The organism is Comamonas sp. w2-DMI, assembly GCF_040187735.1.
Lineage (GTDB): Bacteria > Pseudomonadota > Gammaproteobacteria > Burkholderiales > Burkholderiaceae_C > Comamonas > Comamonas terrae.
In genome coordinates this window covers 1-114,498 of sequence record NZ_JBANEL010000014.1, presented here as the reverse complement: position 1 = coordinate 114,498, position 114,498 = coordinate 1, and the positions used below count along the sequence as shown (strand labels likewise).

Here is a 114,498-nt window from a genome sequence, read left to right as displayed (position 1 = left end):
CGCGCACCTTGGCCCCGCGTATGGGCAGCAGATTGTGCATGGTCTGCGCCAGGTTCTCGGCCCCGCCGTAGGCCTTTCGCTCGGGAATGGTGAAGGTCAGCTCCGAGGGTGCCTCCGCGCCCGGCACGTTGTAGAAGACAAAGCGCACGCCGTCGAGCACCAGCTCCTGCTGCGGCTGGTCGATGGTCACATTGGGCGGCAGTATGCCCACATGGCCGCTGACCAGGTCCTTGCCCAGGCCCGTGTCCACATTGCCCGTGGGCGACAGCGGCAGCCGGGTGCCGAACTGGTAGATGGCGCGGCGCGACATGGCCCCGCCCACCAGCAGGTTCTCGCTGGTGGCCTCGTCCATGAAGCCCGCGGGCGCCACCACGGGGACCTTGCGCCGCGCAACCTCCTCGCGCGAAATCACGCCCAGCGCACCGCCGAAATGGTCGGCATGGCTGTGCGTGAAGATCAGCGCCGTGACCGGCTTGTCGCCCAGGTGCCGGCGCGCGAACTGCATGGCGTAGGCGGCGATCTCGCGGTTGGTGAGCGCATCCACGACGATCCAGCCGGCCCGGCCCTCGATCAGCGTGATGTTGGCCATGTCGAAGCCGCGCAGCTGGTAGATGCCATCCACCACCTTGAACAGGCCCGCCTGGGCATTGAGCTGGGCATGGCGCCACAGGCTGGGGTTCACGGTGTCGGGCGCCGCGCCCTGCACAAAGCCGTAGGCATCGAAATCCTTGAGCACGCGACCGTCGGCTGCCACGACGCGGCCCGTGGGGCGCGCGATCAGGCCGCGCTCGGCATCCTGCCGGTCCTGCGCTTCGTCGGCGGGCAAGGCCTCGCGCGCCGCCTGCTGCGCGGCCTGGGTACGCGCACTGGCCACACCGGCCTGCAGCACGCCCGAGCCGCTTTCAGCCTGCAAGCCGGCACAGGCCGACAGCAGGCTGCTGGCGGCCAGCGCCAGCCACAGCGCCTTGCCGGGCACGACGGTCCGGTCTCCGGTACGGAAAAGAGGGGGCATATGCGTTCTCCTTGCTTTGTGATGCATGGCAAGGCATTCTGGGCAGCGCCGCCAATTGAGTCCAATGCATAATGAAATGAAATTCAATGCACTGGATTCATTGCCCTCATTGCATGGCAATGCACGGAGAACATGGACATACGGCGCCTCCAGCACATCGTGGCCCTGGCCGACCGGCGCAACTTCGCGCGCGCGGCCGAGCAGCTGCACCTGAGCCAGCCCGCGCTCACGCGCAGCATCCAGGCCGCCGAGGAAGAGTTCGGGCTGCGGCTTTTCGACCGGGGCAGCGGCGAAGTACGCCCCACGCCGGCCGGCGAATTCGTGCTGGAGCGCGCAAGGCGCATGGTGTTCGACAGCCGCTGCCTCAAGCGCGATGTGGAGCTGTTTCGCAACCGGCAGGTGGGCGACACGGCCTGCGGCTTCGGGCCCCTGCCCACGCAAACACTGCTGGCCCCCCTGCTGCAGGCAGCGCGCACCGAATTCCCGCAAGTGCATCTGCGCGCGCTGGTGGGCAACTGGGAGCAGCTGCTGCAGCGCCTCAAGGCCGAGGAGATCGAGTTCTTCGTGGCCGACACGCGCGAGCTGCCGCCCAGCGCAGCGCTCGAAGTCCATCCGCTGCCGGCCATGCGCGGCGGCATGTTCGTGCGTCCCGGCCATCCGCTGGCCGCGCAGAAGCAGGCCAGCCTCGCGCAGCTGCATGCTTGCGGGCTGGCCGCCGTGCGCCTGCCGGCCAGCGTGCGCAGCGCATTGAGCCGGACGCTGGGCCTGGCGGACGAGCGGCAGCTGCTGGCGCTGGAATGCGACGATGTCGCCACGCTGGTGCAGGTCACGCAGAACAGCGATACCGTGCTGGCCGCCGTCTATCCTGCCGTGGCGCGGGAGCTGGCCGCGGGCACGCTGCAGCCGCTGGCCGTGGGCAAGCTGCCGGCCATTCCCTCCTCGGCCGGCGTGGTCTGGCAGCAGGGGCGCAGCCTTTCGCCGGTGGCGCAGTGGCTGGTGGAACACCTGCGCGAACTGGCGCAGGTGCAGGCCGACGCCCCGTTGGTGGGGTCCTGACCTTCGCTCAGCGCGTGGAAGCCCGGGCCACCAGCTCCGGCATGGGACTTTGCACCGCCTGCCGCCCGGCGTTGCCGCGCAGCCGCTCGAACAGCAGGTCGATCGCCAGCCGCGCCACCTGGTCCAGGTGCAGGTTCACGGCCGTGAGCGGCGGCTCGCAGGTGCGGGCCCGTATGCCGTCGTAGCGCGTGGCGATCATCACATCCTCGGGCACGCGCAGGCCGGCCTGCTGCAGGTGCTGGGCCACGCCTACGGCAAAAACGTCCACCAGCACCAGAAAGGCGTCGATCTGCGGATGCGCGGCCAGCAGCAGGCGCGCCGCATCGCGGCCGCCGGCTTCGCCCCGGGCCTCGTCCAGTCGCAATGCAATATGGTCCATGCCGCTGGCATCGACCATCTGCTGGTAGGCCAGCTCCGCCTGGGCATAGGAAGTGCGCTGCGCCGCGCCCAGCACCAGCGCGATCTGCCGCGCCCCCCGGGCCTGCAGGTGGGCCAGCAGCATCTGCACCGTGGGACCGGACAGCAGGTCCACATAGGGCACGGCGCCATGGGCATCGCCGCCGGGGCGGCCGATGGAGACCACGGGCAGGCCGCGGGCCGTCAGGTCGGCCAGCTGGCGGTCGTCGGCCGAAGGCTCGATGATCAGCGCGCCGTCCACGTCCAGGATGTCCAGCGGCGACTGGCCGGACTCCAGCGGCGGCACCAGCACCATGGCCATGCCGCGCTCCAGCGCCGAGGAGGCCGCCACCGAGGCCACCTCCATCAGAAAGCCCAGGCGCGACGGGCCGCCCGCCACCGCAAACGGCATGGAAGACATGAGCGCGATCATGGACGAGCCACCGGTGCGCAGGCGCTGGGCATGGCGGTTGGGCCGGTAGCCCAGCGCGCGCGCGGTCTCCTCCACCTTGCGGCGCGTGGCCGGGTCCACCTGGCCGCGGCCGTTGAGCGCATGCGATACCGTGGTGACCGACACGCCCGCATGCCGCGCCACGTCGGAGATGGTGACGCGCGGAGAAGGCGGCGAAACGGCCATGGTGGATGCTCCTTGGGTGGACCGGTCCGGAAGCGCAGTGAAAACCCGCATCCGGAAAAACAAAGTTTTCGTATACTACTTTACATGACCCAAAACGTTTTGGGCCTCAGTCCGCCACCGTGACGCGCTATTCCCGGGCAACGGTCGGCGGTTTTTCTCGGACTCGACCCAAAACGATTTGGGGAAAGCCTGCAACCATGACTTCATTCAGAAAAGCTGAGCCCATGACAGACTCTGAACACCACGACGTAGACACCGTTCTGCCGCTGCCCCAGCTGCTTTTGTTCGGCCTGCAGCATGTGCTGGTCATGGCGGCCGTGCCCATCACCTCGGTATTTCTGGTGGCCAAGGCGCTGGATCTTTCGACGGCGCTCACGGTCAACCTGATCAGCGCGACCTTTCTGATGTGCGGCCTGGGTTCGCTGCTGCAGTCCTTCGGGCCGGCCAGGCTGGGCGCCAGGCTGCCCTTCGTGATGGTGCCGGGAGGCGCGCCCATCGTCATGTTCCTGGGCATTGCCCAGCAGCGCGACCTGCAGACGGCCTGCGGCGCGGTGATCCTGACGGCGCTGTTCTATTTCCTGGTGCTGCCGGTCTTCACGCGGCTGCTGCGCTTTTTCCCCAAGATCGTGATCGGCACCCTGCTGCTGCTGGTGTCCGTCAACCTGCTCAAGGTCTATGGCGGCATCATCGCCGGCAAGCCCGGCACGCCGGACTTCGCCAGCCCCCTGCACATCGGCCTGGCCCTGGCCACCATCGGCTTCACGCTGCTGTTCGCACGCCTGCTCAAGGGCATGCTGGGCCAGCTTTCCGTGCTGCTGGGCCTGGTGGCCGGCACGGCGCTGGCCGCGCTGCTGGGCCAGCTGGACATGAGCGCCGTGACCAACGGCCCTCTGTTCAGCCTGCCCACGCTGCTGCCCTTCGGCATGCCCACCTTCGATCTGGCGGCCACCGTGCCGCTGCTGGTGTTCAGCGTGATCTCCATGGTGGAGGCCACGGGCCAGACCATGGCCGTGGCCGAGATCGTGGGCAGCAAGGAAGAACCCTGCGCGCTGGTGCCGCGCACCATCCGCGGCGACGCCGTCATGTCGCTGCTCGGCGGCTTCTTCGGCACCTCGATGATCATCACCAGCGGCGAGAACATCGGCATCGTGCGCGCCACCCAGGTGCGTTCGCGCTATGTGACGGCCGTGGCCGGGGCGCTGCTGATCGTCGTGGCGCTGCTGGCACCGCTGGGCCGCTTTGCCAACGCCATCCCGGCCTCGGTGGTCAGCGGCACGGCGCTGGTGGTGTTTGCCATCATCGGCACCATCGGCATCGACATCCTGCGCAAGGTGGACCTGCACGAGCGCAGCAACATGTACGTGCTGGCCGGCGCCCTCACCATGGGGCTGCTGCCCATTCTCGTGCCCGGCATCTACAGCCAGTTCCCGAAAGCGCTGCAGCCCATCCTGGGCAACGGCCTGGCCATGGGCGCGATGACGGCCGTGGTGCTGAACCTGGTCTTCCAGATCTGGCGCCCCCATGCCGCGCCGGCCCAGGCAGCGGCTGCAGCCACGGCAGCCACGCCCGCCGTCCGGCCCGGCGCCGCCCCCAACCATTGAGAACCGCCGCCCCGAGGGGCGGCATCCGAGAATCCCATGCATACAGAACTACATGCCTCGCAGCTACAGGCCGACACCCTGCTGCTGCACCCCCAATATGTGCTGCTCAAGAGCGGCCTGGCCACCGACCATGCCGTGCTCGTGGAGGACGGCCGGTTCAGGGACGTGGGCCCGCGCGCGCTGCTCGACGCGCGCTACGCCCCTATTCCGGCGCTGGCCCTGCCCGGCAAGCTGGTCATGCCGGGCATGATCGACGGCCACCACCACCTCACCCAGTCCTTCGGCAAGTCGCTGGCCTATGGCGAGCCTTCCGAGATCTTCCGCCGCGTCTGGGTGCCGCTGGAATCCAGCCTGGACGACGAGTTCGTCCACCAGAGCGCCAAGCTGGCGGCGCTGGAGTCGCTGCGCGGCGGCTTCACCACGGTCTGCGACGCGGGCACGCGCGCCAAGGGCGAGATCGGCGCCGTCGCCAGCGCCACGGCCGAGGCCGGCCTGCGCTGCGTGCTGGGCATCATCTGCAACGACGGCGGCAACCAGAGCACGCCCGGGCAGCGCGAGGCCATCCTGGCCCAGGCCCAGCGCTTCATGGCCGACTACGGCACGCATGCGCTGGTCCATCCCTCGCTGGCGATCTCGATTCCCGAGGCCGCCAGCGACGCCATGCTGGCCACGGTGACGCGCCTGTGCGCCGAGGCCGGCATCATCTTCCAGACCCATGTGAACGAGCACCTGGCCTCGGTGGAGCGCTCGGTGGTCGCGCGCGGCCTGCGCCCGCTGGAGCACCTGGCAAGCGTGGGCGCGCTGGGTCCGCAGACCCTGATCGCCCACGGCACCATGGTCACGCCGGCCGAGCTGCTGCTGCTCAAGAGCACGGACACGGCCGTGAGCTACAACCCCGTGGCCAGTGCCTGGAAGGGCAATGCCGTGGCGCCGGCCACGCTGATGGCGGCCATGGGCATACGCTTTGCGCTGGGCACCGACTCGACGCGCAGCGACGCCTTCCGCCTGCTGGATGCTGCCGAGGCCGCGCAAAAGTATGCTTTCGCCATGCAGATCGGAGACACATCGAGCGGCGGCGGCTGGACCTGGCTGGACCATGCCACGCATGAGGGCGCACGCGCCATCGGCCTGGGCGGGCGCATCGGCGAGATCGCCGCGGACAAACAGGCCGACTTCCTGATCGTGGATGTGGACACGCCCGAGCTGTGCACCAGCGTGGACTTGACCTGGGACCTGGTGCGCCTGGCCCAGCGCGACCAGATCGTGGCCAGCTTCGTCGGCGGCAGGCTGAGGCTTTTCAAGGGCTGGCCCGTGGACTGGGATGCGCGCGCGCTCATGCGCCAGGTGGCCGACAAGGCCCATGCCGCCATCGCCCGGGCGCCCATCCAGCGCCTGCATCCCACGGCTGGCGAGCACCGCCGCCGCGTGCTGGCCGGCAGCAGCGTGTACCCGGCGCGGAGCGATCTGCGATGAGCCTGGAACACCTCTTCATCACGGCGGCCGTGGTCATCATCGCCTCCTTCGTGCAGGGCGCCAGCGGACTGGGCTTCGCCCTCATCGTCGCGCCCGTGCTGACCATGCTGCAGCCCGACCTGCTGCCCGTGTGCGTGCTGATCCTGATGCTGCCGCTGAACGCCTATGTGGCCTGGCGCGAACGCCATGCGCTGGACAAGCGCGGCGCGGCCTGGATCAGCGCCGGGCGCCTGGTCGGCACCTTCGGCGGCCTGGCCGTGCTGCTGGTGCTCAGCCCCAAGGCGCTGGCCGTGTTCGTGGGCCTGTCCACCATCGCCGCGGCCGCGGCCACCTGGGTCATGCCGGCCTTCACGCCGGGCCTGACGGCCTTTGTGTCGGCCGGCCTGGTCACGGGCATCACCGAAACCGCCACCGGCATCGGCGGCCCGCCGCTGGCGCTGACCTACCAGCACCGCCCGCCGGCCGAGATGCGCGCCACCATCGCGCTGTGCTTTCTGGTCGGCGAGCTGATTTCCCTGGCCGTGCTGCTCGTCATGGGCAAGGTGCAGTCGCCGCACCTGGTCGCGGCCGTGCAGCTGCTGCCGGCGCTGGCCCTGGGCGCCGTGGCCAGCCGCTATGTGCACACCCGCATCAATGCGCGCGCCATGCGCCTGTTCGTGCAGATCTTTGCCGTGGTCTCGGGCCTGGTGCTGCTGGTCAAGGCGCTTTGACCGGGTATGCAGCCCTGGAAAGAGGAGCTGCCGTCGCTTGCCATTGCTTGGTTTCAATATGGATTCATATCAAGACCATTGCATATCAAGCGCTGGCAGCTCACTTTTTTGAAATCCCGCTGCACCGTCCGCGCCTGCCGGCACCACTGTCCCACATGATTTGATACAGCTTTGGCGGCGCTTAACCGTTAAGCTTGCTGTTTCCTGAATCACTCCATAAAACAATGAAGCGAATTCTCGCCCTCCTCTCCCTCTGCATCCCCGCCGCGTTCGCACTCGCGCCATCGGCCAGCCAGGCCCATGACCGCCACCATCACAAGCGCGACTACAAGGAAGAGTACTGGGACGGCCAGTGCAAGGTCGAGCGCAAGTGGAAGGGCAATGGCGAGTACAAGGAAAAGCGCAAGTGCAAGGACCGTCCCGTGGTCTACCAGGCCGCGCCCGTGTATGTGGCGCCGCCCCAGCCCGTCTATGTGGCGCCCCAGCCCCAGGGCCTGGTGATCGACTCGCGCATCGTGCTGCGCCCCTGAACGGGCGGCCCTAGCCTTCCAGCCTGCGCCGCGCTTCCTCGGCAATCAGGTCCCAGACCATGTGCGCCACGGGAGACAGCTCGCGGTGCTGGCGGCGCACCAGCATGATGCCGCGCTGCACCTGCGGCACGAGCTTGCGGCTGACCAGCACGGGCGAGGAGCTTGCCTGGCTGTCTCCGGCCGGCGTGGCGGCCTGCTTTTTCCAGGCCGCGGGAATTGCCAGCTGCGGCACCACGCTCAGCCCCAGCCCCTGTTCCACCATGCTGTAGATCGTGGCCGTGTGGCCCACGTCCTGCACCACCGAAGCCGTGGCGCCATGGGCCTGCAGCGCCGCATCGATCAGGCGCCGGCTGCCCGAGGCATGGTCGAGCAGCACCAGCGAGGCGCCGGCCAGCTCGGCCCAGTGCACTTCCTTGCGCTGCGCCAGCGGATGCGAGGACAGGCAGACCAGGCAGAACGGCTCGGTCAGGATCGTCTGGGCATGCAGATCCTGCTTTTCCGAAGGATCGATGACCACGCCGAAGTCCACCTCGCCGCTGCGCACGCTCTGCAGCACATCGCTCTGGACGCGGTCCAGCAGCTTGAGGTTCACGCCCGGCGCCTGCTGCCTGCAGCGCGCAATGCACTGCGGCATCAGATTGGCCGACAGCGTTGGGCTGCTGGCCACGCTGACGCGGCCCTTGCGCTGCGTGGCCAGGCCCTGCACTTCCAGCAGGCAGGCGTCCAGGTCCTCCAGCACGCGCGTCACATTGGCATACAGCAGCCGTCCGGCCTCGGTCAGCTCCACCTCGCGCGTGGTGCGGTGCAGCAGCTGCACGCCCAGCGCCTGCTCCAGCTCGGTCACATTGCGGCTCACGGCCGGCTGGGTCAGGGCCAGCAGATCGGCGGCGCGGCTGAAGCTGCTGCTTTCAGCGACCGCGACGAAGGCACGCAATTGGCGCAGGCTCGCATTCATATCGAAAAATTATAAAACTATCGAATAAATCCATTTCTCTTTTTAATTCAAAGCGTGTCCAATACGCGGCAATCCCAGGCAGAAAGCCGCCCGGCGCCCTGCCTGCTCCGTTTTCCAGCTTTGAGAATCCGCCATGTCCCGCCCCCGTTTCCTGCCCGACAACTTCACCCTGGCGCTGATCGCCGTCGTGGTGCTCGCCAGCTTCCTGCCGGCCTCCGGCGCCTTTGCCGGCTATGTGGAGCACATCACCACCGGCATCGTGAGCCTGCTGTTCTTCCTGCACGGCGCCAAGCTCTCGCGCCAGGCCATCCTCGCGGGCATAGGCCACTGGAAGCTGCATATCTGGATCTTCGTGGCGACCTTCGTGATGTTCCCCATCCTGGGCTGGGCGCTGCGCCCCGTGCTCTCGCCGCTGGTGACGCCGGACATGTACACGGGCGTGCTGTTCCTGTGCGCGCTGCCGGCCACCGTGCAGTCGGCCATTGCCTTCACTTCCATGGCGCGCGGCAACGTGCCGGCGGCCGTGTGCAGCGCCTCGGCCTCGACGCTGCTGGGCATTCTGGTCACGCCCATCCTGGTCGGCATCCTGCTGAACAAGAACGCCGAAAGCGGCGATGCGCTGCATGCCGTGGGCAAGATTGCCATGGAGCTGCTGCTGCCCTTCATCGTCGGCCACCTGATGCGCCCGCTGATCGGCGGCTTCCTGCAGCGCCGCGCCGCCATCGTCAAGCTGGTGGACCAGGGCTCCATCCTGTTCGTGGTCTATTCGGCCTTCAGCGCCGCAGTGATCAGCGGCCTGTGGCAGCAGACGCCCGTGCCCGCGCTGATCGGCCTGATCGTGCTGTGCTGCATTCTGCTGGCCGTGGTGCTCACGCTCACCACCTGGGGCGCGCGCCGCCTGGGCTTCAACAAGGAAGACGAGATCACCCTGGTGTTCTGCGGTTCCAAGAAGAGCATGGTCAGCGGCATTCCCATGGCCAACGTGCTGTTCCCTGCCGCCTCGGTCGGCGCCATCGTTCTGCCGCTGATGCTGTTCCACCAGATCCAGCTCATGGTCTGCGCCGTGCTGGCCCAGCGCTATGCGCGCCGCCCCGAGGCACAGGACGAGGGCAGCGCAATGCCCATGATCCAGGCCAACCGCTGAGTCCTGTCCCCGGCCGGCCTCACGCCTGACCCAGGCTGTTGCGCCCCGGCATCATCTCGCCGAGGAAATCCAGGAAATGCCGCACCGCCGGCGCCAGCCCGCGCCGCGACGGGAACACCGCATGCACGATACCCGGCGGCGGCGCCCATTCGGGCAGCAGCTGCACCAGCCGCCCCTGGGCCAGCGCATCCTGGCACATGTAGTCGGGCAACCAGCACATGCCGCTGCCGGCCAGCGCCGCGAACTGCAGCGTCAGCAGGTCGTCCACCACATAGCGCGGCTGCAGCTGCACGCGCTGCTCCTTCCCCTCGGGGCCGAACAGCGTCATGCTGAACTGCCCGTCCACGGCCGACATGGCCATGCTGTCGAGCAGTTGCAGGTCGTCCAGCGAACGCGGCGTGCCCTGGCGCTCCAGCAGATCGGGACTGGCCACCAGGATCTGGCGCGAGCTGTCCAGGCGCTTGACCACCATGGAGCCGCTGTCCTCCAGGCTGGCGCGCACACGCAAGGCCACGTCCACCCCCTCTTCGACCAGGTTCACGGGCCGGTTGGTCACCTGCATCTCCACATGGACCAGGGGGCAGCGGCGCAGGAACTCCGGCATCAGCTCGCCCAGCACCGTCTGCGCCAGCGTCACGGGGCAGGTCACGCGGATGACGCCGCGCGGCTCGGTCTGCACCTCGGCCACCGCATCGGCGGCCGCCAGGGCCGCATCGCGCATGGCCTGGCAGTGGCGCAGATAGCTCTCGCCCACCTGGGTCAGCGATAGCTTGCGCGTGGTGCGCTGCAGCAGGCGCACGCCGAGGTGCGCCTCCAGATCCGCCACGCGGCGCGACAGGCGCGACTTGGGAATGCCCAGCGCGCGCCCCGCCGCGGCAAAGCCGCCGCGCTCGACCACCTCGACGAAATAAAGCATGTCGTTGAGATCCACCATGCACGATTTCTTCTGCATTATTGAATTCATAGATAGAACAATCTATCGCAATTTCGATGACTTATCGAGAACTCTAATCAAATTCACAATCTATCCATCGCTCGTCGTTATGAAAGTCATGAAACGGCGCCTCCCGCAAGGGAACGGTAGCCAGGCATTCGCACACGATGCAGCCTTTTTCAGCCTTGTTTAACGGAAGACTTCTTATGCAAATCCTGCACATCGACTCCTCGATCACCGGCGCCAACTCGGTTTCCCGCCAGCTCACCGCACAGGTGGTGGACAGCCTCAAGCAGGCCCATCCCGACGCCAAGGTCGAATACCTGGACCTGGCCGTGAACGCACCGACCCACCTGAGCGCACAGTCGCTGGGTTTCCGCACCGGCCAGGCTGCCGCCACCGAGATCGAGCGCCAGGAAAATGCCATCTCCGAAGCCCTGGTGAGCCAGTTCCTGGCTGCCGACGTAGTGGTGGTGGGTGCGCCCTTCTACAACTTCACCATTCCTTCGCAGCTGAAGGCCTGGCTGGACCGCGTGGCCCAGGCCGGCCGCACCTTCCGCTACACCGCCAGCGGCCCTGAAGGCCTGGCAACCGGCAAGAAGGTCATCGTGGCTTCCACGCGCGGCGGCATGTACTCGTCCAGCGACATGGGCCAGGCCATGGAACACCAGGAAAGCTATCTGAAAGTCATCTTCGGCTTCATGGGCATTACCGACGTGAACTTCGTGCGTGCCGAAGGTGTGGCCATGGGCCCCGAAGCCAAGGCCAAGGCCCTGGAAACTGCCCAGGCCATGATCGAGGCCCTGGAGCCCGTGGCCGCCTGAGGCGTCTGCGCCCGGCCTCCGCGTTCAAGCCAGCCCTGCGTTCGTGCAGGGCTGGCTTTTTTTGCGGGCCCGCCGCTACCCCACATCCGGCAACACCGGTTTGTCCTGGATCAAAAACAGCGCAGAAAGCCCGGTTCAGCACCATTTGCGCACAGCTGTCAGCAAAACACGCAGGCTTCTTTGATAGGCTTGGCGACTCCGGTATTTTTTCAGCGCCGCCCGCAGGCGCAAGGCCCTGGCCCAGAACCTTGCTCTCTTGCCCATGCAGGAGTTGCCCCGCGCAAAGCATTCCTCCCATGTCTTCCTCTTCAATGACCCGCCCCGCTGTCCAGCGCTCGGATGAGAGCCTGGTTTTCACTGTCCTGACCGTGTTCCTGGTCGGCGCCGCCGTCCTGGCAACACTGGGCTACATGTACTGGCGCAATACCCAGACCCAGGAGCAGCAACGCTCCGAGCAGCGCATCTACCAGAGGTACAACGACTATATGGAGGCCAGCGAACGCAGTGCAGCTCGTGCCGAGCCTGCCGCCCCTGAAGCACAGCCGCAACCTCAGCCCATGCCGCCTACGCCAGCCCAGCGCCTGCTCAGCCATCCTGGCGTGACGCCCGGCCCCGGCTTCAATGCCCCCGGCGTGCAAGCGACAGGGCTGCTCATCATCGATGCCATCGACCAGGCCCAGGCCGCAGAAAAACCGCGCCGCCGCTAACCCTCAGCCCGCGCTCACGCCAGGCCGCATGCGCATCCTTGATGCCGGTTGCGCTTTTCATCCGAGAAGAGTGAAAACCGGGTTACAATCTTTCCCGGATCGCAAGCCAAGCCTTCTTCAGATTGCTTGGCTTTTTCATTCCCTGGCAAGGGAATCGTCCAAATTGCTGCGGAAGGGTGGATGAGCGGTTTAAGTCGCACGCCTGGAAAGCGTGTGTGGGTTAATAGCCCACCGCGGGTTCGAATCCCGCCCCTTCCGCCAAAGTTCTAAAAGCCTTGTAATTCAATGAGTTACAAGGCTTTTTGCTTTCAAGATGGTAGCAAAACTGGTAGCAATCAATGCTCAGTCTGCCCATCTACAAGCTAGGCTCCAGCTACTATCTGCACACTCGGATAGGTGGCAAGCAAGTAAAGAAGTCACTGCGAACGAGCTACAAACGTGTAGCTATCATTCGTGCTGTATCTTTGCTAAACAGCTTGACAATGAGCCAAAAACTAAATATTGAAGACTTCCCTCACCTGCTGGACAGAAAAAGCATACAGCGTAAGTATGAATTAGACCTGTCTAGAGGCATCCTCAAAGCTGACGATGAGGAAGATCATCAAAGGCTTTTAGAGGCTCTAGAAGCACTTCAAAGCACAAGACAGCACCTACCTACCACCTCACATCAAAAAGAGCACGTAGAGCCGTTAAATTTCGCCACAGATGACCCAACGGCACTAAAACTGAATGAACTTCTTGAGAAGTTCCTTCTTTTGCGACCTATCAAGCAAGGTACAGCGTCACATTACAGAAATTGCGTTGCTGAATTAACGCAATTCCTCAAAAATCCACCGATTACAAGAATTTCTCAAAGTGATATTACTAGATATCAAGAACATATTGCTTCTAATGGGAACAGTATTAGAACAGTTGATAATAAAATCGCTGTTATTCGTTCGCTCTTTAACTTTGCAAAAAAGCAAGGTTATACAAGATATGAAAATCCTGCCGAAAACAGAGCACTTTTAAGCAAAAAAGAAAAGCTTAAAGGTGGTTATTCAATATTTGAAAAAGAAGAAATAGAGAAAATATTTAAAAGTGAATTCTTTAAAATCCAAAAAGAAAAAGATAAAGATTACACAACCTGCCTAATTCTTGCATTAGCTACAGGATGCAGAATTGGTGAAATCACCAACCTTAAAAAAGAACAATTCAAATTAAGCGAGTCTGGCAATAATTATATAACGATCAGAGACAGTAAAACATTAGCAGGGATTAGAGAAGTTCCAATTCATCCGATGTTTTACAAAAGAATTGAAAATTATTTAAATTCAAAGAATGACAAATTATTCAAATATGCAGAAATAGATGGCAGGGGAACAGGTAATGCTGTGGGCAAAAAATTTGCTAGGCATTTAGAAAAATCAGGAATAACAAGAGAAAAGCTAGTTTTTCATAGCCTGCGTAAATTTGTAAACAATGAACTGATGAGAAACAAAGTAAGCCTTGAGCATCGCTCTCAATTCATAGGACATGAGCTTGAAAACGTCAATATTGCAACTTATACAGAGCAGCTTAATATAGACGAGCTTGCAGATGTTGTCTTTCCTACGTTTGAAAAAATCTTCAATCTAATTAGACCACATCTTTTAAAGACTGCCTTCTAAAAAGAAAAAAGGAACCTTTCGGTTCCTTTTTATTTTATTAATCTATCATATTTGACTTTTTAAAAAAATCTAATATAACAGATATAACAGTTTGACGGATGTGTAAGAATAATATAAACAAAGCATTTAAAAATGTCAAGTAAAAATTCTTATCACAGCAAGCCGAAACTGCTGTGATATTTTTTTATGCGTCGACGTAAGTTCTCGGTTCGGAAAATATCACCAGACAACACAGTAAACTCGTGACGTAGGCGTGATAGCCTTGTCAAAGTCCAAAGAAAAACCCCAATAATATTATGCTAAGGACTAGCAGGCTAACGGACTAGCCAAGCCTTTATAAGGCTAAAGTGTGGTGAAAGTCGCAAGAATGGGAATTAAGCAAAGCGACAAGGAAGACTAAGGATAGACCCTGCTTAAGTAGTATCAAGAACTACGAACTATCTAAACTGTTTTATCTTGATAATAAACAGTCCGAGTTAGCGACGGAAAGAGCAAAGCTCTTTTCAGAGTAATTTGGTAAAGTCCAAACACGCCTCAATAATCTATAGACTAGATTTTGGCGGGTTAGGGAAAACTTTGCCGATATTGCTCTGGAAAGAGCGGTATCGGGAAAGTTTTATATCAAACTTAAAAGAAAAAAGATGGTTTATTTCTATCTATTTTATAAGAAATATAGAAAAGAAATACTATTAATAATAAATGGAAATATCAAAGGGTATTCTATGTGCAGTGAAACGAAACAAAAAAGAAAGTTAAAGAGCAGTTCATCTGCTCTTTAATCTTTGCCCTACGCAGTAGGTTCCCCCCCTTTGGGGGCGGAGGGGGTGGATGTTTTGTATTCGGTTGTTTATATTTTATATAAATGTCAGCCCCTGGCTGTAGTATTGATTTTCGAAGAAAATCTGCTAATCTTATTTTATATAAGGTATACACTCACTATACCTTGTGCCAAGGTGTTCGCCCTCTACGAGGGGAAATACACTACCGCACTTCGCTTGGTTGGTCATTCATTTTGAGAGTTTCACTTCAAAATAAACGACCCTATAAAAATAATAATAATAACAAGGGGTTTTATATGGAATCATTTTCAGTTTTACGAGCACAAAAAATAAGTCAATCAGCAGAGACTGCTGCACATAATCATAACTTGAGAGCAAGCGAGAGCAAAACAGAAACGAACGTAAACCGTTCTCGTAGCAGTGAAAACGAGCTTTTGCTAGGCAGTCGTGACACTGTTAAAACGCTCAATCAAATCATTGATGATTTAGATTTAAAAACAGCAGTTAGAAAAGACGCTAACAGAGCAATAGAGCTAGTGCTTTCAGCATCGCCGGAGCATTTTTATGACTTTAAAAAAGCAGGTATAACTAGAGAGCAGTGGGACGAGTTAACACCTGAAAACTACAAAAACAGGATGGATGTTTATTGGAAGAAAATCGCAAGAGTTCAAAAGCATTTTAAAAAAGATAATTTTGAAAAATGGAAAAAAGATACGGTTAATTGGACACAAAAAGAGTTTGGCAAGAACATCGTCAATCTTGTTTTGCATATGGATGAGAAGACTCCACATGCACACTTGATAGTTACGCCTGTCGTAGATGGCAAGCTCACTGCAAAGCAGTTCTTCACCCCTATAACTGCTCGCAAGTGGCAAGACAGCTACAGCAAGGCAACAGGCTTAAAACGTGGCATCAGCAGTGACAAGAAGCACGAAGACAAGAAAGAGAACGAAGTCAATCAAGCCAAAAAAACAGGCTATCGCAAAGGCTACCAGGTAGGCTACAAGGTAGGACAGCAGGAGGCAAAGCAAGCAGGCAAGAAAGTCGGTGCTTTCTTGGGTTCTATGGTCTCAAGCTTCACAAAAAGAGACGAGCTAGAGCAAGCAGAGAAAGACAAAAAAGAGGCAGAGCGAGAGCTTGCAAGTGAACGCAAGCGAAACGCAGAAGCACAAGCACAGCTAGTCAAAAAACACGAGCGAGAACTACAGCAAGAACAGCAGAAAAAAGCTACAGCAGAAGCACGCTACGAGAAAAAAAAAGGCAGAGCTTGCTTGGGTTCTTGAAGTAGGTGGCGACGACTTAAGGAAGAAGCTAAAAGCAGACATAGACAGCAAGCAGACAACAGCAGAAAAGGCTATCAAGGACTACTTCAAGAAGCCACGCCTTAGCGTGCAAGAGCGTAAGCAAGTTCCAGAGGAACTAGCTCCGCAGGAAGCACTTGCAAAAAACGCCGTAGGCAACAAAGCGAAGCTGGGATAACGAATTTAAAGAGATGTTGGTAAGATGGCGGAAGCTAGTAGCAATACTAGTAGCAAATTTTCATCAACAACTACCATCTAAGCTGTTGAATTACAAAGATTTTTGCGGATTTGGGATAATGTCCCGCCCCTTCCGCCATCAACATATTGCTGCATGGAATTTCATCCGTGCACGCTCAGCCTTGAAATCCGGCTTTCATGACAATGCCGCTCACTTTAACCAGTGAGCGGCATTTTTCGTCGTACGCCTCGACTACGTACAACATCCAGCAGCCGGCCTACATCCGGCAACCCAATAAAAAGATCCGAGACGCGCCCACTTCGTAGGGCCCGCAGCTCCCAAGAGGCAGCCTATTGCCTCGGGGCGGCCCGGCGCAATGAAAATCCATCGATTTTTTACCTTCTCGAAGGATTCCCGGCCATTGCGGACACCTCCATTCAAGGCCGCGGCACAAGCTTGCTGAAACGGCTTTGGCATCCGCCAATGCCCTTCTTGCCTGCAACCAGCGAAGATCGGCCTGCATTCATCCCAAATTGCAGGTCATCTTCCCTGCAGCTTGCACGCAGATGAATGTAGATATGTGCAGATTCCAGGCATAGTCAAGCAACTGCCGGCTACCGCCTCCCATCTACCCCCTAAAGGTATTCATCTGCGCCCTGGACACCGGCACGATGCCACAACCTTGAAAGAACGCTTCTTTTCTTCGAAATTCACATAAAAAGAGTACAAATTGCAGGGTAGTTGGCGCAAATGGGCAGCGCTAGAATCCGCCTTCGCCGAACATCATGTATCTATGCCTTCCGTGATTGCCCTGCCGCACCCGCCCGCCCGCGCACTCTTGACCCGATCTGCAGGAGCGGCATGCCCATGAACGCGCCCCATGGCCTGCAGCTGCAGGGCGTCACGCTGCGGCGTGGCATCACCACGGTGTTCGAGAATCTGAACCTCGCCTTGGATACCCGGCGCATCGGCCTGATCGGCGACAACGGGGCCGGCAAGACCAGCCTGTTTCGCCTGCTGTGCGGGCTGGATGTGCCGCAGGCCGGCAGCGTCTCCATCGGCGGCCAGGACTTGCATGCGGCCCGTGCCGAGCACCCCGGCCTGGTGGGGCTGATGTTCCAGAACCCCGACGACCAGATCATCTTTCCGACCGTGCAGGAAGAACTGGCCCTGGGCCTGCGCCCGGCCGGCCTTTCCAGGCAGCAGGCCAAGGAACAGGCCCGCGCCCTGCTGGCCCAGCGAGGTCTGGCGCATTGGGCCGAGCGCGCCGTCTCCAGCCTGAGCCAGGGCCAGCGCCAGCAGGTGTGCTGGCTGTCCCTGCTGATTGCGGCCCCCCGGGTGCTGCTGCTGGACGAGCCCTTTGCCAGCCTGGACCTGCCCGGCCAGGCCCGACTGGCGCAGGACATTGCCCAGGCGCCGCAGCAGGTGCTGGTTTCCACCCATGTGCTGGACCATGTGCGCGGCTTCGAGCGCGTGATCTGGCTGGACTGCGGCAAGGTGCGCGAGGACGGCCCTGGCGCCGAAGTCTGCGCCGCCTACGAGGCCAACGTGGCCCTGCGGCTGGCATCCATGCCACATACGTCCATGGACGGCATTCATGGGTAGTCTGTACAGCGAACAGATCACCTGGCTGCATGGCTGGGGTGCGGGCACCAAGCTGCTGCTCATGGCGGTTCTCGGCACCCTGCTGTTTCTCACGGATACCCCCTGGCTCCTGGCTGCAGCGGCACTGGCCTGCGCCCTGCTCTGGGCATCGCTGGGCGAGGCCACCCAGGTGGCCAGGCGCCTGATGCGCTCGGTCATCATGGCTGCCCTGCTCGTGGCCGGCTTTCATGCGCTGATGCACCACTACGCGCTGGGAGCCGCCAGCGCGCTGCGCCTGGTCTGCGCTTCGGCGCTGGGCGTGGCGCTGACGGTAACCACACGCCCCAGCGATCTGGTCGAGGTGCTGGAGCGCCTGCTCGGGCCACTGCGGCCGCTGGGCGTCTCGCCGGAGCGCGTGGCCCTGCAGATCGCGCTGATGCTGCGCTTTACCGAACACTTCTTCGTGCAGTGGAAAAAGCTGGACGATGCCCATCGCCTGCGCACGGGCCACGCCGGTGGGCTGCGCCTGATCGCCCCGCTGACCATCCACATGCTGCAGGCCACGCGCCGCGTCGCCGATGCCTTGTGGGCAAGGCTGGGGAGATAACCTCTGAGATGCTTCGCGCCTTTCCCCCTCTCTCATTGCGCGAGAGGGGGTCGACACTCCCGGTGCGGGACGGTGCGCCCGGCTAGGGCCCTTTCTCGGTGTCTCGCACCTGGGACGCGTCGGTTTCATGCATAGCACCGCAAGAATTCATTTTTCTATCTGGATCAACCGACAACCGATTACGCTTCAGCAGGAGTTCCGATGTCCAACGCCTCTTCGTCCCCCACGGTATCGCGCAGCGGCGCGCGCTCCATGGCCCAGGTTTCGCTGTTCGCGGCCCTCATGGCCGTGATGGGCCTGATTCCCAAGATCGACCTGCCCCTGGGCGTGCCCATCACCATCCAGTCGCTGGGCGTGATGCTGGCCGGCGTCATGCTGGGCCCCTGGCGCGGTTTGCAGTCCATGCTGCTGTTCCTGGCAGCCGTGGCCGTGGGCCTGCCGCTGCTGGCGGGCGGGCGCGGCGGCATTGCCGTGTTCATGTCGCCGTCCGCCGGCTATCTGGCCGGCTATGCGCTGGCAGCCGCTATCGTAGGCGCCCTCATGGCCGTATTGCTCAAGGGCTCGCCTCAGGCCACGCCGCGCCGCATTGCCGTCAGCGCCTTCATCGCCGCCCTGCTTGGCGGCCTGGTCTGCCTGCATGCGTTCGGCGTGCTGGGTCTGATGCTGATGGCCAAGCTGAGCCTGGCCCAGGCCTTCAAGGTGACGCTGGCCTTCGTTCCCGGCGACTTCATCAAGTGCATTCTGTGCGCCCTCATCGTGCATGCCGTGGCGCGCGGCCTGCCCGATTGGCGTTTCGGTGGCCGCGCATGACCCAAGCACACCCCCATCCATTGGCCGCGCCGCTGCAAGGCATCTGGACCCTGGTGCACGGGCCGCTGGCGCACTGGGCGCGGGAGCGCCCCGAGGCCATAGCGCTGCAGAACGAAACCACGCAGTGGACCTTCGCTCAGGTGCATGAGGAAGTCCTGCGCCGCTCGGCCACGCTGGTGGCGCGCCAGGCGCCGGCCATGGTGCTGCTGGACGCCGAGCGCAGCACGCTGGAGCGCCTGATCGATTTCCTCGCCATCATCCACAGCGGGCGCTGCGCGGCCGTGGCCGACCCGGACTGGCCCGAGGCCGTGCGCGAGCGCATCACCGGCTGGCTGCCCACGGCGGCCTGCACCATGAGTCCGGCGACACCCACCAGCCCGTTCTACACGGGCTTCACCTCGGGCAGCACGGGCATGCCCAAGGGCTTCATGCGCCACCACCGCTCCTGGACCGAGAGCTTTCGTGTGAGCCTGCAGGATTTCGGCGCCGTGGCCGCCCAGCGCACGCTGTCTCCAGGACGCATCTCGCACTCGCTGTTCCTGTTCGGCGCCATGCAGGCGCTCTGGAACGGCGCAGGCGCCGTGGTGCAGGAAAAATTCTCCGCCTCGCGCTGCCTGGCCACTTTGGCCGCGGGCGAAGCGCCCTGCCTGGTGGCCGTGCCCAGCCAGCTGCTGCTGATGCTGCAGTGGGCCGAGCACCGCCAGTTGGAACCCGTCCCGCAGGTGGAGCTGATCACCATCAGCGGGGCGCGCTGGATGCGGGCCCATACGCCGGCCTTGCGGGCGCTGTTCCCCAGGGCGCGCATCATCGAGTTCTACGGCGCCTCGGAAGCCAGCTTCGTGGCCTGGATGGAGGCCGACGAGCCCTGCTCGCCCCAGGCCGTGGGCCGGCCCTTCAGCAATGTGGAGATCGACATCCGCCCGCTGGCCGAGCCGTCGCCGGACCAGCACGGCGAGCAGGACGGACTGATCTATGTGCGCAGCCCCATGCTGTTCATGGACTACCTGGGCGACGCGCACGACCGCACCGCCGTGCTGCGCGACGGCCCCTGGCTGTCGGTGCGCGACATGGGCCATATCGACGAACGCGGCATGCTGTGCCTGGCCGGGCGGCAAAGCCGCATGATCGTCACCCAGGGCAAGAATCTGTTTCCCGAGGAAGTCGAGAACCTGCTGCTCACGCACCCGCAGATCGCGCAGGTCTCGCTGCACGGCCAGGGCGATCCGCTGCGCGGCATGCAGGTCCACGCCGTGCTGCACTGGACTGCGCATGGCCACGATGAAGCCAGGCCCGGCGCCATGGCGCTGACCGCCTGGGTGCGCGAGCGGCTGGAAGCCTTCAAGGCTCCGCGCCAGTGGTGGGTGTGCCCGCACTGGCCGCACACCGCCAGCGGCAAGACCGACCATGCGCGCCTGGGCCAGGCCCTGGCGGCCATCCTGGCCGGCCGCAGCGAGCAGGACCTGGCAGATGCCGGCTTGCCCTGGCTGCAGCCCTGGAAGACAGGCACGGCGACGCCATGAACACCCTGCCTACGGTACTGATTGCCGGCTGGATGCGCAGCCCCGTGGCCCCCGTGGGCGGCGCTCTGGCGCTGCTGGCCGCGCATGAGCTGGGCGCACCGGTGCTGCAGGCCTTGCTGGCCCGCGCCGGGCTCGCCCCCGACGCCGTGGATGCCGTGGTGCTGGGCAATGCCCTGGGCGCCGGCGGCAATCCGGCGCGCATGCTGGCCCTGGCCGCAGGACTGCCCGAGCGCTGCGCGGCCCAGTCGGTCGACAGCCAGTGCTGCTCCGGCCTGGATGCCGTGGCGCTGGCAGCCGGTCTGCTGCAATCGGGCCAGGCCGACATCGTGGTGGCCGGTGGCGTCGAAGCCTGGAGCCGTGCCCCCATCCGCCAGACACGGCCGCGCCATGCGGGCGAAGCGCCGCAAAGCTACGAACGGCCACCTTTCGCGCCCGATCCCGCACGCGACCCGGACCTGCTCCAATCGGCCGCCGACTATGCGCTGGCGCATGGCTTTGCCCGCGCCGAGCAGGAGACCTATGCCCTGCAATCGCATGCCCGCGCGCTGGCTGCTCAACCCTTGCAAACCCCGGAGATCGCGCCCGTGGCCGGCCTGGCATGCGATGCCTATCCGCGCACGATGACGGCCGCCCGCGCCGCGCGCATGCCCGTGGTGGCACGGAGCGCGCAAGACCATACCGACGGCCACGCCCTCAGTGCCCTGACCGTCTCCGCCAAGGCCGACGGCGCAGCCCTGGTGCTGCTGGCCACGCCCGAGGCCTGCCGGCGCCACGGCCTGCGCCCGCTCGCCCAATGGGTGGGCAGCGCCTCCGTGGGCGCCGCCCCCGAAACCCCGCTGCTGGCCGCCGCCCTGGCTGCGCGCGCCGTGCTGGAGCGGGCGGCGCTCAGACAGCAAGCCAGGCTCACACCCGGCGAAATCGCCGCCATCGAGCTGCACGACGCCTTTGCCGTTCAAGGCCTGGCGTTCTGCCGGGAGCTGGGCCTCGATCCGCAAGCCATCAACACCGGTGGCGGCGGGCTGGCGCGCGGCCACCCCATAGGCGCCTCGGGTGCCATCGCGCTGGTGCGCGTGCTGAGCCAGCTACAGACACAACTTGAAGCCGGCCCCTGGGGCCTGGCAGCAATTGCCGGCGCCGGCGGCATTGGCGCGGCCTGCCTGGTGCGCAATCTGTTGCACGGCCCGGCGATGAAAAATACCTGAAACGATGCATACCGCAAACACATTCACCAGCCCCGAAGCCATGGCGCTGATGCAGCAGCGCCGCTCCACGCGCGCCTTTCTGGACCGGCCCGTGCCGCAGCCGCTGCTGGAGCAATTGCTGACCACGGCCCGGCAGGCACCCAGTGGCGGCAATCTGCAGCCCGGCCACTTCTGGGGCGTGCAGGGCGAGCTGCGCCGGCAGCTCACCGATGCCCTGCTGGCCGACTTCCACGGCCAGGCGCCTGAATGCGAGGACTACGCCTACTTTCCACGCCCCATGCCCATGCAGTTGCGCAAGCGCCAGGTCGCCTCGGCCCAGGCGCTCTACGGCGCCCTAGGCGTGGCGCGCGACGACCGCGCGGGGCGCGATGCGCAGTTCGCGCGCAACTACCGTTTCTTCGATGCGCCCGTGGCCCTGGTGGTCTCCATCGACTCGCGCTTCGGCCCGGGCGGCTATATGGACCTGGGCATGGCGCTGTACGGCCTGCAGCTGGCCGCCGCGGCCCAGGGCCTGGGCAGCTGCGCCATCGGCGCACTGGCCTCCTACCCCGAAACCGTGCGCCGCGTGCTGGGCCTGGGCGCCGAGCAGCATATCGTCTGCGGCCTGGCCCTGGGCTGGGCCGATGCCTCGGCCCCCGTCAACCAGGCCCGCACCGTGCGCGCGCCACTGGGCGAGTGGTTTCAAATGCTCGGTTAAAAAACAATAGCTGCCGGCGACGGCAACTCCCTGGTTCCAGATGGATAACCAACCAAAACCTGGAACTGACCGGCGCAAGCAGCTATGTTTTTATGAAACCTAGGCAGTAAGGACATGCACCAAAACCGATGCAGCCCAACCCGGGGGCATCCAGCAAGGGCCTGAGCCGGCCGCGCCGCCCCGCAGCGATGATGCCGTCCCCCGGGGGAGGCCGCGCAGCGGCTCAGGGGGTGAAGCCTAGAACGCCGGGAACACCGAGCCCTTGAACTCCTTGTCGATGAACTGGCGCACTTCCTCGGAGTGGTAGGACTTGATCAGCTGGGCCACCCAGGGCTGATTCTTGTCGGCATCACGCACGACCAGGATGTTGACGTAGGGGTTCTTCGCCGACTCCAGCGCAATCGCGTCGGTCTTGGGGTTCAGCCCGGCCGAGATGGCGAAGTTGGTGTTGATGGTCGAGGCATCCAGATCGTCCAGCGAGCGCGGCAGCTGGGCAGCGTCCAGTTCCACGAAGCGCAGCTTCTTGGGGTTGGAGACCACGTCCAGCGGCGTGGCCTTGAGGCCGGCGTTGTCCTTGAGCTTGATCAGGCCCTGGGCCTGCAGCAGCAGCAGGGCGCGGCCGCCATTGGTCGGGTCGTTGGGCAGGCCGAACTTGGCGCCCGTGGGCAGGTCGGCCAGCTTCTTGATCTTCCTGGAGTAGATGCCGATCGGGAAGTTGACGGTATCGGCCACCCAGCTGATCTTGTAGCCGCGGTCCTTGACCTGGGCGTCCAGATAGGGGCGGTGCTGGTAGCTGTTGGCATCCAGGTCGCCGGCGGCCAGGGCCGCATTGGGCTGCACATAGTCGCCGAACTCCACCACCTTGATGTTCAGGCCGTTTTTGGCCGCCACCTTCTTGACCACTTCCATGATCTGGGCGTGCGGGCCGGCGGTCACGCCGAGCTTGATGGTCTTGTCCTGTGCCTGGGCGGCAAAGGCCAAGGTGGCAGCCGCTGCAACGGCCAGGGTATTGCGCAGGAGTGTGCGCTTGTTCAGCATGGGAAATCCTTGTGGGAGCAAATAACGAGTGGCAACACTTTACTTCGGCAGAGAGCCTTTTTCCGCCGCCGCTTCAGACAGATTGCTCACATGCAAAGCACCGAATGGCACAAGGGCGCTGCAAAACGCCCGGCCTGCCAGCGGGCATGAAAAAAGCGCGCCGGCAGTGCCAGGACGCGCTTTTCGGAAATCGCCGGGCGCTGCTCAGAGATCCGAGAGGCTGGGCGCGGCCAGCACCTGCTGGGCCACCACGTCGAGCACGGCATGCGACTGGTCCTGACGGTCGATCCAGACCTTGGGCGTGAAGCTGCCGCGCAAGGCGATCGCATCGCCTTCGGAGAGGCTGCGCAGCACCGCGCAGGGGGCATTGTCGAAGGACACGATATTGACCGGAATCGAAGAGCCGTCGCCCGCGTTGGCGCGCATGCGCGCCACCATGTAGGGGCGGCGGTTGCGGTCCACGCGGCTTTCGGGAATACCGGTCAGCCGGCCGGTGATCAGACCATCCATCATTTGCTTTGTCTATCCAAAAAAATAGCGGCCACCGCATTGCCTGGGTGGCCTGGAAAAAATTGAAGCACTCATTTTAGGGCCAGCGCCAACAACCGCGGCGCCGGCCTTGCTGCTTTTTTGGCAGCCGTATCTTTCGCCGGGCCCGGTCAGCGGTGGCTCAGGCGGCGCACCACCCAGTCGCCCAGGCTCTGGATGGCCTGCACGAAGAAGATCAGGATGACCACCACCACCAGCATCACGTCGGGCAGAAAGCGCTGGTAGCCATAGCGGATGCCCAGGTCGCCCAGGCCGCCGCCGCCGATGGCGCCGGCCATGGCCGAGTAGCCGGTCAGGCTCACGAAGCTGATGGTCAGGCCGGCCACGATGCCGGGCAGCGCCTCGGGCAGCAGCACCTTCCACACGATCTGCGCGGTGCTCGCGCCCATGGACTGGGCAGCCTCGACCAGGCCGTTGTCCACTTCGCGCAGGGCTGTTTCCACCAGGCGCGCCACGAAGGGCGCGGCCGCAATGGTCAGCGGCACCACGGCGGCCCAGGTGCCGATGGACGAGCCCGTGATCAGGCGCGTCAGCGGGATGATGGCCACCAGCAAGATGATGAACGGCGTGGAGCGCAGCGCATTCACGATCCAGCCCACGATCTTGTTGGCCGGGCCGTTCTGCAAAATGCCGCCCTGGTCCGTCACGCGCAGGAACACGCCCAGGGGAATGCCGATCAGGCCGCCGATCAGGCCGGAGACGCCGACCATGATGAGGGTCTCCCACAGCGAATCCAGCAGCAGCTGCAGCATCATTTCCGAAAAATTCTCAAACATCGCTCTCAATCCTTTAGGTCACGCTCCGGGCACGATCTGCACCTGCACGCCGCCGGCGCGCAGATGGGTGACGGCGGCTTCGATCCTGGCAGGCTCGCCGCTGGCATACACGGCCAGCGAGCCGAAGGTCTGGTCCTGGATCTCGTCGATCTGGCCGTGCAGGATGGACAGGTCCAGCCCCAGCTCGCGGATCAGGTGCGACAGGATGGGCTGGTATGCGCTCTCGCCCGCATAGGACAGGCGCAGCAGCTGGCCGACCTGGCCGGCCTGCAGCTTCTGCGACAGCTGGTGCACGCGGGCCGACACCGACGCGGGCAGCTCCTGCGGCACGATCTCGTCGATCAGGCTCTTGGTGATGGCCTGCTGCGGGCGCGTGAACACCTCGATGACCGAGCCCATCTCGGCGATCCGCCCGCCGTCGATCACGGCCACGCGGTCGGCGATCTGCTTGATCACCTGCATCTGGTGAGTGATCAGCACCACGGTCACGCCCAGCTCGCGGTTGACCTTGCGCAGCAGGTCCAGGATGGAGCGCGTGGTCTCGGGATCCAGGGCCGAGGTCGCCTCGTCGCTGAGCAGCACCTTGGGATGGCTGGCCAGCGCGCGCGCAATGCCCACGCGCTGCTTCTGGCCGCCCGAGATCTGGGCCGGATAGCGGTCTGCCAGGTGGTCCAGCCCCACCAGTTCCAGCAGCGGCGTCACGCGCTGGCGGATCTCGTTCTTGGCCATGCCGGCCAGCTCCAGCGGCAGCGCCACGTTGTCGAACACCGTGCGCGAGGACAGCAGATTGAAATGCTGGAACACCATGCCGATGTCGCGGCGTGCGGCGCGCAGCTCGGTCTCGGACAGCTGCATCAGGTCGCGCCCACCCACGATCACCTGGCCGCCCGTGGGCCGGTTGAGCAGGTTCAGGCAGCGCACCAGGGAGCTCTTGCCGGCGCCGCTGCGGCCGATGATGCCGAACACCTCGCCCGACCGGACCTGCAGATCGATGCCGCGCAGGGCGTGGACAGGCCCCTTGGGGCCTTGGTAAGTCAGGGACAGATCCCGAATTTCAATCATGAAGATATAGGCACGCCGCACAAAGCCCCCGCAAGGAGCCGGACGGTGCGCGATCAAAAGTCAATGGAGACAAGGGCTGGAGCCGGCGCGTGCAACGCAGGCCTTCACCCGAATTTTCTCGACCCGCTGCCCAGGTGTTTGCAGCCGGTCTTTTTGGTAATAACCCGCAACTATGCCTGAAACCGGGCAAGCCTGGCAGCAAGTCGGGCAAGGCAGCAACGCCGGCACCTCACGCTTTCCCTGCTTTTCCCTGGGGGCGGGCTGCCCGTAGCATCATGGACCCAAGTGCCCCGCCCCTTTGCCGTCCGGTATGCAGCTTCCCTTTCCTGTCCGCGTCGAATGCCCGCCCGGGGCCTGCGTCTGCCGGCGCGAGCAGCTGCTGAGCGATCCGCAGGCCGACTGCCGCATCCTGCGGCTCACGCGCGAGGAAGAGAAAAAGCTGCTGGAGCGGCTGGAGCGCATCAGCAGCCTGCAGGATCTGGCCCATATGCAGCAGCGCATCCAGGAGCAGCTGGGCCTGTCCATCACCATCGCGCCCGGCAGCGGCGAGGTGCGCAGCATGCGCGGCATACAGATCGAGCTGTCCGACCTGCCCGGCCTGTGCCGCAAGACGCGGCAAAGCATTCCGGCGGCCATCCGCAAGGGACTGGAGCGCAATCCCGAGATCGCCTTTGCGCTGCTCGATGCGCACGATTTGTTCGGCATGCCCGGCGCCTAGCCGTACAGGACGATACGGCCCAAGAAGGCCGCGCTTCAAAAATCAAAGCAGCTGGCGCATGAAGCGCCTTGGGTTCAGGGCATTTAGAATCAGAAAATCAGTGAAAGCAAGCGCTGCCTGCTCTCGATTTCAAAGCACCAGACAGGCTCTTCTTCAGCGGTGGTCGCGCCGGTACAGCGCCCACTCTTCCTGCACCGAGCCGTCGGGCAGATGGCACATGCCCACCTGGCCCCGCGCCGTGCCCTCGATCACCAGGCGGCCGCCCAGCCTGGCGCAGTGGACCGAAGCCGGATTGGCCATGCCCACGGCCGGGGGCACCGCCGGCGCCGATGCCGGCGCAGGGCCGGGAGCCGAGGTGCCGCACGCGGTCACCGCCAGGCAAGCAGCCATAAAGAAGATCTTGTACACGGCAAATCGAACAGAAAACAAAGAGCGCCCAGCCTAGCACGGCGCCATGCGCCAAATGCCGGCCGGCGACCGGGAGATCGCAAGCTGGCGCTCAGAACTGGTACGCCAGGTCCATGCCCGCCATCCACTGCCGGCCCGGCGCGGCCTCGTAGTAGCGGCCATTGGCTTCGTTGACGATGACCGAGCCCACGTATTTCCGGTCGGCCAGGTTGTCCAGCCGCGCAAAGGCGTTCAGCGTCCAGGCTCCCAGGCGCATGGCATGGCCCACGCTGAGGCCGGCCACGCCATAGCCGGGCGCATGGACGCTGTTGTCGTCGTTGGCGGCGACGCGCCCCACCTGGCGCCAGTCCAGGCCCAGGCTCCAGCCCTGCGCCGGGCGCCAGTCCAGGGCCAGGTAGGCCTGGCTTCTCGCCGTGCCGGCAATGCGCCGGCCTGCAGCGATGCAGCCGCCCCGGGCATCGCAAAAGCCATCGCGCAACCGGGCATCGAGCAGCGTCAGCGCCGCCTCGAGCTTGAACTGCCGCGTCAGCCAGGCCGTGGCGCTGAGCTCCATGCCCTGGCGCCGGGTCCGGCCGGCATTCTGGTAGGTGGCGCGGCCGCCGGCATTCTCCGCGGCAACGATCTCGTCCCGCGTCCGGGTCCGGAACAGCGCGGCAGCCCATTGTCCGCGCATGCTTTCGCCCTCGAAGCGCTGGCGGATGCCGGCTTCGGCGCTGGCCGAGACGGCAGGCCGCAGGCCGAAGTTCAGGCCCGGCAGGCCCGCCGGGCGGTAGGAGATTTCATTGAAGGTCGGCGTCTCGAACCCGCTGCCCAGCGAGGCATAGACGTGGGTGCGTTCGTCCAGCTGATGCTGCAGCGACACCACGGGCAGCAGGCGGTGATAGGCGGCATTGCCGCTGTCGTCGCCGTTGCCGGGCGCCATGTAGCGGTCGTGCGATTCGAAGCTGACATTGCTCCAGCGCAGCCCGGCCTGCATCTTCCAGGCCGGTGCAAAGGCCCAGGAGGCCTGCACATAGGGATCGATATTGCCCAGCGTATTGCGCTCGTCGCGGCGCAGCGCGCCCATCACGCCGTACCGGCTGCCGATGAAATTGTTGTAGCCCTGCCGGTCTTCCCGCGTGATATTGGCCGCCAGGCCCGTGGCCAGCTCGAAACGGCCGGCCGACGTTTCGCGGCTCGCGGCCCAGCGCAGGTCCAGCCCGCCATAGTCGCGTTGCAGCGCGATCACGCCGCCGGCGCTGGTGGCCGGCCTTTGCGCGGCGGCCGGTGTTGCCTGGTATTGCATGGTTTCGCGCCGGCCCGCATAGACCATGAGGCGCAGGGCACTGCCGCCGCCGATGCGCCGCTCGTAGCCGAGGCCGGCCTGGGTCTGGCTCACGCTCTTGCGCGCGTCGTAGTCCAGCGGCCCCTGCGCGACGGCCCGGCGGTCGGCCCGCCATTCGGCAGGCGTGACGCCGCCGGGGTCCTTGGCGTCTATCGCCGTATGGCTGGCCACCAGCGTCAGGTGACTGTCCTCATCGGGCTGCGTGTCCAGGCGGGCATTGAAGAGGTTTTTGTCGGCGGCGCTCTGGGGCCGGTAGCCGTCGGTCAGGTAGCGGCTGGCGCTGACCACATAGCCCACGCCATGGCTCTCGCCGCTGGCTTTCAGGCCCAGGCGCTTCTGGCCGTTGCTGCCGACGGTGAAGCTGCTGTGCACTTCGGGCCGGCCCTCGCCACGCTCGGTATAGATGTTGATCACGCCGCCCGAGGCATTGCCGTACAGCGCGGAATACGGGCCGCGCAGCACCTCGATGCGCTCCACCGAGGCCAGGTCGATGTTGCTGGTCTGGCCCTGGCCGTCCGGCATGGTGGCGGGAATTCCGTCCACATAGATCTGGATGCCGCGCACGCCGAAGGTGGAGCGCGCGCCCTGGCCGCGAATGGACAGCTGCAGGTCCTGCGCGTAGTTCTGGCGGTTTTGCAGCAGCATGCCAGGCACCGCCGCCAGGGATTCCGACAGGTTGACCTGCCACTGGCGGTCGCGCACCCGCGCGCCGTCCACCACCGTCACGGAAGCAGGCGCCTGCTCCAGCGGCGATGCCAGCAAGGTGCTGCGCACCGTCACTTCGGGCAACGGACCGGGGGCCTCTGCCTCCTGCGCCAGGCCGATGCCTGGCAGCCCCAGAAGCCCGGCGGCCAGCGCCAGCGCCGTGCTGCTGCACCCAGGCGGTGGCCGGTCATTCATGTGTTTCGCCATTGCGCGGCTTGCCTCTTGTGTTCATTCCCTTTCCTTGATCCCATAGCCCATCACGGCCTTGACCTCCAGGAATTCTCGCAGGCCGTGCTCGCCCCACTCGCGGCCGTTGCCCGACTGCCGGTAGCCACCAAAGGGCGCGCCGAAGTCCGGCCCCGCGCCATTGAGATGGACCATGCCGGTGCGCAGGCGCGAAGCTACCCGGCGTGCATGCTCCAGGCTGCCGGACTGCACATAGCCGGACAGGCCGTAGACGGTGTCGTTGGCCATGCGGATGGCTTCTTCCTCGCTGTCATAGGGAATCATCACCAGCACCGGGCCGAAGATTTCCTCGCGGGCAATCGCCATGCCGTTGCGCACATCGGCAAACACCGTGGGCCTGACGAAATAGCCCTTGGCCAGCCCTTCGGGCCGGCCCGTGCCGCCGGCCACCAGCGTGGCACCCTCGTCCAGCCCTTTCTGGATCAGGGCCTGGATCTTGTGGAACTGGGCTTCGCTGGCCACGGGCCCCATGTGCATGCCCTCGGCCGAAGCATCGGCCACGGTCACGGCGCCCGCCACGGCCTTGGCGATGGCCGCTGCCTGCGCGTGCAGCGCGCGCGGCACGAACATGCGCGTGGGCGCATTGCAGCTCTGGCCCGAGTTGGTGAAGCAGGCCTGCACGCCCTGGGTGACCGCCTTTTGCAGGTCGGCATCTTCGAGCACGATGTTGGCGGACTTGCCGCCCAGTTCCTGCGCCACGCGCTTGACGCTGTCGGCCGCGGCCTTGGCCACGGCAATGCCGGCGCGCGTGGAGCCGGTGAAAGTCATCATGTCGATGCCCGGGTGGGCCGACAGGGCTTCGCCCACGCCGGGGCCGTCGCCGTTGACGAGGTTGAACACGCCGGGCGGCACGCCCGCCTCGTGCAGCACCTCGGCCATGAGGATGGCATTGAGCGGCGCGATCTCCGAGGGCTTGAGCACCATGGTGCAGCCCGCCGCCAGGGCCGGCGCCACCTTGCACATGATCTGGTTGACGGGCCAGTTCCAGGGCGTGATCATGCCGACCACGCCCACGGGCTCGTGCACGATGGCCGTGGTGCCCTGCACATGCTCGAAGGAAAATTGCTTGAGCACCTCGATGGTGGTCGCCAGGTGCGCCACGCCCGTGGCGGCCTGCGCGGCCTTGGACAGCCACAGCGGCGCCCCCATCTCCTGCGAGATGGTCTGCACGAAGTCGCCGTAGCGGCGCTGGTAGACCTCCAGCACCCTGGCCAGCAGGGCAAGGCGCTCTTCGCGGCGGGTCTGCGAATAGCTTTCGAAAGCGCGCCGCGCGGCCTTCACGGCCAGGTCCACGTCGGCGGCCGAGCCCAGGCTGATGCGCGCAATGGGTTGCTCGGTGGAGGGATTGACGACCTCCAGGGTGCGCGAAATGGCCGGGTCCACCCATTGGCCGTCGATGTAGAACTGCAACTGGTCTTTCATGTACGGGTTTCCTTGACGTTTGATGGCAGGATCGCCGGCGCGCTGGCAAGGCGCACCGGCTTGTGCGGCGGCACGAGGGCCGGCTTCAGTTCTTGGGCCGGATCGCGTCGGCCGTGCCCTGGATGAAGGCCTTGAGGGATTCGACGTCGTCCGCGGACAGCTTGCCCGTGAAGTCCGGCATGCCTCGCGCCATGGCCGGCCCCTTGAAGACGAAGCTGCCCAGGTTCTCGATATAGGAGGCGTCCAGATAGCCCAGGTTGGGAATGTTGCCGCCGCGGTCCACGCCCGGCACGCCATGGCAGAACACGCAGTTGGCCACATACAGCGCGGTGCCCGCCTCGACCTTGGCCGGGTCGTACTTCACGCCCTGCAGCAGCTTGCCCATGCGCTGGGCCACGAACTCCGGCATCTTGGCCGTGCCGCCCACGGCAAAGGTGTAGACCGTGCCCGGGCCCTGGCGCTCGGTGGCCCGCGCCGCCAGGCCGTACACGCCGCCCCAGCCCACGGCGACCGAGACATACTGCTTGCCGTCCACCATATAGGTGCTGGGCGCGGCGACCACCCCGGTGCCGGTGGGCGTCTCCCAGAGCTTGTCGCCATTGCTGGCGTCATAGGCCACCAGCCGGCCGTCGGCCGTGCCCTGGAACACCACATTGCCGGCCGTGGTGAGCGTGCCGCCGTTCCACGGCGAGACATGCTCCACGCGCCAGACCTCCTTCTGCGCGACGGGATCCCAGGCCAGCAGGCGGCCGAAAGGCTTGCTCTTGGGCGGCTCGGCATTGAAGAACTTGCCCGTGTTCCAGCCGGTGCCGGACTGGGGCTTGCCCGGCCCGACCTCGTTGAACTTCCAGTTCTTGTCGTCCATCAGGTTGACGGGCACGTTCTGGGCCGGCAGGTACACCAGGCCGGTCTTGGGATTGAAGGACATCGGATGCCAGTTGTGCGCGCCATAGGGGCCGGGAATCGCGTCATAGGGCTTGCTGCCGTCGCGCGCCGCGGCGATCTCCATGGGCCGGCCGTTCCTGTCGTAACCGCTGGCCCAGTTCACCGGCACGAAGTTCCTGGCAGAGATGAACTTGCCGTTGGTGCGGTCGATGACGAAGAAGAACCCGTTCTTGGGCGCATGCAGGATCACCTTGCGCAGCTTTCCGTCGATCCGGATGTCGGCCAGGATCATGGGCTGCGTGGAGGTGTAGTCCCAGTTGTCGCCCGGGGTTTCCTGGTAATGCCACTTGTATTTGCCGGTGTCGGGGTCCAGCGCCACGACGGAGGCCAGGTACAGGTTGTCGCCGCCCTTGGGGCTGCGCTTCTTGTGGGCCCAGGGAGAGCCATTGCCGGTGCCTACGTACATGGTGTTGAGTTCGGGGTCGAAGGCCATGGTGTCCCACATGGTGCCGCCGCCGCCCGCCTCCCACCACTTGCCGCTGGGGTCCCAGGTCTTGGCCGCGCGTCGCATGGACTCGTCCTCGAAAGGCCGGGACGGATCGCCGGGCACGCTGAACCAGCGCCATTTCTGCTCGCCGGTCTCGGCGTCGTAGGCCGTGAGGTAGCCGCGCACCCCGTACTCGGCGCCGCCATTGCCGATGATGACCTTGCCCTTGAACACACGCGGCGCGCCGGTGATGGTGTACGAGCCCTTCTGCCCCTCGATGGTGTTGCGCTCCCACACCACCTTGCCCGTGGCGGCGTCCAGCGCAATCAGGCGGCCGTCGTAGGCGCCCACGTAGACCTTGCCCTTCCACAAGGCCACGCCCCGGTTGACGACGTCGCAGCAGCCCCGGTAGCCGATGCTGCGATCCACCCCGGGGTCGTAGGTCCACAGCTTCTGGCCGGTGCGCGCATCGATGGCATGCACCACGCTCCAGGAGGCGGATACATACATCACGCCATCCACCACCACGGGTGTTGCCTCCACGCCGCGCGTGGACTCCAGGTTGTAGGACCAGGCCAGACCCAGGTCCTTGGCATTGGCGGTGTTGATCTGGTCCAGCCGGCTGTAGCGGGTCTCGGCGTAGTCCACGCCGACAACGGGCCAGTCGGGCGTTCCCGCAGCGTTGTTCACGACGAATGACTGGTCCACGCGCCGGCTGGCCGCGGCGCGGCTGCCGGTATCCTGGGCCGATGCTGCAGCCGCGACCACACACGAAAGAACGCCGAACGCGAGTCTGTTGCCAAGCAAGCTCATGGGTGTCTCCTGGTTCTGCTTTGTTCAAATTGGCACTGCAGAGCATCCCGCCTCGTCCTGTTTTTTGCATGCTCGGGATTTCACCAAGCAGCGGTTGTGCCGTTTCGGAACACATTCGACCGTCGTCGTTCCCCGAGGAGATGCCCATGGGGCCTGGAAAATGGCGTACGGCAGATGCGCCCAGGCAATTGTTTTCAACCTCGGCCACAGAGCGGGTCGAAATCGCGAGGCGCCAGTTTTTCGAGGAAGGCATGCGCCCCTCTGGGCTGGTGAGCGAAGCCGTGATCCAGTCCTGGATGCGCTGCCGCCGCGTGCATCCCGATCCGCAGCGCCAGGTGGCGTTCGCGCCGGTCACCCGCAGCCGCCTGCATGCCACGCAGGAGCGCAGCCGGGGCCTGCTCCAGGTCGCGCAACACGAAATCGCGGCCATGGAGCAGGCGCTGGCGGGCGCCGATGTGCGCGTGCTGCTGACCGACGGCGACGGCGTGGCGCTCTATCTGAGCCCCGTGCCGCAGTCATCCGCCCCGGAAATGCTGTCGCGCCATATGGGACAGCCCGGCTCCAATATCGGCGAACGCATTGCCGGCACCACGGCACCTGGCATTGTGGCTGCCACCGGCCAGGCCTGCACGGTCCTGGGTGGCGAGCACTACTTCGACGAACTGCGTCTGCTGCAATGTGCGGCCGCACCCATCCGCGACGTGCGCGGCAAGGTGGTCGGTGTGCTCGACCTCACCACGCTGGCCCGCCCCTTCGGCTTCGACGCCGGCCAGATGGTGGGCATGCATGCCACCGTGATCGAGAACGCATTGCTGCAGGCGCAGTCGCAGGAGCATCTGATACTGCGCTTCCAGCTCCATCCCGCGCTGCTGGAGACGCCTTTGCAGGGATTGGCCGGCATTGCCTCCGATGGCCACGTCGCCTGGCTCAATGACGCAGGCGCCCGCATCGTGGGCCTGCTGCCGGCCGACGCCGCATCGCGCGAGGTGGAAAGCCTGTTCGGCCACAGCCTGCAGCAGTTGCTGCACCTGAGCGCTGCCGCGGCACCCCGGTTCCTCAGGCTGGCCAGCGGTCTTGGCGTCTGGGCACAGGCGCGGCTGCAGGCCTGTGGAGCACATGCCCTGCTGGCCGAGGAAGAAGCCGCAGGTGCGGCGCAGCCGGCCGTGCTGGCACCGCGTCCGCCCGAAGCAGCCGCCGAAGAGGCGGGGATGGACGCGGAAGATGCAGCCTGCCAGCCCACGCTGCGCGAGCACAACCGCAGGCTGGTCGAGGCCACGCTGGCCGCCCATGGCGGAAATATCTCCCAGGCAGCCCGGCAGCTGCGCATCTCGCGCGGGACGCTGTATCGCCTGCTGCGCAGCTGGAAGCAGATGCAATGATCAGTGCAGCTTGAGCCGGCCGGATACGCGCTGCTGCAGCAGCCGGGCCAGGGCCAGCAGCACGGTCTTGCCAAGGCCCAGGATGGCGCGGTGGTGCATCAGGTGCAGCGACATGTACATCCACTTGGCCATCAGTCCTTCCACGAAGAAGTTCTTGCCGGCCAGCCCGCCCATCAAATTGCCCACGCCCTTGTTGTCGCCCAGCGAGACGAGCGAACCCAGGTCCTGGTAGACAAAGGGCTCGCGCACGTCGCTCTCGCGCAGCATGGCCAGGAACACCTTGGCCAGATAGGCCGCCTGCTGGTGGGCAGCCTGGGCCCGTGCGGGAACGAGCTTGTCCTCGCCCCAGGGACAGGCGGCGCAATCGCCCATGGCATAGATCTCGGGCACCGAAGTGCGCAGATGCGTGTCCACGACAAACTGGTTGAGCCGATTGGTTTCCAGGCCCAGCCTGGCATTGCTGTCCGCCGCCTTGATGCCCGCGGCCCAGACGATCATGTCGGCATGGATCTCGCCCGCGGAAGTGACCAGCACGCCCTTGCGCAGCTCCTGCACGCGCGTGCCGGTGAGCACGTTGACCTGCTTTCGCCGCAGCGCCAGCATGGCCTGCTCCGAGATGCGCGGCGGCAAACCGCCCAGGATGCGGTCCCCGCCTTCCACCAGGGAAATATCGAGCCTGAAGCGCTGGGCGCTGCCCAGGCTGTCGAGCAGAACCGCATGGGCTTCCAGCAGCTCCGCCGACAGCTCCACGCCGGTGGCTCCGGCGCCCACGATGGCGATGGAGAGGCTGCGCTCATTCGAGAACGAGGCGCGTGCACTGGCGCTCAGCCAGTCGGAATGGAAGCGCTGCGCATCGCGCACGTTCTCGAGCAGGTAGGCATGCTCGATGCCCGGCGTACCGAACGAATTCGAGCCGCTGCCCAGCGCCAGCACCAGGCGCTTGAAGCTCACGGTGCGGGACGGAACGATTTCCTCGTCCTGCGCGCCATGGATGGCCTCCAGCGTGACGGTCTTGCGCTGCGTATCCAGGGCACATAACTCCCCCATCGTGAAGCTGAAATGGTTGCGCCTTGCCAGCACCGTATAGGACAGTCCTTCCTGATGCGCATCCAGCGTGCCGGCAGCCACCTCATGCAGTGTCGGTTTCCAGATATGGAATGGAAACTTGTCGATGAGCAGCACACGCTCGCGGCCCTGCCCGCTTCCCAGCTGGCGGCCCAGCCGGGCTGCAAGCTCCAGGCCTCCGGCCCCTCCGCCGACGATCACGATATCGAAATGCACAACCACCGCCTTTCCACTTTTGACTGAAATCAGTTTAGCGGCCGCTGCCCCTTGCAAGTACCGGGCGCACCGAAATATGTCTATAACGGCGGCTTTATCGGGCAGCCCGCCTGCTGCGGGCGCCCCTGCTGCGGCACTGCTCAGACCCTGGCCGCCAGCAACTGCCGCGGCAGAAAGCAAAAGCCTGCATTGGCAGGCCTTGCTCCCATGGCTAGCACCTCGCCAGGACAGCCATCAGAAATATGGCACTCCATAATAATCGCTAATGCTACGCCCGTATTCGTTCGTATATTCCTTGGCCGTTCCGCTTTCGTACCTGGGGGCATTTTCAATCTGCTCTCTGGTGAGATGTGCCACATAGCCGCCTTTGCTGGGCTCGTAGCTCAAGGATTCCCAGGGCAGCGGATAACGGTCGGCGCCCATGCCCAAAATCCCGCCGGACTCCAGTACGGCATACCGCACCTTTCCGGAAAATCTGTCGATCATCAATGAATCGATGGTGCCCAGCTTTTCGCCCAGGCAATCGTAGACGTTTGTGCCGCTCACTTTATCGAAGGACACAATATTGCTTTCGGTCGCCCAGGCATCCATACCTTTCTCCACACATTGTATTCACCGGCCTTCACCTGAATTGAAAAGCCATTCCCGTTTCTCCCAATCCATGGGATTTTTTCGCAACCTTGAGCTTAAAGCAATTCCAGGCAGGATTTTATGGGTTTGCAATTTTCAATGCCGGAATGCTTTTAGCTACGGCAATGCGAAAATAAAACAACCCGTTGCCCTCCGCATTTACCAGGGAGGGAACATGATGACAAGCCAGATGATGAGAACAATCGCCAGCGCCCACAGGATTCCACGCTTGGGAAACAGCGACGGTATGCCAGGGCGAGGCGTCTGATTACGGGATTTGTCTTGGTCTTTCATGGAAAATCTGCGGCATGTGGCGTTCCCGACGGGAACCAGTCTTTCTGGCACCCTTCTTGCTTAATTTATCTTCGCCAAACGCCGATCGGCATATTTTTTCCTTAGAACAAACCATTCATACCGGAGCAGTTACATGATCTATGTAATTCTTGCAGAAAAATTTACAAAATTCATCTACAGCAAGCTTCATGTCAAAGATACTGCTTCATTTCTTCTTTTGATGCTTTTTGTCTGGTCTGAAATAGGTGCAATTACGCTGGGCCTTGCCTATTTGACAGATCCCCTGCTTTAAACCGGTTTTCAGCCGGGTCTGGATTGCACGCCACCCAACACCACTTACCAGACACGCCTCAGCCCCGGGGCACCGGCTCTTCTTTCTTCCTGCCCGCACATTGCGGGCATTCATATGAGACGAATGCAATTCGGGCAGACAATGGGCTGTGGCCCGCTCACTTCTTGGCAGCCTCTGCATTTTTCTTGCGTGTGGCAGCGGCTTTCTTTGCAGATGCCGAACGCTCCTGTGCCGGCCGCGATGCCGACGCGGCGCCGCCCAGTTTTCCACCTTTGCGGGACGGCGAATGGTCCACGGAATGGCCCCGTCCCGAGCCGGACTTCTTTCCTCCGCCGGTTTCCTTGTTGACCGTAGCCCAGGCCCGCCTTTCAGCCTCTTCATGGCTGACACCCCGATCTTCATAGCTGTCTTCGATGTGCCGGGCTTGGCGCTTTTGCTTGTCGGTATAAGCGGATTTGTCACCTCGAGGCATTGTTCTTCCTTTCTCGTTCGAATTGGTGCAGGCATGAATCTGGGCATGAGAAACCCGGCCCCTGGCTACCAGGTTGTGCCGACACAAACAGCTTGCAATATTTCATTGGGTCGCTGACCTCTGCAATATAACCAAATCACAGGGCATGGTCTGTCTGCAAATACAACAGTATGCAATTCAGGCCTGCAAATGTGCTGCATTGGTTGTGGCAGATGCAGCTGCAGGCCGGAAAATGGTTTCGTTGAATTATTTTCAGCAAAAGAAGCGGCATTTATTGCAATTGCAGTTTCATTTTTTTACCCAGCAGAAATTTTGCAATATTCCAGGAACGACACTTGCCTCGGATCCAACCAGAATTCTCAAACATCGTGGGTGGCCCATTGATATTCTTTCGGCACATTGATTCCGCTGATATTTATCCTGGAGATGCTATGCAACGCGTAACGCCTGATGAGTATTTCAATCCCGAGCCGCACGTACGCTACTATCGAACGACTGCAGAAGCCTTTCCCTGTGCAGCGGCCGACGCTATCTCCATATTCCACTCCAGGAGCAAGCGCACATACCGGAATCTCTGGATGTTCTTGATATTGATAGGTCTAATTTTGGCGCTTGCATATATGCTTATTCATAAACCCTCCTAGGTATACAGAAAAGCACGGTATGCATCTTGGATCAGATCATGGTTTTTATTCCATCGACGCTTATTTGCATATTAGCTCCGGGATTGATCCATGGCTGCTTTCCATTTTCCCATGAAATAACCACCTGGAAAAATCAATGAAATAACCGGTCCGGCCTGCCGACGGGCCGATCTTTACAGGAATAGACCATGGCTCAGAACACCCGATCAAACTATTCTTCCACCCGCGCCGTTTGGAAAGGTGCTGTAAATTTTGGCTTGGTCCATATACCCATCGGCTTATATTCCGCCACATCCAGCTCCGATACCGATTTCAACTGGCTGGACAAAAGAACCTTGCAGCCGGTTGGCTACAAGCGGATCAACAAGGCCACTGGGGAAGAGCTGAAACCTTCGGAAATTGTGAAGGGTGTGGAGTATGAGAACGGCAAGTACGTGGTCCTTACCGAAGAGGAGATCATGGCCGCATTTCCCAAGCTCACCCGAGCGATAGAGATAGAGGCGTTCATAGATGTCGACGAAATTCCCTTTATCTACCTGGAAAAGCCTTACTACACAGCGCCTTTGAATGGCGGGGAAAAAACCTATGCCTTGCTCAGGGAGGCCCTCAAGAAAAGCAACAAGGTGGGCATATCCAGAATCGTCATCCAGACCAAGCAGCACCTGGCTTTGCTCATTCCCTGCGGCAGGGCACTCATCCTCAATCTTCTGCGCTGGGGCGGAGAAATCCGTCCTTTCGAGGCGTTGAACCTTCCGCCCCTGGACCCCAGGGACGCAGGCATCAAGGCGTCGGAAATCCGAATGGCCCTGGCATTGATCAATGAAATGACGCAGCCCTGGGATGCCGACCAGTTCAGGAACTCGTTCCAAGACGAAATACATCGCCTGCTGGAAACCAAGATCCAGGCCAGGGACGCCCAGGCCCTCAGGCACGAACCGAACGTACTGCCTTCCCGGAGCGGTTCCGAGGTGATGGATCTCACCACCCTGCTGGAAAGAAGCCTGCTCGGGCGAAATGAAAGACCGCGCAAGTCCGTTTCGCGGCAGGAAGAGAACATGCCGTCCCGTGCTCCAAGGAACAAGGCCTCGCAGGGCGCCCGCAGGCACTCATCCAATGCCGCCACCGCGGCGCAGGGAAAGTTCCACTGAAGAGAGCGCCTCATGTCCGCTGCAATGAGCTGCTGGCAGTCGGATTGCCCGGTGGCTTGATCGTCCTCAACCGCTTCGGCCACGCTATCGAAGGAGATGCCCATGCCCCATGCGATCCGTGAAACATTTGATGGAAATGACAATATCGGCGCAGGTGGAGAGCCACAGCAGCAAGCCCAGGCAAGCCATCCACCGCTGACGACACAGCAGGGGATAGTGGTTGCCGACAACCAGAACTCACTTGCAGACGCCAAACATGGCGCCACCCTTCTGGAAGACTTCATCCTGCGGGAAAAGATCACGCATTTCGACCACGAGCGCATTCCCGAACGCGTCGTACACGCCAGAGGCTCTGCAGCTCACGGATATTTCGTGTTGACGGACTCTCTGTCCGGCTTCACCACGGCCAAGGTACTGACGGAAACCGGCAGGAGGATACCGGTCTTTGCCAGGTTCTCCACGGTGGCAGGCGGTGCGGGATCCGTGGATACGCCACGGGACGTGCGCGGCTTTGCGGTCAAGTTCTATACCGAAGAGGGCAACTGGGACCTGGTGGGAAACAACATTCCCGTGTTCTTCATACAGGATGCGATGAAGTTCCCGGACCTGGTGCATGCGCTGAAGATGGAACCCGACCGGGCTTTTCCGCAGGCCGCAACCGCGCATGACACTTTCTGGGACTTTATTTCGCTGAGGCCGGAGTCCATGCACATGGTGATGTGGATCATGAGCGATCGCACCCTGCCGCGCAGTCTGCGCATGATGGAAGGCTTCGGCATCCATAGCTTTCGGCTGGTCAATGCGGAAGGCAGGAGCACCTATGTGAAGTTCCATTGGCGCCCGGCCCTGGGAATCCAATCGACAGTCTGGGACGAAGCGCTCAAGCTCCAGGCGGCCGACAATGACTATCACCGGCGCGACCTGTTCGAAGCCATCGAAGCCGGTGCCTTTCCTGCCTGGGATCTTTGCGTGCAGTTGTTCACCGAGGAACAGGCGCAGATCCTGCCTTTCGACCATCTCGACCCTACCAAGATCATTCCTGAAGAGCTCATTGCGTTGCGGCGTATCGGCCAGATGGTGCTGGATCCCTGGCCCGACAACTTCTTTGCCGAAACCGAGCAGGTGGCTTTCTGCCCCGCCAATGTTCCACCGGGCATCGATTTCACCAACGACCCGCTCTTGCAGGGCCGCCTGTTTTCCTATCTGGATACGCAGCTCCTGCGCCTGGGCGGTCCCAATTTCGCGCAGTTGCCCATCAACGCGCCGCAGTGCCCTTTTGCGAACAACCAACGCGATGGCCACATGCAGACGCAGCGACCGCATGGACGGGTGGCCTACGAGCCTTCGAGCCTGCAGGCGGACAGCCCTCGTGCCTGCAGGGCCACCGGATTCAGGCATTTCGCGCAGGCCGCTCCTGCGGGAACCAAAGGGCGCCTGCGCCCTGAAAGCTTTGCCGATCACTACAGCCAGGCCCGGATGTTTTATCGAAGCCAGGACACCGTCGAGCAATCCCATCTCGCCAGCGCTCTGGTTTTCGAGCTTTCCAAGGTCGAAACCGCCCACGTGCGTATGGCCATGGTGAGCCATCTGCTGGTGATCGACGAGGACCTCGGCAAACGCGTCGCTCAGGGACTGGGGATCAGCCCGCTGCCACGGCCGGCGGAGCCTGCAATGCCGGTACTGAACCTCGATCCGAGCCCCGCCTCCACGCTCATCGGACGCATGAAGCACACATTGGAAGGGCGTTGCGTGGCAATCCTCGCCGACGATGGATCGAACGCGCATGCCATTGCAAAGCTCCGCGGGGCACTGCAGGCGGAAAAAGCCATGGTCAGGATCGTTGCACCGAAGATCGCAGGAGCGAGACTGGATGACGGCAGCCTGCTTGCCGCCCACGGCCATCTGGCAGGCAGTCCATCGGCGCAATTCGACGCCGTGGTCGCCGTGCTGACACCGGAATCCGCAGAAAGGCTGTGCATGGACGCCGATGCACAAGCCTGGTTCAGGGATGCCTTCGTCCATTTGAAAGCCATCGCGGCCTGCGAAGCAACGCAGGCCCTCATGGCAAAGGCAGGCATCACTTCCGATGAAGGCGTTTTTTCCATCGACGATACCGATGCCTTCCTCGAAGGCGCTAAAACCCGGTTCTGGAGCCGCGAGCCATCGGTGCGCTCTCTTGCCTGAGGTGGTCCGAGACCTGTATTTGTTTCCTAAACCATTCGCTGTCGAATGTGATGCCGCTCCACTCCAGAGACGGATTTTCCATGGAGACAAATCCGCTGGACTGCCGGCTTCGACTTGGCAAAGGCACGCCGGCTTTTATGGCGCAGCGTCCTTCCCTCCTGCCTATCCGGCCGCCGCCACTGCAAAAGCTGCAGGGCGGCAATGTCCCCTTCAAAGCCCCCTCTTCCAGCCTATCGCCGGCAATGCGAGCTTTCAGCATGCCAAGTCTTCAAGAAAATAATGGAACGGAATTTGCCAGTTCGGTAGGGTTACAGGGAAAATTCCATGCCAAAAAACTTTGTGCCCCAGGATATCGAACTGGAGAAAATCATTACCGCCATCAACGTAAATGTTGAAAAGGAAATCGCGGTATGCGCCGTCAAGGCGATCGACACCGAATCCGATGGCTATTTCTCCACGCTCTGGGAATTTTCCTTGAACGGCAAGCATCCACGCCAGCTGACCTTTGGCTCTCACATGGATATATCGCCGCGCTATTCGCATGACGGTAGCCAATTGGCATTTCTGTCGGATCGCGCCGGGGATGGAACCTCGCAAGTCCACATTCTCCCCATGGATGGCGGAGAAGCACGTCAGCTCGGCCACCTGGCAGGCGGCGCCTCCGAGGTCTGGTGGCGGCCGCAAGGCGATCGCCTGCTGGTGCTGGCCAGCGTCACGGTGGATCCGGACCGGCGAAAGGAAGGTTGCATGCGCTGGGATGGCGCCGATGCGCCTGCGCGCAAGGCCGATGCTCCCCATCTATGCTGGAGACTGCCCTACAAGATGAATGGCACGGGCTATCTGCTCGATGCGCGAACCCATCTGTTCATGCTGGACGCGGCGGAGGGAAAACCCAGGCAGCTGACGGCCGGCGACTTCAATGTCCATTCCGCAGCCTGGGCACCCGATGGCAAGCGCCTATGCTTTTGCAGAACCAGGGAAGAGGAAGGCCAGCAGCATTGCACGGATATATGGCTGCTGGACCTGGAAGGCGACAAGCCTGCGCAATGCATGCGCCTGAGCTCCGGGCAGAATAACTGCTCCTCGCCCAGCTGGTCTCCGGACGGCAAATGGATAGTGTTTGCAGGAGCGCAGGCAGACGGCGATGCCCAGATGCGGCTGTGGCTCATCGACATGGACGGCAGGCAGGTCAGGCCCCTGGGTGACGAGTCCATTGAAGTCGTGGCCGGAGAGCTTCACTGGAAAAAGGACAGCACTGCCGTCGCATTCATACAGGCCATCCGCGGACTGCAAAGCGTGGTTGAAATATCCGTTCCTACGGTAAAGACCCGGCCGCTCGCGCAGGGAGAGCGGCAAGTTGGGATATTGGCTGCCAATGACTTTCTCGTCTACAGCAGTGAAGACCTGGTATCCGCGCAGGAACTCTACTGCAGAAGATGGGACGGGCAGGAAGAAGAAACACAGTTGTCGCACTTCAACCCGTGGTGGCAAGAGCGAGACAGGCTCCATGCAGAGCATCGTGTTTTTGACGTGCCTGCCGGCGGCGGCAGCATCGAGAAGATAGATGGCTGGTTGCTTGCGCTGCGGGATGGCGACGGGCTTGAAAAAGCGAGGCCTCTGTTGATCGATATCCACGGAGGACCTGCAAGCTATGTGGATTTCCAATTTTCCTCCCATGCCTATTGGCAGATCCTTTGCTCGCGCGGCTGGACAGTGCTTGCATTGAATGCCGTGGGCTCCAGCAGTTACGGACGAGATTTCTCGGAGCGTCTGCGCGGGAAATGGGGGGAACTCGATTTGCCCCAACACCTTGGTGCACTCGGCCAACTGCAGCAGCAAGGCATTGCCAGGGAAGCGGCAATCATCGGCAATTCATATGGCGGCTACATGGCGGCCTATGCAATAGGCCATTCGGACAGGTTCAAGGCTGCCATTGTCAGCGCTCCTGTGGCAAACCTCGAATCCCACTTCGGGACTTCGGATAGCGGCTATTACGCAGACACTTATTCGATGGAAGTGGATGAAGAGGAGAGCCACCATATCTTCCATAAATTGTCACCTGCCAGCAGCATAGACAAGGCGAAAACTCCCACCCTGTTCCTGCAGGGCATGGAGGACGAGCGCTGCCCGCGAGCCCAAACGGAAGAATTGTTTGTCAAGCTCAGATACACCACCGACACCCCCACAGAGATGGTTCTGTACCCCGGGGGAGATCATTCTTTTGCCGTCAGCGGCAAGCCTGCACATCGCGTGGATGCGCTGCAGAGAATACTGCAGTGGCTGGAAAAATGGGTCACCGACAAATAGCCCAAACCACTGCCCTGCTGCAATACATGATGCACTCGGTCATGCGCCATATGGCCGAATCCAGACCATGCAAACAAGCCAGAAGGATAGCTCATGCGGCTGTTAGGCCGCCTCAGAGGTATCGATGTCTTTGTTGCCACTGCCAACGCGGGAAGCTTCGGTGCGGCTTCCCGGAGCCTCTGTCTTACGGAATCTGCCGTGCGCAAAGCCATCGCACGCCTGAAAGAGCGTCTCGACACCCAGCTGTTCAAGCGCCTGCCCCAGAACCTCGAACTGACAAAGACCGGGGCAAGATTCCATCGGCATTGTGCCGGGCAAAGAAAGAGATGGAAAAGGCGCAGGCATCGATTCTTGAAAGTCCATCTCTCCGAGGGACTTCTCTGCCGCTGCCGGCAGCGGCAGAAGCCATAGCGCAGCGCCTGGCCGGCCCATGAATCCGGACTCGGGACGGTGATGCAACAAAGGCCACCCCGGAGGCACATCCATATGGGCTGCCTTACGACAGCTTCTCCATGCGTGCGGACTTGGGCAAGGCTGCCCTGGTCGAGCATTTGAAGGCGGCTTTCAACTGGTTTAGAACGTCCTGCTTGCAGCGGGAGGATTCCGCGGCCGTACAGTCCTGCGGTATCCAGACCTCATACCCCGACATGCGTGCATCCGTGGCAGTCAGCATCACGCACATATCGGTCGCGAAGCCTACGATGATGAGCTTTTCCGCCTGCATCCTGCGCAGCAGGTGCTCCAGGGGCGTGGAATGGAAGGCCGAATGCTGGGGCTTCAGGATGACGAGGTCCTGAGGCTGTGGGGCCAGCCTCCGCGCTATTTCGCCCCGTGCACCCGGCAACGCACGGCAGGAGGCCAGCACATCGCTGAATTCGCTGTGCCAGGTGCCATAGTTGTCATTGGCATAGATGGCCGCGACACCCCGGGCAGCCAGCCTGGCCTTGAGCTTGGCAATACGGTGCGAAGCCTCGAGGGCGGCGGGAAGGAGTGCTTGCGCATTCGGAAAATGCAGGGGATTGATCACATCGACCAGCACCAGCACTTCCGGGCTATGAGGCACTTTCGCGGGTTTCAGCCGCCGCATTTCCTTGCGAGGAGCATCAGAGCATTTTGCTTCGCTGCTGCTCGGCACGGGCCGCTCCAATCGCGGTTTCCACCTGCTTGGCTTCTTCGGGCGGAGGAAGAACCGAAGGCATGCCCAGGTGTTCAATGGCCAGCTCTCTGCACCACCCTTTGGTATGGAACAGATGATGCTGCTCATCCTTCCAGACGCTGTCGTACGCCTGCTGCAAAATCTCCTGCTGCTTGCCCCCGGCTGCCTCGGCTATCTTGCCAAGCAATTCCCAGTTGGCCTGGTCCTTGGTTTCGGCATGCACGACGCATTCGCAGGCCATGATTTCCGCAGTTTTTGCATCGCAGGTCTTCCTGGCCAGCTCCATGGCCTTGACGAGGGATTCACCGATGGACTTCACAACCATCCGTGCCGGGGATTGCTCGTCGGGATCCATGTCCAGAGCCTCGCACACGCTGCGCACCACTTCCTGATGCTTGCGCGTTTCCTCAAGATACTCTTCCCATTCCTTTTTCAAATCGTCATTGCATGCAGCTTCCAGCGCCGTCCGGTAGACAAGCTCGCCCCCCAGTTCGGTTTCCATCATCTGCAGCAAGAGCTGCTTGAGTTGTGCTGCATCATAGGGGCGCTTTGCCATGGCGATCTCCATCGTGGTTGAGTGGCTGGTAGTTTTCGGTTCTCTATGTCGATGCGGCTGCACCGCAAGCCGCCTGTGTCAGGGGGTGGCTCCGCCGGCCGCACTGCCTGCCGCGGCAGATATGCCGCGCCTGTCGGGCTCGGCCGGCTTGGAAATATCCCGGAGAGCCTGGGCGGCCTCTTCTGCGCTGAACTTGACAGCCACATCCCCTAGGGACAGGACGCCGACCAGGCGCTTTTCCCTGTCCACCACCGGCAAGCGCCGTATCTGGGCGTCACACATCTGGCGCGCAGCTTCTTCCAGCGTCTGGTCTTCATAGCACCATCGCACGCCCTCGGACATCACTTGCGACAAGGAGGTGGTGTCTGCTGGCAAACCCTGGGCCGTGCTTCTGATGGTGATATCGCGGTCGGTCACCATTCCGACCAGCTTCTGTCCGTCACATATGGGCACCGAGCCCACGGCCAGTTCATCCATGGCCTGGGCAGCAAATTGCACGGTATCTGTGGGCGAAAGGCTTCGCACACCGCGTGTCATCACATCCTTGACTGTGGTCATTGCTCGACTCCTTGCATTTCTTGCTGTGGCAGTTTCAGCGCCTGTGCGAAGACAAGGGCAATTAGCATGCCCGCCCCGGCTGCGCGTTGCCTCGCTGCACGGATTCCACGGCAGCACAGGCCGAAAGCCTCAGTTCAATGTCCACGGACAGAAAGCTTTTCAACGGCATTCCCATATCAAATATCGTTTCACCCCAAAATCAGCCTTCGTATCGGATGCAATAGCGGTCACCGGACTTGTAAAAATAAAAACAACCACCAGTCCGAGCGTGATTTCCAGGCATGTTTTTTGCCGGAACTCAGAGCCCCTTCCGTGGGACAACAAGACCTCAACAGGCACTCAGTGAATTTGGAAAGAGCCATTTCATGCATACGACTCCGCCTACTCCTCCCATTGCGCCGCCCGTCAATCCTCCTCCCACAGACCCCATACTTCCCCCCCCTGGGAGACCCGCCTCCGGCTCCTCCCCCCGCGCCCTATACCGACCCTCCGTCCTCGCCTCCGCCCATACAGGGAAATAGCCTGATGGCATAGCAATGGACGCACAAGCGCCACTTGTCTATATAGATACATTTTCGGAAGGCTGGCGTCGTGTACGCCGGGGCCGCGGTTTTGCCTATTTCACTGCAGACGGGAAACATATACGGGCACTGGAGGAACTCGAAAGAATACGCAAGCTGGCCATTCCGCCTGCCTACACGGATGTATGGATCTGTCCTTCTGCACAAGGCCATATACAGGCAATGGGACGCGACGCCAAAGGCCGCCTTCAATACAGATACCATCCTCTGTGGCAAGAGCAGCGCACGCAGGAAAAATTCAGCCGCATGCTGGCATTTGGGCGTTGTCTGCCTGCCATCAGGCGTGCTGTTGAGCATGATCTCGCCTTGAAAAAGCTGGAGCTCAAAGTTATCACGGCTGCCATCGTCAAAATATTGGACCAAACGGGTTTCCGCATTGGCAATGAGCAATATGCACTGCAAAACAAGTCCTACGGCGTGAGCACGCTCAAAAACAGGCACGCCGTTGTCAAGGCAGGTCGGCTGACTCTCCACTTCCGGGGTAAAAGTGGCGTTATGCAGAAAACCACAATTACCGACAGGAGAATAATCCACATCATTCACCGCTGCCAGGAACTTCCCGGCCAACGGCTTTTCCAGTTTCCGGACCAAAATGGGCAGCTTCAATCCGTGCAATCAGAAGATGTGAACTCTTACCTGCGCTCCATATCCGGGGAAAATTTCACTGCAAAGGATTTCCGGACCTGGCATGCCAATGTATGTGCAGTGCAGGCCAAGCTCGACAGCATCAAAGAACAGGGTCAGAATTCTTCTCCACAGCTGTCAACGGCTGAGATTATAAAAAAAAGTCGCCAAGACCATAGGCAATACTTATTCTGTGTGCCGCAACTTCTACATACACCCCCATGTTCTACGCTTTTGCGAGCAAGAGTGTATAAAACAGCCTTTCACCAATAAAATTAAAAAATCCGGACTAAATTGCGCTGAAAAATTATTCCTAAAAATTCTCCAAGACAATAGTTAAAAATTATTCCTCGTAAGTCCACTTCACTCATTGATTTCTTTTTTAGAAAAATTGTAATTTTTCTTTTTAAATTGCATTCAAATGCAATAACACACTTGCTTGGGAACGTCAAAAATAAGGTATAACGATTACAAAAAATTTACCGAGCGTATACGCTCTTACATTTGACTTCGATGAAACCCAAATCAAAGAGATGGAGCAATGTGCGGGCATGGCTTCTGGGCCCGGAAGCCGGTTCCTCGGTTCTTTCCCTTAGCTTGGGAGGCAAATGGCTGGGAATGGGCCTGCTGGCTGTGGGTCTGGTCTCTGGAATAGCTTTGGCCTGGTTCCATACCCACGATTTTCTCCACCGTTTACTGCCTTTTATTTTTCTCGGCATGGGATTTCTTCTGCTTTACCTGAGCCGTTTTTTTTTACAAGGAGAAATTTCATACAAAAGTCGTCGAAGAACGCCTCGCGCTTGTCACGGAAGGTACGGGAATTGGAGTTTTCGATATCGACTTGCGAAAACAAACTGTCTTCGCTTCCCCTGCACTTTTGAATTTATTTGGCATTCCAGTAACTGCACAGGATATAAATTTCTCGGCGATTCAGCAATATCTGCCAGAGAATTTTCTCAATGAATGCATTGCCTTTTTCTGGATCAAGGCAGCGGAAGGACGCATTGCCTATGAGCATGAAACCTCCATACCGGCAGCCGATCATGGAAATACAGGATTATTGATAAGGGCCAGGATAGAGCGCAGCAAGGGCTATCCAATCCGCCTGTATGGTGCATGCCTGGATATCACCGAGCGCAAGGTGATCGACAGCCAGCTGATATCGACCCAACACAAGCTGAACCAGCAATTGAGTGACTTGGGCCATCTGCATGAACTCAGCACACAGCTTCTGGAAATACCGGATCTTAAAACACAGCTGAAGACGATATTAAGCACTTTGGTCCAGTTTCATGGCGCAGCCATGGGTTTGATCTCGCTTTATGACATCAGAAAGAACCAATTAAAAATAGGGGCAAATGTCGGCATAGATCTCAAGCTTTTATCCCAGGTATCCAGATTCGGTGGCACCAATGCATGCATAGATGCCTGCCTGGAAAAAAGCCGGATCATCATCGAAGACACGGAAAGCAGCTCGCAGTTCCATGCCTGCAGAGATATCGCACTGTCCCTGGGATTTCGCGCAATCCATTGCACTCCGCTCATCAGCCATCAAGACGAAGTGCTGGGCACATTGTCCATTTTCCTTCCCGATCCCCGACGCCCTACTCTGCGCGAATGCACGCTCGCAGATATTTGTGCGCGCAAAGCCGTTCTGTTCATAGAAAGAGATCGGGCTCAAAAGGATCTGGAGGATTCCCAGGGGCGCTTTGAAGCCGTGCTCGATGCATCGGGAGCTCCTTTCATCATTCTCGAGCCCGTTCGCAAAAAGCGTGAGATCGTCAATTTCCGCTGGAAATACATCAATCGCGCTGCAGCAAGAGCATTCGGCCAGCTTCCCAGCGAACTGATGAAGCACGAAGTCCTCGAGACCCTTTCGTACATGTCGGCCGGCAGTCCCGAGTTCTACCATTGCATCAAGGTCATCGAGACCCAGCGCACCAGCGAATTCGACACGGCTTATGTACAGGGCGAAAAAACGCGCTGGTTCCACTGCATCGCGTCTCCGATACACGGAGGCATTGCCATATGGTTCGCCGACATATCGGAGCGCATCCGAAACGAACAGCTGCTGCGCCATAGCGATAAACGCAAGGATGAATTTCTGGCCACCTTGGCGCACGAGCTGAGAAATCCGCTGGCGCCCATCCAGCAGGCGGCCCAGCTGCTGGTGGCAGCCCCGGTCACGGATACGCAACGGCAATGGGCCAGCGCAGTCATAGACCGGCAGGTAAAACGCATGGGGGCACTTCTGGACGACCTGCTGGATGTTCCGCGTATCAGCCGCGGGACCCTGACGCTGAAGAAGACCCTTTCCAGCGTCAGCGACATCGTGGCTTCCGCGGTCGAGACGGCACTGCCCAATATCGAAGCGAAAAGCCACCATCTGGCAGTCCATAACAATGCCCCGTCAGTGGTGCTTGAAGTCGACACATTGCGCATTGCGCAGGTCATTGCCAACCTGCTCAACAATGCGGCCAAATATACCGACTCCGGTGGAAATATCATTCTGCAGACCCGTATTCATGCCGATGAACTGATCATCGAAGTGAGCGACAACGGCATCGGGATTCCTTCGGAGTCCGTCTCCGAGGTATTCCATATGTTTACACAGCTTCACCATACGGAAGACAGAATCGGAGGCGGGCTGGGAATAGGTCTTGCTCTGTCCAAGGGATTGATAGAGCTGCACGGTGGTTCGATCTCCGCACACAGTGCAGGTCTGGGAAGAGGCAGCACCTTCACCTTGAAACTGCCCGTCAAGAGCGATATCCAGTCACTCAGTCCTATCTCGAGGTTTGAAGAGGAGACTCCTTTTGAGACACCTCCGCGAAAGATACTGATTGCTGATGACAATCAGGATGCTCTGGAAACCCTGGGAGCATTGCTCATTGCCGAAGGACATGAAGTACACCATGCACATGATGGCGAAAATGCCTTGAGAATCTGGCATGAACAGCACCCCGATGTCTGCCTGCTGGATATCGGCATGCCCAAGCTGACCGGCTATGAAGTTGCGCGCCAGATCAGGGCCAGCGCCGAAGGGTCCAGCACACTGCTGCTGGCCTTGACGGGCTGGGGTCAGAGCCAGGATCGGCAGGCGTCCTTGAAGGCCGGTTTTGATCACCACCTGACCAAGCCGGTGAGCCCCAAGCAAATCAGCCAGCTTTTGAAAAAGCATAGCCTGCAGGATGCTTCTGCCCCTCCCTCCCCACTCCGCTGAAGCAACCGTATTCATAGCGGACCTCTCGAATGTGCCAGCAAATTCCCTGGAACATTTTTTGCCATGCATCGGCATAACTTCCCGTTGGAGAACTTATGCCATTCATACCTGAAGACCGTGCATGCAGACAATGCCCTCAATGTGATAAAGCCGGTTCCGCCCCACATTCTTCGCTGGATCATCCAAGCAGCCCGCCGCCAGTCTCCATTTCGATAAACGCAGCAGGACACAAGCCTGCTTGCGGGCATGAGCCCTGCCCGCACATGGCCTCCTCGGCTTCTTTCAAATAAGGAGTCTGCATGCAAAATGATCAGGTCCTCGTCGTAGGCGACAGCATGCTCGACCGCTATTGGGAAGGAAATGTGGAGCGCATTTCTCCCGAAGCTCCCGTCCCGGTACTGAAGTTCGCCAACGAATGGCAGCGTCCGGGCGGTGCTGCCAATGTGGCCGTCAATCTGCTCGCGCTGGGCAGCTTCACGACCCTGGCTACGCTGCTGGGCCGCGATGAAGCGGGAGACAGCCTTGCGCACACGATGGAGGCACAGGGCGTGCAACTGCATGCCGTCCGCTCGGCAGCTGTGACGACGGCCCAGAAGATACGCACGGTGTGCCGCCGGCATCAGATGCTGCGCATTGATATCGAACATCCGCCGCCTTCCGATGCGGTCCAGTCACTCGAGGACCTGGTAGAGGGCTTGTTGCCGGAGCATCCCTGGGTCATATTGAGCGACTATCAAAAAGGTGCGCTCGCGCACTGCGAACGCCTCATCGAACGCGCCCGCCAGCATCGCTGCCATGTGATGGTCGACCCCAAAGGCATCGACTTCGATCGCTACCGGGGCGCCTGGTTGCTCAAGCCTAACGAGAAGGAAGCGGCAGCCGTCGTAGGCTCCTGGGACGATGAAGAAGGCTTTGCAGGCGCGATGACCTCGCTTCGCGCACGCCTGGATATACAGCACCTCCTGGTGACCCGGGGCGAGCGCGGCATGTCCTTGTTCAGTGCCGACAGGCCTGCCGTGCATGTACCGACGGCTGCGCGCGAGGTTTTCGATGTCAGCGGTGCAGGAGATACCGTGCTGGCAGCCCTGGCGTCCTATCTCGCTTCCGGGAACTCTCTGCACGAAGCCATGCACCATGCCAACCTCGCTGCTGGCTTGGCCGTTGCAAAGTTCGGAACCGCGGCGGTGACCCGTACCGAAATCCAGAAAGCCCAGGCGGCTGCGCTGGCAGCCGCCTCCTGAACCCGCCGGTTGCCCGAACTGCAGCCGGCTGGGCTTGCATGGCAACCGGCACGGCCGGCTGCCAGCCATCACTCCAAGATGCCACCTTCCACCGGCGGCTCATTCTGTCCGCCTTCCCCTTCCCATTGCTGTAGATCTCCAGGCTGGGCGCTAGAGCGTTCCTCCGCTCTTCTTTTATGTACCGCTGCACAGCGTGCACAACTCTTGGCCACCAGAAAGCCCAGCGTGAATACCAGGGCCATTGTGCGCATACGCCCTTGAGGAACCAATCGCCCCAGCATATTCAAGGCAGCTGCGGGATATACATAGTTCATAAAAATCGCCTCCTTGCTTGGAAAGCCATTTCCGGCAAACAGCGCGCCAAGACTGCGATACATACGCATACAGTACCCGCACTAAATTGGTGCCATGATGGTCGCTTGTCACCAGCAGTTTTCAGGAGATGTGGAGATCATGAAATGAACCATGTGCTGATTGTTGATGATGACATCGACTCCGCCACCACCATGCGTGAGTTAATAGGAGTGGAACGCTTCTCCATCGCTATGGCTCACACTCTTCGCGATGCACGCAGACAAATTGCGATGCAGCCACCCAACCTGGTCTTGCTTGACCTACAGCTTCCCGATGGCAATGGCATGGAGCTGTTTGCCGACCCTAATGTCTCCGATGAGTCCAAGGTGGTTCTGGTTACCGGGCATGCCAGCCTTGATTCCTCCATCGAGGCGCTCAGGCAGGGCGCCATGGATTACCTGGTCAAGCCAGTCGGCCTCCAGCGCCTGGAAAACATTCTTTCCCAGTTCACCCAGGCCACTCCTTTTTCCTCTTCGAAAAGTCAATGCCCGGCGCTGGAAAACAATGCCAAGAATGGCCGCTTTGGCAGGCTGTGGGGTCGTTCTGCGGCCATGCAGCGCGTCTATGAACAGATCGGCCGCGTGGCGGCAACCTCTGTCACGGTGCTCATCACGGGCGAAAGCGGAACCGGCAAGGAAGTCGTTGCACAGACTCTTCACGACCTCAGCGCAAGGCGTTTCAAGCCCTTTCTTGCAGTCAACTGCGGCGCAATCTCTCCCAATCTGATTGAAAGCGAGATATTCGGCCACGAAAAAGGCAGTTTCACCGGGGCGGAGCGGCAGCATCAGGGCTTTTTCGAACGCGCAGCAGGCGGAACGCTGTTCCTCGATGAAGTCACCGAAATGCCTCTCGAACTGCAGGTCAAGCTCCTGCGCGTTCTTGAAACCGGCCGTTTCATGCGTGTGGGATCCACCCAGAGTCAGGAAACGGATGTACGCATCGTCGCAGCTACCAACCGGCAGCCCATGGAAGCGGTTGCCGAAGGAAAACTGCGCGAAGACCTGCTCTACCGCCTGAATGTTTTTCCCATAGAGCTGCCGCCGTTGCGTGAACGGCTCTCGGATGTCCCGCTTCTGGCCGAGCATTTTCTGCAAGCCATTTCCGAACGCGAAGGACAGCTCAAGACCTTCAATGCCGATGCCCTGCAGCAGCTGTGCGAATACCGCTGGCCGGGCAATGTACGCGAGCTGCGCAACGCCGTGCAACGCGCCTACGTCATGGCCACCACAGATGAAATCGGCAGCGAGTGGCTGCCTCGCAACGACGGCACGCCCGCGCATGCCGACAGGCTTGCCTTGCCATTGCAGAACGACCTGGTGGAACGAGCTCCGGAGTCCATACGGCCCCCCCCAGCCCTTGATGGGCGGGGACGAGGATACGCTGAATCTTCCCATCGGCCTGTCGATGGCGCAGGCCGAGCGTCTGCTGATCCAGGCCACGCTCAAGCAATGCATGTACCAGAAGGAGCGGACGGCAGCCGTACTGGGAATCAGCCTCAAGACGCTCTACAACCGTCTGAAGGACTATGCCAATGGAGCGCAAGACAAGCAGGCGCGGGATTCTGGATGAGGCGGAAGGGCGCGCCACGCGCCTTCCGCTGCCCCGCTTCAGCTGGTCACGAGATGGAATGCCCGGTTCCAGTCCTCGACGAAACGATCGATGGAGAAACGCTTCATTGCAGTAAGGCGCCCCGCCTCTCCCCATTCCCTTGCAAGGCCGGGCTCCTTGATCAATTGGCGCATGGCTGCGCTCAGGCGCTCAAGACGTGTGTCGATAAAGCCGTTGCGCCCGCTGTCGATCACTGTCACCAGCTCGGTGGTTGCCAGACCGACCACGGGCAGCCCCACCATCATCGCCTCAATCACAGCCAGGCCCAGGCTGGTATGGCGTATGGGATTGAAAAAGAAACGGTGCCTCGCCATCAACTGGGGGAGTTCCTGCTGGGGTATCTCCCCCATTCCGCCGGCCTCCACGCTTCCCATGCCGACCAGACACAAGGGAATTTCGTCAGACATCCGTTTCCAGATATCCAGTCCCAGGCGCCGGCCTCGCCGCTGGATGTTATTGACGACTACCAGGCCCTGAGGTATTTCTCCGGACCAGGGCGCCTGTCCCAGGAGGACAACCCCATGCTCGATGATCCGGACCGGAGTATTTCCGTTGTCCCACATCAAAGCGTTATAAGGCGTCACATGCACGAGCAAGGCATGCGGATCGTTGCACCAATGGCGCGTATTGCTGGGGCTCTCCTGCGGCGGGTCATGTTCGAGCACGATCCGCGGCAAGGTCCGCTGCTCCGCGGACAGCAGTTCCGAGCGATCATATTCCCATGCCTGCCTGGACTGGTAGAGCACCAGGTCGAAGCGCATGCTCCTGAGCTCCTCCACCCGCACCTCATGCACATTCGGCCCCCAGGGGAGGGAGCCGTTGCGTCCGGTGCGATGCGTGGAGCGCTCGGCATCCACCACCAGCCAGAAGTCGTGGGGCGCCTGGGTGAGGTTGTACAGGTAGTTGCCATGGACATGCCAGGTCAGAATGTTCAGGCGTCTGCGGGACTGGGCCATGCGCTCGTTCATGCAACCTCTCCGTTTGCCATTTGGATAACCGCCTCCGTGACCAATTTCACGGGCAGCCCCTTCGCACACTGGTGGTCCAGTGGACACTCCCTGTGTGCACAGGGCCGGCACGCCACCTCATGCGACAGGACGCGATGCTTGTGCCTGTTGAGCGGAGCCCAGCGCTCGGTCTCGCTGCCACACGCCGTGATGACGCTGGGTACCCCCAAGGCCGCAGCCATGTGCGACAAGCCGGTGTCGTTGCAAAGCAGCACCTGGGCCGAAGCCAGCAAGGCACCCAGGGTCCACAGGTCCGTTTCGCCACAGAGATCGAGAGGCCGGTGCGCCATCGCCGAAGCGACCGAATCCACCAGCAATTTTTCCGAGGCCGTGCCGGTCAGCACGACGGTCAGACCGGTGGCCGCAAGCCGGTCTGCCACTGCCGCAAAACGCTGGGGCGGCCAGCGCCGGGACGGCAGCTGTGATCCTGCGTGGACTATGGCATACGGCTTCTTTCTGGAGACCAAGGCGTCAGCACGCCGATAGTCTTCCAGCGTCAAGGGCAGGTCCAGCTCCACTCCGCGACGCGGCAGGCCGAGATGGTCGGTAAGTTGCAAGAGCCTCAATATCTCGTTGCCCCGTTCGGGCCATGGGACGAAGCGCGATGCGTCTGCAGCAGGAAAGCCGGTTTTCTCGTCTCCAAAGCCCGCATTGCATTCGGCTCCGAAACTGGCCACGAGCGCATTGGTCAACTGCCCCGATCCATGCAGCTGGATGGCCAGATCGAAATGGCGCCTCCGGACCTGGCCCATGAAGCTTCGCATTTGCTCGGGTGCCGGGGCCGGGAGTTCCGGCAGGCCCGGCCAGCCTGGAGAGGCCAGGAAGTCGTCAATGGATGCCAGGCGCTGCGCCAAGCCTGCAGCCCAGGGCAAGCCTATCAGCGTGATGTGGGCCTCGGGCCATGCCGAACGCAGTGCCCGCAAGGCAGGTGTTGCACACAGCATGTCTCCCAGCATCAATGCGCGGAAAACACCTATTCTCCGGGGTTGCAGCCATGGTAGCGATGCCATATGGCTCATGGGGGCAGGCAAGCCGCGATTGTCAGCGCGCAATGTGTCCATAATTCATGGGCATCACGGGAAGGTTCAAAACAGCTCTTTCTTTTCTGGTGCCTGTGTATTCCAGGATGAAGCGCGAAACCTCCGACCAATGGAAGACATGCGCATGGGGTTTCCTCAGTGGCGTATTGCGCCACAATGTCTCTCCTCCGGAGTCGTAGAGCATGGTCTTGCATCCGGCGCGCCGGCCCGCCTCCACATCGTCGAGCGTGTCGCCGATCATCCAGGAGCGTTCGAGATCTATCCCATACAGCATGGCCGCCTCCAGCAGCAGCCCGGGCCGGGGCTTCCTGCAAAGGCAGGTGGGACGCCCATGCTCGTCGGGTCCATGGGGGCAGAACTGGAAGCCCTTGAGATAGACATGCCCTTCCTCTGCCAGGCGCCGTGCAAGGGCGTCACGCAACTCCATGAGCTGGGCACGTGTAAAGCACTCCCTGGCTATGCCGCTCTGGTTGGTGACGATCACGATCATGTAGCCCCTGGCGGCAAGCAATGCCATGGCCTGGACCGCCCCCGGCCGGAACGTCAGCAGTGCAGGATCCACGTTGTAGGGCACGTTGTCTATCAGGGTGCCGTCCTTGTCCACGAAGATTGCCGGCCTCAGCTGCTTCTTCGTTGTCATAGCATGCCCCTTTGCAACGCATAGGGGCGGACGGCGGGTCTATGCATCCGCGGCAAGGGCTTTTCCTTGGCGCACACACGTTCGAAGACCGTGGCAAATTCCCGTGCCACACGCTCCCAGGTGAAGTGCTTGTGTACCCGTTCCACCCCCGCCTGCCCGAACGCCTGGGCCAGGCGCGGCCTGGCATGCAAATCAAGCAGCTTGCGGGCCAGTTCCTGCGGATTCTTGGGGTCCACAAGATAGCCCGTGACACCGTCGCGCACGGTATGGCATATCCCGCCCACATTGCTGCCGATAACCGGCGTTCCACAGGCCATGGCCTCCAGCGGAGTGATGCCGAAAGGCTCATACCATGGCGTGGTCACGAACACATCGGCAGCCACATACCAGTCGCGCAATTCGGCGCGGCTCCGCTGCCCCACAAAGGTCACCCGGTCGGCAACGCCCACCGCAGAAGCCAGGCGCATCAGGCGGCCAAGCTCGGGCGTCATCTGGGGATCCGGTGTTCGGGACTCCCCTCCGACCACGAAAAGGCGGGAAGGCACCGAGGAAGGCAGCAGCGCCATCGAACGGATGACGTTATCGATACCCTTGCGAGGCACGATGCGCCCCAGCTGCAGGATGACAAATTCATGCGGGGACAGCCCCAGGCGCTTGCGGGCCTCCACCTTGTCGCCTGGAAAGAAGGCACGTGTATTCACCCCACAGGGAATCATGTCGATGCGTTCAGGCGAGGCTTCGTAGAGGCGCAGCAAATCACTGCGGTCCTGGGGGCATTCCGCGATCAGGCGGTCCGAGCATTGGACCAGCGAGCGCTCTATCGCTTCTCTTGCCGCAGGAAACCCGTCAGCCGCGCCCTGGTGCTCGCGTCTTACCAGCCCCAGGGCATGGAAGGTCGTGACGAGGGGCGCCTTGAGCACGGGCCGCAACACGAGCCCCACCCACCCGGACATGAAAAAATTGGCATGTATGGCGTCGTACGCCCCCTGGGCGATCAGCCTCTTTTGTGCCTGGTGGGCGAACGCGGGCATCCAATCGAGCAGCTCTTCCTTGGGTACATAGCCAGGAGGGCCTGCATTGATATGCAGCACCCGGACACCCGGCGCCATCTGCACCATTTCCGGCAGGTCGGGATCGTCTCGGCGCGTCAAGACATCCACCTTGTGGCCCAGTGCTCCCAGTTCGCGCGCCACGCTGTCGACATAGATGTTCTGTCCCCCTGCATCGACGCCGCCTGCCAGCGCAAGGGGTGAAGCATGCTCGCTGATCATTGCAATTCGGAATGGACGTTCGGTCATCAATTGCTCCGGTTCGTTGTCGTACTCAATCGCCCTGGGACTTGGCAATCGGCATGCCTGTCGACCGCTCCAGGGCAATGGCCCGAAGGTTTCCCGCGACGCACAAGGAAAACGCCTCGTCCCATGCCGGCATGGCTCCACTGGCCGCCACCACGATTCCGTCAAGCCACACACTTCCCCAGAGCAAGGTGTCCGAGAGAGAGAGCCGATGGGGCTCCATATGGATGAGATGCCGACTTCCCATCTGGTGGCGCCAGCTCAGCCGGGCCTTGTCGCGCGCGAAGGCGGCATAGTCCGCATCCCAGTTGTGGCGGTCGCCGACCGAATGCTCATACAGGAGCGCTTCTTCGAAGTTGCTGCAGTCGCAGGTCGCGGCAGGGTCCAGCACGACGACGTGGAGCACCTTTCTGGCACTGACTCCAGGACGCTCCAGGGTCTTCTCGATGAAGGGCAAGGCCAGATTCACCGCGGTACGGGCTGCCTCGATATCTGCAAAACGGCTGGTGTTTTTCATGCCCCGGCATGGGCAAGCCGCGCTCCCGCGGCATGGCTTTTGCCGCGAAAGCTGCATTCACACGCCTCGCAGAAACGCCCATGAAAAACGCCAACAGGACCACCGGCCTTGTCTGCTGCCTGACCGCTGCATGGCTGTGCGCGGGTGCCGCACAGCCAGTCGCCCCGTCGTCCGAGCCCTCCATGCCGGTGACGGCAGCGGGCTTGCGAGACTGGATCGGACAAATGAAGGACAACCGTGGGCTGCCCTATCTCATCATCGACAAGCGGTCGGCCCGCATGTGGATCTACGACCGCTCCGGCCAGCTGGTAGAGAGCTCGGCCGTCCTGCTGGGCAGCGCAATCGGCGACGACTCGGTGCCTGGGATAGGAGCACGCCCTCTCGCTCGGATCAAGCCCAGCGAGAGAACCACGCCGGCCGGCAGGTTCTATCTCGAAAAAGGCACCAACAGCGAAGGGGAAGGCGTTTTCTGGGTGGATTACGACGCCGCGGTATCGCTTCACCGTGTACGCCCTGGCGCTCCGGGAGACAGGCGCCTGCAGCGGCTGGCGTCAGCCACTGCATCGGACAACCGGATCTCTTACGGCTGCGTGAACGTACCGATTGCGGTCTTCAATCGAAGCGTGCACGCGCTCTTTCAGCAGCGGGGCGGCTATGCCTACATCCTGCCGGAAAACAGCGATATCCAGCACGCCTTTCCCTTTCTGACGCCCCTGGCGCGGCGTCAGGACAGCAAAGCAAAGCCGGCGCAGCCTCCTCCTTCGTGGAAGCTCTCCCCTTAGGAGAGCCCGTCGGCAGGCTCATGCCCCTGGAATCACCCCCGGTCGCCACGCGCGCGGCGGCCATTGTTGTTCCAGTTGCCATCGGAATTCGGAAACTGGCTGTCCGAAGGAGAAGTGGTCGTGGACCCCTGGTTCCGGCCTCCTGGCGAAGGCATCTGGCGGCCATCAGTGCGGTTGCCGCTCTCCGCCCCTGTGCCCACCTGGGGCGGGTAGGGATCGCTGCCCGGCGTGCCGGCCTCGGGCCTGGGGGCCGTACCACTACCTGACGTACCGCTGCCTTGCATCCCGCTTCCCTGGGTTCCGTTTCCCTGCATGGGACGCGTGGTGCTGCCGTCGCTGCCGGAGGACGGAGCAGAGCCGGTCTGCGCATGTGCCGCACCGGCTGCGGCCAGCAGGCCGATCGCTGCTGCGGCAATGGCTTCTCTCGCGAAAATATTCATGGTGAGTGCTCCTGTTCGATTGAGGGTACGCCCCCGACTGACTGCAGGGCCGCATATCGCCGGCGGCAATGCACATACCTGCATCCTGCAAATACCGGCGTGGTCACACTGGAGAAAAAGCTGCCGCAATATTTCCATACGGATCGAGATGGCATCTTGCTTGCCAATGACAAGTCCCGGTACCAACAGGGAGCCATCATGGATACCAGCAAGCACCACGCATATGGCGTATTCAAACCCGTCGGCCACATGGTCATATCCTTTGCGAACGCCTCATTGGCAGACAAGGGATACGAGGTTCTGGAGAAACTGCATTTCGGGCCGTCGGACATTCACAGATATACCGACCGGGAAATGCTGGCCCAGATCGACGCGGACTTGGCAAAAGCCAGCCCCGTGGCCTCTGTCGGACAGGAGCTCAACCTCATCAAGGCGCATCGGGCATTGGCCGAGCGCGGCTATCACTGGCTTGTCGTGCGGGTGGGCAGCGACGACCATGCCCGGCAAGCTGCCGCCGCACTGCGCACGACAGGAGCCGAGCGCGCCCAGCTCTATGGCCGCTTCATCATCGAGGAGCTGATTGCCCACCCTACGGACCTGCCGCAAGTCCGGGAGTCCCCGGACAGCGGCCTGGATGCACAGACCCCTTCGGGCCGGGAAGACGAACGCGCCGAGCTGCGCCCATCCAGGGCGACTTCACCCCGCAAGGAAACAGGAAGCTGAAACCGGCATATCAATTGCCCTACATCATTACCAGCAACTTTGGAGATCACTGCAATGGACTTTCTCATCTGGCTATTGGTCGGAGGGCTCATCGGTTGGATAGCAAGCATGATCATGCGCACCGATGCCCAACAAGGTCTCCTGCTCAACGTGATAGTGGGCGTGGTGGGAGCGCTGATCGGAGGATGGCTGATCACCCCCCTGCTGGGCCCGCAATCAACAATCAACGACCATACCTACAGCGCCATGTCTATTTTCGTGTCGCTGGCAGGAGCGGTCATCCTGCTGGCCATCGTCAACCTGATCCGCCGGGGCTCTTCGCGCTGATGCGGATAAATACAGGAGTTAGCATGAACAACGACACCCCCAAGTCCACCGCCGCCGACAATCCGTTTCCCACGTCCCAGGACAGCGAAAAGGCCGACCGCACCAACACGAGCCGCCCCGAGGCGTTGGACAAGCTGGAGCAGGGCGCCCATCAGACGATCAATCAGCTCGCCGATACCGCTGCGGCGCAGGTAAGGTATGCGCAGGAGGTGTTTGCAAAAGCCAGCGAAAGCGTGCAGCAAAAAGCCCGGGTATGGAAAGGCACCGGCGAAGAGTGGACCGAATGCCTGAGGGACACCGTAAAGGAAAAGCCTGTTGCCGCATTGGCCACGGCATTCGCGGCGGGCTTCATCCTGGCCCGGCTTTGCCAGCGGTCCGGCCAGGAGTAGCGACGGTGAGCCGGCATGCCCGACGCCTCAGCCCCTGCGTTCGCAAGCGAGTGGAGTAGGCATGGAGGAAGCGGTTTGAAGAGCAACGCAAGCATGCCGCCTTGGGGCGGACATGCTTGTTTATGCTTCAGGTGTTCTCTTTGCGCCGCGCCTGGTCCCTGAGTTCGCGGATCTGCAGATGGTTTCTCTTGGCGCCTTCATATTGGCGCTGCACCACGGGGCGCACGGTATCCGGCAGATCCTGATCCAGTGCTTCGCGGTAGCGTGCCACTGCGGTATCTTCGCCGCGCTCTGCCTCTTCCAGCATGTTGAGGTCGTCATAGCCGGCCAGCGTACCTTTGACGGCCACCCAGCCTCTATGGGCAGCGCCGGCCAGCGTACCGCCTTCGGCTGTCTCGCCTCCCAGCTGGATCACGAGATTTTGCAGCTCCTGCGCGGCCGCCTTGCAGTCCTCGGCACGGGCCAGAAAAATCTGCTTCAAGGAAGCGGTGCCAGTATGTTCGGCAGTGCTTCTAAATCCGAATTCGCCGTCCCGGCAGTTTTCAATAAGGTCATTCAATGTGTCGATGACTTGCTTGGGATCCATGATGTGCCTTCCTGATCGTTGATGAAGTCGCTTGCCTGTTGGCAGCTTGGTTCAGGCATTCGGCATGCCCGAAATACTTCCTGATGTGAGGAAGGCATCTGCGCCCATGAATAGCAATGGGCTTGCCAGGCTACGCACTCTGTGCCGGCCGGTCTTCCCCGGGCATGGGCAAAGTGATGGAGACAGCCATATGGCCACCGTCATTCTGGCCGCTCCATCCGCAGCCCTCCATGCTCTGGCACAGCCGCTGCAGCAAACCCAATTCGCCCTCGTCGTGAATATCCAGCAGTTTCCAGGTGACCGGCCCGGAGCTTTCTCCGGACGTTTTGGCGACCACCAGGATTTCGGCATAACGCCCCGAAAGAAGCTCCCGTTCCTTGTCAGGCCCCATTACCGCTGCCGAAATGGAAACCCGCTCGATATCCTGCAAAGCGGCGCGAATATGCAGCAGGGCGATGATCAGCGCCAGCTCCAGTATTTCCGGATCGGCGGATATTCCAAGCGGCTCGGTGCCAATCTGCAAATCCAGGGGGATGCGCTTTCCCAGCACCATGGTGAACGTCGTCTCGGACTCTTCCAGCCAGTTCGTCAGGTCGATGGCCTGCGTTTGGGTCGCATGGCCCGCGCCCAGCCTTTGCAGGAATTGGGTCAGCAGGCTTGCCGCATCCACGGCACGCAGCATGGCCTGCGTCGGCAAGGCCAGTTTGGGATCCATGGTACGGCGCTGTATCAGGTACGCGCTATTGCTCATGATGCCCAGCTGGTTGTTGAATTCATGCGCAAAGCGGCCGGCCATCCGCCCCACGACTGCCCACCGGTCCTGCGTGGAGAAGATTTCATCCTTGCGCTCCGATATGGCTGATGTCTGTGTTCTCTCCGTATCCGGTACTGCCTTTTTGCGGCTCGCGGTGCGCACCACCAAGATGCAGGCCAGAACCAGCAGCAGCACACCTCCCCCAATCCACTGCCATGTGTGGGATACGGTGCATTCGAGGGGTGCACCGCATGACAGCGGAACAATCCAGGCCCAGCCCTGGGGCGTCCTGTTCAGATATGCCGGCCGGAAAGCGCCTTCGATGTCCTGGATGAGGACCCACCTTTCGGAGGGGCCCTGTACTTGTGCATGCGCTTTGGCGATTGCTTGTGGCGAGATATGGGCTGCCTCCAGGAAATCGGGAGGCTGAACGATGACCACACGGCCAAGGTCATCGACCAGCAGGCCGCTCCAGGGCCTCGGCTCAAGGGAAGGCAGGGCATCCATCATCCTGCGTGCGGCAGTGTCCAGCAAGGCATGGACAGGTGCGGCGACATCTGGCCGTGCAGCATGCTTTCCACCCGTGTCCGTGCCGTTCAGCTCGTTTTGCAACGAGAGCACCAGAAAATGGCTTTTCAACTGTGCCTCCCGTTCAGCAGCCCTGTACTCGGACTGGTGCAGGTGCAGCAGAAGGGCTGCAAAAACCGCCGCCAGCACCGCTAGCGCAACAAGCAGAAAAACCGTTCGTGAAGGTTTGAGCATGGAGGCCAATTCATGTTTCCTGGTTTACGCGCAAGACCAAAGGGGAAAAGCGCCGTGCTGCTGGACCCCGCATACCGGCATCAAATCGGCATAGGCGGTTCCTCCGCGCAAGAGGCTCTCCGCCCTCCTGCACCGGAACCTCACGCTTTTCTTCTCAGCTTCTGCGGACCGCTCTTCCCTGGGAAAGCGGCAAGAAAGCGGCAACGGCGGCAGCCAAAGACTGCAGAAAAATTTGCGGCACAAAGAAGCCCCCATGCCGGCAAGGATCCCATTTTGTCGATGAGACCTTGGGCAAATGCCGGCGCTGCCGCCGGCAAAAGCAAGCCAGGGCAGGAATTGCGCCCAAAGTGTATCTATTCGAATCTTCCTGCGCGCCGCGGCATGGTACTTGCATTTCCTGAAGGGCCGTCGTCATGCCAACCATGTCATTCAGGAGATGAAATGAGTTCAATGTACCTGAGCGTCAACACGCATCAGTCCCAGACACTTTCACCTCGCTTGCAGCGTGCCGTTCAACTGCTGCAGATGTCTTCCCTGGACTTTGCCGCAATGGTGCGCAGCAAGGTGGGAGAAAATCCTTTCCTGGAGGAAGAGGACCTCGAAGCCAATGCAGGAGAGCCGGCCGCCGCGGATGCGCCTGCCCAGGACAGTGAATTCACCAGGGAAGACTCTTTTGCCAGCGACCGCGACATCTGGCTGGCCGATGGCTCGACAGGACGACGCCTCAAGGACAGCGAGGACTCCTCTGCCATGGACCTCACGGCATCGGACACCACGCTGGCCATGCATTTGCGCACACAGGTGAATGTCATGCCCTTGTCTTCACGGGATCTGTATCTGGCCCAGGCCATCATCGAATCCCTGGACGATGACGGATATCTGCGCACCAGCCTGGAAGAGCTTGCTCAGCTCCTTCCCCTCACGCCGCCCCCCCCTGATCGAAGAGCTCACCATCGCACTGCGCCTGGTGCAGTCTCTGGATCCGGCCGGCGTGGGAGCTCGCGACGTGCGTGAATGCCTGATGCTCCAATGCTCGCGCATCGAAGACACATTCCTGCGCCGGATTGCCAAGAACATCATCGAGCATCATCTGGACAAGCTGGCCGCGCGAGACGTGGGAAAGCTCAGCAAGGCGCTGGAACAGCCGGCTGCGCACATCGAAGCCGCCATCGCGTGCATACGGCGGCTCAATCCCCGTCCCGGCTGGTCGGTCGGCACATCCCGTACCGACTACATCGTTCCGGATGTCATCGTCCGCCGCAGCCAGGGCAGCTGGGATGTGCAGCTCAACCCCGCCGTGATACCGCGGGTACGCATGAACAAGGTCTACGAGGAGCTTTTCCAGAGGCATCGGCGCAAGGAACATGCCGAGCTGGCAGGCCATCTTCAGGACGCCCGCTGGACTTTGCGCAATGTCGCCCAGCGTTTCTCGACCATTCTGGATGTGGCCCAGGCCATCGTGCGCAAGCAGCACCTGTTCCTGGAGTTCGGCGCCATGGCGATGAAGCCTTTGCTTCTGCGGGAGATTGCAGATGAAATCGGGGTGCACGAATCCACGGTCTCCCGGGTCACCAACAACAAATACATGGCCACGCCACTGGGCGTCTTCGAGCTGAAATACTTCTTCTCGCGTCCCATGCTGAGCGCAAGCGGCAAGGCCTGCTCGGCCACCGCCATCCGTGAACTGATCAGCGACATCATCGCTGCGGAATCCCCCGCCCAGCCCCTGTCCGATGGAAAGATCACCGATCAGCTGGCCATGCAGGGACTCGTGGTCGCCCGGCGCACCGTTACCAAATACCGCCAGCTGCTCCAGATTGCCCCGGTCGAAAAGCGTCGCCGCTACTTCTAGAAAATGACAATGCCGCCAGCGGATGGGCCGCTGGCGGCATTCATTGCTTGCGGCCGGGCCGCACGGTCAACTACGCAGCATCAATGGCTGCCCTTGGAGCCGGTAGAACCGGTAGAGCCAGTAGTGCTGTCATGGCCGCTGGCGGACGATCCGGAAGCCGTCCCCGATGTGGAGCCGGACGTCCCGCTCGTTGAAGAGCCCGATGTCGAGCCCGACGCGGAACCGGAAGGCTTGCTGTTGTTGGTACGCTGATTGCGCCACTGCGAGAACTCATCCGAGAACTTCTTGTAGCGGTCATTGCGCCAGGAGCGGTAATCCTCATCCAGCGCCCGCACCTGCTCGTCACGCCACTGGCTGTAGTCAGGGTCGAAATGCTCATGATGCCCGCCCGAACGGCCTTGATGCCATCCCTGGCCCTGGCCGCCGCCTTCCCAGCCTTGCGAGCCGCCGCCCTGCTGGTTGCCGCCGTAGCCACCGCCATAGCCGCCATAACCGCTGGAGCCATATTGGCCCTGCGAGCCCTGGCGGCCCTGCCATTGCGACGAGCCTCCCCCATACTGGCCTTGCTGGCCGCCGTAGCGACCCTGGCTGCCGTAGCCACCACCATAGCCGCCGCCTTGATAGCCGGACCCGTATTCGTTGCCGCCCATGCCCGATTCGTAGCCGCCGCCGGTATAGCCGCCCTGCTGGCCACCATAGCCGCCACCTTGATAGCCGCCGTAGCCTCCGCCATAGCCGCCTTGGTGGCCGCCATAGCCTCCGCCGTAGCCGCCCTGGTGGCCGCCGTAGCCTCCACCACCTTGCTGGCTGCCGTAGTAGCCGCCGCCTTGCTGGCTTTGCTGCCCGCCCTGGTAGCCGCCCTGATAGTCTTGCTGGCCACCTTGGTAACCTTGCTGGCCTCCCTGGTAGCCGCCCTGATACCCGCCTTGCTGGCCGCCCCGGTATTCGCTTTCACCGCGCCAGTCGCCAGAGTTGCCTCCAGAGGAGCTCCGGTTGCCCTCGCGCCCCTGAAAACCTTCACCCATGTCCTGCTGTGCATGGCGAGCTGTGCCTTGACGACCGTGCTCTTCGTGTTGTGCCATTACTGGATCCTTTCATAAGCGTTGCGATACCAGACTCCGGAAAATGAAGCCTGCCCTGAGGGTTGGCAAACGCCATGCCTGCGCACGGGTACGGGACTTGGCTGCGGCAGCGCCTGCTTGTAAACCGTTCTGCAATCCTTGCAGCGCTCCCGCCGAGCCAACGCACCACATGCCCCTTGGCACACAGGAGGCGCACTGACGCCGGGCGCTAACGCGATTTGCGCAGCAGCTTTTCCCTGTGTTGGGCATCCAGGCCCGGCGTATTGCGCAGATCGGTGTCCACCTGCCCGGATTTGAGATCCTGTGCGGCTTGCTCCATGGCAGGATCCGGCTGTCGGCTGGTCGCATCCGTGCTCTCGTCACGCTCGTTCGGCAATCTCAGCTGCGGCTGTGCAGGACCTGCTTCGCCTGGCGCATGCGGGGCCTGGCCCACATGGACCCTGGGCTTCAATGGGGCTCCCGGAATTTTTCGGGTTGGGCGTTTCTTCATTTCTGTTCTCCTTGCTCATTCGTCTGCACAGCTGCCTGTCCACCCCGTCGCGCCAAGGCGGCAACGCCGGCAATCACCTCGGAAGGGGAGGCAGTTTTGGAAAGATGGGATTGAAAGCCCGACATCAGCACGATCAAACCTTCATTGGGCTGCGATGAATTTGTCAGGGCAATGGCGGACATTCTTCTTGCCAGCGCTATGCCTTTTGCCTCTTCCATGTCGCGGATCCGCGCCATCACCTGGCGTCCGTCCTCCTTGCCAGGCGAACTGTCGCAGATCAGCACCGCAGGCCATTGCTGCAACGGCCGCGCTTCAAGCCAGTCCAGCACCTGCTGCCCCGAGGAAAAACTGTAGGTGCGGGCGCCCTCGGCGTGCAATACGGATTCGAAGAAGGCTCTTACGGCCTCGCTGTCGTCCACGATCAGCACCTCCACCCCGCCCAGGCCGGCGGACTCGGGTTGCCCTGGCAGCAGCGCAGCGCCGCCTGCGGCCGCGGCCCGGGTCTCGCGCAGGGGCAAATCCACCGAAAAGCGCATTCCCTGCACCGAGGTAGGCAGCTTGATCGTCAGCTTGCCGCCCTGGCGCTCTATGGACGAGCGCAGCACCAGCGGATCGAACTTGGAAGAAACAGGCTCCTGCACGGAGGAGTCCGATGGCGATAGATGACGCCCATCCGTCAACGACAGCTGTGCGCGTTCGCCCGCGCGCTCCAGCCGCAGCTCGATGCGGCCTCCCGCGGGTGTCGCGTCGATCGCGTGCATGCAGATGTCCCAGATGGCCTGCGACAGTACCGAAGGGTCGCCGCTGATGCGCAAGGGCTCCGGATGGATATGGGTATAAAGCTGGATCGACTTGGCCTCCAGCGCACTGCCCAGGCCGTCGACCACACTGGCCAGCAGCACGCCCAGATTGAGCGGCTGCCGCACCAGCTTTCTTTCGAGCCGATCGAACTCCTGCTTCTGAAGCTGCAGGTCCCAGAGCTGCGCATACAGGCCGCGCCGTGAAAGCAGCTCCTCGTGTCCCCCCTGCTCCACGATGCGGCCTTTGTCGAGCACCAGGATATGGTCGGCATCCACAATCGTGGAGAGCCGGTGCGCGATCACCAGCGTGGTGCGGTGGGCTGCCAGCCTGTCCAGCTGCGTCTGAATGGCTTTCTCCGAACGGGTATCCAGCGCCGAAGTGGCCTCGTCGAGGATCATGATCGGCGCGTTCTTGAGGAACGCGCGCGCAATGGCAATGCGCTGTTTCTCTCCCCCCGACAGCTTCAGGCCGCGCTCCCCCACCAGGGTATCGAAATGCTGGGGCAGGGAGGCAATGAGCTCGTCGATCTGCGCGGCCCTTGCCGCTTCGATGATTTCGACCATGGAAGCTCCGGGCCGGCCATAGGCGATGTTGTACGCCACGCTTTCATTGAACAGCGTACTGTCCTGGGGAACCACGCCCACCGCAGCGCGCAGGCTCTCAAGCGTCACCATGCTGATGTCGCAGTCGTCGATGAGTACCCGCCCGCGCTGCGGGTCATAGGTGCGCAGCAGCAGGCGCGCCAAAGTGGATTTGCCCGAACCGCTGCCGCCCACCACCGCGACTGTCTGGCCGGGCCCGATCCGGAAACTGACGTCCCACAGCACCTGGCGCCCGGGCTCGTAGGAAAAATCGACATGCTCGAAGATCACTTCGCCGCGTGTGACGGTCAGCGGAGTGGCGCGCGCACTTTCCTCGATTTCGGGACGCAGGGCCAGCATCTGCCGCAGCTTTTCGGCGTTGGTCAGCGCATCGCGGGCCTCGCGGAACAGAAAGCCCAGGGCATTGAGCGGCAGGCAGATCTGGATCACATAGGTATTGAGCAATACCAGATCGCCCACGGTGATGCGGCCATGTATTGCCTCCAGGCCGGCAAAAAGCATGATGGCCCCCACGCCGAAAGCGATGATGGCCCCCTGGCCCAGATGCAGCGCCGACAGTGCCTTCTGGTTTTCCACGCTTTGCTCCACCCAGGCGTTGCGGGCCTTCTGGTAGCGCTGCACTTCCTGCGGGCCGCGTGCGTTGTTGCGCACGGCTTCCTGGTTGACCAGGCTGTCGAGCAGCAGGCCGTTGGAGCGTGAATCAAGCTCGTTGACACGGCGCTGGAACAGGACTCTGCGCCGTGTCATCACCGTGGTGTAGCTGGCATAGACGATGAAGGTGAGAAAGATGATGGCGGTGAACCAGAGGCTGTAGCCGGCCGCCATGATGGCCATCACGGACACAATCTCCACCAGCGTGGGCAGCAGCGTGAACAGCAGCGCGCCCAGCAGAAAGCCCACTCCGGCCGTGCCCCGGTCCATGTCGCGGATCATCGCGCCGGTATGCATCTGCAGGTGAAAGCGCGGCCCCATCCGGTGCATGTGCGCCAGCGCGCGCTGCGCGAAATCGGCCACCGTGACCAGGGTGACACGGGCATAGCACAGGTCGCGCAGCTCGGTAAACAGCGTGCTCAGGAAACGCAGCAGCGCATACCCGACCAGCAGAAAAACCGGCAGCATGATGATGTGGGCCCCGTTGGGCGCCAGCGGCGATGTTCCGGTATTCAGTTCGGACGCCAGGCTGCCAGGGGAACTGAAAAGATCGACAATCCGCTTGAATACGAGGGGCACGCAGACCGCTGCCACCTTGGCCAGCACCAGCAGCACCAGGGCTGCGAGGGTGCGCCGCCGATAGCGCCACGTGGCGCGCCACAGCTCCATAAGAATGCCAGGGGCAGCTCCCGCATCCGCTTTTTCGGTGTTCTTCAACTCAGGCATGCTGTACTCCGTTGGCGGAGAACGCCTCTTCCAGGGCACTGCTGAGTTCGCTGGTCAGCAGCTCCCTGGCGATGGCCTCGGGCCGGAACCAGAATGCAAACTCGAACTGCCGCGACGTCCCGCCCACGGAGCGCAGCAATATCTGCGGCGCCGGCGCGGCAAGCACCATCGCGTGGCTGCGCGCCACCTGCATCAGCAATTGCTCCAGCAGTGCGGGATCCGTATCTGCGGCCAGCGTCGCGGCGATGCGCAGGCGCACCGGCTCCTCGAGATAGGCGGAGTTGATGACGTTTTCCACGATGAAACGCTGGTTGGGAACCAGCACGGCCACGTTGTCCGCCGTGACCAGCGTCGTGCGCCGGGCCGAGATCTCGCGCACCACGCCTGCGATGGAGCCCACCTCGATGTGGTCGCCCACCTTGATGGGCCTCTCGAGCATGACGATCAGGCCGCTGATGAAGTTGCTGAAGATGTTCTGCAGGCCGAACCCCACCCCCACGCCGACCGCACCGGCCACCACCCCCAAGGCCGACAGGTTGATGCCCACGTTCTGCAGGATCAGCACCATGCCCAGAACCAGCACTAGATAACGCAGCACGGAAGCGATTGCGATGCGCGTTCCATGGTCGACGTGGAAGCGGCTCAGCACCCGTCTGACCAGCCAGCGCCTCAATGCCCCGGCAAACCAGAACAGCAGGCTCATGAGCAGCACCAGCTTGAGGAGAGAGCCTACGGTGATTGCCAAGTCGCCCACCTTCAACAGCACCACATCGAGCGCAGCAAACAGCCAGCCCTCATGTGAAGTCAGATTCTCGAAGCTCATGGGTCGCCGGGCGGCAATTGCTGTACCCACAACGTCGTGCTGCGCCGGGAACGGTTCTTGCTCCCGATTTCCTGGTAGCAACCAACCTTCGACACAATGGACACTCTCAAAGACAAGACGGTGCTGGTCACCGGCGCAGGCAGCGGTCTTGGCGCCGCCATTTCGCGCAAGCTCGTGCATGCCCAGGCCCGGGTGGTTCTTGCGGACATCGATGCAGGCAAGGTCGCACATATCGCCAGCACGATCGATCCCTCGGGACTATCGACAATGGCCCTGAATTTCGATGTGGGCCAGCAGTCCAGCATCGCCGATGCCTTGGCGGCCGTGCGCGAACGCTGGGGCGGCCTCGACGTGCTCATCAACAATGCCGGCACAGACCATACCGCCTCCATCGATGAGATAGACAGCCAGGAATGGACGCGTGTCGTCCAGACCAATCTTTTCGGCCCCTTTTTGCTGAGCAAAGCCGCGCTGCCCATGCTGCGGGAGTCCGACATGGGCCGCGGAGGCCACATCGTCAACGTTGCTTCGACGGCTGCGTTGCGCGCCTGGCCCAATGCAAGCGCCTACCACGCCAGCAAATGGGGCCTGCGCGGACTCAGCGAAGCAATGCATGTGGAACTGCGAGCCAGCGGCATCCGCGTCTCCACCCTGTTTGCCGGCGGCATGCGCACCCCCTTTCTGCTCGAGCGCTTTCCCGACCTGAATCCGGATGTGCTGCAGGATCCAGACAATGTGGCCAGCACCGTGCTGTTCCTGCTGGGCATGCCAAGAGGGACGGTCATCGCCGAAGTCATGGTTTTGCCTGACCAGGAGACATCATGGCCATGAAACCGGAATGGGCCCATGCCAAGAACATATTGGCTGTGCGGCTCGACAGCATGGGCGATGTGCTCATGACTTCACCGGCACTCGCTGCCGTGCGCCACAGCGCACCGGACATGCGACTCACGCTGCTCACTTCAGGTGCGGGCGCCGAAGTCGCCTCCATGATCGATGCGGTGGACGAGACGCTCGTCTACGCGGCCCCATGGGTGGGGCCCGCATCGGCAGCCGGCTCGGCCCGATCGGACCTCAATCTCATGGCCGAGCTGGCTGCGCGCCGCTTTGATGCGGCCATCATCTTCACGGTCTGTACGCAAAGTGCGCTGCCTGCCGCGTTGCTCTGCAGGCTTGCCGGTATTCCCTTGAGACTGGCCCATTCCCGCGAAAACCCCTACGCGCTCTTGACGGACTGGGCCCCTGAGCAGGACACCTGCATAGCCACTGCACGGCATGAGGTGCAAAGGCAGCTCGACCTGGTCCACCATGTCGGCTACGAAACGGTCGACGAGCATCTGCGCCTGCGCTACGACGGCAACGACGTGCAGCAAATGCAGCAGGCTCTTGCCGCGGCGGGCGGCTCTCCCGATCGGCCCTACATCGTCATTCATCCCGGCGCCAGCGCCGCGTCGCGCCGTTATCCCGCCGACCGTTATGGCGTCGTGGCCCAGGCGCTGCAGGCGCATGGCGGCTACCAAGTGGTATTTACCGGTTCGGACGAAGAAGCAGAGCTTGTGGCACAGGCCGCATCCCGCATGGAGCGGCCCCCCATCAATCTGGCTGGCCGCCTGAGCCTGGGAGGATTGGCCGCCTTGATCGCCGGAGCCCGCGCCCTGCTTTGCAACAACACCGGACCCGCCCATCTGGCTGCAGCGCTGGGCACGCCAGTGGTGGTGCTCTACGCCCTGACGAATCCGCAGCACACGCCGTGGCGCGTGCCTTCGCGCGTGCTCAGCCACGATGTGCCATGCAGGAACTGCCTTAAAAGCAAATGCCCGCAAATCCATCATGACTGTCTGGAACGCATTGCACCCGAAACAGTCTTGGACGCCGTTCATGCGTTGCTGGCCGAGACGGAGTCATCCGTCCAGAAAAGAGCAGTGCCGCAGGCATGGACCCGCACGGGCCATTGGCGAAAGCCGTCGCTGGCACCGTGTGCCCGCCCCCTTGCTTTCTGAAAACGGCCATGTACACGACAAAAATATGCCACCGCAACGAGCTGGTTTCCCGAGCGGCCATCCTTGCCCGTCCCGTGGTCTTCACCAATGGCGTGTTTGATCTCCTGCACCGGGGCCATGTGGAATGCCTGGAAGCGGCACGGCGCCTGGGCGCTTCGCTGATCGTGGGCATCAACAGCGACCGCTCCGTCAAGACGCTGGGCAAGGGACCCGGACGCCCTCTCAACTGCGCCGACGACCGGATGGCGGTCATTGCCGCGCTGCAATGCGTCTCGCTGGCCGTTGTCTTCGAGGAACCCACGCCCATGGCGCTGCTTGCCGATCTCAAACCCAACATCTATGCCAAAGGAGGCGACTACAACATTTGCACGCTGCGCGAGGCAGAACTCATGCAGCAATGGGGCGGCCGCACCGTCATTCTGGACTATGTGAAAGGACGCTCGACAACCCACCTGATCGAGCGGGCCCATCAGATCCACACCATGGAGAGAGCGCTATGAAAGCATTGAAAAAATCCCAAGTGGTACGTATTGCCGATCATGTCGGCCGAGAAGGACCCTACCCCAGCGCTCTGCGGGAACACATCGCCCTGTTCGACGATCTGGCCGCCATCAGGCCCGAGGTGGAGGATGCGGCTGCCGTCATCGTGCGCAGCCTGGCAGACGGAAAAAAACTCATGCTCTGCGGCAATGGCGGCTCTGCCGCCGACAGCCAGCATCTGGCCGCCGAGCTGACCGGCCGTTTTGTCAAGGACCGCCGTCCGCTGGCGGCCATGGCCTTGACCACGGACAGCTCCGCCCTGACCTGCATTGCCAATGACTATGACTTCGACGAAGTGTTTTCCCGGCAGTTGGCGGGCCTCGGGCGCCCGGGCGATTGCCTGCTGGCGATCTCCACCTCGGGCAATTCCAGCAATGTGATACGGGCCGTGGAAACCGCCCGCCGCATGCGCATTGCGACCGTGGCCTTGACGGGCCGCGGCGGCGGGCGCCTTCGCGACCTCTGCGACACGGCCATTGTCGTTCCCTCGGCCATTACCGCCAGAATCCAGGAAGCCCACATCTTCGTCGGCCATGTCCTGTGTGCCCTGGTGGAACAAGGCCTGGCACGGGCCGGCCTGCTCCACGCGGAGCAGCCGGCCTCCTGAGCCAGGGGCTCATATCGCCCCGACGCTGCCTGTGACGGGCAGCACAATGCCCGTCACATAGCCTGACATCACGCCAGATGCCAGAAAAACGTATGCGGGCGACAGCTCCTCTGGCTGGGCCGCCCGCCCCATGTCGGTGTTTTTGCCGAACTTGGCCACTTTTTCTGCTGGAGAATCCGCGGGATTCAAAGGGGTCCAGACCGGCCCCGGCGCAACGGCATTGACCCGGATGCCCCGCTCCAGCAGGTTTTGCGCCAGTGATTTGGTGAATGCATGCACTGCGCCCTTGGTGGCTGCATAGTCCAGCAGCTGGGCACTGCCCTGCAGCCCGACGACGGAGCCGGTGTTGATGATGGCGGCTCCACGCTCCAGGTGTGCAATCGCGGCCTTTGCCATATGGAAATAGCCGCCGATGTTCGTCTGCAGCGTCTCCTGCAAGCGCTCGTCGGTGATGTCTTCGAGCGACTTCGCATGCTCCTGGAAAGCCGCGTTGTTCACCAGCACATCAAGATGGCCGAACTTCTCCAGGGTCTTCTGCACTGCCTGCTTGCAAAATCCTTCGTCCTTGACGTCGCCACGGATCAACAGGCAACTGCGCCCTTCGCGCTCCACGCAGCGGCATGTCTCTTGCGCATCTTCGTCGGAACTCAGATAGACAATGGCCACATCGGCACCCTCGCGCGCATACAGCACGGCTACCGCCCGGCCGATCCCCGAATCGCCACCGGTGATCAGTGCCACCTTGTCCTGCAGTTTCTGGCTTCCCAGATAATCGGGGGCCATGAAGCGGGGCGCCAGATCGAGTTCGGCCTCGCTGCCCGGTTTGTCGATATGCTGTGCGGGCATGTCCTGCGGCTGCTCGCGCGCGCCGGCCTGCACGGCGTGCTTGCCCTTGTCTTGGGAGCCGCCCTGGGAACTCGCTGCGGACTGCTTGTCCAGCCTGTCCTGCTCCTGCTGTATCTCGCGCTGTTTCGCAACGGTGTCCTGGCGTGCGCCAGAGGTTTTCTGCTCTTGGTTCATGCTGCTTCCTTCATGGTTTCGAGAGCGAGGACCGGCAATCCCCGCTCCCGCCAGCAGCATGGACAGCTAGTTTCCGTGCGGCGTGCTCTTGCGCTGCTTTGCCACCTGGTCCGCACTGACGGCTGCGGACGCATTGCCCCAGCTCGAACGCACAAAGCTGGCCAGATCCGCCACCTGGGCATCATTCAGGCGCCAGCCGAATGCGGGCATGGTGAAAGTCGAAGGCCGCGTGGCCGTGGCCGGCACTTGGTGGCCGTTGAGAATGATGGCCACCAGGTTGTGCGGGTCTGCGGAAAGCACGGCGCTGTTGCCGGCCAGGGCCGGAAAGACTTCCTGGTAACCCCGTCCGTCGGTGCGATGGCACGCGGCGCAGCTGTCCACGTACAACGCCGCGCCGCGCTGGCTGTCGTTGCCCTTCCATAGCGCCTCGGCCGTAGCCGTGTTGTAGGTGTAAGTGCTAGCAGCGCCATCCGCAGGAAGGGCCTTGAGGTAGGCCGCAATGGCGTGCAGATCCCCGTCAGTCATGTGCTGCGTGCTGTGGCTGACTACGTCGGCCATGCCGCCGAACACGGCGCTGTGCCGGTTGCGGCCGGTCTTGAGCAGGGCCACGATGTCCTCATCGCTCCAGCGCACCAGCCCGTCGCTGCCGCCCGTGCGCAGGCTTTTCGCGACCCAGCCGTCCATGGTGGCCCCCCCCGCCAGAAACTGTGCATCGGCTGCAGCAAGGCCTTTTTCCTGCATGGTGAAGGCCCGCGGCGTATGGCAGGCGCCGCAGTGCCCCAGCCCTTCAACCAGATAGGCTCCACGAGCTTTCACATCGGCCTCCGGAGTGCCTTGCGCTGCAATGGCGGGAGCCTGTTTCAGCTGTACCTTGTCCGCGTCGGGTGCAAACATGCCGCGCCAGACGGCCAGCGGCCAGCGCATGGACAAAGGCCAAGGAATGTCGTTGCCCGGCACCGCGTGCTCCACTGGCGACAGGCTCTGGAAGTAGGCGAACAGGTCCTTCATGTCCTGCTCGCTCACACGTGCATACGAGGGATAGGGCATGGCCGGATACAGGCTGCCCTTGCCTTTGGCCACGCCATGGCGCACCGCCCGGTCGAAATCCTCGAAGCTGTAGCCCCCGATGCCGGTCCTGGCGTCGGGCGTGATGTTGGAGCTGTAGATGGTGCCTAAGGGCGAGGACATGGGCAGCCCTCCCGCGAATGGCTGGCCACCCGGTGCCGTATGGCAGGCCACGCAATCGCCTGCACGGGCCAGATATGCGCCGCGGCTCACGGCATCGGCACCGGGAGCCGGCGCTCCGGCAGGCAGCGCATGGGGTTGTGCAGTCACCATGGGCTGCGGATCGCGCCCCATGCCGTTGGCAATATGCGCGAGCGGCGCGGCAGAGCTTTTTGGCGCATCGCCTTTCTGGCCATGGGCCAGGCCAACGGCGCCCGCCAGCAGCACCATGCCGGCAAGCAGCGTAACAGGCAGGACGGAGTTCTTGCGGCTTGTCTTCATTGCGTGCTCCTCATGCCTTGATCAAGGCGCCTGGGCTCTTGAGGTACTGCTCGCGGATTGCCCGCGCCGACCAGTAGGCCAGCGCAGCGACCAGGCCCGTGGGGTTGTACCCCAGCCCCTGCGGAAAGGCCGACGCGCCAAGAACAAAGACGTTGTGCACATCCCAGGATTGCAGGTAGCGGTTCACGACACTGGTCGCCGGGTCGGTGCCCATGATGGCCCCGCCGTTCAGGTGCGTGGTCTGATAGCTGTTGGTATCGAAGCGCGTGCCCTCCTTCTTGCCGTACACGCCCATGGCCTTGCCCCCCATGGCCTTGGCGAGCAGCCCCAATTTTTCCTGCATGAAGAGGTTCATCTTGATGTCGTTGGGCTGCCAGTCGAAGGTCATGCGCAGCAGCGGGTTGCCGTAGGCATCCTTGTAGGTAGGATCCAGGCTCAGGTAGTTGGCGCGGTAGCTCTGGTGGGCGCCGTGCGAATCCATGGACACATGGTGGGCGTAATACTGGGCCGTGGCGGCTTTCCAGGCGCTGCCCCAGCCCGGCGTGCCTGGCGGCGTGACGGAGGCGGCAATGGGCTTGGTGCCGGCCTGGTTGACCCAGAATGGCGAGCCGCCCACAAACCCGTGCGGCCCATGGTCGAAGTTGTCGGCGTTGAAGTCATCCACCGCAACACCGTTGCCGCCCGCTCCCACGAAGGTATTCGTATAGTGCTGGCCCTTGTCGAAGAAGACCTTGATGGTCGCCATGTTCTGGAACGCGAAGTTGCGCCCCACCACACCGGTGTTGCTCACCGGGTCATAAGGCTTGCCGATGCCCGACAGCAGCAGCATGCGCACATTGTTGAACTGGAAGCTGCACACGGCCACGATATCGGCAGGCTGGAACACTTCCTGGCCCGAGGCATCCATATAGGTCACGCCCGTGGCGGTCTTGCCGTCTTCGGCCAGGTTGATGCGCGTGGCCTGGCACAGCGTGCGCAGCTCGAAACGCGGATCCATGCGCAGCGCGGGCAGGATGTTCACGTTCGGCGAAGCCTTGGAATACATGTAGCAGGCGTAGCCGCTGCAAAAACCGCAGAAATTGCAGGGGCCCATCTGCGCGCCGTAGGGGTTGGTGTAGGGCCCGGAAGTGTTGGCCGACGGCATGTTGTACGGATGGTAGCCAACGGACTCGGCCGCCTTGGCAAACAACATGGCGGAGACCGTGTTCTTTTGCGCGGGCAGCGGAAAATCGCTGGAGCGATCCGGAGCGAAAGGATTGCCGCCTTTGCCCTCGCCGACCTTCTGCCCCTTGACCGTCCAGGCGGTGCCCGAGGTGCCGAACACCTTTTCGGCAAAATCGAAATACGGCTCCAGTTCCTCGTAGCTCACCCCGAAATCCTGGATGGTCATGCCTTCCGGAATGAAGTTCCTGCCGTAGCGCTCCTCGTAATGGCTGCGCAGGCGCAACTCCACCGGATCCACCCGGAAATGCACGCCCGACCAGTGCAGTCCTGCCCCGCCCACGCCCGTGCCGGGCAGGAAGGCGCCCAGTTGCCGATTGGGTAGGGCCACGTCGTTTACGGTATGGCGGATGGTGACGGTTTCCTTGGAGACATCGACGAACAGTTTCTTGCGCGAGTTGTAGGTCAGCTCGTCCATGGTCTGGGGGTAAACACCGTCGGGATCGGTATCCCGCGCCGGACCGCGTTCCAGCGCGACCACATTGAGGCCGGCCTCGGTCAGTTCCTTGGACATGATGGCGCCCGTCCAGCCAAAGCCGATGACCACCACGTCGGTCTTCTTCATTGTCTTTGCCATCTCTTCTCACCCTCGCTGGCCATGGATAGACACCGGCGGGAACGGATACTTCTCGTCACGCTCCACCCAGTCCATGAAATCGGCACGTGCGCCAGGAAAGCCTATGAGCTTCCAGCCGACCATGCCCTTGTTGCCGCCATGCAGCGGGTCGCTGAAGAATCCTTCGCGTGTATTCGTCCAGAGCATCGAAAAAAAAGGTCTTGGAAGGCAGGCCCTCGAAATCCTCGATACCGTGCTCCATGGCGGCCAGCGCCTTGTCCTGGTCGGTAGCGGAGAGTTCGGCAAACTTCTTGCCGAGGTTCTTTTCGCTCCACCGGTCGGCCGCGGCGATGCCCAGCCGGTAGACCTCCCGGGGACTGAGCTTGAGCTGGTAGCCGAGCTCGGGTAACGCATTGGGGTCGAACGGTCCCTGCATGTACCAGAGGCTGCCGGCCGCGTACGCGGTGCCCATCTGGCGGTCGATGAATTCCGGAACACCTGCTTCGAGCGCGCCCGGGCCGAGGTCGTCCTGGGGTATGAGCCGTGCCACGGCCGACTGCAGAAACCGATATTCATCGGCACTGAAGAAACTGGGCCGGTAGCGTGCAGCATCCGCCATGGCCATATCCACGGCAGGCCCTGGCACTGGAGGCAGATGGTTATGCTCTGTATTGGCCAGCGTGGCAGCTCCGCCTGCTGCTGCAAGCGCCGTGACTGGAATGATGGGCAAGGATTTCCGGAAGAAAGCACGCCGTGCCGGGTTCTGCGCAGTGTCGTCTTGGGCCATGGACCTTCCTTTTCACCTTCAAATGCATCTCGGAGCATCTCGCAGCCAATTCCTGCTCGCCAGCTGTATCGCTGGCAAAGAAAAGCCGGCCTGAAGTGATATCCAGGCCAGCGCTTGACGGCGTTCAATCACTATGCGAGCAAAGATAGCTTAAAGAAACGAAAGCCGTCAAACTCTTTGACTTAAGAGTCATTAACGACGTTTTCCATTTCCAGGACTGTTCCCGGGCAGCTGGCGTGCCATTTCAAGATGATGACGCAAGGTTGGCAAGGTCTTGGCAACGAAGTCCTTGACTTCATCATCTTTCACATTGTCCATCGCCTTCTGGAAGAGCTCCAATGTTTCCCTATGGGCTGTAATTCCCATGTTTTCACTGTAGAGATGATCAAAATTCGAGCCCTCTGCAGAACCCAGCAACTTGATCTTGGCCTTTTGCAGCACGGAGGGCCCTTCCGGTAAATCAACCCCCTTGGCTGCAGCCAGCCGATTCAGCTCTTCTGCAGTTTTTCCATGGTCTTCTATCATTTGCTGAGCAAATGTCTTGATCCGGTTATCCGAGGATTTCTGTACGGCAAGCCGGCTACTTTCTATCTCTGCATGATTGTTTTCCGCAGCCTGCTTGAGGAATGCCACATCCTTGTGAGCAAGCTTCTGCTGGGTTGCAACGGCCCCGTTTTCACTTCCTGTCTGCGGACGGGTTGTCTCGGTCCTTTGACCCGTTGTTCCATCGATGACGGCGGGCTGCGCAGCGGCTGGAAAGCCCAGCAACAATGCCATGCATAGAACTGGTGTAGCTATTGCGGTCTTGTACTCCGCCTTTTCTTTCATCTTGAATAGATCAGAGCGCATTTCATGCTCCCATGAGTTTAAAAAACCTGTCAGGCAATCGGCATTCCTGATTCAGATCTTCTTATTCCATCGACCATAAAAATTCTTGTTCGCCGGAGAAGCAACATCCACATATTCCTCTCTGCACCATGTCGTTCAGGATGACTGGCATGAATATTGCCGCAATGGTGCGGCATACATGGACCCAAACGTGCACAGTCACCAGCAAACATGAAAGATGTCGAGGCGCATCATGGAAAGAAATATTTCCTCCAAAAGCAAGACTGCCAAGCATGGCGTCATCATTGCAGACCAAGAGAGAAAGTCTGCACCAGAGCAAAGACAAAGGGAAATTACCAACCAGCCGAAAGGCCGGCCGATCGCTGCTGAACTACCCAAACCTCGGACAAGCAAATAAAAATTATTCAGTTTCTAAAGAATGTAGGAAATTCTTGCAGAAATTTTTCCATTCCACAGAAATATTACTGTGCCATGATCAAAAAAAAGCCATGTTCATGGAGCAGGACACGCACCCAAAGACCATGCCTGCGTAAATTTCCGAAAAACAAAAAATACGATAAAAGAGAAAACAGCCAGCATAGACAGTTCTTCTTTTTCTTATTGTTTCTGCTGGTTTTCATACTCTTCATTTTTCAAAAGTCAATATATTAAAAAATATTGATTATTCCAATAAATTTACTGAACCCATGAAAAAAACTCATGAACCTTTGAAAATGAAACTTTCATAACAGCAATTCATCAATGGCTGCGCATCATTTTTGCTTGACGCGTAGACGCCCACCCCGGTCCCTTTTCATCTTTCTGAAGCCATCTGCCTAGTGCAATTCGGCTTCCGGACTTCTTCCGCTGGGCAGATGGTTCGCTGTCACAAGTGATGTCTATGGCAAGGCCTGTCTTTCCAATATGACTGAAGCAAGGCTCCACTGCTATATCGGCGAAGCCGCCATGGCAACGATGCAGGGCAATCCCAGCCAGGCATCAGCGGCAATGCCATCCGTCAAGAAGTTCAAAGCCTGACGCTCTCTCGACAGTGTTCTTCGCTTGCAATGGATTTCCAGAAATTCAATGAAAAGTGATGGGTAGGTCCATCACCATCTGCGAAAGCCAAGCTGCTTCCAGCCGACATTTCCGGACTGCAGCAATGCGGAAACCGTTGGCATGATTTCTTCATAGAGCTTCTCTTCTCAAACCATGGAAGCAACTATCTACCTAACACTACGCCATCGTAGGACTGCGTCCTCAGCCATTTGCCATGTTGGCCGGCAAACATTGTCCAATTTTTCGATTTCACAAGGAAAGAGGTATTTGGGACCATTGATTGGTGCCGCGTGGAAGTAGCCACTTGCACATATCACTCACACAGGCAGCCCCATCAGGAGCAGACAATGAGCAAAATCCATTGGACAAAGCGAAAGTTCTTCTATGCAGCAGTTTTCGGCGCCACGCTTGCACTTGCCGCTTGCGGCGGCGGCAATGACGACGATCCCGAGCCTTCCGGCAATATCGGGATTCTCAGCATCTCCAATGCCACTGACACCACCCTGAACGGCTGGTATGGAAGCGGCAACGTGGGACTGACTGGCGTCAAAGACACCGGCGACGGAAAAGTCGGCCCCGATGAATGTGCATTCAACTTCGACAACTTCAGCAAGCTTGTGGGTGATAGAACCCTGGCCATGAGCGGCGACATACGCTATGCCTACTCCAACGGCAGCAGCACCCCTCCACTGAATGGCGATCACATCAAGATCCGGGACACCACCTTCAACTTTGTCAAGGACGGTGGCAACCTGGGCAAGGCCAAGGTCAACCTGACGACCGGCACCATCACTTTCAGCAACCTCCTGGCAAAGGACGGCAGCAACAACTCCGTCGAACTTTCGGGAACCATCAATCTGCCTGATGAGAAGAGCCGCGATGACGCATGCAACAAGACGGCCAAGTGAATAGCCGTACATGAGCCTCGAGCCCAGCCGACGCTGGGCTTTTTGCGACGTTCATGAAAACCGCAAGGCCAAGCCACGGCATCCACCACTTCTGATGTATGGAGCGTCCGTGGAGAGAATGTGGGCGGTGAACAGAGAGGAGGCTTCTCCATCAGACAGAGCTCAGCTTCTGAAGGCAAGGCGCCAAGGTGCTTCAGCGCCATGCATAGCAGGAATTCAATGCACGGAAGAATCCTGGCTTTGCGGGATGGAGAGTTGAAGCAGGATTCTCTCAAGTGCTTCCGCCTTCACCGGCTTCACCAGATGGTGCTGGAAGCCCGCCTCGCTGAAGCTCTGATGCAACTGGCTTTGCGCCCACCCTGTGACAGCAATGAGTGCCGTCCGGTCGAACTTCGGATCGGAGCGCAGCACTTCTGCAACTTCAAAGCCGTTCATGCCAGGCAATCCTATATCCAGCAGGACCACATCCGGAATCCAGGTCTGCGCCAGTTCAATGGCTCCAAGTCCATCATGTGCTGTCTGGGTGTCCGCGCCAAATTCGTCGAGCAGCATGGCCAGAATTTCAGCGGCATCGCGGTTGTCATCGACAATGAGCACGCGTCTGATCCGTGATGGTGTGCCGTCGCTTGCCTGCGAGTTCTCATTCACTGGTATGGCGGAAAGCTCGTACAGGGGCAGCCGGATCAGGAACTGGCTGCCTTGCCCCACTCCAGCACTGCGCGCTTCGATGCTGCCGCCATGCAGTTCCACCAAGGTTCTGGCCAGCGTGAGCCCCACTCCCAGACCGCCCTTGCCAAGGTGATCCGGCAGCTCCACCTGTGTGAACATCTCGAAAATCCCGGCCAGCTGATCGCTTGGAATACCGATGCCGCTATCGCTGATGCACAGGATGGCATGATCCGGTTCCACGTGCGCCGTCACCACAATCGCGCCCGCGTCAGGCGTGTACTTGGCTGCATTGTTCAGTAGATTGACGATGACCTGGGTAAGGCGGACAGCATCCGCATAGAGCACAATGCCTTCTTGCGGCATTTTCAGGATGAGCTGGTGCCCACGGGACTCGATCAGGTTGCGGCTGGCCTCAACGGCATGCCGGACAATCTGCGTGGCATCCACCACTTCCTTGTGCAACTGGATCTTTCCCACCGTGATGCGCGATATATCCAGCAAGTCGTCGACGAGCCGCGCCATATGGTTGACCTGCCGCTCCAGCACCACATGGCTAAGCCTTAACTTGTCGGCATCTCCATCGGCCAGACGCAACAGTTCCAGGCCGTTCATGATCGGAGCCAGCGGATTGCGCAGCTCGTGCGCGAGCACGGCAAGGAATTCATTCTTGCGGCGATCCGCATTGCGCAACTCCTGCTCCGCCTGCTTGAGCTGATGTATGTCCTGGATGATCGAACAGGCACCCACCACATTGCCGCTGTCGTCAATCAAGGGAGCCGCACTCATGCGCACCCATTGCTCCTTGTCCGGCTCCGGGTGATGGAGCATCTCCATGCCAGGCAGGACCATTTCGCCGCGCAGCGCGCGCCGGCCAGGCCAGTTTTCCCGAGGAACGGCAATACCATGTGCATCCCAGCTGGACCAGTGGTGCTCGGCATCCGGCAAGGTAGAGGGCATGACGCCTGGAGCAAAGCGCTCCATCAGTGTATTGGTCAGCACCCATCTTCCATCGAGATCGGAGACGCCGACTCCGGCAGGCAGCTGCTCGATGATGGCTCTCAGTCGCCTTTCATTGGCACGGAGTGCGGCATTGGTCTGCTCGCGCAGGCTGGCCAGGCGCAATTGCGCTTTCACTCGGGCAAGAAGCTCGCGCGACGAAAACGGTTTGATCAGATAGTCATCCGCCCCTGAATGTATGCCTTCAATCTGAGCCTCTTCTCCGGCACGCGCTGAAAGCAGGAGCACGGGCACATTCCGGGTCAGCGCATTGTTGCGCAGGGCCTGCAGCAGGCCGAAGCCATCGAGGCCGGGCATCATGACATCGGCAATCACCAATTGGGGCGGACGCTGTCGTATCAATTCAAGGGCCTGCAACCCGTCCGATACTGCTTCCACTTCGTAGAACGCAGCGAGCAGGTCTTGCAGGTATTCACGCATGTCGGCGTTGTCATCTGCACAGACAATACGGGCACGTGCATCGCGGGACAGCTGGGCATCGCCTCTTCCGGGCGCACTGCCCGCCTTGCCTGCGGGCAATGCCGATGGCAGCCAGCGCAATGCCTCCTGCAGATAGTGCTGTCCCTTCAAGGTAGTTGGCGACAGCATGGGCACCGTGCGGATGCACTCGCCGGGCAGATGCTGGCATCCCTTGCGAAGCCTGACAGTGAAGGTGCTGCCCTGGGCCAGCTGGCTGTGTACCTGCAGGCTGCCGGCATGCAGACGCACAAGCTCCTGCACCAAAGCCAAGCCGATGCCGGTACCTTCGTGCGTACGCGCAGCCTGGCCTTCGATGCGATAAAAGCGCTCGAAGACACGAGGCAGGTTTTCATCCGCAATACCACAGCCTGTGTCGCTGACCCGAAGCTCCACATGCTCGCCAGCATCCTCCAGAACCACCTCGATACAGCCTTGCAGCGTGAACTTGAAGGCGTTGGAGATCAGGTTCAGCACGATCTTCTCGTACATGTCCCGGTCCACATACAGGAGCTCGGGCAGCGATTCACACCGTACATACAGCTGCAGCCCGGCATCTTCAATGGCCGACCGGAAGACTCCGGCAAGCTCCTCGGTCAGCACCTTCAGATCCACGGGTTCGAAGCTTGCTTCCAAACGCTGCGCTTCGACACGAGAGAAATCGAGCAAGGTATTGACAAGCTTTTGCAAGCGCAGGGCATTGCGGTGAAGCAATACCGTTTGTCCAGGCTGCAGTTCGCCGCCGGGCGCATGAATGGCATCTTCCAGCGGCCCCAGCATGAGCGTGAGCGGCGTACGGAATTCGTGGCTGACATTGGAAAAGAACACGGTTTTCGCCCGGTCCAGCTCCGCCATTGCCTGCACCCGCCAAACCTGCCGTAGCTGCGCTGCGGAATGGCTGGCAACCAGGTCGAGGAATGCGCAATAGCCAGCATCCAGCGGGCGGCGCGGACTGACCCCCAGCACCATGAAGCCGTTGATCTTTCCGTCATCGGCCCAGTTGAGCGGCACTACGCGCGCCCAGCTCGCACATTCGGGCCAGGGCGCGCCCGGCAACTGCTGCCCCATCAGGAGCAAGTCCACATTGACGGCCTGCTGGCTGTCTATGGCCTGCTTGAACGGCCAGGCGGCCATGCCCGTCGCCTGCCACGGCTCCAAACCGGCAGCTGCCTGTAGCTCATAGTCCTCCTTTTCCACGCAGCAACGGTATATGAGCACAAAAGGCACGTCATGCCGGCTCTCGGCGAGCACATCGCATATCTTTTCGCAGGCTTGCTGCACACCGCGCGCTTCGGTAGACCGAAGGCCGAGCCGACGCAAAGTTTCCAGCCGCCGGGCACCAAGGATTTTTTCGGTAGTCTCGGTACAGGGACAGAACACCCCTTCAACGGTTATGCCGTCGGTGGACAGAATCGGACCGTAGGTGAAAGTGACATACACCTCCTCGCGCGGGAGCGCTCGGTCGAAGAAGTACTGTTCATCCTGCGACCAGGTCGCTTCGCCGGTGCGGTAAACGCTTTCCAGCATGGGGCCGATGCCACCCCAGATCTCACTCCAGCACTGCGCTCCCGGCTGACCCAATGCAGCAGGATGCTTGGTGGTCCCCAGAAAAGGTATGTAGGCATCGTTGTAGAGCACCCGCATATCGGGACCCCACCAGATGAGAATGGGAAAACGCGAGCTCAGACACAGGCTTAACGAAGTCCGCAGATTTTCAGGCCATTGCTCCGGCTTTCCCAGCGACGTTGCTCTCCAATCAAATGCCCTGATGCGCTGTGCCATTTCGCCACGCTCGGGCAAAAAACCGAATCCAGCTTCAGGGTGCAAAAAATTCTCCCGTTGATGCATCACACTCAGGCCACGCTGTCAGATATGCAGGTTGCGCAGGCATCGAGTGTTAGCTGGTCCGGGCAGAACTGCAAGCTGCAATATGCCCTGTCAGCCTGTCGGCGCGGACATACAGGATTGCCAAGCGCCTTGCCCATTCCCTCGCACCGTATGCGATGGCAAAGACATACGCGTACCAACGTTCATGCGCTCGTGTCGGACATGGAAAACACGCTGCCGGCACGCAACGCAATTGCAACTTGCGATGACGCCCTCAATGCAAGAAGCGGCGCTGCAAGCAATCTCCTTTACTCCACCAGAGCTTGTAAGGCCACGCCTTCCCCTGGGGACAAGTGTTACGTCTCCTCTCCTACAGCGCCATCCGGTGATTCTTGAGACTCTTGGAAACGTCGCGGAAAGGCACAAAGCCATTCTCTTTCTTCACGGCACCGGTTGATAGAAGAGTTGGGATACTGCCTTCATCTCTCCAATACGAACCACAGGAGGTACTCATGCTGAAATGGGCGATCATCTTTGCAGTCATCTCACTCATTGCCGGCCTGTTCGGCTTTACCGGCATTGCAAGTGGCGCGGCCGGTGTTGCCAAGGTCCTGTTCGGCATCTTCATCATCATTGCCATCGTCTTTGTGGTGCTGGCAGTGCTGGGAATTGGCGCCGTTTCATAGACGTTTGCAGGAATGACCGCAGAAAGGAGGCCTTGGCCTCCTTTTTATTGCTGTCGCTTTCTCATCGCTCAGCCGAACAGGGCGGTACCGCCCGCGAAAAGGCCTTCGCTGAAAGGCTTTCGGCATCAGAAGGGTGACTGGGCCCGTTTCGCGCTGCAGCGCGCCTTGCAGACATTTCCGGATCAGCCATGCAACCACTGATGCCATCGAGCCACCTGCGGCGGTACCCTGCGCCGGTGCTTCAAGGCCCACGGGATTCCGCTCAGAGCCTCGGCAAGGACCGGCTTCAATATCCCGCTGCGCGACGCCTCGCGCAGAATGCGCCAGGACTGGCGCAACGCCGCACCATAGGGCAATCTCATCCAGCAAACCCATAAGGCATTGCGCGCAAGGTGCTTGTTGCGCGTGCTGCTGTCACGCAGCGAAGAAGGATGGTGATGAACGATGAGCTCAGGAACATAGGCCATCTTCCACCCTCCGGCGGCCATGTCCAATGCAAGCAATCCCTCTTCACCACCGATGAAAAGCCGAGGTTCATAGCCGCCCGCTTCCAGAAAGGCATCGCGGCGCATCACCGACGCCCCTGCCAGAAAGCCCAACAGGGCCGGCCCTGGCAACTGCTCACATGGCAAGGGGCTTTTTGCCATGGCCGTGCAAGTGGGATCCTCGCGCTCCTCGATCCCGACCAGCACGCGTGCACAAAGGACTGAGACATGTGGATAGGCATCCAGCAGCGCGACTGCACGTTCGAGTGCCCCCGCTGCCCACCAGGTATCGTCATCGCAAAAAGCCACGTAAGGCGTCTCTACGGCCAGAACACCGGCATTGCGCGCTGCCGCTCCGAGATTCCGCGCCTGCCGGATGTATCGGACCTTCGCAAAGCATGAGTGCATCATTTGCGCTGTGCCGTCGGTCGAACCGTTGTCAACGACGACAATAGCCGGAGACACCGGCAGCGCCAGCAGTTTATCCAGCGTGCGGCGCAGTTCGCCAGCGCGGTTATAGGTAAGAACGACCACGGCAATACGCCGCATGAGTTCCACATGCTGTTGCCTGTCCATCACCTCGCTCCTCCTTCACTCGCAAGACCGGTCTCCAGCAACCAATAGCCTTCCGGTGCGCAGGCGTCGGCATGGCCGTTGGCCGCCTTGTCCAGGGCACGCACCTGGCTGGCATAGCAGCAGACAGCCTGCCGCTTGAGCTCTCGTGCGTCCATATCCTGCGGCATGGAAAGCGGCGTGGCGCAAAACCCGGCTGAATGCAAGGTGGCAAGCCGACGCTGCAGCAGGCCGGGGATGCGGCGGTAAAGCGCATCTTCGTACATGATCCATGTCCTTTCCGAATATCGGGCGTGCAACGACAGCAATGCGTCGTGCAACCGCAAATGATCGGCATGGAAAAGCCCGGCCGGCAGTAGGACAGCGTAAGTTGCATGGATGCGCAATATCTCATCCACCGCGTGAGACAGCTCTGCAAATGATGGGGAAGCCTGGTATTGGTCATCGCAGAAATCCATCCAGGACGGCCTGGCCTTCAGTACGGCCAGCGCACGAAGGTCTTCCTCCCTGCGGCAAAAAACCGCTTCCTGTGCACTTTTGAAACCACAAGCCTTATCCCATCCTGTCAGCGATGGAAAGCCGGATGGTGCGGCAGCAAATACCGTGGCCACCGAAGCACCGGGACACCGGGCCATCAGTTCACCACATGAAAATACCGCATCGTCAAGATGAGGGGAAAAAACCAGCAACGGACTGGAAATGTTCTTTCCGCTTTTTTCCTGCAAATTGGCCACGTCATGCTCCCGTAGTCAAAGCGGCACGGAGCCGCAATACCCCGCTTGTTACCCTGGCTGCGGACGCGGCAGGCCCGCTTGTCGGCTTTTTGGCAAGCACGTTCTGCGCCGCCACTCCACGCTCCATCAGCCGCTTGACCGGCCCGGCGCGTGTAAGGTGCGCGCACAGCACGCTCGCTTTTTGCCTTCCTCTGCAATGCAGACCGGAGTCGGAAAGTGAAATGAGGAATGAAGCCGTAAAGCTCTGCGGCATGGTCCTCGTCACATCACAAGCGAAGCGCCCGTTCGGTGCAGTGAAACTGCAGCAGCCATTCCAGGCTACCCATCGCTTCTACCATCAAACACAAGAACCTTAGCGAGGTAGGGAAGATGAAGCGAATTCCGCAGCAGCCAGCAAAGCAGGCCTCGCCTTGGTGCCCACCGCCACGTTTTCAGCCCTGGGCTTTCCCACGAGGTCACGGCACCCTGCTGGTGATTGAAGGGAAGAGCCTCTGCCTGCGACTTTTCCACAAGGCATTTCCAGGCAGCGCAGGTATGCGGCCGCGCCGCCAATACCCACCGCATCGCGATGCCTTTGAAATCAGACTTGATGCCTTGATCCTTTGGCCTTTAAATCGAAATACTATTGACATTGAATGTCGATAGATTTTGCATTTGATACAGCCAAGGGAGCTGCCATGCACGACTTTGCCTATGCCGCAATGCGCCAAACTTGTCGGCAGGTCACCACAAAAACCTGTGTGGATTTTTTTTGTACTGAGTGTTTTGGCGAACCAAGCGATCGCGGCGAACTACGCCACTTGCCTGCTTGACAAAGCCTCTCATGCAACGGATGACGCTGCGGCTCAGCTGGTACGGCTGGGCTGTGCCAAAGAATATCCTGGCGGCATGCAGGCCGTGCCCCAAGGATCGGGCCGGACTCCTTCCTCATACGGCACGGGTTTCGAATGCCTGGTGGCAAAAGGCAAGGAGACTCGAAGCAATCTTGCAACGTCCCTGATCAGCATGTCCTGCAGCAAGCTGTATGACAAGCCCATACAGACAGATTCTTCCGAAGCGCGTCCCGTGCGGTGACGCCAGTATTTCCTTCCGGTTCTCCTTAATCTCAATCAGCGCTGAAAAGCAAAAGCCCGCAGTGATGCGGGCTAAAAGTGCTTGGTTGTTCTTGCCGCGGGCTATGCCACCGGCTTCAAGATCACTCCCACTCGGTCATCAATGAGACTCGCAAGTCCTCATGGTTAAAGGGATTTGCGGTGATCGAAATGGGGCCTTACCGTCGCTTTTACCGTCTGCATCGGACACCTTTTGCTGGCGCGGGAGATGGCCCGATTGGCGGCGCATTGACACTTTCGACCCGATTGTCAATCACGATATATCTTAGCGCGGTTCATTCAGCCTTGGAACGATCGAGTTTTCTCTCGCTTACGGCACCACCCCGAGTGCCCTTGCTGCCTACTCGGTCCCGCCCAAGACGGCATCAGCGGAACGCGGTCAGAACTCTTGCGGCATCGCCGCTACTCGGGATTCAGGTAAACGCAAAATATCTGAAATGCAACTAAACGACTGCTACGCTGCACTAGCCGCGCCACCCTCATCCACCCGACTCAACGGTGACTGACGGCTATGGAATGCGTGATCACCAGGAAGTGCCCTCGCCCAAGAGAGAGCCTCTTCAAGGTTCAGGTACAGACTTGCATACGCCTTGCGCAGAAGTTCATCGGGCAACGCCCAATCCCACTTCTCGCGCTGTAGGTTGCGGACATCGGCCAGAAGCATGTCGAGCGGCGGAGGCTCATCCACCGCCGCATCGATAAGGGCATCGACGATGCTCTCGATACCCGAAGCTCCCTTAGCGACTTCGATGCCCGGGCCGGCCGCATTGGCCGAATAGCCTCGCCGGCGGAGCAGGCAAGCCAGCGCTTCGTTGGCCGCATCCCCGAGCCAGGTCAGAAGCACTACATCCCGCCCCTGGTCAATCACGAAGTCATTCGCCAAGTTTCGTTCGGCGTAGTTCGCTCGGCCCTCGGTCAGGAACCGCTTAGCCACTTCATCCAGAAACGGCGGCACCTCGGAGGACTCGAACAATTGGCGCATTCGCTGGTGAACGCGCGTGTGCGTGCGCCCTGCTCCACCCGAAAACAACGGCGGCGCTCCGCCACCAGAGCGGACGACAAATATGGTTTTTTGCTCCTCGTCGATGTCTTCCACCAGCCAGGTCCTGCCGGCAAACAGAATGCGCTGGCCCACACTGAGCATCTGCGATACCGGCAAAGTGCCGAGCGTTTTCCCGCCGCAGACAATGCGAAACTCCTCAACAGCGGCAAACGCGGCATAGAACGTGTAATGGTTGACGAACTTCTCGCCGATACAGCCATGCAGCAAGAGACCGCTGGACTCCTGTATCAGCAGTTCTTTCTGGCCGAGATGGCGAACGAGTTCAACAAACTCCCCTTTGTCCAGCCCAACAAAAGGAGTTCCGGAAGCACAGAACATCGCATAGAGCTGCCCGATGGAAGCCCCACCGTTCTGCGCCACATAGGACAGCATTTGTTGAACCAGCGTCGACAGATGAACGCCATGCGCCATGGGTGGCTCAAACCAGCCTTCCAGCAGCAGCGAGATCATCGCCGTCACCTTCACCGTCTCCAGCCGGAGTTCGTCGGCGAGTGAGGGCTTCCCGCCAAGCGCGTTCTCCACGCTGTAGCCTCGCAAGATGGCCGGTTCTCCCTTACGACGGCCAGATCGCCCCAGGCGCTGTCGCAAGCTGGCCACCGAAGGCGGCGGGCCGATCTGGGCCACACTCTTGACGGCGCCAATGTCAATGCCCAGCTCTAGCGTGTTGGTGCAGATGGCCGTCGCAGGGAATTCCTTCTGTTTCAGGGCAGCCTCAGTCTCCGCCCGTATCTCTTTAGACAGGCTGCCGTGGTGCGGCCAGAACTCGTTCGGCACCTTTTGTTGCTCGCACAGTCTGTTGAGAAGGTGCGTGTAGCGCTCGACCTCACGGCGAGAGTTCGGGAAGACCAGGTTGTTCGTGCCGCGCAAACCCTGGAAAAGATGCAAGGCGATCTTCGCTGGTGTGACGGATTCCAACTCCTCGTCGCCATCCTCATTGCGCACGGCCAAGGGCTCCTCATACCCTTTGACCAGGACTCTCAGTTCACTGTGCGAAGATTTCGACTCCACCAGGGCGACCGATACTCCCTGTCCCGGACGCAGGAAATCGGCTGCCAGGCGCATGTCGCCCAGTGTTGCCGAAAGACCTACGCGCGGCGCCTGGCGCCCGATGACCCGCTCGATACGGTGCATCAGGGATTGAAGCTGTTTGCCACGCTCTGAACCGATGAAGGCGTGAAGCTCGTCGACAACGCAGAACGCCAGCCGGTCGAACACTGCACCGATTGACGTGCCGCGATGGCACAACATTGCCTCCAGTGATTCCGGCGTGATGAGCAACACCCCTTGCCGTTTCGCCAGGAAGCGCGCCTTGGCCGAGGAAGAAATGTCGCCATGCCAGGGCCAGACGGGGACCTCCAGTTGCTCGCACAGTCGGTCGAGGCGCCCAAACTGGTCGTTGATGAGCGCTTTGAGCGGACTGATGTAGACGATGAGCCCCATCGGCTCCGCCTGAAGCAGATGCGTCAACGCCGGCAGAAATGCCGCCTCCGTCTTGCCGGCGGCCGTGGCGGCTGCCACGATGACGTCCCGGTCCGCCTTGACGATCAACGGAATAGCTGCCTCCTGGGCATCTCTCAGCGACTCCCAGCCTTCGGCCCATATGAAGCGCTGGATGCGCTCGTCGAGCAGGAAGAAGGAAGCGCTGTCGCCGGACATGTGTTCAGGCCGAGACCGTCACATCTTGAACGAGGCGAATTCATCGCTGTCGTCCGCGTCAACCTGCTGATCGGCCACACCGCCGGTGTCTGCAGCGACCTCTATGCCGCCCAGCAAGTCCTGCCATGCCGCGCCAGGGTTCTGTTCGAGCACGGCAAGCATGTTGATGAAGGCTGTGATGGTCGTCCGCGGCGTTCGGAAATACGTATCGCCGATGCGTTTGGAGCAATGCTCCATGAAGCTGAAGATACCTTGGTCCGGCACGAGAAACTTTTCGGCCTCGCCGAAGGCATAGACGAAACGAATCTTCTGCAGCAGGACGTAGAAGTCCTCGGGCGTAAGGCTCGACAGCCGGACCACCGGTCCGCTGAAGTCGACCAGTCCATCCGAGGCGAAGGTGTTCTGCGCCAGGCGACTCTGCAAGGCCGGATAGCTGTAGAGTCCCCGCCGGGTGTCCAGCAGAAATTCGGGTGTCCCGCCCAGGACAAACCCAAGGCCCACGGCCGTGCCTTGCAGTGAGTCGTTGAGGATGCGCAGGATTTGTTCGTAATTCGCATTGCGGGCCTGCGTGTTGGCCAGCTTGTAGAGATTGACCAGTTCATCCAGGCCGACCAGCAGGCCTGCGAAGCCGGCCAGGCGCACGAAGCGCGCCATAAGCTTGAGCTGGTCATAGACCTCGGAATCGTCGACGATGCTCCGCACGCCGAGCGCCTGCCTGGCATCTGTCTTGGTGGCGAACTCTCCCCGCAGCCAGCGGATGGCATCGGACTTCAGCTTCTCGCTGCCCTCTTCATAGCCACGACAGTAAGCCGCGATGACATCCGCGAAATCGTAGCCATTCACCAGCTCAGTCAATTGGTCGAGCTTCTGGCGCAAGAGCGCCTCGGTCGATTGGCCCGACGCCTTGGCCTCCGTCTTGGTCGTGGCGATGAACTTCTCGACGATGCCCGCCAACGCACCCCCATCCGGTTTCGTTCGGGTCGACAGGTTGCGCATGAGTTCGGCGTAGAGGGAGCGGGCCTGGCCGCCGCTGGCGTGAAGACGTCGATCCGGGTTCAGGTCGGCCGTCGCCACCACGAGCTTCTTTTCCAATGCCACGGCACGTACCAGGTTCAGAAAGAAGGTCTTGCCAGCGCCGTACTCACCAATGACGACGCGGAATGCCGACCCCCCATCGGCGATGCGGGCGATGTCGGCCACCAGCGTCTCGATTTCCCGGGCGCGGCCGACTTGGATGAGGTGCTGGCCGCTGCGGGGCACGACACCCGCGCGCAACGATTGGATGACCGCATCACGGTCTCTGGGGCGGATCGGTGCGTTCATGCTTCCAGCTTCTCCAATAGTTCAGGATTCACAGTCACGACATCCTCGCCCTCGGTGAACGGTACGTCGTGCAGGTCGAAGGCCGCCTCATTGAGGGTTTCAATGGCGCCGTCGAGCATCAGGTCCAGATCGGCTGCTACATCGCCGAGTTCGTCCTTCGTCCACTCCGGCCGCGACAGCAGCAGGCGTGCGAGCGCACTGTGCGCCTCGTCCAGGCCAAGCAGTCCAGGTGGCGTCGGCTCCCCATCACCTTCAGGCTCGGGTTCGGCGAACACCGGCTCGGGTGGACTCTCTTCCTTGAAGATACCCGACAGCAGCGCCGATACGGCCTCGGTGTCCTTCTGGAGGGCGGCAATGCGCGCAGGATCGAGCTTGAACCCCGTTTCCTCGACCTTCGCGGCAGTCGCCGCCGTTGGTTTCGCCCCCGCCGCCACTGCATGCACGTCGGAAAACACCTTCTTGGGCTCGACGCCGAGAGCCTTATAGACCTTCTCCAGCATCTTCACTTCTGTCGGCGACACATTTCCATCGGACTGCGCAACCGTGGCCATGAAGGTGGCTATGGTCTCCTTGGCGCCAGCGTCCAGCGGCTCCAGCTTCTTTCTGAGCGTGGTCAGCGATGCCGGCGTCGTCATCAGCAGACGCAGGTGCGCCAGAAGCCTGCGGACATGGTTCGGCGTGAGATGCGCCCAGGACTGCACCTGCGCCCGGAGATACCCCATTTCCTCGACACTGAACTCGCCATCAGCCGCAGCCACGGCCGATGCCAAGTCCAGCGTCAACGCGGCGGCTTGATAGTCCGGCGTCGATCGGCTGGTGACCTCTCCTGGCGGAACGGAGAACAGCACGACTTTCTCGTCCGCCTTGGGCAGCTTGGCGCCACCCAAGACATCGGGCTCGATGCCGATGTTCAAGGATTCGAGCGCTCGCGCCAACGCCAGCGTTCGGTCCCTCGTCAGCGTCGTCTTCGCATCCAGGCTGCTAAGCAGTTCCTGGAACGACATGGCAATCATCCCCTCGCCCATACGCGCTTTCAGGGCGTGCAAGGCCTTCTGGGCACCTTCGGGCCACAACGCGGCGGGCAATTGCAGCAGCCCCTCCAGCGCATGCCTGGAATCTGGGTTCCGCCCCACATAGCGGCTGAACGGCTCCAGTTCCTTCGTGGCCGCCTCAACAACCTGGCGCAGCTTGTTGATGGGCCCTGTAAGGACGGTGACGTCGGGCGTGTTCCCAAAGGACAGACTTAAATCTGTGTACCCGCGAAAGCCGGCAGAGGCTGGGCGATGCACCAGCTTGATCTTGGTCTTGTTCCTGGGAAGAACCAAGCCCTCCCCAAACGTCTCGTGGTACTTGGATACGAACAGCTTGTCGAACTCCTCCGCGCAACGCGTTGCCGGTGTTCGCAGGTAGCTGGTCGGATCCAGCTTGGCCCAGGCCAGTGCCAGTTGCGCTGGCACCGGCACACCATCCACCGCCGCCTGCCCCAGGGCGACACGGATGTAGAGCGGCAGCTCGTAGGTCTTGGGAAAACTCGGAATGGGCTTGAGATAGGCTTTTTCGGGATGCTCGGCCAGCGAGACCCAATCGAGCAGTGAACCGGCGTAGCTTTGGAATGAGCCCGACTTGGCGCCATAGATGTCCAGCAGCCGGCGCAATTCCACCGCGATCATGGGCCAATCGCCCTTGGCCGCATCGTCCTTCGAAGCATCCAGAATGGCGCGACGCTCCAACCCGTAGAAGAAGATGAAGACGTACCCGACATCCGCCTCGGGATCCTGCCTGCCGCCCGCCAGCCAATTCAGATAGGCTCGCCGGGCGGAAGGCGAAATCTCCGAGTAGCTCGGCCAGTAGCCCATCTGGCGCTCTGTGTAATCGCCATGCGACGCAACAGACTTCGACGGGTCGATGAGACACGGATCATTGCCTCCCATGGGCGTCGGCAACGACGTACCGACATAGACAAGGCCACCCGAAATCGAGACACCACCGACTTCTACCGTTTCTCCGGCAGGGATCCAGGCGCCAGGACCGAAGCGCTTGGGCGCGGCCGGAATGCGAAACGACGGTGCGGCAGGCACCGGGCTCGCCGTGACCGGTACAGGCTGTTGCTCATCAGAGAGCCGGCTCGCCACGCGAGAACTAACTGGGGGACTCGGCACAACGGGTGCGCGACTCTCGGGACGAGGAACAGCAGGAGCCGGACGAGCGGGCTCCTGTGGGGGAGATTGCGCATTGTCTTTGGACTTCAGATAGAGATAGATGCCGACGCCAATGGCGGCTAGCACTCCAATCCCGATCCAGACCTCGCGCGGAATGGCCACCAGTAACACCAGCAGCCCCACGACGACTGCGCCAATGCCCCCTCCGGCCCCCGACTTCTTTCGCCTCGCCATGCTTAGCATCCTCTTGCTGCCGCAAATAATTGTTACAGGCATTGTGCACGGAAACTAGGAGCGTCCTATCCACTTGCTCGCATTTGGGAAGGATTACGATCTTGATATGCACGTAATCGACGAACACCTTCGATGGCGACCCCGGGCTCAGAGCGAGGGCTGGGCAAAGACGTATGCCGACCAGCCATTGCGATATTGATGTTATCCCCGACGCTCCTGCAACTGTTTGCATGGATCGGCCCCCTCAATGCTTGGTGACCATGGCGTGATGAAAACGTCCCCCTCTACATTAATTCGAAGGGCGATAACACACCCACCAAATTTTCCCTTTTCCCCTCGTCAATAACGAGCCAAAGCGTTGGACCATCGCCAGCCTGACCGGCCCTAAGAACGTCCACGACAGGAGTGTTGACCGTCAGTAGACGGCTCTCTACAACTGGCGTTAACGCGAGGCCTGGGAGGCACCCTAGCGCGTCCGCAATCGACAGGCCGAGACGTATTGCCCTTTCCTCCCGAGAGCAGTTAAGGAACCGAGCGAGGGCTAGTTCAGATAGCAAGAACCACGCTTGTTCATGCCGGACCGGGAGAAAAGAAAAGGAATGCATAAGCATCAACTGCCGCGCATGAGCCACGGGCTGCCAAGGCTCCACTGATATCGGCTGCTTGACCATCACGTGCCCAACAAGGGGCGTCACTCCCACCATCAATGCCTCCTCGAGACCTATGCAAAGCTCAATAGCCGCGGTTGTTGCATGGCGCGCATATGCGCCAAGATGCATGTTGTCATTGCGTGCTTTACGAACTGTCGTGTAAAGCGCTTCGAATGGCTTGAATCCTGCCGGATACGTCTCCGCAAGTTCTTTCAAGACTGGAGAGTGGCGCGCATAGCTGCCGATTCGGTCCTTATACTGTCCTAGATCGCCTTGCTTTCCCAATAGACGAAGCCCCAGTGCTTCTAGTGCAAAACAGATCTGATCGAAACCTTCAGCGTCTGCTAGCGCAGAGTAGCGTCCAGCTCTGAGCTCGTCTCGATAGTGGCGCCGCTCCTCGTCAGAAAGAGAGCGCATAGGGGGAGGTCCTTCTCGACTCATGCGTTGTGGCCAACAAGCTAAAAATCAAACTCCCGGTTGGGACCTTGGGCCACGTCACCCCAAATTCTGTTTGGCAACTCATGGCGGCTAAAGAATACTAAGTGATACAACGGCCGATTCCCATCATCGCGAACCAGTGGCATACGATGGCTGATGGAAAATCCAAGCCCCCGCACGAGCCCACACCAATAGTCAAAGAACGCTTCATCTGCATCCCCACGTACAAATGCAAGCGGGTCGATGTGTTCTCGCCACCCGGGAGCCGCAGCGTCAAAGCGCGCGCGCTCTGGGTTGTATTCCATCAGCACATTACGCCGCAGATCCATCGTACTGAAATGAACTGCAAAATCGATACGCGGTAGCTGCGCCAACTTTTCGATCACATTGAACGAAAGATATTGAAGGTTATAGGGATCAAGGTAGGCCAAACACAACGCATTCCTTGGGATCACGCCAAGTACTTGACCAACGGTATTCTCCGCAGCACCAGGAAAGACGGTGACGGGTGCCCCTCTGGCTCGCAACCGCTCCGCACAGGCGGATGCTCGTGCTACGTCCAGGTCACCTACAAGGCAAGACGTGAACCCCACGTCGTCAAGCAGAGAATGCTGCCATGCCACTTGCGCGCCGCCTGGACGTGTCATTGTTTCGCCTTTGACCTGGATACGCCCTGGACCGCAGAACAGATCAACAAATACCCGTTGTCTGTACTTCTCACGTGCTCGACGAGTACCTTCCACATATTTGGCAAGATAGGTGTGCTTCATGTCAGGCACCCATCGGCCTACTCCCTCACCCGCTCGACCACGCTCGATAGGAAGATGCGGTCGCGGATCTACATCGCAAACAAGGCGAAAACTCACCAGTTACCCCGCTTAGGCGCATCAAAAAGAGAGAACTGATTGTTGCGTTCAATCCAATCCGTATCACGCATATATCGGGCATGCGTCCGCTTCTTTCCGTCCTCACCAGTAATGAGGATGTCCTTCTCTGCAGCAAGCCTCTCAAGCACATCTTTGTACATACGAGAGGTACCAGGTGAGGTGTTGCAAGTAGAAGAGTAAAGCTGCCCAATTTGTATTGGCTGACCACGCTGGGTGATGTTCTCAGCAAGTTGCGTTGTCAATGCAGCAAATGAATGGGTATGGGCAACGTCGTCAAAGCGAAACCCGCCATTGAACTCCTGGCGAAAGCCCATCATTTGAGTAGCCAGCATATCCAAGCCGGGACCACCATAGTGAAGAAAGCAATTCTGCTTCGCCCAGTGCACCTGCTTCATAACATCCTGAGCCCTGGGATGTCTTGAAAGATGGACAAGCCAGTACTCACCATGACCAGCCCCTTCCCCGCGTATAAAGAAAGGGGTGAAATACTCGGCGCCACACCTCAACACCAATGCCTGATAAAGCGCTGCTTGAATGAATCGGCGCCAGTCGGCAGAGTCCTCGTCTTTGATCTGCTCTATTGACCGGCCATCCAAAGCAGTACGAATGTCAATGGCCAGCTTACTAGACATTTGGTCCGTAAAGGTGTCATTGGTATAGGTGGCGAAGGATGAGACATGAAACGTCAGAACTACCTCGCTTTTTGGTAATTCTGCAAATATGCGCTGAATCACTGTGGCTGGTACATCGCTGTAGCCATACTGATCGAGAAAGAAAAGCGCGGTGTTTGCACGCGGGGTGTGCGCTCTCACCAGTTGCAAAACAGAGGACGAGGCAGAGATGAAATCATCACGGATCAAATGGATGGAACGACCGATGTCGTCGCCATAACCACGCTCGTGCAGAACATGCTTCAGATGAGCAAGCGCCTTCGCGTTCTTGTCAACGAAGACATACTGGACATCCAAGTCAATAGGCTTTCGGCGATCTGCATTGATGCGTACGCGGGCCTCGGCGACAGCTCCCAGCATGCGAAGTGGGGAACCGAGAACTTCATCTCCCTTCCCTTTGAGAGTGTAAAGTCCACCTCCACAGAACCCATCAATCAGTGTGATGCGCAGCCGCTCCCTACCTCGGGCATTCAGCGTTCGCTGCTCAAAATACCGAATCAGGTAATCAACCAGCACCTCATGCTTTGTCAAGCTATGCGCATCGATCTCTGCGGGCCCATTCGCCCAATCGTAGTGCTTTCGTGCCAAGAGCCAGCCTTTCTGCGGGTACTGAATTTATGAGCTCTACACAGTATTTCCTGTATTTGGGAATTGATCCCAATGGCGTCCTCCCAAAGAGCGGCCTGCCTTACCTTTTCCAACTGCGGCTAGTTTAATCTCTGAACCGTCACGTCGAACGATATGAATTGGAGTTTTTCCAGTGATAACCCCAGTGGCCTGTTCCAGAGGTGCCCAATGTCCCCACTGTTTGAAGTGAAACGCGACCCCAGCCTCATCGCATTGCTCCTGCAAGTCCTTTGGCCATTGCGGCTCCATGGGGCGAGCCCCTGGACCGGATTCGCCTCCGGCAATCACCCAGTCGACACGAGGCTTTCCATCCTCGATCTGCAGCCATTGGCGCAAATTTAAGGGCCCGAGCAACGGTTCGCATGAAAGGAAGCGGACCGCTGGCGAACTGAATTCAAGCAGGTACTTGATACGCTTTTTCGCTGAGTCTTGGTTCTCGACCGTCGCGCCAAGCCAAACATTGGAGGGGAATTCGTAGCTCGGCGGGAGTTGTTTCCGTACTAGATGAATCCGCTTTGTCAACAGCAACCAATCCAGATGCGGCGTGGCTGCAATTAGCTCCAAAAGGCGCAGGCGGTGGGGAATCAAGTCTTTGCGGTTTTCAAAGACATCGGCCATAGACGCGCAGAATACGCGTCGCCGTGTCTTGCGCTCCTTGGCTTCACGATCCCACTTCAGCGGCTCTTTCCAGTGAGCATCACTGAAAAAGCGCCGTTCTGACTTCGCACCCCACACATCTTCCCCAAGGCGCTTAGCCCAAGTCTCGGCGTAGCAATGATCACATGCGTCGGACACGCGCACGCAGCCCCACCAAGGATTGAAGGTGTGGTGCGTCCATTCGATACGGGAGTCTTTTGCCATTGTCTGCTCGCTTAGTGTATTGCAGTATGTACTGTATTTTTATACAGTATAAACTTAAGCATTGCAGTACGTACAGTCCTCTCAAAGCCGCATAGTTCATGGCGTACTAACGATCTATTGCTTACTTTTCCTAAATCCTCGATCTCCCGTAATAAATTTCTCCAGCATGTGAGGAATCAGCGTCGTCACGTCCACCGGCTCGCCGTAAGCCTGAGCGTGCAGCGCGGCGTAGCGGTCGAGGTCGGCCTTCAAGCCGGCCGGGCAGACAAACGTCAGCTTGACGCTCTCGGTCTTGGGCAGCGGCCCCAGCCGCAATTTCTTGGTCGTGCTCATCGCGAGGCTCCCCGGTTGAAGAACATCGGCTGGTACGGCCGCAACACCAGATCACGGTTCACGATAACCCGCACTGGCAACCCTGGCCGCGCCGTCAGCGTCGGCTGGATGTTCATGTTGCGCCGAGTCAGTTCCTGCCCCACCTGATTGATACTGTCCTGCGCGCTGTCGCGCCCGGCGATGACGATGCGGTTGCCGTCCTGCCGGTTCTCCGGCGCGGCCAGCTCGGCGCCCACGCCCAGCAACGTGGTCAGCGCTGCGCCGGCCAGGATGCGGCCCCAGTGCCGATCCACTTCATCCTCCAGACCGGCATAGCCGGCAGGATCGGTGCCGACGAGGTTGTCGAGCGTCAGCGAAGACGTGTCCGGCAGGATGATGCGATTCCACACCATCTGCACCCGGCTCTGCCCATAGCTCACCTGACTGTTGTATTTGCCCAGGATGCGCGAGCCCTGCGGGATCAGCAGGAACTTGCCCGTGGCCGTGTCATAGACCGGCTCCGTCACCGTGGCGATCACGTCGCCCGGCAGGTCGGACTTGATGCCTGTGACCAGCGCCGCTGCGATCACCGTCCCGGCCATCACCTGGTATGGCGAGGCCGGCATCTGGAGATGGCCGGAATTGCGGGTTTCCGTAGAGCCGCCTTTCAGGAAAGCCTCTTTTTGGTCTTGCCGGTTCTGCACAGCGGTCGGGTCGGATGGCTGGGCCGCCGTCGAGGCCGGCCCGGCCGCCAGCGGGTCGAAGCCCGTCATGGCGGATGCAGGGCCAGCCGCCACCGCTTGCGCAGCGGCAGGCGCCTTGCCCTGCTGGCCCGGGCGGAAGAACACCGCAGAAGCCGCCGCCGCTTCGGCTTCCTTGCGCAAGGCATCGTTGGGGTCATGGCCCGGCGGCATGTAGGTGGGCTGCTGCGCCGCCACGATGGCCGGCCCCAGGTCGCCCGGCAGCGGCGGCCCCAGCTCGGGCACCTTCGGCAGCTTGGAGTAGTCCGAAGGCAGGCCATCGAGCCCTTCGGACTTCGAGACACGATCGACGTTGTACAGCTCGTTCTGCCAGCTCGCGCCGCGCCGGTGCGGCTGCAAGGCCCAGATCGTGGCGCCGAGCACGGCGACCGACAGGCCGCCGGTGAGCATGGCCAAGGTGCGCCGATTCAGGCGCGTGACTGGGCGCGGCTGGGCGCGCAGCGCCACCGCCTCGGGCGCGACCTTGCCCGCTGAAGGCGCGGCAAGGTCGGGGGAATCATCGTCGTGCATGGTCATTTCCCCCTCACGCCATCGGTGCGCTCGATCCGCACCACATCGCTCTTGCCACCACCGAGGCGTAGTTCGGCCGCACCAAACAGCCGATCCACGATCAGATACGGCGAGCGGAAACGATAGTTGACTAGCTGCCCATCGCCCTGCGCACCGATCACGAACAGCGGCGGCAGCTCACCTTGCGCGATACCTGCCGGGAACTGGATATAGACCTTCTCGCCATCGTCGAAGGCACGCAGCGGCTTCCACGGCGGATTGCTGCCGCCGATGGCATAGCGGAAACGGATCTTCTCCAGCGACAAGCCGGCATCGACCGGCGCAGCAGCGCTGGCTGCCTGCGCCTGGCGCTGCAAGGCCAGCATCTTGTCCTTCGGATATTCCCAGGATACCGAAGCCATCCACGTCTTCTCGGTTGAAGTCAGCTCCAGCAGGTAGGTTCGCCGACTGGTCGTGATGACGAGATTGGTCTTCAACCCCGAGCGGATCGGCTTGACCATCACGCTCACCCGCAAGTCCGCGCCGGAACCGCTGGAGGTATCGCCCACGATCCAGCGCACGGTATCGCCAGCGGCCACCGTCACCAGTTCCTCGCCCGGCTGGAGCGCGATCACGGTCACGCGGCCCACGGCCGCATAGACCTGGTACAGCGCTCCATCGGTGAAGGGCCACACCTGGATGGCGTTCACATACCCTTCGCGTGTGGGCGCGATACGCGCCTCTGTGTTCGCACGGGTCACGCGCGCCTTCTCGTCGGCCGCTTCCGGCGTGGCCCTGGCATCGCCGGCCAGCGGTTTCATCTGACCGGGCAGAGCCAGCACCTCGGGCACGGTCACGACCTCCAGGGGCTTCGGCGCCTCTGGCAGCACCTGGGCCTGCACCGGCTCATCGAGCGAGATGGCCGGCGGCGGCTTGCCCTGAGAGGCGCAGCCCGCAAGTGTCAGCAGGACCACCGGCCATACGGATTTGCAGAAATGTGCCTTCATGGTTTTGCTCCTTCGTTTCCTTCCAGTTCACGGCTCCACGCCAGCCCGTTGACGTAGATGCCCAGAGGGTTCTTGCGCACACGCTGCTCGGTGCGCGGCGTCTGCTGCACGATGGACACCACTGCGTTCCAGCGCTCGGTGCGATCCAGCGCGCCGTTGACGAAACGTGTCTCCGTCCAGCGCACGTTGAAGGACGAATCACTGGCACGGGTCACGCTGGACACCTGCACCGTCACCGATTCCTGGCCGATGCGCGAGAACGGGTCATGGGTACGGGCGTACTCGTTGAGCACCACCGCTCCCTTGTCGGTGGTGTAGTCATAGGCATCCAGCCAGTTCTGCCGCACCACGATGGGGTCGATGGAAAGGCCACGCACCAGACCAATGAAGCGGCCCAGGTGGTAGGCCACCTGGGCATCGCTGGGCTGGTACGGCGTGGCCGCCTCACCGACAGCGCGCACCTGGCCCGCGTTGTCCACCTCGATCACATAGGGCGTGACGATAGACTGCGCGGAACGCCAGACCAGGCCGCCGGCCATCAGCACCGCCAGCGTGAGGCACCCGAAGGCCATGAAGCGCCAGTTCTTCGCCTGCATGCGGGCCGAGCCGATGCGCTCGTCCCAGACCTGCGCGGCGGATTGGTACGGGGTGGCAGGCTGCGGCGTGTCGGCATAGCGCACCTGCGGTCTTTTGAATCGCATGGGAGTTCTCCTTATGAATCGGAATCTCGAAGGCTCGGCCCCTGGCTGGAGCTGCCGCCGTCGCCACCGCGCAGCGCGTGGGCGGCGGTCGTCGCGGCATGGGTGAGCTGCTGGCGGCGATGCAAGCGCTTGGCCCAAGCGGGCTGTTCAGCGGATGCGGCCGAAGCAGCGCCCTCGCTCGCGCCATGCGCGTCGCCATCGGGCCGGAAAGCGGCGGCCATGCGCTCCTTCATCGAGCGCGCGCCGGTCTTGGCGACGTTGCCCACGCCGGCGGCTGCACCCTTGAGGCCGCCGCCCGCAGCAGCGGAGCCGGCGTCAAACGCCGACTTCGCGCTGCCGGCGGTCGAGGCGATGGAGCGGGCTGCACCAGGGGCCATGCGCGCCCCAGCAGCCACCGCACCGCCTACGCCCGCCGCCGCAGCCCCCACCGCCACGGCGGCACCTGCGGCGCCAACAGCAGCTCCAGCCATGGCCCCCGCACCGAGCTGCGGCCCGCCGGACACCAGCCCGGTCGCAATGCCCGGCCCGAAGATGCCCAGGGCGAGCATCGCCAGCGAAGCCAGCATGATGACCAGCGCGTGGTCGATGGACGGATCGGCGCCGGCCGGTGCCTTGAACTCGGCAAACAGCCCCGTCCCAATCCCGACGATGACGGCGAGCACCAGCACCTTGATGCCCGAGGACACCACGTTGCCCAGCACCTTCTCGGCGAGGAACGCGGTCTTGTTCCACAGCGCGAACGGCACCAGCACGAAGCCCGCCAGCGTGGTCAGCTTGAACTCCAGCAGCGTCACGAAGAGCTGCACCGCCAGCACGAAGAAGCACAGGATCAGCACCAGCCAGGCCAGGAACAGCACTGCGATGGTGTCCAGGTGGACAAACACCTCGGGGAAGCCCGCCATCCGGCCGATCTGCTCCATGATCGGCCGCCCGGCCTCGATGCCCACCTGCGCCAGCCGTCCAGGCTGCAGCAGTTGCGCCTGGCTGAGCCCTGAACCCGACGCCGTCAGGCCCAGCCCGGCGAAGGAGCGGAACACGATGCCCGCCAGGCTGTTGAAGTTGCCGATGATGTAGGCGAAGGCGCCCACATAGAGCACCTTGCGCAGCAGCTTGGCGATCACGTCCTCGCCCTGGCCGCTGGCATGGCCCATGGCCCAGAACAGCCCGGCCAGCGTCATGTCGATGGCGATCAGCGTGGCCGTCAGGAACGCCACCTCGCCCTGCAGCAGCCCGAAGCCCGAGTCGATGTAGCGCGAGAAGGTATCGAGAAAGCGGTCGATGACCGCAACGTCGTTCATGGCGCGCTCCCCGGCCGGACGGGATCCTTCGCATAGGGCGAAGGCGTCGGGCGCATGAAGCGCTTGCGCACTGCATCGGCCACCGCCATGCACTGCGCCTCGCCAACCCGGGCGCGATCCAGGCGGCATTCGGCCTGCAGTTCCTTGAGCCGCTCGGGGTTCTCGGCCAGCACCTCGGCCGACTCGATGGGAACAGGCTTACTGCAAGCCGCCAGCAACAACGCCTGTGCCAGTGCGAGGGCTCCGGCCATGAAAACAAGATGGCTGCGCATGGTGCGCCTCACTGCTGGTTGTAGAAGTTCACCGGATAGGACGTATAGGGCGTGCCGCTGCCCAGGAAACGCCGCCGTACCTCCCGCCCGCGCTCGGCGGCCGCTGCCTGCCGGGCCAGCTCCAGCGAGGCCGCCCGGTCCTGCGTGAGTTGCAGCCGCTGCGTCTGGATGGACTGCTTGGCCTGCAGGGCCAGCAGCTGGTTCATGGCCTGCATCGCCTGCAAAGCTCCAACCGCCGACTGGCTCTGGCCCACGAGGTCGGCCAGCACGCCTTCGTCATCGCGCAGGTTCTGCGACGCCTGTGCCTGCATCTGCATGGTGGTCTGCAGGCCGTTCAGGGTGTTCTTCCAGCGCTCCTGGGCATCCCGGAACATCTGGTCGCCGCTGACCGCGGCGGTGTACTGCTCGGGATACAGCCGCTTGAACATCTGGTCCATGTTCGCCAGGTCGAACGCCATGCCCTTGGCCTGGGCGATCAGCCGCTGGGTCCGGGCGAGGTTGCTGCGCAGGCGGCTCACCACATTGAACGGCAGGCTGGCGAGGTTGCGCGCCTGGTTGATGAGCATCTGGGCCTCGTTCTGCAGTTGCTTGATCTGGTTGTTGATCTCCTCCAGCATGCGCACGGCGGTCAGGGTGTTCTGCACGTAGTTCGTCGGGTCGAACACGATGCGGCCCCCTCCCCCACCACCCAGTCCGAACAAGGCATGGGCGGGCTGCGCGGTGCAGAAAGCCAGGACGCTGGCAACGGCCAGCGCAGTCAGCCGGGAAGTGAATGCGGTACGGGTGGTCATGGTGATTTCTCCTGGGGTGGCTGGGAAGGGAACGAGAGCAGCAGGTCGGCGGCCCAGTGGAGGCCGCGATGTCGCAGCCAGGCAGCTGCGAAGGGGGTAGCAGCGGAAGATATGGAGGTCATGGCCGCAGCGAGCACCGCGTCGATGTCGCGCTGGTCTTGCGGCGTGGACGCGCCCGCGAAGGCCAGCGCCGCCGGCCCCAGATCGAGGTCGAACAGGCGGTTGCCCAGACGAGACTGGTAGTAGTAGTCGCGCTTGGGCTGCGCAGTGGCGACGATCTCGATCTGGCGCGAGTTCAGCCCGAAACCCTCATAGATCGAGCGAATCTGCGGCTCGGTCGCCTGCGGGTTGGGCAGGAAGATGCGGCTGGCGCAGCTTTCGATGATGGCCGGCGCGATGCTCGAATCCTTGATGTCGGCCAGGCTCTGCGTGGCGAAGATGACCGATACGTTCTTCTTGCGCAGCGTCTTGAACCATTGGCGGATGCGCGCGGCAAACACCGGGTCATCGAGGAACAGCCAAGCTTCATCGAGGATCAGCAGCGTGGGCGCACCATCGAAGCGTTCATCGAAGCGCGCAAAGAGGTAGTGCAGCACGGCCATGACGGCGGCCTTGCTATGCATGAGCTCCTCCATTTCGAAGCACTGTACGGAACCGGAACCCAGGCGATCCGAATCCGCATCCAGCAGCTTGCCGTGCGCACCGCCGAGCACATAGGGCGCGAGCGCCTGGCGCAGCGCGTTCGATTGCAGCAGCACGGACAGGCCCGTCATCGTGCGCTGCTCCACCGGCGCACCAGCGAGACTGCCGAGCGCCGACCAGATGGCGGCCTTCTCTTCGGGGCCGACGGCTACACCCTCATGCCGCAAGCGGCCTTCAATCCACTCGGCGGCCCAGGTGCGGTAGCCCTCTCGGTCGATGCGGGCCAAGGGCTGAAAAGCGATCTCGCCATCCATGCCCAGGTCGTAGTGCTCGCCGCCCAGGCCATGGATGGTGGCGCGCATCGAGCGCCCCATGTCGAAGGCAAAGATGCGCGAGCCGCGGTAGCGGCGGAACTGCATCGCCAAGGTGGCGAGCAGGACGGACTTGCCCATGCCGGTCGGCCCGGCTACCAAGGTGTGGCCCACGTCGCCGATGTGCGTGACCAGCCGGAACGGCGTCGCGCCCTCGGTGCGGGTCACGATCAGCGGCGGGCCATCGAGGTGCGCGTTCCTATCCGGCCCGGCCCATACGGCGGACACCGGCATCAGGTGCGCCAGGTTCAGCGTCGAGACGATGGGCTGGCGCACGTTGGCGTAGGCATGGCCCGGAATCGAGGACAGCCAGGCATCCACCGCGTTCAGGGTCTCGGGCATCGTCACGAAGCCCCGGCCCTGGATCACGCGCTCCACCATGCGCAGCTTCTCGTCGACCACGGCGGCATCCGCGTCCATGACGGTGACGGTCGCGGTCAGATAACCAAAGGCCACCTGGTCGCTGCCCAGTTCCTGCAAGGCCGCATCCGCATCCGCCGATTTGTTGCTGGCGTCGGTATCGACCAGCGGGGTTTCCTGCTGGAAGATGGTTTCGCGCAGCAGGGCGATGACGTTCTTGCGCTTGGCGAACCACTGGCGGCGCAGGCGGGAAAGCTCCTTTTCCGCATCGGCTTTGTCCATGCAGAGGAACCGGGTTGACCAGCGATAGCCAAAGCCGAGGCGATTGAGGTCGTCCAGAATCCCCGGCCAGGTCGAGGTCGGGAAGCCCCGCACCGTTGCCACGCGCAGGTGCTGGTCGCCCAGCATCGGCGCCAGACCACTGATCAGCGGCGCGTCGGCGAGCAGCGCGTCAAGGTGGAATGGCACCTCGGGCACGCCCACGCGGTAGCGTCGCGTGGAGATGGTCGAGTGCAGGTACGTCAGTGCCTGGCTGTCATCGAGCCACGCGATCTCCGGCATCACGCCGTCGAGCAGGTCGTAAATCCGATCCGTCTCCGCGACGAAGGCAGTCAGGTGCTCGCGCCAGTCCACGCCTTCGGTCGGGCGGTTCTCGTACAGCATCCCGGCGGCGCGAGCGCGGGATTCCTCCGGCGGCAGGTAGACCATGCTCAGGTGGTAGCCGCTCTCGAAGTGGTTGCCCGAGTCCTCGAACGCTGCCCGTCGCTCTTCGTCCACCAGCCACGACAGCGGCTCGGGAAACTCGGAACGCGGATAGTTGGCAGCGGCCCGGCGCTCGGCTTCGATGAACAGCGCCCAGCCCGAACCCAAGCGGCGCAGCGCGTTGTTCAGTCGCGCCGACGTGGCGATCAGCTCGCCCTGCGTGGCGCTGTCGAGGTCAGGCCCACGGAAACGCGCAGTGCGCTGGAAGCTGCCGTCTTTGTTCAAGACGACGCCCGGCGCCACCAGGCCAGCCCACGGCAGCCAGTCGGCCAGCAGCGCGGGCCGCTGGCGGTATTCGGCAAGGTTCAGCATGCGATATCCCCCCTTGCCCCTACACGTCCAGCAGCGGCCGGTGCTTGATGTGGCGGACGAAGACCTGCATGAACTGCGGATCGACGCGCGCGCCCCAGACCGCCAGCGCATGGCCGGCGATCCAGAGCACTACGCCGGGAATCCACAGTTGCAGACCCAGCCCTACAGCAGCAGCCAGCGTGCCGTTGGTGATGGCCACCGTGCGCGGTGCGCCGCCCATCAGGATCGGCTCCGTCAGCGAGCGATGCAGCGGGATCTCGAAACCAGGGGCGAGGCCCTGCATGCCATCGTGCGGGCCGTTCATACGACAGCCCCGCCCGAGAAGCTGAAGAACGACAGGAAGAAGCTCGAAGCTGCAAAGGCGATAGACAGACCGAAGACGATCTGGATCAACTTGCGGAACCCACCCGAGGTGTCACCAAAGGCCAGCGCCAGTCCCGTGGCGATGATGACGATGACCGCGATGATCCGGGCCACCGGCCCTTGGATGGATTCGAGGATGGACTGCAGCGGCCCTTCCCACGGCATCGACGAACCGGCGGCCTGGGCGGTGCCCGCAAGCAGCAGCATCAGCGCAGCGAGCAGCAGGCCCTGCAGGGCCGGGCAAACAAAGCCACCCCGCCGTGTGGGCAATGGGTGTGGATTTGCGGAAAAACGGAAAGCATCAACGTGCGTCATGGAAGTGCTCCAGGTGGGGTGGGGGAAAGGAAATCGATGGGAGGAAGCTCGGGCGCCAGCGCGTCCTCCAACTGGTAGCCCGCGCCGTCGAAGCCGACGACGCGGGCGATGCTCTCGATGCGGCGCTTGCGCCCGCGTCCGGCGATATGGATGACCACATTGACCGCTTCCGCGATCAATGCACGGGGCGGGTTCACCGCCACTTCGAGAATCAGCTGCTCCAGGCGCAGCAGTGCGCCCAGGGCGGAGCCGGCATGGATCGTGGCGATGCCGCCGGGGTGGCCCGTGCCCCAGACCTTGATGAGATCCAGCGCCTCGGCGCCGCGCACTTCGCCGACGACGACGCGATCCGGCCGCAGGCGCATGGACGAGCGCACCAGCTCGGTCATGGACACGACACCCTGGCGCGTTCGCAGCGGCACGTGGTCGCGCGCCGCGCATTGCAGCTCCACCGTGTCTTCGAGCACCAGCACGCGGTCGCCGGTGGCGGCGATCTCCGCCAGCAACGCATTCGCCAAGGTTGTCTTGCCCGTGCTGGTCCCGCCGGCGATCAGGATGTTCTGGCGCTCGCGCACGGCCTGCACCAGCAGGCCCGCCTGCGCGGCGCTCATCATTCCGTCCTCGATGTAGCGCGACAGCGGGATCACACCCACAGCGCGCTTGCGCAAGGCGAAGGCCGGCCCCGGCGCAGCGGGCGGCAGGATGCCTTCGAAGCGCTCGCCGGTCTCAGGCAGTTCGGCCGTTAACAGTGGCTGGCCGCGATGGACTTCCGCGCCCACGTGGGCAGCGACGAGGCGGATGATGCGTTCGCCATCGGCCTCGGACAGTTCCACGCCCATCGGCGCACGACCGGTCGAAAGCCGGTCGATCCACAAGGTCCGATCCGGGTTGAGCATGATTTCCACCACGTCGGGGTCTTCGAGTGCGCTGGCGATCAGCGGCCCCATGGCGGTACGCAGCATCTGGATGCGGCGATCCAGCGACGTGGCGGTAAAAGAGGAAGGAACGGCGCTCATAAGGCACGCTCCTGGGCATCCGCGACGGCTGCGGCGTCATCCATTCGCATCGGGTCGGGATGCAGTTCATCCACCACGTCGCGCACCAGGCTGCGCCCGCGCAGCAGGTGGCGGCCCAATTGCTCCATGAACTGCTCGAAGCGCGCCTTGCCCTGGGCACGCGCGGCCTCTTGATGGGCCTCGGGGACGGGTGTGCTGACCGCGAGGTAGTAGCGGATGAACAGGGCCAATGTTTCGATGGCAATGTTCTGGTCGCGCTCCATGCGCTCGGCATGGCGCGACAGTCGATCTAGTCGCTTGGCGATGGCGGCCTCACGCTGGTCGGCGGCATCGGGCGACAGCCAAGATGCCAACGCAGCAGCGACGATGCTGGACTTCGATACGCCTTTGGTGGCGGCCAGCTCGTCGAGGCGCCTGGCGTGCTCGGGCTGGATGAAGAGATTCAAGCGGTGCTGGCTCATAGCGCGATTCCATCGTCAGGGTCGAGGGATGCCAGCCGGGCCGTGCGCTGCAGGGCCGGGTCGAGCTGGCGCGGGAGGGAGATCGAAAGAGGCAAAAGCATGTCGTCGTCATCGAGCAGCCCGAGGTCGGCTGCAGGCGCAACCAGGTCGGGGGCGTAGGCGACGGTTTCGGAGAGTTCGGGCTGACGGCGCGGGCCGCCGTCGTCGGTCGAACCCAGGTGCTCCAGGCCATCGATGGATGCCGTGGCCGGTGCGACGGGCACGGTGGGAATCGCCAGCCCGCTCCAGTCGTCGGCCCGCGACGGCGGCACGTCGGCATAGCGCCCGGTCGCAAGCGCGGGCGGCGGTAGCACGCGCCGCTTGAAATTGGCGTCCGCGTAGTAGCGCAGTTTCTTGGCCTTGATCGGCGCCACGCTGGACACCATCACCACGGCCTCGTCGGGCGGAAGCTGCATCACCTCGCCCGGCGTCAGCAGCGGGCGGGCCGTTTCCTGGCGCGACACCATCAGGTGCCCCAGCCACGGTGCGAGCCGGTGGCCCGCGTAGTTGCGCTGCGCGCGCAGTTCGGTGGCCGTGCCCAGCGTCTCGGAGATCCGTTTGGCGGTGCGCTCGTCGTTGGTGGCGAAGGTCACGCGCACATGGCAGTTGTCGAGGATCGAATGGTTCTGGCCGTAGGCCTTGTCGATCTGATTCAGGCTCTGCGCGATGAGAAAGCTGCGAATGCCGTAGCCCGCCATGAAGGCCAAGGCCGTCTCAAAGAAGTCCAGGCGCCCCAGGGCCGGGAACTCATCGAGCATCAGCAGCAGCTTGTGGCGACGGGCGATGCCGTCGGAGCCATCGAGCGATTCCGTGAGCCGTCTTCCGAGCTGATTGAGGATCAGGCGGATCAGCGGCTTGGTGCGGCTGATGTCCGAAGGCGGCACCACCAGATACAGCGACACCGGATGTTCGGCCGCGATCAGGTCGGCGATGCGCCAGTCGCAGCGCGACGTGACTTCGGCCACCGTGGGATCGCGGTACAGGCCCAGGAACGACATGGCCGTGGACAACACGCCCGAGCGTTCGTTGTCGCTCTTGTTCAGGACTTCCCGCGCCGCCGAGGCCACCACCGGATGCGGCCCATCGCCAAGATGCGGCGTGGTCATCATCCGGTGCAGGGTCAGCTCGAAGGGACAGGCCGGGTCACTGAGGAAGTTCGCCACGCCGCGCAGCGTCTTGTCCTCGCCCGCGTAGAGCACATGCAGGATGGCACCGACCAGCAGCGCGTGCGAGGTCTTCTCCCAATGGTTGCGCCGTTCCAATGCGCCTTCGGGATCGACCAGGATGTCCGCGATGTTCTGCACGTCGCGCACCTCGTGCGCGCCGCGCCGCACCTCCAGCAGCGGGTTGTAGGCCGCCGACCTCGCATCGGTCGGGTTGAACAGCAAGCAATGGCTGAAGCGGCTGCGCCAGCCGGCGGTGATCTGCCAGTTCTCGCCCTTGATGTCGTGGATGACGGCGGATGCGGGCCAGGACAGCAAGGTAGGTACGACCAGACCCACGCCCTTGCCCGAGCGCGTAGGCGCGAAGGTCAGGACGTGTTCCGGGCCTTCGTGCCGCAGGTACTGCTGGCGGTGCAGGCCGAGGAACACGCCCGCAGGCTGGTCAAGGCCCGCTTTGCGAACGTCCTCCGTGTTGGCCCAGCGCGCCGAGCCATAGGTCGTGACGAGCTTGGACTGGCGCGAGCGCCAGATGGACATACCGATGGCAATCATCACCGCGAACAGGCCGCTGCCTGCTGCAATGGCACCGCCCACGTCGAAGACGTTCGGCGCGTAGGCGTCGAAGAAGAACCACCACTCAAACAGCCGCCACGGGTGATAGACCGGCGTACCGAAGAAGTCGAACCAGGGCAAGCCCAGGCGTAGCTGATAACCCAGGGCAGCGGCTGTCCATTGCGTGGCGCTCCACACTCCGGCGATCACGATGCCGAACACCACAGCGATCTGACCGAACAGCACGTTCGTTCCCTGCATTGGCTGATCTCCCATATCGGCACACAGGCATGCCGCAGGTATCAGGATCAGTGCCGTGAGAGGTACCGGTCAACGGCTGAAACGGCGAGGTTTAAGGCCGAAAAAGCAATAACTCTTTCTGGAGCGAAGACAAAATAAACGCCGCAGGCTTGAAAGCGCTGCGGCGTAGTGGAGTAATAGTGTGCAACGTGTCGCCGACCTGTCGTGGCTGTGCGACGCGCATGGGCGATCGACGTGGACTACTGGATTTTTTGCTCCGGCCGCGCGCCCATGAAGCGCCGCCGGAAGGCCTGGGCGGCACGCATGTAAATACCGTCATTGACCTTGGCGCGATCTTCTTTGCACAGGCGTTGGATTTCCTTGAGGCGTTCAGGATTGACCACTAGTTCATCCACAGTATCCGTGGGCTTTGCTGGGCCGCAGGCGGCGAGCGCAGCGGCAATCATTAAGAACAAGGCTTTGTGGGCTGGAGGTCCTTTCGCAGCAGTGATTCACACATCATCGGACGAGCTTTCGCCCTCGGTCGAGTTGATGTCGGCCACTCGCTCCATGAACCGGGAGAGCATTGGGGAAAGCTCGGTATCGCGGCGCAGTACGTAGGTGGTCAGCATATGCGGAGGCCCGGCCAATTGCCGACCTTTAATGCCAGGTTCACGGTTCGCGGCGAGATGCGCTGCCCCTGCAAAACCCACCGCAAGTCCCGCAGATACCAATACCATCATCACATCAAATGAGGCCACCCGCTGGCGGATCAGCAGTTCCTCGTCGCGCTTTTGCAGAAAGCGATCTACCTGCTGGGTGTAGCCTAGACAGGCAGCGGGATCGGCCAGCACCAGCCGTTGCTCCAATACCTTGTCCAGCGGAATGTGGCGGTATTCCAGCAATGGATGGCGGGAGGACAGGGCCACCATCAACTCATCCTGCCAGGCGGGAATGGCCACGACTCCTTTATTCACAGCATCCGACATGGCAAAGCCAACGTCGTACAGATCATTGTGCAAACCCGCGATTTGCTGTTCCAGCGTCACTTCGAGCAGCCGGATTTCAACCTCTGGTTCTTCCTCGCGGCATTGCGCCAGCAAGGTGGACAAGCGAGAGGGCGTAATACAGTCAGACAAGGCAATGCGCAACTGCCCATGGAACCCATTGGCCGCAGATCTGGCCCCGTCACGTGCCTGCTCCAGAGCCGCGAAGATGCGCGGCACCCGCTCCTTGAATGCTTTGCCTGCGTGGGTCAGTTGAGTATTGCGCGTGGTGCGAGTGAAGAGCTTGGCCCCAAGTTCTTCTTCCAGTTCCCTGATGGTGCGTGAAAAGGCGGATTGATCAACATGCATTCTTTGCGCTGCATGACGAAAATGAAGTTCTTCAGCAAGGGTCAAGAAACAACGAAGATGGCGCAATTCCATATTTGAAAATAGGCGTAAGCAAGTTTTATTTACATATCACCCACCAAGTAATTCATCAGCATCCTCCACTGGATACATGAAACGCACATGCATACATGTGCGTTTCATCGACTCTTATTTTGGTGCAATCGAAATATTAAATTCTTTCGCAACATCATTATTTATCTTCATCGCAGCTTGCTTGGGACCAATCCACGGCAATTCCGATGGCGTCTTCCCTTTAAGCATAGGGACCATTATCTCTAATGCTCCTTGTCGATAGAGAGGAACAATGTCCACCCCAATCGTCGCAACCCCACCCATCTGGGTATATCCGCCCGGTGTATCCATTGCGATAGGAAAACCATTCAATTTGGCGGCCTCAGCAATCTCCTTTCGCATAGCGTAGGTATCTGCTCCTAGCAGGCCAATGGCAATATCTGCCTTCTCCAATTTTGCATCGGAAATCGCCTTTGCCAGATCACTAGGTACTGCCGCCGGCATGGGGATGACATCGATCTTCTGATCTTTCGAGACTTTGTCCCAGTCGGCCAGAAGGCGTTTGTGTGTGTCATTGTTGGGATTAAACAGTACACCCAGCTTTTGCAGACCAGGCTTCAATTTCTGCAACATACCAAGTTGCTGAGAAATTCCATCTGCAAGGTAGCTATGGACACCCACGAGGTTGCCGTTTCCACGAGTCAATGTCGTTGTTAGCCCTTCCTTGATTGGGTCATCCTGCACGGAGATGCATAGCACAGGAACTGTGGTAGTTGCTTTTTTTGCCGCAATACACCCGGGAGATGTTGAAACCACCAGATAATCCACCTTCTCATCTAGCGTTTCTTGAATGAGCTTTGGCATAAGGCTCATATTCCCTTCTGCAGTGCGGAATACCACTTGCATGGTACTGCCATCCTTGTAACCTGCATCGGCCAATCCATCAAAGAAAGCTTGATTGGTAACCGCCATTTTTGGGTAGCCACCCGCACCAGCCACGAAGCCGATACGAGGAACTGCTGGATCTTTTGCAAAAGACACACCAGCACTCATTGCAGCAGCGATGAAGCCTGCACCCACGGTGTATTTGATAATTTTCATTGTATATCCTCGTTTTTATTCAAAATACCTTAATGAGACGAATCAATCCGGAAACCCCCTCGAACCCACCCTTGACGGCGTAGTCTCGATTGATCTGGCCATATACAGAAAGTGTCGGCGTGAGCCAGTGATTCAGTGCGATTCTCGCTTGCTGTTTTTGGGCATTGAACCCATTTTGAATGCCATCAAATTTCTGTGTTCCACCCCAATAGGCAGCGTGCCCTGCCGAAAGGGTTGTCGTTGGACTTAGGCTGTAGGAAACCCAATTCTGAAGGGAGTAAGACGTATCCCTGGAAAGCGTTTGCCCAACCGGATTTGCGTTCTTCTTGTTGCGGTAGAAGCTTGCGTCCAGTGTGGTTTCCAGTGTGAAGTGCTCCGACAGGGGTACCATGCCCGCCAACTGCAGCGTGACGCCGTATTGCCCGCTGCTGACATTGAGTGCCTTGTCGCGGTCATAGGTGCCAGTAGGGATGTACCAATAGCTCGCAATTGCCAGGTTTTTGCGCTCTTGCGGTTTGCTGACAAGCCAGTAGGCACCCGCCAGCGTCAAATCACCTACCGCAGTACGAGCGCCTAAGTCACTGCCGGCGATAGAGCCATTCCACAAACGGCCCATGGGCAAGATGGCAGAAACAACAAAAGGATGGGAATCCAACTCTCCGTAATGGGAAAACCGGGGCACCAAAAGTGCTGTGTTCAGTGATGCGTCCAATTTGGTGCCGTTGACTATGGCTCGGTCGCTGTGACTCCCAGGGGTATATAAAATGGCCGCATTGGTACCGCTGGGCGCGGGCATCCAGTCATAGGGATTAATATCAAAAGCGAAGGCCGGCGTTGCCATTGCAGCTACGCCCCATATCAGCACCTTGAATAGTTTCTTGCTTGCCATATCACTGTCTCCTTTGGTTTAAAAATTACCCTTTGAGCCCCGCGAGCACCTCATCCAGCATCTTCTTGGCATCCCCGAACAGCATGCGGTTGTTGTCCTTGTAGAACAGCGGGTTGTCCACGCCCGCGTAGCCCGAGGCCATGGAGCGCTTCATC

At 61.2% G+C, this 114,498-nt stretch carries 101 protein-coding genes, 1 tRNA gene and 3 pseudogenes (1 of these 105 only partly in view); 42 read left to right on the top strand and 63 right to left on the bottom strand.

Translation table 11 applies throughout. The features are described 5' to 3' along the window. Positions 1–1,012: the 5' portion of an alkyl/aryl-sulfatase gene (locus V8Z74_RS15715; RefSeq protein WP_349710065.1), read on the bottom strand. The gene continues 1,007 nt to the left of window position 1, outside the view; 1,012 of the gene's 2,019 nt are visible here — the first part of the coding sequence; the start codon lies at positions 1,010–1,012; its stop codon lies beyond the left edge, outside the window. A gap of 132 nt (positions 1,013–1,144) precedes the next feature. Here V8Z74_RS15715 and V8Z74_RS15710 point away from each other — a divergent pair, with 132 nt between their 5' ends. Further along, entirely contained in the window at positions 1,145–2,068 is a 924-nt protein-coding gene (locus V8Z74_RS15710; protein ID WP_349710063.1) for a LysR family transcriptional regulator, read from the top strand. 7 nt (positions 2,069–2,075) lie between these two features. On the opposite strand, the gene V8Z74_RS15705 is transcribed toward V8Z74_RS15710, so the two are convergent. Continuing rightward, the gene (locus tag V8Z74_RS15705) at positions 2,076–3,101 is read right to left on the bottom strand and encodes a LacI family DNA-binding transcriptional regulator (protein WP_349710062.1); all 1,026 of its coding nucleotides are present in this window, start codon (positions 3,099–3,101) and stop codon (positions 2,076–2,078) included. Between the two features lie 224 nt (positions 3,102–3,325). Between V8Z74_RS15705 and V8Z74_RS15700 the strand changes: the two genes are divergently transcribed. The 4 genes from V8Z74_RS15700 to V8Z74_RS15685 all read left to right on the top strand — a co-directional run bounded on the left by V8Z74_RS15700 (position 3,326) and on the right by V8Z74_RS15685 (position 7,415). Beyond that, the gene (locus V8Z74_RS15700; protein ID WP_349710061.1) at positions 3,326–4,702 is read left to right on the top strand and encodes a uracil-xanthine permease family protein; all 1,377 of its coding nucleotides are present in this window, start codon (positions 3,326–3,328) and stop codon (positions 4,700–4,702) included. Between the two features lie 36 nt (positions 4,703–4,738). Then, the gene (locus V8Z74_RS15695; RefSeq protein ID WP_349710060.1) at positions 4,739–6,175 is read left to right on the top strand and encodes an amidohydrolase family protein; all 1,437 of its coding nucleotides are present in this window, start codon (positions 4,739–4,741) and stop codon (positions 6,173–6,175) included. Continuing rightward, positions 6,172–6,885 carry a sulfite exporter TauE/SafE family protein gene (locus tag V8Z74_RS15690; protein WP_066479183.1) on the top strand — a complete coding sequence of 238 codons (714 nt, stop codon included), beginning with the start codon at positions 6,172–6,174 and terminating at the stop codon, positions 6,883–6,885. The genes V8Z74_RS15695 and V8Z74_RS15690 overlap by 4 nt, the downstream gene beginning before the upstream one ends. A 224-nt stretch (positions 6,886–7,109) precedes the next feature. Continuing rightward, on the top strand, positions 7,110–7,415 hold the full coding sequence (locus V8Z74_RS15685; protein ID WP_349710058.1) for a hypothetical protein: 306 nt from the start codon (positions 7,110–7,112) through the stop codon (positions 7,413–7,415). 10 nt (positions 7,416–7,425) lie between these two features. Here the strand turns inward: V8Z74_RS15685 and V8Z74_RS15680 are convergent, their stop codons facing one another. Continuing rightward, complete coding sequence (locus V8Z74_RS15680; protein WP_066479173.1) at positions 7,426–8,370, bottom strand: LysR family transcriptional regulator; 945 nt, start codon at positions 8,368–8,370, stop codon at positions 7,426–7,428. A 133-nt stretch (positions 8,371–8,503) separates the two neighbouring features. On the opposite strand from V8Z74_RS15680, the gene V8Z74_RS15675 reads away from it, so the two are divergent. Continuing rightward, positions 8,504–9,514, top strand: a complete 1,011-nt coding sequence (locus V8Z74_RS15675; protein WP_349710057.1) for a bile acid:sodium symporter family protein — start codon at positions 8,504–8,506, stop codon at positions 9,512–9,514. Between the two features lie 19 nt (positions 9,515–9,533). Here the strand turns inward: V8Z74_RS15675 and V8Z74_RS15670 are convergent, their stop codons facing one another. After that, the gene (locus V8Z74_RS15670; RefSeq protein ID WP_349710084.1) at positions 9,534–10,448 is read right to left on the bottom strand and encodes a LysR family transcriptional regulator; all 915 of its coding nucleotides are present in this window, start codon (positions 10,446–10,448) and stop codon (positions 9,534–9,536) included. Between the two features lie 206 nt (positions 10,449–10,654). On the opposite strand from V8Z74_RS15670, the gene V8Z74_RS15665 reads away from it, so the two are divergent. The 11 genes from V8Z74_RS15665 (at position 10,655) to V8Z74_RS15615 (ending at position 22,306) form a co-directional block, all read left to right on the top strand. Then, positions 10,655–11,272, top strand: a complete 618-nt coding sequence (locus tag V8Z74_RS15665) for an FMN-dependent NADH-azoreductase (RefSeq protein ID WP_066479167.1) — start codon at positions 10,655–10,657, stop codon at positions 11,270–11,272. Positions 11,273–11,568: 296 nt separating this feature from the next. Then, positions 11,569–11,979, top strand: a complete 411-nt coding sequence (locus V8Z74_RS15660; RefSeq protein WP_349710056.1) for a hypothetical protein — start codon at positions 11,569–11,571, stop codon at positions 11,977–11,979. A gap of 170 nt (positions 11,980–12,149) precedes the next feature. After that, a tRNA-Ser gene (locus V8Z74_RS15655) sits at positions 12,150–12,240 on the top strand. A 221-nt stretch (positions 12,241–12,461) separates the two neighbouring features. Then, positions 12,462–13,628: a tyrosine-type recombinase/integrase gene (locus V8Z74_RS15650; RefSeq protein ID WP_349710055.1), complete on the top strand. Its 1,167-nt coding sequence runs from the start codon at positions 12,462–12,464 to the stop codon at positions 13,626–13,628. Between the two features lie 1,075 nt (positions 13,629–14,703). After that, on the top strand, positions 14,704–15,690 hold the full coding sequence (mobV, locus tag V8Z74_RS15645) for a MobV family relaxase (protein ID WP_349710054.1): 987 nt from the start codon (positions 14,704–14,706) through the stop codon (positions 15,688–15,690). 1,057 nt (positions 15,691–16,747) lie between these two features. Next, a complete protein-coding gene (locus V8Z74_RS15640; RefSeq protein ID WP_349710053.1) occupies positions 16,748–17,491 on the top strand; it encodes an energy-coupling factor ABC transporter ATP-binding protein in 744 nt (247 codons plus the stop codon). After that, a complete protein-coding gene (locus tag V8Z74_RS15635; protein ID WP_349710051.1) occupies positions 17,484–18,077 on the top strand; it encodes an energy-coupling factor transporter transmembrane component T family protein in 594 nt (197 codons plus the stop codon). Before V8Z74_RS15640 ends, V8Z74_RS15635 begins: the two co-directional genes overlap by 8 nt. Before the next feature lie 201 nt (positions 18,078–18,278). After that, a complete protein-coding gene (locus V8Z74_RS15630; protein ID WP_349710050.1) occupies positions 18,279–18,887 on the top strand; it encodes a biotin transporter BioY in 609 nt (202 codons plus the stop codon). Next, positions 18,884–20,407 carry an AMP-binding protein gene (locus V8Z74_RS15625; RefSeq protein ID WP_349710049.1) on the top strand — a complete coding sequence of 508 codons (1,524 nt, stop codon included), beginning with the start codon at positions 18,884–18,886 and terminating at the stop codon, positions 20,405–20,407. The genes V8Z74_RS15630 and V8Z74_RS15625 overlap by 4 nt, the downstream gene beginning before the upstream one ends. Continuing rightward, positions 20,404–21,609: a thiolase family protein gene (locus tag V8Z74_RS15620; protein ID WP_349710048.1), complete on the top strand. Its 1,206-nt coding sequence runs from the start codon at positions 20,404–20,406 to the stop codon at positions 21,607–21,609. Before V8Z74_RS15625 ends, V8Z74_RS15620 begins: the two co-directional genes overlap by 4 nt. Positions 21,610–21,613: 4 nt before the next feature. Then, positions 21,614–22,306 carry a nitroreductase gene (locus V8Z74_RS15615; RefSeq protein ID WP_349710047.1) on the top strand — a complete coding sequence of 231 codons (693 nt, stop codon included), beginning with the start codon at positions 21,614–21,616 and terminating at the stop codon, positions 22,304–22,306. Positions 22,307–22,543: 237 nt separating this feature from the next. On the opposite strand, the gene V8Z74_RS15610 is transcribed toward V8Z74_RS15615, so the two are convergent. From V8Z74_RS15610 to V8Z74_RS15595, 4 genes are all read right to left on the bottom strand, one after another. Then, positions 22,544–23,344, bottom strand: a complete 801-nt coding sequence (locus V8Z74_RS15610; protein ID WP_349710046.1) for a MetQ/NlpA family ABC transporter substrate-binding protein — start codon at positions 23,342–23,344, stop codon at positions 22,544–22,546. 204 nt (positions 23,345–23,548) lie between these two features. After that, complete coding sequence (locus V8Z74_RS15605) at positions 23,549–23,857, bottom strand: single stranded DNA-binding domain-containing protein (protein WP_066479135.1); 309 nt, start codon at positions 23,855–23,857, stop codon at positions 23,549–23,551. Between the two features lie 146 nt (positions 23,858–24,003). Next, positions 24,004–24,669, bottom strand: coding sequence for a methionine ABC transporter permease (locus V8Z74_RS15600; protein ID WP_066479130.1), 666 nt, complete (start codon positions 24,667–24,669; stop codon positions 24,004–24,006). 18 nt (positions 24,670–24,687) lie between these two features. Then, a complete protein-coding gene (locus V8Z74_RS15595) occupies positions 24,688–25,731 on the bottom strand; it encodes a methionine ABC transporter ATP-binding protein (protein ID WP_349710045.1) in 1,044 nt (347 codons plus the stop codon). A 310-nt stretch (positions 25,732–26,041) separates the two neighbouring features. On the opposite strand from V8Z74_RS15595, the gene V8Z74_RS15590 reads away from it, so the two are divergent. Further along, complete coding sequence (locus tag V8Z74_RS15590; protein WP_349710044.1) at positions 26,042–26,449, top strand: hypothetical protein; 408 nt, start codon at positions 26,042–26,044, stop codon at positions 26,447–26,449. 153 nt (positions 26,450–26,602) lie between these two features. On the opposite strand, the gene V8Z74_RS15585 is transcribed toward V8Z74_RS15590, so the two are convergent. The 4 genes from V8Z74_RS15585 to V8Z74_RS15570 form a co-directional block, all read right to left on the bottom strand. Further along, positions 26,603–26,839: a putative hemolysin gene (locus tag V8Z74_RS15585; protein WP_066479400.1), complete on the bottom strand. Its 237-nt coding sequence runs from the start codon at positions 26,837–26,839 to the stop codon at positions 26,603–26,605. A 109-nt stretch (positions 26,840–26,948) separates the two neighbouring features. Continuing rightward, positions 26,949–29,081 (bottom strand): TonB-dependent receptor family protein, encoded by a 2,133-nt coding sequence (locus tag V8Z74_RS15580; protein ID WP_349710042.1) that lies wholly within the window; start codon positions 29,079–29,081, stop codon positions 26,949–26,951. Between the two features lie 33 nt (positions 29,082–29,114). Next, positions 29,115–30,554 (bottom strand): aldehyde dehydrogenase family protein, encoded by a 1,440-nt coding sequence (locus V8Z74_RS15575; RefSeq protein WP_349710041.1) that lies wholly within the window; start codon positions 30,552–30,554, stop codon positions 29,115–29,117. Between the two features lie 85 nt (positions 30,555–30,639). Beyond that, a complete protein-coding gene (locus V8Z74_RS15570; protein WP_349710039.1) occupies positions 30,640–32,739 on the bottom strand; it encodes a PQQ-dependent dehydrogenase, methanol/ethanol family in 2,100 nt (699 codons plus the stop codon). Positions 32,740–32,885: 146 nt separating this feature from the next. On the opposite strand from V8Z74_RS15570, the gene V8Z74_RS15565 reads away from it, so the two are divergent. Then, entirely contained in the window at positions 32,886–34,118 is a 1,233-nt protein-coding gene (locus tag V8Z74_RS15565) for a helix-turn-helix domain-containing protein (RefSeq protein ID WP_349710038.1), read from the top strand. Here the strand turns inward: V8Z74_RS15565 and V8Z74_RS15560 are convergent, their stop codons facing one another. Further along, entirely contained in the window at positions 34,119–35,399 is a 1,281-nt protein-coding gene (locus tag V8Z74_RS15560) for an NAD(P)/FAD-dependent oxidoreductase (protein WP_349710037.1), read from the bottom strand. A 234-nt stretch (positions 35,400–35,633) separates the two neighbouring features. Further along, positions 35,634–35,990 (bottom strand): PRC-barrel domain-containing protein, encoded by a 357-nt coding sequence (locus tag V8Z74_RS15555; RefSeq protein WP_349710036.1) that lies wholly within the window; start codon positions 35,988–35,990, stop codon positions 35,634–35,636. 466 nt (positions 35,991–36,456) lie between these two features. On the opposite strand from V8Z74_RS15555, the gene V8Z74_RS15550 reads away from it, so the two are divergent. Next, the gene (locus V8Z74_RS15550) at positions 36,457–36,615 is read left to right on the top strand and encodes a hypothetical protein (RefSeq protein ID WP_157082031.1); all 159 of its coding nucleotides are present in this window, start codon (positions 36,457–36,459) and stop codon (positions 36,613–36,615) included. Positions 36,616–36,772: 157 nt separating this feature from the next. On the opposite strand, the gene V8Z74_RS15545 is transcribed toward V8Z74_RS15550, so the two are convergent. Next, positions 36,773–37,087, bottom strand: coding sequence for a plasmid stabilization protein (locus V8Z74_RS15545; RefSeq protein ID WP_083526678.1), 315 nt, complete (start codon positions 37,085–37,087; stop codon positions 36,773–36,775). A 145-nt stretch (positions 37,088–37,232) separates the two neighbouring features. On the opposite strand from V8Z74_RS15545, the gene V8Z74_RS15540 reads away from it, so the two are divergent. The 5 genes from V8Z74_RS15540 (at position 37,233) to V8Z74_RS26280 (ending at position 43,781) form a co-directional block, all read left to right on the top strand. Further along, positions 37,233–37,490, top strand: coding sequence for a hypothetical protein (locus V8Z74_RS15540; protein WP_349710035.1), 258 nt, complete (start codon positions 37,233–37,235; stop codon positions 37,488–37,490). A gap of 429 nt (positions 37,491–37,919) precedes the next feature. Continuing rightward, positions 37,920–38,879: a non-homologous end joining protein Ku gene (gene ku, locus V8Z74_RS15535; RefSeq protein WP_349710034.1), complete on the top strand. Its 960-nt coding sequence runs from the start codon at positions 37,920–37,922 to the stop codon at positions 38,877–38,879. A gap of 96 nt (positions 38,880–38,975) precedes the next feature. Next, positions 38,976–41,063, top strand: a complete 2,088-nt coding sequence (locus tag V8Z74_RS15530) for a catalase (RefSeq protein WP_502879557.1) — start codon at positions 38,976–38,978, stop codon at positions 41,061–41,063. A gap of 324 nt (positions 41,064–41,387) precedes the next feature. Next, positions 41,388–43,370: a S9 family peptidase gene (locus tag V8Z74_RS15525; RefSeq protein ID WP_349710032.1), complete on the top strand. Its 1,983-nt coding sequence runs from the start codon at positions 41,388–41,390 to the stop codon at positions 43,368–43,370. A 93-nt stretch (positions 43,371–43,463) separates the two neighbouring features. Further along, on the top strand, positions 43,464–43,781 hold the full coding sequence (locus tag V8Z74_RS26280) for a LysR family transcriptional regulator (protein WP_502879556.1): 318 nt from the start codon (positions 43,464–43,466) through the stop codon (positions 43,779–43,781). A gap of 85 nt (positions 43,782–43,866) precedes the next feature. Here V8Z74_RS26280 and V8Z74_RS15515 read toward each other — a convergent pair whose 3' ends face one another. From V8Z74_RS15515 to V8Z74_RS15505, 3 genes are all read right to left on the bottom strand, one after another. Next, on the bottom strand, positions 43,867–44,505 hold the full coding sequence (locus V8Z74_RS15515) for a cysteine hydrolase family protein (protein ID WP_306302929.1): 639 nt from the start codon (positions 44,503–44,505) through the stop codon (positions 43,867–43,869). Continuing rightward, positions 44,474–45,082, bottom strand: a complete 609-nt coding sequence (locus tag V8Z74_RS15510) for a DUF892 family protein (RefSeq protein ID WP_066479394.1) — start codon at positions 45,080–45,082, stop codon at positions 44,474–44,476. The genes V8Z74_RS15515 and V8Z74_RS15510 overlap by 32 nt, the downstream gene beginning before the upstream one ends. A gap of 78 nt (positions 45,083–45,160) precedes the next feature. Then, entirely contained in the window at positions 45,161–45,640 is a 480-nt protein-coding gene (locus V8Z74_RS15505) for a CBS domain-containing protein (protein ID WP_349710029.1), read from the bottom strand. Positions 45,641–46,176: 536 nt separating this feature from the next. On the opposite strand from V8Z74_RS15505, the gene V8Z74_RS15500 reads away from it, so the two are divergent. The 3 genes from V8Z74_RS15500 to rfaE1 all read left to right on the top strand — a co-directional run bounded on the left by V8Z74_RS15500 (position 46,177) and on the right by rfaE1 (position 51,309). Continuing rightward, on the top strand, positions 46,177–47,118 hold the full coding sequence (locus V8Z74_RS15500; protein WP_349710027.1) for a DNA topoisomerase IB: 942 nt from the start codon (positions 46,177–46,179) through the stop codon (positions 47,116–47,118). 568 nt (positions 47,119–47,686) lie between these two features. Further along, the gene (locus V8Z74_RS15495) at positions 47,687–50,068 is read left to right on the top strand and encodes a hybrid sensor histidine kinase/response regulator (protein WP_349710025.1); all 2,382 of its coding nucleotides are present in this window, start codon (positions 47,687–47,689) and stop codon (positions 50,066–50,068) included. A 299-nt stretch (positions 50,069–50,367) separates the two neighbouring features. Beyond that, positions 50,368–51,309 (top strand): D-glycero-beta-D-manno-heptose-7-phosphate kinase, encoded by a 942-nt coding sequence (gene rfaE1, locus V8Z74_RS15490; RefSeq protein WP_349710023.1) that lies wholly within the window; start codon positions 50,368–50,370, stop codon positions 51,307–51,309. A gap of 68 nt (positions 51,310–51,377) precedes the next feature. Here the strand turns inward: rfaE1 and V8Z74_RS15485 are convergent, their stop codons facing one another. Beyond that, positions 51,378–51,692, bottom strand: coding sequence for a hypothetical protein (locus tag V8Z74_RS15485; protein WP_157082027.1), 315 nt, complete (start codon positions 51,690–51,692; stop codon positions 51,378–51,380). 75 nt (positions 51,693–51,767) lie between these two features. On the opposite strand from V8Z74_RS15485, the pseudogene V8Z74_RS15480 reads away from it, so the two are divergent. Then, positions 51,768–53,232 (top strand): annotated as a pseudogene (locus V8Z74_RS15480) (sigma-54-dependent transcriptional regulator). Positions 53,233–53,270: 38 nt separating this feature from the next. On the opposite strand, the gene V8Z74_RS15475 reads toward V8Z74_RS15480, so the two are convergent. The 5 genes from V8Z74_RS15475 to V8Z74_RS15455 are packed head-to-tail and all read right to left on the bottom strand — an operon-like array spanning position 53,271 to position 57,770. After that, positions 53,271–54,239 carry a glycosyltransferase family 4 protein gene (locus V8Z74_RS15475; RefSeq protein ID WP_349710021.1) on the bottom strand — a complete coding sequence of 323 codons (969 nt, stop codon included), beginning with the start codon at positions 54,237–54,239 and terminating at the stop codon, positions 53,271–53,273. After that, positions 54,236–55,288, bottom strand: coding sequence for a glycosyltransferase family 9 protein (locus V8Z74_RS15470; protein WP_349710019.1), 1,053 nt, complete (start codon positions 55,286–55,288; stop codon positions 54,236–54,238). The genes V8Z74_RS15475 and V8Z74_RS15470 overlap by 4 nt, the downstream gene beginning before the upstream one ends. A gap of 31 nt (positions 55,289–55,319) precedes the next feature. After that, complete coding sequence (locus V8Z74_RS15465; RefSeq protein ID WP_349710018.1) at positions 55,320–55,922, bottom strand: D-glycero-alpha-D-manno-heptose-1,7-bisphosphate 7-phosphatase; 603 nt, start codon at positions 55,920–55,922, stop codon at positions 55,320–55,322. 32 nt (positions 55,923–55,954) lie between these two features. After that, positions 55,955–57,256 carry a glycosyltransferase family 4 protein gene (locus tag V8Z74_RS15460; protein WP_349710017.1) on the bottom strand — a complete coding sequence of 434 codons (1,302 nt, stop codon included), beginning with the start codon at positions 57,254–57,256 and terminating at the stop codon, positions 55,955–55,957. Between the two features lie 25 nt (positions 57,257–57,281). Then, positions 57,282–57,770, bottom strand: coding sequence for a hypothetical protein (locus V8Z74_RS15455; RefSeq protein ID WP_066479052.1), 489 nt, complete (start codon positions 57,768–57,770; stop codon positions 57,282–57,284). A gap of 80 nt (positions 57,771–57,850) precedes the next feature. Between V8Z74_RS15455 and V8Z74_RS15450 the strand changes: the two genes are divergently transcribed. After that, positions 57,851–58,552: a L,D-transpeptidase gene (locus tag V8Z74_RS15450; protein WP_349710016.1), complete on the top strand. Its 702-nt coding sequence runs from the start codon at positions 57,851–57,853 to the stop codon at positions 58,550–58,552. 32 nt (positions 58,553–58,584) lie between these two features. Here V8Z74_RS15450 and V8Z74_RS15445 read toward each other — a convergent pair whose 3' ends face one another. Next, the gene (locus V8Z74_RS15445) at positions 58,585–58,992 is read right to left on the bottom strand and encodes a hypothetical protein (RefSeq protein WP_349710015.1); all 408 of its coding nucleotides are present in this window, start codon (positions 58,990–58,992) and stop codon (positions 58,585–58,587) included. A 99-nt stretch (positions 58,993–59,091) separates the two neighbouring features. On the opposite strand from V8Z74_RS15445, the gene V8Z74_RS15440 reads away from it, so the two are divergent. Genes V8Z74_RS15440 through V8Z74_RS15430 form a run of 3 tightly spaced genes read left to right on the top strand, consistent with a single transcriptional unit; the run spans position 59,092 to position 60,431 of the window. Continuing rightward, positions 59,092–59,715 (top strand): hypothetical protein, encoded by a 624-nt coding sequence (locus V8Z74_RS15440; RefSeq protein WP_349710013.1) that lies wholly within the window; start codon positions 59,092–59,094, stop codon positions 59,713–59,715. Between the two features lie 54 nt (positions 59,716–59,769). Beyond that, positions 59,770–60,042 carry a GlsB/YeaQ/YmgE family stress response membrane protein gene (locus V8Z74_RS15435; protein WP_066479370.1) on the top strand — a complete coding sequence of 91 codons (273 nt, stop codon included), beginning with the start codon at positions 59,770–59,772 and terminating at the stop codon, positions 60,040–60,042. 23 nt (positions 60,043–60,065) lie between these two features. Further along, positions 60,066–60,431: a hypothetical protein gene (locus V8Z74_RS15430; protein WP_349710012.1), complete on the top strand. Its 366-nt coding sequence runs from the start codon at positions 60,066–60,068 to the stop codon at positions 60,429–60,431. Between the two features lie 127 nt (positions 60,432–60,558). On the opposite strand, the gene V8Z74_RS15425 is transcribed toward V8Z74_RS15430, so the two are convergent. Next, a complete protein-coding gene (locus V8Z74_RS15425) occupies positions 60,559–61,017 on the bottom strand; it encodes a PA2169 family four-helix-bundle protein (protein WP_349710011.1) in 459 nt (152 codons plus the stop codon). Positions 61,018–61,147: 130 nt separating this feature from the next. Beyond that, a complete protein-coding gene (locus V8Z74_RS15420; RefSeq protein WP_349710010.1) occupies positions 61,148–62,533 on the bottom strand; it encodes a nitrogen regulation protein NR(II) in 1,386 nt (461 codons plus the stop codon). 441 nt (positions 62,534–62,974) lie between these two features. Between V8Z74_RS15420 and rpoN the strand changes: the two are divergent. Beyond that, a pseudogene (rpoN, locus tag V8Z74_RS26275) lies at positions 62,975–64,385 on the top strand (RNA polymerase factor sigma-54). A gap of 80 nt (positions 64,386–64,465) precedes the next feature. Here rpoN and V8Z74_RS15405 read toward each other — a convergent pair. The 3 genes from V8Z74_RS15405 to V8Z74_RS15395 form a co-directional block, all read right to left on the bottom strand. Further along, a complete protein-coding gene (locus tag V8Z74_RS15405) occupies positions 64,466–65,467 on the bottom strand; it encodes a hypothetical protein (protein WP_349710006.1) in 1,002 nt (333 codons plus the stop codon). Positions 65,468–65,953: 486 nt separating this feature from the next. Next, on the bottom strand, positions 65,954–68,737 hold the full coding sequence (locus tag V8Z74_RS15400; protein ID WP_349710005.1) for an ATP-binding cassette domain-containing protein: 2,784 nt from the start codon (positions 68,735–68,737) through the stop codon (positions 65,954–65,956). Next, the gene (locus V8Z74_RS15395; protein ID WP_066479020.1) at positions 68,730–69,560 is read right to left on the bottom strand and encodes a mechanosensitive ion channel family protein; all 831 of its coding nucleotides are present in this window, start codon (positions 69,558–69,560) and stop codon (positions 68,730–68,732) included. Before V8Z74_RS15395 ends, V8Z74_RS15400 begins: the two co-directional genes overlap by 8 nt. 96 nt (positions 69,561–69,656) lie before the next feature. Between V8Z74_RS15395 and V8Z74_RS15390 the strand changes: the two genes are divergently transcribed. From V8Z74_RS15390 to V8Z74_RS15375, 4 genes are read left to right on the top strand one after another with little or no spacing between them, the layout of a single operon-like run. Beyond that, positions 69,657–70,391: an SDR family oxidoreductase gene (locus V8Z74_RS15390; RefSeq protein ID WP_349710002.1), complete on the top strand. Its 735-nt coding sequence runs from the start codon at positions 69,657–69,659 to the stop codon at positions 70,389–70,391. After that, on the top strand, positions 70,382–71,560 hold the full coding sequence (gene waaF / locus V8Z74_RS15385) for a lipopolysaccharide heptosyltransferase II (protein ID WP_349710001.1): 1,179 nt from the start codon (positions 70,382–70,384) through the stop codon (positions 71,558–71,560). The genes V8Z74_RS15390 and waaF overlap by 10 nt, the downstream gene beginning before the upstream one ends. Positions 71,561–71,568: 8 nt before the next feature. Further along, positions 71,569–72,060: an adenylyltransferase/cytidyltransferase family protein gene (locus V8Z74_RS15380; RefSeq protein ID WP_349709998.1), complete on the top strand. Its 492-nt coding sequence runs from the start codon at positions 71,569–71,571 to the stop codon at positions 72,058–72,060. Next, positions 72,057–72,707: a D-sedoheptulose-7-phosphate isomerase gene (locus V8Z74_RS15375; RefSeq protein ID WP_349709997.1), complete on the top strand. Its 651-nt coding sequence runs from the start codon at positions 72,057–72,059 to the stop codon at positions 72,705–72,707. The genes V8Z74_RS15380 and V8Z74_RS15375 overlap by 4 nt, the downstream gene beginning before the upstream one ends. 9 nt (positions 72,708–72,716) lie before the next feature. Here V8Z74_RS15375 and V8Z74_RS15370 read toward each other — a convergent pair whose 3' ends face one another. The 5 genes and pseudogenes from V8Z74_RS15370 to V8Z74_RS15350 form a co-directional block, all read right to left on the bottom strand. After that, entirely contained in the window at positions 72,717–73,727 is a 1,011-nt protein-coding gene (locus V8Z74_RS15370) for an SDR family oxidoreductase (RefSeq protein ID WP_349710083.1), read from the bottom strand. 66 nt (positions 73,728–73,793) lie between these two features. Further along, complete coding sequence (locus V8Z74_RS15365; protein WP_349709996.1) at positions 73,794–75,233, bottom strand: cytochrome c; 1,440 nt, start codon at positions 75,231–75,233, stop codon at positions 73,794–73,796. A 10-nt stretch (positions 75,234–75,243) separates the two neighbouring features. Then, complete coding sequence (locus tag V8Z74_RS15360) at positions 75,244–77,031, bottom strand: GMC family oxidoreductase (RefSeq protein WP_349709995.1); 1,788 nt, start codon at positions 77,029–77,031, stop codon at positions 75,244–75,246. A gap of 6 nt (positions 77,032–77,037) precedes the next feature. After that, positions 77,038–77,797, bottom strand: a pseudogene (locus V8Z74_RS15355) (gluconate 2-dehydrogenase subunit 3 family protein). Between the two features lie 192 nt (positions 77,798–77,989). Continuing rightward, complete coding sequence (locus tag V8Z74_RS15350) at positions 77,990–78,646, bottom strand: DUF4142 domain-containing protein (protein ID WP_349709994.1); 657 nt, start codon at positions 78,644–78,646, stop codon at positions 77,990–77,992. Positions 78,647–78,795: 149 nt separating this feature from the next. Between V8Z74_RS15350 and V8Z74_RS15345 the strand changes: the two genes are divergently transcribed. Continuing rightward, on the top strand, positions 78,796–79,179 hold the full coding sequence (locus tag V8Z74_RS15345) for a hypothetical protein (RefSeq protein WP_349709992.1): 384 nt from the start codon (positions 78,796–78,798) through the stop codon (positions 79,177–79,179). Positions 79,180–80,031: 852 nt separating this feature from the next. Further along, the gene (locus V8Z74_RS15340; protein WP_349709991.1) at positions 80,032–80,592 is read left to right on the top strand and encodes a hypothetical protein; all 561 of its coding nucleotides are present in this window, start codon (positions 80,032–80,034) and stop codon (positions 80,590–80,592) included. 216 nt (positions 80,593–80,808) lie between these two features. Here the strand turns inward: V8Z74_RS15340 and V8Z74_RS15335 are convergent, their stop codons facing one another. Continuing rightward, positions 80,809–84,582, bottom strand: coding sequence for an ATP-binding protein (locus tag V8Z74_RS15335; RefSeq protein WP_349709988.1), 3,774 nt, complete (start codon positions 84,580–84,582; stop codon positions 80,809–80,811). A 491-nt stretch (positions 84,583–85,073) separates the two neighbouring features. On the opposite strand from V8Z74_RS15335, the gene V8Z74_RS15330 reads away from it, so the two are divergent. After that, on the top strand, positions 85,074–85,247 hold the full coding sequence (locus tag V8Z74_RS15330) for a DUF1328 domain-containing protein (protein ID WP_083526671.1): 174 nt from the start codon (positions 85,074–85,076) through the stop codon (positions 85,245–85,247). 182 nt (positions 85,248–85,429) lie between these two features. Here V8Z74_RS15330 and V8Z74_RS15325 read toward each other — a convergent pair whose 3' ends face one another. Both V8Z74_RS15325 and V8Z74_RS15320 read right to left on the bottom strand, forming a co-directional pair. After that, a complete protein-coding gene (locus V8Z74_RS15325; protein WP_349709986.1) occupies positions 85,430–86,308 on the bottom strand; it encodes a glycosyltransferase family 2 protein in 879 nt (292 codons plus the stop codon). Beyond that, positions 86,308–87,039 (bottom strand): PIG-L family deacetylase, encoded by a 732-nt coding sequence (locus V8Z74_RS15320; RefSeq protein WP_349709985.1) that lies wholly within the window; start codon positions 87,037–87,039, stop codon positions 86,308–86,310. Before V8Z74_RS15320 ends, V8Z74_RS15325 begins: the two co-directional genes overlap by 1 nt. A gap of 693 nt (positions 87,040–87,732) precedes the next feature. On the opposite strand from V8Z74_RS15320, the gene V8Z74_RS15315 reads away from it, so the two are divergent. After that, positions 87,733–88,113, top strand: coding sequence for a hypothetical protein (locus tag V8Z74_RS15315; protein ID WP_349709983.1), 381 nt, complete (start codon positions 87,733–87,735; stop codon positions 88,111–88,113). A gap of 492 nt (positions 88,114–88,605) precedes the next feature. Here the strand turns inward: V8Z74_RS15315 and V8Z74_RS15310 are convergent, their stop codons facing one another. The 25 genes from V8Z74_RS15310 to V8Z74_RS15190 form a co-directional block, all read right to left on the bottom strand. Continuing rightward, complete coding sequence (locus tag V8Z74_RS15310) at positions 88,606–90,870, bottom strand: DEAD/DEAH box helicase (RefSeq protein ID WP_349709981.1); 2,265 nt, start codon at positions 90,868–90,870, stop codon at positions 88,606–88,608. A gap of 18 nt (positions 90,871–90,888) precedes the next feature. Continuing rightward, a complete protein-coding gene (locus V8Z74_RS15305; RefSeq protein WP_349709980.1) occupies positions 90,889–92,193 on the bottom strand; it encodes an ATP-binding protein in 1,305 nt (434 codons plus the stop codon). After that, the gene (locus V8Z74_RS15300) at positions 92,190–94,586 is read right to left on the bottom strand and encodes a tellurite resistance TerB family protein (protein ID WP_349709979.1); all 2,397 of its coding nucleotides are present in this window, start codon (positions 94,584–94,586) and stop codon (positions 92,190–92,192) included. The genes V8Z74_RS15305 and V8Z74_RS15300 overlap by 4 nt, the downstream gene beginning before the upstream one ends. A gap of 284 nt (positions 94,587–94,870) precedes the next feature. Further along, the gene (locus tag V8Z74_RS15295; RefSeq protein ID WP_349709978.1) at positions 94,871–95,653 is read right to left on the bottom strand and encodes a hypothetical protein; all 783 of its coding nucleotides are present in this window, start codon (positions 95,651–95,653) and stop codon (positions 94,871–94,873) included. A gap of 41 nt (positions 95,654–95,694) precedes the next feature. Further along, entirely contained in the window at positions 95,695–96,444 is a 750-nt protein-coding gene (locus tag V8Z74_RS15290; RefSeq protein ID WP_349709976.1) for a three-Cys-motif partner protein TcmP, read from the bottom strand. 92 nt (positions 96,445–96,536) lie between these two features. Continuing rightward, positions 96,537–97,820: a three-Cys-motif partner protein TcmP gene (locus V8Z74_RS15285; RefSeq protein WP_349709974.1), complete on the bottom strand. Its 1,284-nt coding sequence runs from the start codon at positions 97,818–97,820 to the stop codon at positions 96,537–96,539. Between the two features lie 36 nt (positions 97,821–97,856). Continuing rightward, positions 97,857–98,720 (bottom strand): DUF5131 family protein, encoded by an 864-nt coding sequence (locus V8Z74_RS15280; RefSeq protein ID WP_349709972.1) that lies wholly within the window; start codon positions 98,718–98,720, stop codon positions 97,857–97,859. Positions 98,721–98,834: 114 nt separating this feature from the next. Then, positions 98,835–99,053 (bottom strand): DUF2274 domain-containing protein, encoded by a 219-nt coding sequence (locus V8Z74_RS15275; protein WP_349709971.1) that lies wholly within the window; start codon positions 99,051–99,053, stop codon positions 98,835–98,837. Continuing rightward, entirely contained in the window at positions 99,050–100,303 is a 1,254-nt protein-coding gene (locus V8Z74_RS15270) for a TraB/TrbI/VirB10 family type IV secretion system protein (protein ID WP_349709970.1), read from the bottom strand. The genes V8Z74_RS15275 and V8Z74_RS15270 overlap by 4 nt, the downstream gene beginning before the upstream one ends. Before the next feature lie 2 nt (positions 100,304–100,305). Next, complete coding sequence (trbG, locus tag V8Z74_RS15265) at positions 100,306–101,289, bottom strand: P-type conjugative transfer protein TrbG (protein ID WP_349709969.1); 984 nt, start codon at positions 101,287–101,289, stop codon at positions 100,306–100,308. Beyond that, positions 101,286–101,990, bottom strand: coding sequence for a conjugal transfer protein TrbF (gene trbF, locus V8Z74_RS15260; protein WP_349709968.1), 705 nt, complete (start codon positions 101,988–101,990; stop codon positions 101,286–101,288). Before trbF ends, trbG begins: the two co-directional genes overlap by 4 nt. A gap of 11 nt (positions 101,991–102,001) precedes the next feature. After that, on the bottom strand, positions 102,002–103,288 hold the full coding sequence (gene trbL, locus V8Z74_RS15255; protein WP_349709967.1) for a P-type conjugative transfer protein TrbL: 1,287 nt from the start codon (positions 103,286–103,288) through the stop codon (positions 102,002–102,004). Next, positions 103,285–103,560, bottom strand: a complete 276-nt coding sequence (locus V8Z74_RS15250) for an EexN family lipoprotein (RefSeq protein ID WP_349709966.1) — start codon at positions 103,558–103,560, stop codon at positions 103,285–103,287. Before V8Z74_RS15250 ends, trbL begins: the two co-directional genes overlap by 4 nt. 8 nt (positions 103,561–103,568) lie before the next feature. After that, the gene (gene trbJ / locus V8Z74_RS15245; protein WP_349709965.1) at positions 103,569–104,351 is read right to left on the bottom strand and encodes a P-type conjugative transfer protein TrbJ; all 783 of its coding nucleotides are present in this window, start codon (positions 104,349–104,351) and stop codon (positions 103,569–103,571) included. Then, entirely contained in the window at positions 104,348–106,798 is a 2,451-nt protein-coding gene (gene trbE / locus V8Z74_RS15240) for a conjugal transfer protein TrbE (RefSeq protein ID WP_349709964.1), read from the bottom strand. The genes trbJ and trbE overlap by 4 nt, the downstream gene beginning before the upstream one ends. A 19-nt stretch (positions 106,799–106,817) precedes the next feature. After that, positions 106,818–107,102, bottom strand: a complete 285-nt coding sequence (locus V8Z74_RS15235) for a VirB3 family type IV secretion system protein (RefSeq protein WP_349709963.1) — start codon at positions 107,100–107,102, stop codon at positions 106,818–106,820. Next, positions 107,099–107,476, bottom strand: coding sequence for a TrbC/VirB2 family type IV secretion system protein (locus V8Z74_RS15230; protein WP_349709961.1), 378 nt, complete (start codon positions 107,474–107,476; stop codon positions 107,099–107,101). Before V8Z74_RS15230 ends, V8Z74_RS15235 begins: the two co-directional genes overlap by 4 nt. Then, complete coding sequence (trbB, locus tag V8Z74_RS15225) at positions 107,473–108,492, bottom strand: P-type conjugative transfer ATPase TrbB (RefSeq protein WP_349709960.1); 1,020 nt, start codon at positions 108,490–108,492, stop codon at positions 107,473–107,475. The genes V8Z74_RS15230 and trbB overlap by 4 nt, the downstream gene beginning before the upstream one ends. After that, positions 108,489–108,953 carry a CopG family transcriptional regulator gene (locus tag V8Z74_RS15220; protein WP_349709959.1) on the bottom strand — a complete coding sequence of 155 codons (465 nt, stop codon included), beginning with the start codon at positions 108,951–108,953 and terminating at the stop codon, positions 108,489–108,491. Before V8Z74_RS15220 ends, trbB begins: the two co-directional genes overlap by 4 nt. Further along, positions 108,950–110,968 carry a conjugal transfer protein TraG gene (locus tag V8Z74_RS15215; protein WP_349709958.1) on the bottom strand — a complete coding sequence of 673 codons (2,019 nt, stop codon included), beginning with the start codon at positions 110,966–110,968 and terminating at the stop codon, positions 108,950–108,952. The genes V8Z74_RS15220 and V8Z74_RS15215 overlap by 4 nt, the downstream gene beginning before the upstream one ends. A gap of 239 nt (positions 110,969–111,207) precedes the next feature. Then, on the bottom strand, positions 111,208–111,414 hold the full coding sequence (locus V8Z74_RS15210) for an EexN family lipoprotein (RefSeq protein WP_349709957.1): 207 nt from the start codon (positions 111,412–111,414) through the stop codon (positions 111,208–111,210). A 45-nt stretch (positions 111,415–111,459) separates the two neighbouring features. Beyond that, positions 111,460–112,374: a LysR family transcriptional regulator gene (locus V8Z74_RS15205; protein ID WP_349709956.1), complete on the bottom strand. Its 915-nt coding sequence runs from the start codon at positions 112,372–112,374 to the stop codon at positions 111,460–111,462. Positions 112,375–112,488: 114 nt separating this feature from the next. Continuing rightward, positions 112,489–113,454, bottom strand: coding sequence for an ABC transporter substrate-binding protein (locus V8Z74_RS15200; protein ID WP_349709955.1), 966 nt, complete (start codon positions 113,452–113,454; stop codon positions 112,489–112,491). A 19-nt stretch (positions 113,455–113,473) separates the two neighbouring features. Continuing rightward, positions 113,474–114,343: a transporter gene (locus V8Z74_RS15195; RefSeq protein ID WP_349709954.1), complete on the bottom strand. Its 870-nt coding sequence runs from the start codon at positions 114,341–114,343 to the stop codon at positions 113,474–113,476. 25 nt (positions 114,344–114,368) lie between these two features. Beyond that, positions 114,369–114,498, bottom strand: a 130-nt coding sequence (locus V8Z74_RS15190) for an NAD(P)(+) transhydrogenase (Re/Si-specific) subunit beta (protein ID WP_349710082.1), incomplete at its 5' end; no start/stop codon positions are given.

Coding starts and splice junctions, on each gene's coding strand:
- V8Z74_RS15710 (WP_349710063.1), top strand. CDS start 1,145: ATGGACATACGGCGCCTCCAGCACATCGTGGCCCTGGCCGACCGGCGC.
- V8Z74_RS15705 (WP_349710062.1), bottom strand. CDS start 3,101: ATGGCCGTTTCGCCGCCTTCTCCGCGCGTCACCATCTCCGACGTGGCG.
- V8Z74_RS15700 (WP_349710061.1), top strand. CDS start 3,326: ATGACAGACTCTGAACACCACGACGTAGACACCGTTCTGCCGCTGCCC.
- V8Z74_RS15695 (WP_349710060.1), top strand. CDS start 4,739: ATGCATACAGAACTACATGCCTCGCAGCTACAGGCCGACACCCTGCTG.
- V8Z74_RS15690 (WP_066479183.1), top strand. CDS start 6,172: ATGAGCCTGGAACACCTCTTCATCACGGCGGCCGTGGTCATCATCGCC.
- V8Z74_RS15685 (WP_349710058.1), top strand. CDS start 7,110: ATGAAGCGAATTCTCGCCCTCCTCTCCCTCTGCATCCCCGCCGCGTTC.
- V8Z74_RS15680 (WP_066479173.1), bottom strand. CDS start 8,370: ATGAATGCGAGCCTGCGCCAATTGCGTGCCTTCGTCGCGGTCGCTGAA.
- V8Z74_RS15675 (WP_349710057.1), top strand. CDS start 8,504: ATGTCCCGCCCCCGTTTCCTGCCCGACAACTTCACCCTGGCGCTGATC.
- V8Z74_RS15670 (WP_349710084.1), bottom strand. CDS start 10,448: ATGGTGGATCTCAACGACATGCTTTATTTCGTCGAGGTGGTCGAGCGC.
- V8Z74_RS15665 (WP_066479167.1), top strand. CDS start 10,655: ATGCAAATCCTGCACATCGACTCCTCGATCACCGGCGCCAACTCGGTT.
- V8Z74_RS15660 (WP_349710056.1), top strand. CDS start 11,569: ATGTCTTCCTCTTCAATGACCCGCCCCGCTGTCCAGCGCTCGGATGAG.
- V8Z74_RS15650 (WP_349710055.1), top strand. CDS start 12,462: ATGAGCCAAAAACTAAATATTGAAGACTTCCCTCACCTGCTGGACAGA.
- mobV (WP_349710054.1), top strand. CDS start 14,704: ATGGAATCATTTTCAGTTTTACGAGCACAAAAAATAAGTCAATCAGCA.
- V8Z74_RS15640 (WP_349710053.1), top strand. CDS start 16,748: ATGCCCATGAACGCGCCCCATGGCCTGCAGCTGCAGGGCGTCACGCTG.
- V8Z74_RS15635 (WP_349710051.1), top strand. CDS start 17,484: ATGGGTAGTCTGTACAGCGAACAGATCACCTGGCTGCATGGCTGGGGT.
- V8Z74_RS15630 (WP_349710050.1), top strand. CDS start 18,279: ATGTCCAACGCCTCTTCGTCCCCCACGGTATCGCGCAGCGGCGCGCGC.
- V8Z74_RS15625 (WP_349710049.1), top strand. CDS start 18,884: ATGACCCAAGCACACCCCCATCCATTGGCCGCGCCGCTGCAAGGCATC.
- V8Z74_RS15620 (WP_349710048.1), top strand. CDS start 20,404: ATGAACACCCTGCCTACGGTACTGATTGCCGGCTGGATGCGCAGCCCC.
- V8Z74_RS15615 (WP_349710047.1), top strand. CDS start 21,614: ATGCATACCGCAAACACATTCACCAGCCCCGAAGCCATGGCGCTGATG.
- V8Z74_RS15610 (WP_349710046.1), bottom strand. CDS start 23,344: ATGCTGAACAAGCGCACACTCCTGCGCAATACCCTGGCCGTTGCAGCG.
- V8Z74_RS15605 (WP_066479135.1), bottom strand. CDS start 23,857: ATGATGGATGGTCTGATCACCGGCCGGCTGACCGGTATTCCCGAAAGC.
- V8Z74_RS15600 (WP_066479130.1), bottom strand. CDS start 24,669: ATGTTTGAGAATTTTTCGGAAATGATGCTGCAGCTGCTGCTGGATTCG.
- V8Z74_RS15595 (WP_349710045.1), bottom strand. CDS start 25,731: ATGATTGAAATTCGGGATCTGTCCCTGACTTACCAAGGCCCCAAGGGG.
- V8Z74_RS15590 (WP_349710044.1), top strand. CDS start 26,042: ATGCAGCTTCCCTTTCCTGTCCGCGTCGAATGCCCGCCCGGGGCCTGC.
- V8Z74_RS15585 (WP_066479400.1), bottom strand. CDS start 26,839: ATGGCTGCTTGCCTGGCGGTGACCGCGTGCGGCACCTCGGCTCCCGGC.
- V8Z74_RS15580 (WP_349710042.1), bottom strand. CDS start 29,081: ATGAATGACCGGCCACCGCCTGGGTGCAGCAGCACGGCGCTGGCGCTG.
- V8Z74_RS15575 (WP_349710041.1), bottom strand. CDS start 30,554: ATGAAAGACCAGTTGCAGTTCTACATCGACGGCCAATGGGTGGACCCG.
- V8Z74_RS15570 (WP_349710039.1), bottom strand. CDS start 32,739: ATGAGCTTGCTTGGCAACAGACTCGCGTTCGGCGTTCTTTCGTGTGTG.
- V8Z74_RS15565 (WP_349710038.1), top strand. CDS start 32,886: ATGGGGCCTGGAAAATGGCGTACGGCAGATGCGCCCAGGCAATTGTTT.
- V8Z74_RS15555 (WP_349710036.1), bottom strand. CDS start 35,990: ATGGATGCCTGGGCGACCGAAAGCAATATTGTGTCCTTCGATAAAGTG.
- V8Z74_RS15550 (WP_157082031.1), top strand. CDS start 36,457: ATGATCTATGTAATTCTTGCAGAAAAATTTACAAAATTCATCTACAGC.
- V8Z74_RS15545 (WP_083526678.1), bottom strand. CDS start 37,087: ATGCCTCGAGGTGACAAATCCGCTTATACCGACAAGCAAAAGCGCCAA.
- V8Z74_RS15540 (WP_349710035.1), top strand. CDS start 37,233: ATGGTCTGTCTGCAAATACAACAGTATGCAATTCAGGCCTGCAAATGT.
- ku (WP_349710034.1), top strand. CDS start 37,920: ATGGCTCAGAACACCCGATCAAACTATTCTTCCACCCGCGCCGTTTGG.
- V8Z74_RS15530 (WP_502879557.1), top strand. CDS start 38,976: ATGCCCATGCCCCATGCGATCCGTGAAACATTTGATGGAAATGACAAT.
- V8Z74_RS15525 (WP_349710032.1), top strand. CDS start 41,388: ATGCCAAAAAACTTTGTGCCCCAGGATATCGAACTGGAGAAAATCATT.
- V8Z74_RS26280 (WP_502879556.1), top strand. CDS start 43,464: ATGCGGCTGTTAGGCCGCCTCAGAGGTATCGATGTCTTTGTTGCCACT.
- V8Z74_RS15510 (WP_066479394.1), bottom strand. CDS start 45,082: ATGGCAAAGCGCCCCTATGATGCAGCACAACTCAAGCAGCTCTTGCTG.
- V8Z74_RS15505 (WP_349710029.1), bottom strand. CDS start 45,640: ATGACCACAGTCAAGGATGTGATGACACGCGGTGTGCGAAGCCTTTCG.
- V8Z74_RS15500 (WP_349710027.1), top strand. CDS start 46,177: ATGGACGCACAAGCGCCACTTGTCTATATAGATACATTTTCGGAAGGC.
- rfaE1 (WP_349710023.1), top strand. CDS start 50,368: ATGCAAAATGATCAGGTCCTCGTCGTAGGCGACAGCATGCTCGACCGC.
- V8Z74_RS15485 (WP_157082027.1), bottom strand. CDS start 51,692: ATGCGTATGTATCGCAGTCTTGGCGCGCTGTTTGCCGGAAATGGCTTT.
- V8Z74_RS15475 (WP_349710021.1), bottom strand. CDS start 54,239: ATGAACGAGCGCATGGCCCAGTCCCGCAGACGCCTGAACATTCTGACC.
- V8Z74_RS15470 (WP_349710019.1), bottom strand. CDS start 55,288: ATGGCATCGCTACCATGGCTGCAACCCCGGAGAATAGGTGTTTTCCGC.
- V8Z74_RS15460 (WP_349710017.1), bottom strand. CDS start 57,256: ATGACCGAACGTCCATTCCGAATTGCAATGATCAGCGAGCATGCTTCA.
- V8Z74_RS15455 (WP_066479052.1), bottom strand. CDS start 57,770: ATGAAAAACACCAGCCGTTTTGCAGATATCGAGGCAGCCCGTACCGCG.
- V8Z74_RS15450 (WP_349710016.1), top strand. CDS start 57,851: ATGAAAAACGCCAACAGGACCACCGGCCTTGTCTGCTGCCTGACCGCT.
- V8Z74_RS15445 (WP_349710015.1), bottom strand. CDS start 58,992: ATGAATATTTTCGCGAGAGAAGCCATTGCCGCAGCAGCGATCGGCCTG.
- V8Z74_RS15435 (WP_066479370.1), top strand. CDS start 59,770: ATGGACTTTCTCATCTGGCTATTGGTCGGAGGGCTCATCGGTTGGATA.
- V8Z74_RS15430 (WP_349710012.1), top strand. CDS start 60,066: ATGAACAACGACACCCCCAAGTCCACCGCCGCCGACAATCCGTTTCCC.
- V8Z74_RS15425 (WP_349710011.1), bottom strand. CDS start 61,017: ATGGATCCCAAGCAAGTCATCGACACATTGAATGACCTTATTGAAAAC.
- V8Z74_RS15420 (WP_349710010.1), bottom strand. CDS start 62,533: ATGCTCAAACCTTCACGAACGGTTTTTCTGCTTGTTGCGCTAGCGGTG.
- V8Z74_RS15405 (WP_349710006.1), bottom strand. CDS start 65,467: ATGGCACAACACGAAGAGCACGGTCGTCAAGGCACAGCTCGCCATGCA.
- V8Z74_RS15400 (WP_349710005.1), bottom strand. CDS start 68,737: ATGCCTGAGTTGAAGAACACCGAAAAAGCGGATGCGGGAGCTGCCCCT.
- V8Z74_RS15395 (WP_066479020.1), bottom strand. CDS start 69,560: ATGAGCTTCGAGAATCTGACTTCACATGAGGGCTGGCTGTTTGCTGCG.
- V8Z74_RS15390 (WP_349710002.1), top strand. CDS start 69,657: ATGGACACTCTCAAAGACAAGACGGTGCTGGTCACCGGCGCAGGCAGC.
- waaF (WP_349710001.1), top strand. CDS start 70,382: ATGGCCATGAAACCGGAATGGGCCCATGCCAAGAACATATTGGCTGTG.
- V8Z74_RS15380 (WP_349709998.1), top strand. CDS start 71,569: ATGTACACGACAAAAATATGCCACCGCAACGAGCTGGTTTCCCGAGCG.
- V8Z74_RS15375 (WP_349709997.1), top strand. CDS start 72,057: ATGAAAGCATTGAAAAAATCCCAAGTGGTACGTATTGCCGATCATGTC.
- V8Z74_RS15370 (WP_349710083.1), bottom strand. CDS start 73,727: ATGAACCAAGAGCAGAAAACCTCTGGCGCACGCCAGGACACCGTTGCG.
- V8Z74_RS15365 (WP_349709996.1), bottom strand. CDS start 75,233: ATGAAGACAAGCCGCAAGAACTCCGTCCTGCCTGTTACGCTGCTTGCC.
- V8Z74_RS15360 (WP_349709995.1), bottom strand. CDS start 77,031: ATGGCAAAGACAATGAAGAAGACCGACGTGGTGGTCATCGGCTTTGGC.
- V8Z74_RS15350 (WP_349709994.1), bottom strand. CDS start 78,646: ATGCGCTCTGATCTATTCAAGATGAAAGAAAAGGCGGAGTACAAGACC.
- V8Z74_RS15345 (WP_349709992.1), top strand. CDS start 78,796: ATGAATATTGCCGCAATGGTGCGGCATACATGGACCCAAACGTGCACA.
- V8Z74_RS15340 (WP_349709991.1), top strand. CDS start 80,032: ATGAGCAAAATCCATTGGACAAAGCGAAAGTTCTTCTATGCAGCAGTT.
- V8Z74_RS15335 (WP_349709988.1), bottom strand. CDS start 84,582: ATGCATCAACGGGAGAATTTTTTGCACCCTGAAGCTGGATTCGGTTTT.
- V8Z74_RS15330 (WP_083526671.1), top strand. CDS start 85,074: ATGCTGAAATGGGCGATCATCTTTGCAGTCATCTCACTCATTGCCGGC.
- V8Z74_RS15325 (WP_349709986.1), bottom strand. CDS start 86,308: ATGGACAGGCAACAGCATGTGGAACTCATGCGGCGTATTGCCGTGGTC.
- V8Z74_RS15315 (WP_349709983.1), top strand. CDS start 87,733: ATGCCGCAATGCGCCAAACTTGTCGGCAGGTCACCACAAAAACCTGTG.
- V8Z74_RS15310 (WP_349709981.1), bottom strand. CDS start 90,870: ATGTCCGGCGACAGCGCTTCCTTCTTCCTGCTCGACGAGCGCATCCAG.
- V8Z74_RS15305 (WP_349709980.1), bottom strand. CDS start 92,193: ATGAACGCACCGATCCGCCCCAGAGACCGTGATGCGGTCATCCAATCG.
- V8Z74_RS15300 (WP_349709979.1), bottom strand. CDS start 94,586: ATGGCGAGGCGAAAGAAGTCGGGGGCCGGAGGGGGCATTGGCGCAGTC.
- V8Z74_RS15295 (WP_349709978.1), bottom strand. CDS start 95,653: ATGCGCTCTCTTTCTGACGAGGAGCGGCGCCACTATCGAGACGAGCTC.
- V8Z74_RS15290 (WP_349709976.1), bottom strand. CDS start 96,444: ATGAAGCACACCTATCTTGCCAAATATGTGGAAGGTACTCGTCGAGCA.
- V8Z74_RS15280 (WP_349709972.1), bottom strand. CDS start 98,720: ATGGCAAAAGACTCCCGTATCGAATGGACGCACCACACCTTCAATCCT.
- V8Z74_RS15275 (WP_349709971.1), bottom strand. CDS start 99,053: ATGAGCACGACCAAGAAATTGCGGCTGGGGCCGCTGCCCAAGACCGAG.
- V8Z74_RS15270 (WP_349709970.1), bottom strand. CDS start 100,303: ATGCACGACGATGATTCCCCCGACCTTGCCGCGCCTTCAGCGGGCAAG.
- trbG (WP_349709969.1), bottom strand. CDS start 101,289: ATGAAGGCACATTTCTGCAAATCCGTATGGCCGGTGGTCCTGCTGACA.
- trbF (WP_349709968.1), bottom strand. CDS start 101,990: ATGCGATTCAAAAGACCGCAGGTGCGCTATGCCGACACGCCGCAGCCT.
- trbL (WP_349709967.1), bottom strand. CDS start 103,288: ATGAACGACGTTGCGGTCATCGACCGCTTTCTCGATACCTTCTCGCGC.
- V8Z74_RS15250 (WP_349709966.1), bottom strand. CDS start 103,560: ATGCGCAGCCATCTTGTTTTCATGGCCGGAGCCCTCGCACTGGCACAG.
- trbJ (WP_349709965.1), bottom strand. CDS start 104,351: ATGACCACCCGTACCGCATTCACTTCCCGGCTGACTGCGCTGGCCGTT.
- trbE (WP_349709964.1), bottom strand. CDS start 106,798: ATGCTGAACCTTGCCGAATACCGCCAGCGGCCCGCGCTGCTGGCCGAC.
- V8Z74_RS15235 (WP_349709963.1), bottom strand. CDS start 107,102: ATGAACGGCCCGCACGATGGCATGCAGGGCCTCGCCCCTGGTTTCGAG.
- V8Z74_RS15230 (WP_349709961.1), bottom strand. CDS start 107,476: ATGACGCACGTTGATGCTTTCCGTTTTTCCGCAAATCCACACCCATTG.
- trbB (WP_349709960.1), bottom strand. CDS start 108,492: ATGAGCGCCGTTCCTTCCTCTTTTACCGCCACGTCGCTGGATCGCCGC.
- V8Z74_RS15220 (WP_349709959.1), bottom strand. CDS start 108,953: ATGAGCCAGCACCGCTTGAATCTCTTCATCCAGCCCGAGCACGCCAGG.
- V8Z74_RS15215 (WP_349709958.1), bottom strand. CDS start 110,968: ATGCAGGGAACGAACGTGCTGTTCGGTCAGATCGCTGTGGTGTTCGGC.
- V8Z74_RS15210 (WP_349709957.1), bottom strand. CDS start 111,414: ATGATTGCCGCTGCGCTCGCCGCCTGCGGCCCAGCAAAGCCCACGGAT.
- V8Z74_RS15205 (WP_349709956.1), bottom strand. CDS start 112,374: ATGGAATTGCGCCATCTTCGTTGTTTCTTGACCCTTGCTGAAGAACTT.
- V8Z74_RS15200 (WP_349709955.1), bottom strand. CDS start 113,454: ATGAAAATTATCAAATACACCGTGGGTGCAGGCTTCATCGCTGCTGCA.
- V8Z74_RS15195 (WP_349709954.1), bottom strand. CDS start 114,343: ATGGCAAGCAAGAAACTATTCAAGGTGCTGATATGGGGCGTAGCTGCA.